The organism is Halovenus anhuiensis (genome assembly GCF_037080055.1).
Lineage (GTDB): Archaea > Halobacteriota > Halobacteria > Halobacteriales > Haloarculaceae > Halovenus.
On record NZ_JBAOJI010000001.1, the window covers coordinates 1 to 112854 of the forward strand.

The following is a 112854-nucleotide window of genomic DNA, read 5'->3' on the forward strand; positions in this document are numbered from 1 at the left end:
TGTTCGCCTATTAAAGGAGGTCGTGAGCTGGGTTTAGACCGTCGTGAGACAGGTCGGCTGCTATCTATTGGGGGTGTCATGGTGTCTGACGGGAACGACCGTATAGTACGAGAGGAACTACGGTTGGTGGCCACTGGTCTATCAGTTGTTCGAGAGAGCATTGCTGAGAAGCTACGCCACACGGGGTAAGAGCTGAACGCATCTAAGCTCGAAACCCACCTGGAAAAGAGACACCGCTGAAACCACTCGTCTAAGACGAGATCGATAGACTTGGGATGTACGCGTCGAGGCAACGAGACGTTCAGTCCACGAGTACTAATCGGTTGAAGCCACCATTCATACTACACTGGATACACGGGCCCATGAAGCGGGTCCAGGCGTTAACTGGATTGCACATACACACGATCGTCACAACATCGGCCACCGATACTGGTATCCCACTGCTCTGCAGTGTGGACGCGGTTCGATTCCGCGGATCGGCGTTAAGGCGGCCATAGCGGCGGGGTTTACACCCGTACCCATCCCGAACACGGAAGTTAAGCCCGCCAGCGTTCCGGTGAGTACTGGAGTACGAGAGTCTCTGGGAAACTCGGTTCGCCGCCTCCCATTCATACTTCGGGTCCTCCATTTGGACCCACCTCATCACCCCTCGATCAGTGACGACGCTGGTCGGGGGGTTTTTTGCATGTGACTCGATCGAGGAGAGGGCCAGCACAGATTTTCCTGTGCTGTCTGCTCGGGGCATCGGATAACTCAATAAAACCCCAAAGTGAGAGCCGTGAGACCCATCTGAACACAGCATGCGGTACCTCGAGGTCTCGTGAGAAGTTGGATTCGACGGAACACGCGTTTGCGGGGTCTTCGATCAACCGGAGTTGCTCCTGTTGACACCACTCGAGTTCCGTGCTGACGGCACTGTCGTTCTCACGGTTGTCGGGCCGGCGGAGATGGTCCAGGCCGCAGTGGACTCGGTTCCGGACATGATGGCTGTCGAAGTGCTTTCAGTGAGTAAATTACTCGCTGGCTGCCTCGACTCACGGCTCGAACTTACGCCGCGGCAACTCGAGGCCGCCGACGAAGCCGTCGAGTGTGGCTACTATCACGAACCACAGAATGCGACGCTGGAAGAGGTCGCCAGCAGACTCGGCTGTTCGACCGGGACGGCAGGCGAACTCCTTCGTCGTGCCGAGCGAACGGCTATGACTCACTTCGTCACCAGCAACGCCGACTAACGCGGTGGCGGCCCATCGCGGAGCTGGTTTCCGGAATCACAGTTCGGACACGAACGTGATTGTGCTGCATGATACCGACCACAGCTCCGACACTGGACGCTGTGGTCGCGATCTGTCTCACAGGAGTCATCCCGGCGTGAACTCTCGGTTCTGCCCTCGCTGGCTGGGCGGCCAAACAGGAGAGTGACGATTCCCATAGCAACTGGATAATGGGGTCGAGAACCCCTCGCTGTCTCTCCGCAGATCTGCGGTGTGTTTATCTGTGGCTGTTCGCACCAGAGATCACACCGGTTATCTTCCTCCGGCGGTTTGATCAGATGTGACCGATTGGCCGCCGCTCGATCCGGCTGATGTGACTGCCGTTGCCGACCGACGTGACGAACTGGTGTCCGCAGTGCGAGATCACGCCGGTCAGATCGCCTACCAACTCGCCCGGTTGGAGGGTGGCGATTACGGCCAGGCCACCATCGAGACCGACCGCGGCGAGTGGACCGTCAAATACGAGGCCGGGGACCTCTCCTATCTCCGATTCGACCCCGAGCGTGGCGACGAGGTGTACGTCGTTTCGACGAAACAGCCGCCAGAACCGGGGCCGCTTGCCGACGCACTCACCGACTACAGCGCGTTCGTCGCCGGTTTCAACAACTACGTCGCCTCGCTCGACGGTATCCTCGACGATGTCTCGACTGACTTTCCAGCCGTCGCGTCGACAGACGGTGCCGTTGCAGAGCGCGACCGCGTGCTGGACCGGGTCCACGATGTCTGTGATCGCATCGCTCGTGAACTCCAGCGTTACGAGGGTGGCGACTACGGGACGTTCACGACACGGGTTGCCGGCACGCGCTGGGAACTCAACTGGGACCGCGACGGCGTCTCGTATCTCCGCGTCGGCGGGGAAGGCGGCATCTATCTCCTCTCACAGTACCAGCCGCCATCTGCCGACGATATTCGGGAGTGTGCACCGCAGTTTCCCGAGTTTGTCCGTGCGTACAACGAGAATGTCTCCGACCTGGAGGCAGACCTCGAAACCATTCAGCTGTAGCTGAATCGCTCGGATGGGTATTCTCACTCTTGTGTCGTTGTGTAGACCTTGCTGGGTCCATTCCCGGAACTTTCGATCAGGTTGTACTGTTCGAGCTTTCGCAGATATTTGCGGACGGTCCGTTTTGTTTTCGGCTCATCGACTCGTTGCTTGTACGCCGCAGTGATCTCTTTCGGCATGAGTTCGCCGCTCTCTCGCAACACGTCGTAGACTGCAAGCTGGTCGGGCGTCAACCGGTCGAGACTCTTCTGTCGCAGTTCGGCGCGTGCTGCGGGAATCGCGTCGTCGATGTCGGTTTCGTTGATCTGCCCTCGCCCGGCCTGTTCTGCATGCCGAGCAGCCGACCGGAGCATACTGATCGCGTCACGAGCGTTCCCGCGGGCTGCCTCGGCCAGTCGGTCGAGTTGCCCGTCGGTGATCGAGCCGTCGGTTAGCCCCCAGTGCGCGCGATCGGCGAGGATCGACACGAGTTCGTCGTGCGTATATCGGTCGAACTCGATCGTATCGCTACTCCGAAGCCGGGACTGCAATCGTTCGTCCAGTGGTGAGAACAGGTCGCGCTCGTGGTTAGTCACGAGAATCATCGTCACGTACGGAATGCCGTACAGGCGACGGAGCAGATCTGGATCGTCGATCTGGTCGGCCTCGTCGAGGACGATCAGAAACGGTTTGTCGATCTCGGCGAGGCGTTCGAGCAGTTCGTCATGTGGCGTCGACCGATGGATGTCGTACGTGTTGCCCAGTGTTTCCAGTAGCTTGTAGAGAATGCGGAAATCGTTGGGATGGAGCCAGCAATCGACGTGGGCCGTATGCACGTCGAGCACCTGCTCTTGGAGGCGGTCAAGTGTTGCCCGGGCGATGCAGGTCTTGCCAGCGCCGGATGGCCCAGTCAGCAACGCGTGCTGTGGCCGGTCGCCCTCGACGACGGGCTCCAGGGCCGTCGCCAACTGGGACATCTCCTCGTGTCGGTGGACGATCTCCCGCGGGAGATGATCGTCCTGAAGGACCCGAGCGTCCTGGATCATACCAGTGCCATCAGCGGCCAGTCAGATAAACGGAAGGGTCAGCCTTCCGGGTTTCCGGGTAGCATCTTTCCGGCTTCTAAATCTATCAAATTGTCTCGGAACACGACGGTACCATCTGTTCTTACCGAATAGTCCGATTTCTTCCCTTATTCGGAAACCCGGAAGGTCGTCGGTTTCGCATTTTACCATCGGCAGTCAATTAACGCAGAAGGTGACAGACAAGTGAAAACTGCTGCGCTCGATATCGAAACGACTGGAACCGCCCCTGCCGACCAGATTACGGTCATCGGCGTCGACATCCCGATGGGTTCGCGACTGTTTCTCAATACAGGCGGCCGCGAGTACGCGGAAGCAACGAGCCAATCATTGGCTTCTGAATTCGAGAGTGTCGTAACTGTGACGGCGTGTGACTCGGAGCACTCGTTGCTGACTGCATTCCACGAGTTTGCTATCCGACGGTTTGGCCGCGCAGGACAGGACGACACTGACGAGTTCAAATTCGCTGCCTACAACGGCGAGACGTGGAATGGAGGATTCGATTTGCCCTTCATCCGGACGCGCTGTCGGGAACATGACGTCGGGTGGCCGCTGCAGGGCCCGTACATCGATGTGATGACCGTAGTCGGGGATAATTTCAATGTCTCCGAGAAAAGCTTGGAGACGACCTACGGCGAACTCGTCGGTGAGGGACTCAACGAGCGCGATCCGTTCGCAGACAGCGGTGCGGCCGTCCAGAGTTGGAGTGATGGCGATTTTGAATCGTTGCTGCAGCACAATCTCGTAGATATTCGACGAACGCGTCGACTTGTGGCCGTCGCCGAACGGTACTGTTCCAGTTCGCACTTTTCGATGCGGTCGCTCGATCCGATTGATCCGTAACAGATCTTCTCAGGCCACTCGCAAACTGAGAGAATCGGCGTGCTGAATACAGCCATCTTTTTCATCGTCGGGTGTCCTCGCTCACTCCGTTCGCGCGGATACTCGATACACCGCAAATCACTCAATGCGCGTGCGTAGTGAGTGGTGATTTCATGAGAATCAGTTTGTAATAGAGGGGTTGGACAGAGGTGAGGTATATAGAATTCGCTCGGAACCTCCCGTAGTGCGTATGGGTTACTTGGGCTGTGATGAGTTGCCTTCTTGCGTGTCGTCATCAGTAGATGACCACCCACACCGCTGGCATTCGTCGCTTCCCTGACCGAGGGATTCGTCGCAATTCGGACATCGTTCTGATTTCACGTCCTCGAGAGAGTCTGACTCAATCCAACGCTGCCGACGTCGTCGTTCGCGCTTGACTAGACCACCGACTGTCAGTGCAACTGCGAGACTCCACCCGACAGCCGAAAAAAACGTCCCCAAAATATTGGATTCAACGTTAGCTCTATACTGTGCTGTTAGCTCGTAACACTCTGATTCGTACTGGATCTCGTTTGTGGTCTCGGTATCTCTTTGAAGTTCGAACTCGTCGGGGTGTTTGCGCGTCATGTACTCATCATCTGCTCGGGATGCTTGGAGTGCTGAGCGGAACACGTCCTGTGCTTCTGGAGATAGCTCGCCAAATTCGGTTCCCGAGTTTACCGTCTGGTCGTCCATCCCGCCGTCCGTCCCACGTTCCATACATTGATCAACAGTATACTCGATTGTATCGCCGTACGAGTCTATTGCTCCAGCACCAAGTAGAGTCATCAGCGCAATAGCGACACCCAAAAGAATGTACAGTTGATGGACAGAGAGCGCCCCCTTGGACGTTAAATAGATCGCGACAGCCCCACCAACAAGAAAGAGTGGAATAGCGATTATCAATAGGAGGCTAAATGGCAGCAACAGGAGCATACGAGGGACGTGTTCCGATTTTGGAATAAGTCTTGTGTTGATCTACCACGCACCCTTGACCCGTAATGACTGCTCAGCACCCTTCCTTAGTCAAGCGGCAACGGGTGCTGGACACGCGCCCTGTATTCACACGGTCGTTGGAACTCATCACTGATGGAACGGTTCAACAGATTCCAGATTCCCATACCCGGAAACCCGGAAGCGCCTCCCGCTTACTTAATCCCTCATCGGCACACGCTCTATCCATGAGAGAACAGAACCAACGGTCGGCATCGGGTAGCTCGACCTATTTGCCAGCCCTCGACCCGGGCATCACACTGCTTGAGCATTCGAGTGCTACCGATACTGTCATCCACGCGCTTGCTGTCGATCATCTCCTCCTTTCCGGGGGTGACGCCGTCTGGATTGATCCCGGAACACACGCGCAGACTGCCCCACTCACAGAGGTTGCACCCTCGAACCGGATTCTCGATCGGATTCGGGTGGCACGTGGATTTACCCCGTTCCAGCATCTGGACCTCCTCAGATCGCTTCCGGATTTGTGTTCTGACGACACCAGCCTCGTCGTCGTCCCAGAAATCGACCGCTACTATCGCGACGAGAGCCTCTTTGCCGACGAGGGCAAAGAGATGCTCCTCTCGGGGATTGCATCGCTTGCGACCATCGCCAGGGAGAGCGATGTGCCGGTACTGCTCACCCAGACCGCTGAAGATACGTTCAGCGACCCAATCAGAACGGCTGCTGATCAGCACCTCGTGTGTGAGCAGACGCCGTTCGGTCCGCGATTTCAGACGCCGAACGACGAAACGCTCGTCTACCCTGGCGAGGGTGGTCGGTGGGTCCAGACCACGCTGTCCTTCTGGGCAGACATTCTCGCGGCTCGCGAGCCACTCTACGACCAGCCACTGGAAGATCCCACCGGAACCCGGGAGGTGAGTAGCTGTGGGGCGAACTAATCCGACGTATCGCGACCGACTCGAAGCTTTGGAGACCGAGTTTTCCGCATACCGGCGGGCATTACGCGCGAGCGAGCAGGAGCACTTCGACCGACTCTTCGAGCACGGTCGGACGTACGCCCACGCCGCTGGCTATCTCAACCACCCAGACCCGGAGATCCCGTATCTATTCTCGGTGTTGCTCGCCCAAGAACGCCGGATTGCAGAACTTTCCAACCAAGTAGAGATACTACAGGAGGCGAATTCTCGTGCCGTTCAAGATTGATTACACCGACGACGGCGTCGTCGAGTGGCAGGCATCTTCAGCGGGTACCCGGAGACAGACGACGACGTATACACCGACAATCTACGCGGCTGCGGAGACGGAGCGTCATTTGGATGCCCTTACCGAGAAGCTCACTTTCCGGAGTGATGTCGAAACAGTCGCTCGTGAACGCTGGCGGCCAGCATTCCGCCGCGATCCGGAAACAGTTCTCCGGATCGATGTGTCGTCGATCAATCGAGTCCAGCCACTCGCCGGATGGATTCGTCGACAAGATCGTCCCGGAACGTACCGCCTGTTCAACGTCGATTTCTCCCGGGAATTTCGCTACTGTCTCGAACAGGAGTGTGATCCGTCCCCAGAGCGAGATCTCCGAACGCTCGAACTCGGCTACCCACAGCCGGGAGAGCCCGACGCTCCAGTGGCACATCTCCAGATCGGTGATACTGCATACGAAACGATGCCGTCTGAGATCATCACGATGCTTCGCGACCGACTCGAAGTAGCTGATCCTGATGTGCTTGTCCTGTCGACAGGCGCACTCGTGCCGGCGCTATTTGAGACTGCGGAGCAGTTCGAGTTGTCTTTTCAGTTGGGGCGGCGGCCGGGATACGAGCAGTTAGCAAGCCAGTCGACCTACGAGAGCTACGGGCAAGTCGGCCACTCACCAGCCCGATACAATGTGCCGGGTCGGGTAATTATCGACCAGTCGAACACGTTCTTTTACGATGAGACCAATTTAGACGGCTGTCTCGATCTCGTCGAGCGCTCGCGCAAGCCACTGCAGGAACTCTCGTGGGCGTCGATTGGGAATGTTTTGACGGCAATCCAAATTCGCGAAGCACTCTCTCGAAACGTGCTGGTCCCGTGGAAGAGCTGGCGACACGAACTCCCCAAGCGAATGCGACAACTGCACGACGCGGACCGCGGCGGATTCACCTTCTCGCCAGCGGTTGGCGTCCACAGACACGTCCACGAGCTTGATTTCTCGTCGCTGTATCCGAATATCATCTGTACGCGAAACATTAGCCCCGAGACGATCCGCTGTGACTGCCACGACCGCGCAGACGTGCCGGGCCTTGGATACAGTATTTGCGACGAACCTGGCTATCTTCCGGATGTCCTCCAGCCAATCATCGATGACCGCGACGCGCTGAAAAACGAGATTGCTGAGACCGACGATTCAGACGATCTGGCGGTGCTGCAAGGTCAGTCAGATGCGCTGAAGTGGATTCTCGTCTCCTGTTTCGGCTATCAGGGGTTCTCGAACGCGAAGTTCGGCCGGATCGAGTGTCACGAGGCGATCAACACATACGCTCGCGAAATCCTCTTGGACGCAAAAACACACCTCGAAGAGGCTGGCTGGCGAGTGGTTCACGGTATCGTCGACAGTCTGTGGGTCACGCCGCGTGAGGATACCCAGCAACGACCGCTGACGGAAGTCGCAGCAGCGGTCACAGAACACACGGAGATTCGGTTGGAGTACGAAGGTGAATACGAGTGGATCGCGTTCGTCCCGCGTCGCAACAGTGACGCCGGGGCACTCACGAAGTACTTCGGTAAACGGACCGATGGCGAGTACAAGTATCGCGGCATCGAGTGCCGCCAACGGAGCACGCCGACGTTCGTCGCAGACTGTCAGCGAGCGCTGATCGATGTCTTCGACGAGACAGGCGATCCGGAGGCAGTCTGTGCCGAGTTATCGACGTGGATCGGTCGCCTCGAAGCCGGGACTGTCGATCCAGCAGCGCTCGAAATCACGAATCGGGCCTCGAAACAGGTAGCAGAATACACGCAGTCGACGCAGACGACCGCAGCGCTGCAACGGCACACCGATCGTGGACGGGAATCATTTGCTGGGAGAGATATCTCCTACGTCGTCGTCGACGACTCGAAAACTGGTCGGGAGCGCGTGCGACTTCCCTCCGAAGACTGTTCGCCGCACGATGAAGAGTTTTACCGGAATCAGTTAATCAACGCCGCTGAGAGTGTCCTGTCGCCGATTGGCTGGCGGGCTGCGGACATCGAACCGGTGCTCGCTGGCCAGGCCGATCCGTCACTTGAGCACTTCGGAGCAGACTGATCAGTGGAGCGAACGACTGGGGCCTTGGAACTCTATTGCCTGACCGGGACAGGATACTACGACCACTTTTTGCTTACTCGTATTTGTCAGAGACACCGTCCGAAGCAGAGCGGCTCGATATCGTACGAAGATGCCGGTGTTTACCCTCCGTCACTGCGGTTCAGGATGATACAGCCCAGTTCCTCAAGCTGCGAGATTGCATCATCGAGGTCATCTTCTTTTACGAACACGTGGTCGGTCGAGTACGAGGAGATGACGAACACCGAGACATCCGCGTTCGCGAGTTCTGTGGCAACTCTCGCGAGAAATCCAACGAGTTCGAACGGAAGGTCCATCTCGAACGTCAGGCGTTTCCAGCCGGATTCAACCTCGTCGGCATCTATCTTCCCAGCCTCACCCGCTTCGACGACCACCGTCGTCTCGGTGTCGTCCTGGACGGTTGCAAATGCAGTCGGATGGCTGTAATCGGTCCGGCAGACTGCATACGTGTCGTTTGATATCCGAACTGCACCATCTTGGAGAAATTGGGTCGGATCCATAGGGGGACTAACTGGATAGTGGGCAAAAAGAGTGTGTCGCCCGCTGGAACTCATCACTGATGGTGAATTCACAGCGTGACACTCACTGCAAATAGCTCGCGGCTTCGCCGCTCGCAAAACCGGGATACTCCCTGTGTCCGTATCTTGCATGCTCCGGCAGGGATTTGAACCAGATGGCAAACGCTCGCTACACTCGCGTTTGCGTGATTCAAATCCCTGTCGTGCGCTTCCTTTTTCACTCGCTCTGGTCGTTCAAAAGAGTGCTCCGGCAGGGATTTGAACCCTGGTCATTGACGTGAGAGGTCACGCCCCTTCGCACGAACGTGAGCCACTCATGTCTCATTTTGCTCTACAAATTTCGGGGATTTAGACTATGTCAAGCGAAGATTGCGGCCAATTCCTAATACAAACCCGGTGAATTGCCATTCAGACAATACCGGTACGAACGAACAGGTGGGTGCTCCTCGATATCTTACGAACGCCCAGCGGAAAGTGTGATCCTGTTAGTATTTATAACCGTCTGAATCTCGTAGAAGACTCCCAGCAGTAGGTATATCGCGAACGCATCGGTGAACACGCTCAAGACCGGTGCGTCTCGTCGGTGAGCATCTCCTCTAAGTCGTGGGCGAACCGCAGTATCCCGCCGACGAACAACAGCGTGGCAGCGCCGACTATGACGACCTCGTCGATGCGCGAGCTTGGCAGACTATTTATTGTGTGCTCGGCCGACTCGAGGCCGACGACTGGCTCTGCTGCGAGGGCAAGACGTGGTACCTGGACATCAAAGCCGAGATGCTCGGCGACGTGAACGACCGCAACGGGACGGGCCGGGGGATGTCCTTTGTCACCGAGGATATACTTGGAGAGTGACCGATCTGGAGGTGTCATGGTGATTGAAACGGGGGGCCGGGTTTTTGGGAACACCCCCCTATGATATCACCATGGCCGATTAGATTGGGGGTTAACCGGCAAAATATGTTATCCCTATATTGGTAATAATAGTACTGATTTGTGACAATAAAATCCAAAAAGCCTCCGGGCCGTCTTACCTAACGTCTCTCGTCGAGGAGGGGTTTGCGATGGATCGCTCCGACGCCGATCTCGAAGTAGTTTAGAGTGGATTAGGTCGTATCCTGCCCCATTCAAGCTGAAATTATAATAATAAGTCCGCCCAATCCACTGAGATACGGACCTATCCCGGGATTTGCCAAATTCTCCCCCTGATCTGGATTACCAAACTCCTCTTCCGGATTTTGAATATGGAACATGGCGACAGCGACGACGGTGAGCCCAGCCACGATATATGAGAAAGATCGGAATCGTGGCCGTGTCGAGAGGATGCGTCTTTCGGAGAATGCGAGCCATCGATGAGAAGCAACATCTCTTCAGCGTCGTGTTTCTCGCGGAGTTCGGCGAGAAACTGCTGTGCAAGAACGCTGTTTGTAGTCGTCTCAAGCTGTTTATGCAGCAATTCGTTCGTTTCTGGATCGACCGCGTTCACAAGAGCAGCGCTCTTGTGCAGCCCATCAGAAATCTCCGATTTCTGAGGACGGCGTACAGCCAGTATTGTTCATCGTTGAGTCGAATCACGGTTTCGTCAACCGCAACACGATTCGGATTTTGTTCATCTGTGGGCTGTAAATTAGGATCGAGAACACCCTCCAGTTCGACGAGGACCTGCGAAACGACCAACTCACGGAGTAACACTCGCGTCGGGCGCGACAGCCCCGTCGCCGGCGACGATTCGAGGGGTGTCGTCGTCGGCCGATTTCGTCGAGCCGTCTCGGTATCGATACCGTCGAGCTGACGGCTTACTGCGTTCGAGCGAGGGCTCGATGCCGAAACCGTTTCACCTGGACCCATAGATATATACTCCTCGGTGGGGATAGCGACAGTATATGAGTGAAGAGACCAAATCACGTAAATCCGATAGCGCGGGGCTCGAGAACATCCGCAAGGCGTCGGACGCGGTCGAGAAGTCCACGGCGGGAATCGCCATCGAGAAGACGGTCGAGCGCTGGCGGACGCTCGGCGCTATCCTCGTGCTGGCGGTTACCAGCGTCTTGCTGTACCAGATAGACGGCTACTTGTCGATGGATACGCAGATGTTCGGCGGGATCACGCTCGCACTCTTTGGCTACTTCCTCGTGACGCTGCGGACAGACATCCGGATGGAGTAACGCCGTCGAACGACGGCAGGTATTTTCCGTCCGCTACTGAAAGACACCTCCATGAACGCCGAGGCGGTCGAACCGTGATCGACTGGACGCTGGACGGGTTCCTCCCGACCCGGCGACAGCCGGCACCAAGAGTTGACACCGCGGACGACCGGGACGTGCTGCTCGCCCGCGCCGGGGCGGCGGCGATCGACCTGTTCGTCTGTTACATCCTTCTCGAGTTCCCGCTGATCTACGCCGCGAGCGTGGTCTTCGGTGAGTCCTACGAAGCGCTTGGGGGGTACGTCGTCTTCCTCTCGCTGGTCGCGCTCTTGCCGCTCTACGTCACCTACTCGTTCGTCTGTGAGTGGCGTTACGGGCGGACGCCGGGAAAAGTCAATCGCGGCCTGCTGGTCGTCATGACGGACGGCCGCGAGTGTACGCTCCGGGCCAGCGCCGTCCGGAACCTCTGTCGGTACGTCGATCTGCTCGGCGTCCCGCCGCTGGTCCTCGGGCTCGTCGTCGCGTTCGTGACCGACGGTCGACGCGTCGGCGACTACGCCGCCGGCACGATCGTCGTTCGCTCGACGGCACCGGCGGTTTCCGAGACGGCAGTCACTGCCGACGCAGAGACGAACGCGGCCGCTCGAGCGAGCGGCGACGAAAAGAACTGACCGGAATCAGGCGATGCGCACGCCGGAATCGTTGTCGTACAGTTGGATGTAGTCGTCCTCGAAGACGAGACCGTACTCCCCACCGTTGCCGTCGAAGTCGGGATCGGTGACGACGACGATCTCGCCGAACTCGGTGTCGAAGAAGCTATGCGTCGCGTCGCCCAGCGGCTCGTCCAACAGGTGCGTCGCCGGAATGCCGTCCTTGGGGTCGTCGCTGACCCGGATGTACTGCGGTCGGAGGCCGACGCGGACGTCCTCACCGGACCAACCCTCGAGGCCGTCGCGGGCGAGGTGGTACTCGTAGCCGCCGACGTCGAGTTCGGCAGTGCCGTTGACCGCGCCGACTTTGCCCTCGAAGAACTGCGTCGACGGCTGGCCGATGAACTGGCTGACGAACTGCGAGTCCGGCTCGTCATAGACTTCCTTCGGCGGGGCAACCTGCGCCAGTTCACCGTCGTTGATCACGGCGACGCGGTCGGACATGGTCATCGCCTCCTCCTGGTCGTGAGTCACGTACAGCGTCGGACAGCCGATCTCGTCGGTCACCTTTTCGATGACCGGGCGCAGTTCGGCCTTGAGCTTGGCGTCTAGGTCCGACATCGGCTCGTCGAACAGGAAGATTTCGGGGTCCCGAACGAGCGACCGGCCGAGCGCGACGCGCTGTTGCTGGCCGCCCGAGAGGTCCGCGGGCATCTTCTCGAGTTGGTCGGTTATCTGGAGCAGTTCGGCGGCCTCCTGAACGCGGGCCATCCGTTCCTTTCGGGAGAATCCGGAGATCTTGAGCCCGTAGGCCATGTTTTCCTTGACGCTCATGTGGGGGTAGAGCGCGATGTCTTGGAAGAGCAACGCGACGTTGCGTTCCTGGACCGGCTTCTGGGTCACGTCGCGGTCGCCGAACTTGATCGTCCCGCTGGTGGGCTTGTTCAGCCCCGCAACGCAGCGAAGCGTCGTGGTCTTGCCACAGCCCGAGGGACCGACCAGAGTCACGAACTCGCCGTCTTTGATCGTGAGGTCTATCCCGTCGACGGCAACGATTTTGTTGTTCGCTTCCTCGTACACTTTCGTCAGGTTCTGGATCTCGATATCTGGCATATGTTGGTATGTCTCGCGGTGTTAGTTGTAAAGATGGTACACTCTTAGAGGGCTCTGACCTGGAATCCCTTCAGCAGGTAGCTCTGCATGAAGTAGGCGAACAGCAGCGGCGGCAACGTCATGGCCAGCGAAATCGCCATCAGATAGGCGTCCGGCAGGAACTGCGCCTGTCCCATCGCCCGGAGAATCCCGGGCGCGAACGTCGTGGTCTCGGTCTGGGGCAGGAGGATCTGCGCGAACGTGAAGTCGTTCCAGGCGAGCGCGAAGGCGAACAGCGCCGCGGCGATGATCGCCGGCCGACACTGGGGGACGACGACATCGCGGAAGCCCCGCCACCGTGACGCGCCGTCGACCCACGCCGCCTCCTCGTGGGCCTCGGGGATCGTCATGATGTACTTCCACATCAGCCAGACCGCGAAGGGCATCGAGATCGCCGACAGGGCGATGATGAGCCCGAACCGGGTCCCGAGCAGACCGATGCTCCGCCAGATCTGATAGAGCGGGATCCCAATGACGATCGGGCTGAAGAGGTAGCCGATCAGGAGGATTCGCGCGAAGTTCTCCTTCTGAGGGAAATCCAGCCGCGCGAGGCCGTAGCCGGCGATCAGCGAGACAAGAACGACCGTGACGATGGTTCCGATAGCCACCACGACCGTGTTGAACATGTAGGTGTACATTTCCGGTTGAAGTAGGACGTCGAAATTGTCCAACGTGAAGATGTCTGGCGTGGGGAAGACGGTGACTGTATTCTCGACCGTCTCGTATTTTGTGAAGGCCAACTGGGTCATCCAGTAGATCGGCCAGGCACCGACGAGGATGATGATCGCGGTGCTGACGATTTTCAGTGCTTCGGTGATGCGCGTCTCGCCGTCGTATGAGAGGCCGAAAATGCCTCCCGGTGGTTCGTTTTGACTCATGTTGTCGTCTCCACCTCCTCGCTGGGATTGACAATTTTGAAGTAGATGATCGCCGATACTAGTAGGAACAGGAACATGACCACGGAGATCGCGTTGGCGAGCCCGTAGGCCTGGTCCGTGTAGACGGTCTTGTAGGCCAGCACAGGCAGCGTCGTCGTGGCGTCACCGGGGCCGCCCTGGGTGAGCTGCCAGATGATGTCGAACTTGTTGAACATGAAGACCGAACGGAGCAAGACGACGACCGCCACGATCCCCTTGAGACGCGGCAGCGTGATGTCGCGGAACATCTGCCATCGGTTCGCACCACAGACCTTCGCCGCCTCGTAGAACCGATCGGGAATCGCGCGCAACTGCGCGAGCGTGAAGATGGTGATGAAGACGGCGAACTTCCAGGTCCCGATGAGGATGAGCAGCCGCATCGCCCAGTCACGCGAGCCCAGCGGGGCCGTCTGGCTGCCCCAGAGGCCGAGCCAGTCGGCGCCGATCATCTGGAAGACGCCACCAGACGGGTCAAACACCCGCATCGCCACCAGCGAGACGATGATCGTCGGGATCAGGTAGGCGGTAAACACCACTGCGGTGAGCAGTTTCTGCCCGCGTGTAATGCGGTTGAGTACGAGCGCCATCCAGAGCCCGACGCCGAGTTGGAGGACGGTACTGCCGACCATGTAGACGACCCCCCGCCACAGCGAGCCCCAGAACGTGGAGATGTTCAGGACCTCTCGGTAGTTCGCGAGGCCAATCCACTGCCACTCCGGATTGAGCGTGTGGATCTCGTGTAACGATGCCCAGAACGCGAACGCGATTGGAAGCACCGCAATAAGCAAGTACAGGACGACGACTGGGAGTACGGTCCCGACTCCCGCGATCGTCTCCCGCTTTACCGGCAGGTCGTCCCACGGAATGTACGCCCTGCCAGACCGTATCGATTCTCCGGTTTCACTGGCCATAGTTAGGTTTCCTCTGTTGGCATAGTTTTGATTTCATGATTGATCGCAAACGACTCGCTCCGGAATTCACACGGCCGAAGGAGGGTCGGCCGTCCGGGATGGATTATCCGAACGATTCCTGCGCCTCTGCAAACGCCTCTTCGAGTTGCTCGAGGCCCCAGTCGTAGGTCTCCTGCACGGTCATCGTGTCGGTGACCACTCGGTTGATCATCTCGCCGTAGAACCACTGTCGCAGCATGTATAGCGCCTCCGGCGAGGAGGTATCGGCCGCGTCGACGCTGCCGTAGTGGTTGCCATAGATCTCGTCCTGCACGTACTGGAGTTTCTCGAGCAGGTGCGGATGAGCCTCGAAGATGCCCTGGTTCTGGAACGCGTCCGACTCGAGTACGCCGGAGTAGCTCGGGAGGAACCGACCGGGGTCCGCCTCGTAGAAACTCGCGGTCCGTTCAATGCTGTCCGCGTAGAGCCACTCGAACCACTCCTTGGCGTCGCCCGGCCGCCCGGAGGTTGCGAAGATGTGGTGGCCGTCGGGAGTCGGCGAGGACAGCCAGTTCTCGCTCGGGTCGACGCCGTCCAGCATCGGGTACGCGATGATTTCGGTGTTCTCGGCGACCGAACGCAGCGCGTCGCTGTCATTTGCCTCGGCGGTCTGTGCGGTGACGCCGACCGGCCAGGCATTGAGGTGGTAACACTGGCCGTATCCCCCTTGTACCCAACTACTGAGCGAGCTGGCCCAGCCGATGCTGGTCGGATCCGGCGAGTACTGCGAGAGTTCGTTCGCGTACTCCAGTACCTCGGTCACCGTATCCTCGGGCCACCAGATCTCGAGTTCATCCTGCGCGTCCGGGTCCTTCCAACGGAGGCCGATACCGGAGACGCCCGCGCTCGCGAGCATGACCTGCATTTCGTCCTGACTCTTGCCGGTCGGTGCCCCGGCCAGCCCGTATCCGCGCATATCCTCCCACGGGCCGCCAGCATTGTCGATCGCCTTGGCGTTCTCGAGGACATCGCTGAATGTCTCCGGCACCTCCAGTCCGAGGTCCTCGTAGACATCGGCCCGGTACTGGAAGTTCGAGATGTACACGCCGTGTGGGACCTGATAGATCTCATCTCCTTCCCCAAGGAACGCCCCCCCGGTGTTCAGTTCCCCGTTTACTTCCTCGGCCGACGAGACGACGTCGTTGACGGTCTCGAGCTGGCCTGTCGACCATATCTCGGCCACCTGGTCGAACGTGGAGGTGTTGGCCTCCGGCGGATCACCCGCCTGAATCAGCTGCGCGAGCCGCGACTCCTGACTCCCCGACATCCCCGCCTCCTCGACGGATATGGCGATGTCGGTCTCGTCTTCGAACTGGGGCTCGAGGTCCTCCCAGAGCCCTTGCCACGAGTCGTTGTAATAGTCCGTGATGAATTGGACGTCTCCGTCATCGCCACCGCTACCGAGACAACCGGCCATTGCCCCAGCAATTCCTGCCCCTGCCCCCGCAAGCACGCGTCGCCTGTTAATGGAATCCCGTGTCATTGGTTTACAATCACTCTTGTCCACTGCCAACATGCTACCACTATCATATAAATGTTCATGTTATTTCACCAGTTTACGCCGGATATTCACCAGAAGTAATTCCATTACCCGTCCTACTAGCGGATAGTTATAAATAAAATTACAGAAGCGAGATGCGAACGCGGACAGGTCTCACGGGGGACGACCGGCGTTCAGGGAGAGCGTCCCGGATCCACACGGTCACTGCGGGCCGACGGTTTCGGAAACCCAGCCGGTTGCTCCGTCGGGCTTCGGGCCGTCCTTCTCGGGGATCTGGAGGTCTCCGTTCCCGTCGCGGGCCCGGACGATCACCTCGTGGCGCCCGCCGGCTCCGTACTCGTGTCGCCACTGTCGCCAGACGTCGTCGCCGGGCAGGGGCTCGGAGAGTTCGGCCTCGGTCCATGTGTCGCCGCCGTCGGTCGACACCTCGACGGCCTCGATCCCCCTGGTGCCGGCGTAGGCGTGCCCGGCGACCTCGTACCGGCCGCTTCCCAGATAGTTGGTCTGCCAGAGCTTGGCGACCGTCTCGACCGGCCCGGTGCCGTGCCAGCCGCGGTGTTCCCAGTAACCTATCGTGTCCTCGTCCCGGACCTCGATCTCCGTCAACCACTTCACGTTGATCTCGCCCCAGTGGCCCGGCACGAGCGCGCGCAACGGCGCGCCGTGTGCCCGGGGGAGCGGCCGGCCGTTCATCCGGTAGGCCAACAGCCCCGGCCGCAGCGCGTCGATCGGAAACTCGTTGTAATAGCCGTCGGCGCCGTGCAGGATCACCCGATCGCCCGACGGCTCCGCCGCCTCGAGCAGGGCGGCGACGGGAACGCCGCTCCAGAGGGCGGTGTCCATCTGGCGGCCGTTGAGTCGGTCGCCGACACACCGCAGCGTGACAAACCGGTCTTCCAGCTCCATCGCCTCGAGGTCTGCGAAGTCGTACTCTCGCTCCTCGGCGACCGCTCCCGTGATCGAGAGCGACCACGCCGCGCGGTCGACGTCGGGATCGACGTTTCTGATGTCGACTTGATAGAAGTCCGTGCTAACGAGCGGTTCGAGGCCGTCGACCGCGAACGACTGCTCTTTCGCGCGCGTCAGTGACTCCCGGACCGCGGGCCGGGCGTCCTCGGGTATCTCGAACGGTGAGGGGAACGATTCTTCACCGGTTCCGTGGAGCAAAACGGCGAGCGCGCTCACGCCGATCGCCGCCCCGATCGAGCCGAGGACGCGTCGTCGCGCGAGCGAGCCGAGAGGACGGTCCGTACCGGCGGCGAGGGCGGCCGCCGCGGCGGTTACGAGCAGGACGATCCCCACTCCGGCTGCGGCACCGAGCGCCGACGGCCAGGACCGCGTCAGTCCGAACGCGAGCGCCGACGGCAGCGCCTGCCCGAGGAGAACGCCGATGACGGTCCTGCCGCGCCCGCGGTCTAGCGCGCCGAGGTCCGGACCATTCCCCAGCAGAACAGCCACGCCTGGCAGGGCGACCAGCCCGAAGGTTACACATGCCACCCCGATAGCCGTCAGAAACGCCAGTTGATGGCCGAGGGTCCCGAGTTGGGTGATCGCGAAAGCGATGAGTGCGTCGGGACTGAGCGCGAGGACGAGTCGATCGAACGTCGTCACGACGAACGCCGGCCGTCGACCGACAGCTAGGTACGACCCCGCGACGGCGGCCAGTCCCGCAGCGAGCGTCACCGCGACCGCCGGCAGCCACGGCCGCACCCGGACGCGCGCTCCCTGTATGCGTGAACCCACCATGATACTATGTAGCAATAGACTTGGCCGAACATGAAAGCTTCGCGCACGCGGGTAGAGGGTGAATTAGGGCCCGGGTTCGACCACCTGGCGGCCTCAGTCGGCTTCCACGCCCGCCCGCGAGACCTCGGGGTTGCGCAGCAGCGGCAGCGAGACGATCGTCAGGCAACTGAAAACGAGCGCCGCACAGAGGACGTAGGTCAACTGATAGCCAAACCAGAGATCCACCGCGGGGATGGCGACGAGCGGGCCGAGACTGAGTCCGATATCGCCCATCACCTGATAGACGCCGCCCATCCGCCCGAGTTCGTCGCCGGGCGTGAGATCGCCCATGATCGCGAGCAGCACGGGCGCGGCCGATCCCATCCCCGCACCGACGAGGACGATCGCCCCGAGCAGCGCCTCGATGGTGGGCACGTAGGCGATCACCAGAAAGCCCGCGCCCATCGCGAGAAAGGCCGGCACCGTCAGTAGCGTCCGATCGCTGACCATGTCCGAGACCCAACCGGTCACAATCGTCATCGACCCCGAGGTGATAACGCCCAGTCCCATCACGATCCCGCTGATACCGGCCGCGCCCAGCGCCGACAGCTCGAAGCCGTAGTCGCTGGCGTAGCGGGCCAGCGTCGAGAGGATGATCCCGCCCCAGAGAAAGCGGACGGCGAAGTTGCCGTAGCCGATCAGGACGACGGTCGGATTGGCCGCGAGCAAGGCGGGAACTTCCCGGAGCTTGACGGCTCGCCCCTCGCCCGCGCCGCCGTGGACATCGGGCAGAACGAGCGTCGCGACGATGCCGGCGACCAGCGCGAGGACGCCCGCCACGAGAAAGGCGGTCTGCATGCTGGCCAGATCGGTCAGGACGCCGCCGAGGACGAGTCCGGTCGGGAAGCCGAGCGACTGCCCGCCGCGCATGTAGCCGACCCAGCGGCCGCGGTTGTTCGCCGTCGTGACGTAGGTGATCGTCGCGAACGCGCCGATGAAGACGAAGGCGCTGCCGACCCCCCAGAACAGTCGAGCCAGCACGAAGACCAGCCCCGGCAGCGACACGTCTCCCAGCAGCGGCACCGTTCCGAGGTGAGTCGGCGGCGTGTAGAGGCCGACGATGTAACCGAACGGCGCGAGCGCCTGTGTGAACAGGCCGAGTATCATCGGCGTCCGTGCGCCGTACTGGTCGATAATCGTCCCGGCCGGCGTGTTCATAAACAGCCGCCCGATCCGGTTCGCCGAGAGGATCACGCTCAGCATGACCGCCGAGATGACGAGTTTCTCGTCAAGCAACGGCAGTGTCGGAAACGCGACGCCGGTCGCGACGCCGCCGAAGAAGACCCCCGCGATGACCGCGAGCGCGATGGTCCGGATCTTCCCCGTCGAGTAGCTGGTTTCTTCAGACATGCTGGCAGTAGTCGACGACTCCAACCTCCGTGTGTAAGTTGTTCACGATTCGAGCCCGCGTTCGTCGGTGATCTCAGCTCCCTCCGCGGGTGTGATAGCGGCGACGACGGTCTCCCCGCGGCGTTCGTCGGTGACGCCGAAGATCGCGGCCTCGTGGATCTCGGGGTTGTCGTAGTACCTCTTCATCACTTGCGGCCCCTGAATGAGGATCTCGCCTTCCTCGCCGGGGCCGACTTCGTTGCCGTCCCAGTCGACGATCTTCGATCTCGTGTGACCGACCGGCTGGCCGACGCTGCCGGGCCGATTACCCAGCGACGACCACCTGATCGTATGGGGTGGCCCCGTCGTCTCGGTCAGGCCGTAGCCCTCCGAGAGGGGGAACGTCAAAGGCTTCCTCGAACCCCTCCTGTATCGGTTGCGGGAGCTTGTCCCCGCCCGGCCCGGCCCAGCGTCGACAGATCGTATTCGTCTGGGTCGTGGGCCTACCGATTTGCTGAAAGATCGACATTGAGTTGGCTACGAATCGCAAGACCACAGTAGAATTTGATGCTCCGGCAGGGATTTGAACCAGATGGCAAACGCTCGCTACACTCGCGTTTGCGTGATTTAAATCTCTGTCGTGCGCTTCCTTTTTCACTCGCTCTGGTCGTTCAAAAGAATGCTCCGGCAGGGATTCGAACCCTGGTCATTGCCGTGAGAGGGCAATATGATTGGCCGGACTACACCACCGGAGCGCGACATCCTCATGTACTGGGAGTATCGTTTTAACCATTGCGTTTTCCCCCGATTGTCCGCCGGTGTTGTCAGGAAACAGCGGCTACCGGTTCTCGTCCTCGAACGGCGATCCGGCGGCTTCGGGCTCTTCGCCAGCGAGGCTGATGATGTTCTCTCGGCCCACCCGCAGTTTGCTGATCTCGCCTTCGTCTTCCATATCCGAGAGCAGCATACTCACCTTCGATTTCGACCACTCAGTCTCTTCGACGATAGTCACCTGTCGCATTCGGCCGCCGTTGTCTTCGAGGAGTTTCAGCACCCGGTCCTCGTCGGACAGCAACTGCTCGGTTTCGAGGGCACCACCGGTCTCGGCCTGTTCGTCAACCTGTGGAGAGGGCTCGGCTGACCCACTGCTTGCGTCCTGATCAGTCCGGGCCATCGTATACCAGATGGCAGACCCACCAACTCCGAGCAACACTAGAAGTCCGAGCATGAGCGGAACCATCATTCCCGAGCCACCGCCTCCAATCTCGGGATCCTCACTGCCCGTGTCGGTCCCATCGTCCGACCCTGTTCCGTTGGTGGGATCTGTCGGTGTCACGTCTGGCGGAGAGAGCCGAACGTCGATTTCCCCCGGACTGAACTCGCGGTAGCCGTTCCACTCGACCCATTCACCGGGGTCGGATTCGTCGCCGAGATCGACTTCATCGGGACTCGGAGACACGCTATCGAAGGAGACGTTCTCCCCGCGTTCGATCCGTAGTCGCTGGTCTTCGAGAATGACGAAACCGCCGTCGAAGACATCAGAAACGATGACCTGTTCGCCGTTTTGTTGGGCGAAGCCGACCCACCGGAAGGACATCTCGACGATCCCATCACGGCTGATCTCGCTGTAGCGGGCCTCCCGCTGGAAATCCGTCGCGTTCATCTCACGATCCGTGACCTCAGTCCCGTCTTGGGTGAGTCGGTCGGCGCGCTGTTGGAAGTTGCTGAACGTCTCGGTTTCTTCGGTGTTGAACCGCTCGGCGTACTGTCTGAAATCCTCTATCTCCTGTTCGTCAGTGATCCGCTGGCGATACTCGACCGTCCACCGCGCATCGCCGTTTTCCAAGACAGTGATCCGGAACTGTGTCTCGTTGGCCTGCTCGATCTGTGCCAGTTCGAGCGGCTGTTGCGTGGATTGCTGGTCGGACGGGAGCCCCGACTGCGTCGGCGAGTCGAGCACTGCGATACCCACCCCTCCCAGCAACGCGATGGCAACGGCGATGCCGACGAGTACCCGACGATGCATCTATTGTAGAACACCAGTAGGCAGGGTAAAAACACTACGCCTGACAACGCTATTTATATATCTACTTTCAGGAACAGTCAGGGCAACTACCGGCAAGGACTTCGATCGGGTGTGGCGGAAGGTCGCCCGGTCGATCGAATGGATCGGTCACTGTCCGGCGGTCACCGAGTTGACTCCGGCAGGAGGCACCCGGGGTGACGAGTAATTCCCCCGAACTCTGTTCGATCTGTTCGTCGAGAATATCGGCAATCGACTGGCTCATCGAGTAGTGTTCGGCTTCGTATCCGAAACTGCCGGCCATGCCACAGCAGCCAGAATCGAGCGCGTCGACCGCATAGCCGGCCCGTCGAAGAACGTTCACCGCGTGGTGGTCGCGGTTGCTCGCCTTCTGGTGACAGTGACCGTGATAGACCACGTCTGTCGAGGCTGGCTCGAAATCGACTCGCTCGTCGATACCAAAGCGATCCAGATACTCACAGAATCCATACGTGTTCGCTGCGACCCGTTCGACATCGTCGCCTGCCAGGAGATCGAGATAGTCGGACTGTAGCATCACCGCATCGGACGGTTCCGGGACGACAATATCCCACCCGGTCGCGGCTTTCGGGGCCAGCGTCTCGACGTTGGCTGTGGCGCGCTCGCGTGCGGTATCGAGAAACCCCTTCGAGTGGGCCGCGCGACCGCTGGCTGTGACCCCCTCGGCGACGCGAACGTGTACTCCGGCAGATTCGAGTAACTGCACCGCTGCTTTCCCGACCTCGGGGTGGCTGTAGTTCGTGTACGTATCGGGAAAGAGCAACACCTTTTGGGTTCCTTCGTCGCGTCCGATCTGTGGTTCGCGGTCGTCTGCCCAGTCGACCAGTGTCTCCCGGCAGAACGACGGCAGTTCACGCTCTCGGGCGATACCGAACAGTTTCTCGGTGACGAGTCCGCTGCCGGGGACCCGTTGCAGCAGCGAAGGCAGCGGTGCGAGTGTGCTTCCGATGGCGCTGATCCGGTCGACGTTCGCGAACAGTCGGTCGCGGAGATTCGCGCCGGACTCCTCGTGTTGTTGGTGCTGGAGTTCGGCTTTGAGTTTGGCCATGTCGACCTCGCTCGGGCAGTTCCGCGCACAGCCCTTGCAGCCGATACAGAGATCCATCACCTCGGTCATGAACTCCTCGTCAGTCTCCTCGATAGAGAGGTCGCCGCTGATCGCCTGTCGGAGTGCGTTCGCCCGGCCGCGGGTACTCGTCGACTCTTCCTCACTCGCGCGGTAGGTCGGACACATCACGCCACCTGTCGTCTCCTGCGGACCGCGACAACCACCGCAGCCGTGGCAGAGTTCGACCATCCCTTGCACCCCGTTGTCGTTGTCCCAGTTCATCGTCGGCTCGAAGCTGATCTCGGCCTCGTACTCCGGAGAAAAACGGAGATTCTCGGTCATCGAGACGGCGACAGCCCGTCCGGGCGTATCTTCGGGCAGCGATTCGTCGGCCCCGTAGCCACAGACCTGTCCGGGGTTGAGGATCCAGTCCGGATCGAAGGCCGTCTTCAGTTCGCGGAACAGTTTCCAGACCTCTTCTCCGTAGAGTTTTCGATTGAATCTGGTCCGCGCGCGGCCGTCGCCGTGTTCGCCGGAGACGCTGCCCCCGTACTCGACTGCCAGGTCGGTCACGTCCTCCGAGATACCCGTCATCTGCTCGATTCCGGACTCCGATTTCATATCGATCAGCGGCCGGACGTGCAGACAGCCCGGTCCGGCGTGGCCGTAGAAACTCGCGAACGTGCCGTGGTCGTCCAGCACCTCCCGAAAGTCCGCCACGAACTCCGGCAACGTCTCGGGCGGGACGGCAACGTCTTCGATGAAACTGGCGTGTTTGGTGTCGCTGGTTCGTGAGAGCAATATCGGGAGGCCGCTCTTGCGAAGTTTCCAGAAGCGCGCCCGCTCGGCCTCTTCGTAGGCTTCGCTCGCGGACGTGGCGAGGACTGGCGGCTGTTCTTCTCTCGACCCATCGCGCATCCGATCCGCGAGCAGATCCTCGACCTTCTCTCGGCCCTCTTCGGTCGAGTCGGCGTAAAACTCGACCAGCAGGACCGCTTCGGTCCCTTCGGGAACCATCTCGTCGACGAGCGCGCCGAACTCCTCGGTCTCGCGGGCCAGATCGAGCAGTACGTCGTCCAACACTTCGACCGCGGCGGGGTCGTGTTCGACGATGGGTGCAACGTCTGCCATCGCGTCGGCGACGGTGTCGTATCGCAGCAGCGCCATGGCTTTCTCCGCCGGAATCGGTTCCAGCGAGACTGTCGCCTCCGTGACGATTGCGAGCGTCCCTTCGCTGCCGGCGAGCAGGCGAGCCAGATTGACCGATCCGTCTTCGGCCTCCGAGAGCAACCTGTCGAGATTGTATCCCGAGACGTTTCGCTTGAGTTCCGGATAGCGTTGCTCGATCAGTTCGCGCTCGTCGAGCAGCGAGCAGACCGAACTGTAGATCCGTCGTTCTGCCTCGGAGATGTCCAATTCGCCCGCAGCACCCGCTTCGAGGTCCTCCGTCGAGACGGTCCCGAACTCCGTGACGGTGCCATCAGCGAGGACGACCTCACACTCTTCGATGTAGGCGTCGGTCTTGCCGTACTGCAGCGAGTGCGACCCGGTCGAATTGTTTCCGATTGCACCCCCGAGTGCGCTCTTGTCACCCCACGCCGGATCCGGCGCGAATTTCAGCCCTTCAGGTTCGAGCGCGGCGTCGAGATCACCGAGCAAGACGCCCGGTTGTGCGCGTACCCGTCGGGCCTCGGTGTCGATTGCCCGAACCTCGTTCATCTGCTGTGTGAAATCGAGGACGACGGCCTCGTTGACGGACTGACCGGCGAGACTCGTTCCGCCGCCCCGCGGCAGTACCCCCATCTCACGCGCGTGACAGTACTCGACGACCGCTTTCACGTCCGCCGTCGAAGTCGGATAGACGACGCCGATGGGTGTCACCTCGTAGGCGCTCGCATCCGTCGCGTACAGCTGTCGGGACAGATCGTCGAACCGAACGCTGCCGTCGATCTGTTCGTCTAGTTCTGCGGCCGGTGCCGGCCGTTCGGTCTCACCGCCGGTGTAATCGTATTCGGCCCGTTCGTCCTTGTCGGGGCCCGCACCCGTTGCTGGATTCCCCGCTGTCGATTCACTCCCCGGAATCCGGCGCGAGTCGTCCCGACGTGCCATGGCTCCCGATATGTTCGGCGACGGATTAAAACACCGGCTTTCCCGATCTGTCCGGGCCGCCTCGAACCCAACGCTGTTAGGATCCTCGGTGTCGACGCAGCCCAACCACGTTAGGTGTATGATCGAATACACACCGGTGCATCCATATTCGTATGCAACAACAAGCCGATCTGGCTGCGACTGCGAACGACGTCAGCGAGTCGATGACAGAAGTGAGCGAACTCATGGCCGACCTCTCTGCATCGATCGAACAGGCCGCCGACGGCTTCACCGCCTTCTCAGAGACGATGGAACAGGCCGCGGACACCTTTAGCGACCGGCCGGAATCGACACGTGAGCCAACTGCCACGAGAAGCCAATCCCGCGGTTTCACGCCCGCCGACGACTAACAGTTAGGGGGCGAGTCGGTTCTTCCGGTTTTTCATGTTCTCCTCGTAGTACCCGAAAGTGATCGGGCACCACTCGGCGGCGAGATCCAGCACTTGCTCGGTCATCTCTCGAATCTCCCATTGAGCGTCCGCTGCTGCCCGCATATCGGCCACGTGCATCAACATTCGAGCGTTCATCGACATCACCATATTGACCTTCGTCCCGATGGGGAGCACGTACCGTGCATCTTCGGGCGGGAGTCCGAGATCGAGCAGTTCCTGATAGGACTCGAAGGCGGTCTCTATCGTGTCCCGGAATAGCTCTTCGCGCTCGGCGGCCGTCTCTTCGTCCACGTCGGCCGTCTTCTGATTCCGGCCGACCCAGTCGGGGTCCTCCACAGACGGCGGGACGACGACCATCTCGCCCTCTCGCACGTCGGCGGGGTCGACTTCGTCGAAGGAGACGTACCGCATCGACTGGATGTCGAAGGAGACGTGGCGGTGACGCGTGATCTGTGCCATGCAGGATCGGCTGATTCCCTTCACAGCAACGGTTGCGTGGGGGTGTTCAAGCGGGCCGAAGTGGCCGTGTTCGAGCAGGTGATGGATGAGCGTCTCCTGACGGTCTTCTAAGGAGTCGCCTTCGATGTCGGCCATCACGTCCTCGAAGGCAGTCTCGCCGACGAACTCCTCCATGTAGTCGTTGCGGGCCGCCTGACAGATCAGTCGCTCCGGATCCTCGGTCGCTTCGAGCAGTTCGACTTCCATACACAGTCGGCCGAACCGAACGAGTATAATGTTTCTCTCTCCGCGTGAAGAGCCGGGAAAAATCAGGTCGTCGCGATCAGGCCGTCTGCAGCGCAGCGAGTTCGTCAGCCAGTGCGTCGATCAGTGCCTCGCGGGCAGCGTCGCGCTCGCCGGAGAGGAACTCGATGCGGCCGTCGCGTGCACCGCGCACGTCCACTGCCGCCCCGGGTGCCTCGTCGCCCGCGCGCTCGGCCACTGCGCGCACGTCGACGCCCGTCTGCGAGCGAATGTACGCCTCGTCAGTGCCGACACCGATCAGTGCGCCCGCTTCGTCGCGGTGGCGACGGAACAGTTCGTCCAGAAGGAGCGGTTCTGGCGGGAACTCGTACTGGTGGGTGTACGACTCCGTATCGAGGACGAGGATCGTCTCGTCGTCGACGGTTCGCTCCTCCAGATTGGCTTCGGCCGTCTCGATTTCTGTCTCGATGCGCTCGCGGAACTGCTCGCTGATGTGTTCGGCGAGGCCGACCGGATCCTCCGCCTCGTCGGCGAACAAAAGGTCTGAGATCAGTTCGCGCTTGTCCTCGTAGGACTGGTAGAACGCCTCCAGTGCGACTGCCTCCCGAAGTTTCCGGGTGTCGTCGGCGTCGTAGCCCGTCTCGGCAGCCAGTGCCGTGTACTGGTCGGGCGTGTCCTCCCAGAAACTCACCGCGGGCAGGTGACCCAACTCCTCGCGCACGTCGGGGTTGACGTGTGCGCCGACGGTCGCGCCCAGCACCGTCGCGCTGGTCTCGTAGTCGCCTTCGAGTGTCGGGCTGACGAGAATGTCGACAGCCTCGGCGACGCCCTCCTCGATGGTTCGCTCGTCGACGACGACCCGGCGGGCGTCGTAGGTGTCGAGCAGATCGAAGCCGTCGATGGACTCGGCGGAACCGCCTGCCCCGACGAAGACAAAGAGCGGCAGCGTCTCGCCGTGCCGGTCGCGATTCTGGAGCATCGTCGTGATGTCCTTGGTCGCGTCGTTCATGTCGTAGACCGACCCCTCCAGCGGCCGACGGTCGAAGTAGTGATACTCCGCCTCGCCGGCGCCGTGCTCGTCGCGGATCAGCGGCAGCGTCGCCCGCTCGATGGCGGAACTGGCCGCGTAGCCGTCGGCGTTACCGGCGTGTCGGACGACGATCGGTCGCCCCTCGATGATGGCGCGTCGGATCGCGGTCGCGGCGTCGCGAATCGGCTCTGCAACTGCCTCGACGGCGGGGTCTTCGGTCAGCGCCTCGAACTCGGCGGGGCGAGCGCGCTGGACGACCGCTTCTTCCATCCGCTCGGTGACTGCGTCGCGCTCGTCGTCGGTGAGGATGACCAGCGCTTCGGTCTCGACCTGCAGGTCGCCGCGTCGGCGCTCGACTTCGCCCTCGATGCGGACGATGTCGCCTTCGTCGACTTCGGGGTAGGCCCGGACGCCGGCTTCCTCGAAGGCCGCACACTCGACGGTGCCCGTCTCGTCGCGAAGCTCGAAGACTGTCGGACCGCTCGTCTGGCGCGCGGTCTCGATTTCGCCTTCGAGTCGGACGCGATTGCCGACCAGATCGTCGAGCTGGTCGACCGTCGCCTGCTCGAACTCTGGTGCCGAATCTTCGGTCTCTTCGGTCTCTGGTTCGGACTCGTCGACCGATTCCTCGGCTTCAGTGGACTCATCGGTCTCTTCCGGTTCGGCTTCTTCTGTCGTCGATTCGACCGGCTCGGGTTCGCCGATGTCTTCGGTCTCCTCGGCTTGCTCCTCCGCTTCGTCTTCTTCTTCGTCGAGTAGTTCCTGTTCGGCGTCCGGGTCGTCGATGAGTGCGCCCCGGAACCGGGATTTCTCCTGGCGGATCGACCAACCGAGGTCGACGTTGCCGTTGTCTCGAACGTTCTGTACCTGGACGAAAATCGTCTCGCCCGGCTCGAGGTCCATGCTGTCGAGTCGCTGGTCGAGTTCGCTCTTGTGCAAGAGGCCGGTGACGCTGTCACCGATGTCGACGAAGATACCGAACTCGGCGTAACCGTCGACCGTCCCACGGTAGTACCGATTCGGCGTCAGTTCGTCCGGCTGTGTTCCTCGGAACTCGAAGACCACATCCTCTTCGTGAAGCTCACAGACTCGTCCATCGACAGATGAACCGCAGATGATACACGATCCCATTGCCGTTAGCAACGGCATCCGGCCTAAAACTGTTGTCGGATTGGCTCTGTCAATACCGACGGCGAAACTCGGTCTCTTTCCGACGTAGGTATCGATCTGTCCGGTACCGACCCGCAGTGTGCTCAGAAATCGACGCTGAATTCGTATGCGTCGGCGCTGGCGGCGAACTGTCCGAGCAGTTCGGCGGTCGCATCGAGATCGTCGAGATCCAGCGTCTCCGCGGGCGTGTGCATGTACCGGTTCGGGATCCCGACGTTCAGCGAGGGTGTGCCGCCGCGGGCTGTATAGAAGGCGTCGGCGTCGGTTCCGGTTCGGCTTCCGGTCGCTTCGAGTTGGATATCGATCCCTTCGGTCTCGGCCACGTCTCTGACGGCGTCGACGACATTCGGATGATTCGCGCTCCCGCGTGCGACCGAGGGACCGCCGCCGAGTTCGACGCCGCTTGACTCTTTGCCCGGCGTCCCCGGATCGTCGGTCGCGTGGGTCACATCGGTTGCGATTACGGCGTCCGGATCGAGATCGAAGCCGACCATCTGCGCACCGCGCAGACCGAGTTCCTCCTGGACGGTGCTCACGGCGTAGACGGTCGCCGCGGGATCTGCTTCGGCGGCCCGGCGAAAGCCCTCCGCGGCGGCCCAGATCCCGACGCGGTTGTCTAGTCCGCGGGCGGCGATCCGGTCGTTTTCCAGTTCGGAGACGGTCTGCTCGAAGGTGATCGGGTCGCCGCGTTCGACGAGATTTTCGGCCGCGTCGCCGTCTTCGGCCCCGATATCGACGTGCTGTTCGCTGATCTCTGCTGTCTCGTCACCGTCCCGATCACGGAGATGGATCGCGGTCTGACCAATCACGCCAGAGACGGTCCCGTCGTCTGTGTGGATCTGGACGTGCTGGCCTCGTGAGACGGTCTTGTCAGAGCCGCCAATGGGCGTCATCTGGATGTAGCCGCTGTCGGTGATATCGCGGATCATGAATCCGATTTCGTCGCCGTGGCCGGCCAGCGCAACGGCTGGTTCGTCGCCTTCCAGGACCGCAACCGCGTTACCATAGTCGTCGGTCCGTACCTCGTCGGCGTACTCGCTCACGTAGTCGATCCAGACCTGCTGGGTCGCTGACTCGAACCCCGAGGGACTAGCTGTTTCGAGGAGTGCGTCGAGAAACTCTCGGTGTGCTGGCTCCATACGGTCACTTGTCGGCCCCGTTTCCTAAACGATTGCTGAAGTCACAACGGGTAAATGTGAGGTGGGCGAAAGAAACAATATGGTTGACATCACACTCGTCGAACTCCACGTCGAAGACGGATCGTTCTCTACGACGCTCCCATTCAGTGGTATCAGTAGCGCAGCGGACGACGAGGACACACAGCGAGACGACGAACAGGAAGCGGCGGCTGAGGACGACGAGGGGGGATCCGGAAAGGGGCTGGCGTTACTCGGTGTGCTCGTGTTGCTCGTCATTGGCACCGCTGTGGTGAAATATCTCACTGGAGAGGACGAACAGCCCGAGGTGGCGGTCGAAACCGACGAGGAATCGCCCACTATCACGGCTGAATAGCATAAAGGCCTATATTCCTCACTCCGTTCGTCACGGGTATGAGCATCTATCGCAGTGTCCGGGCCGTCACCGGTGCGTCTGGTGATGGACCGGTCGACTGGGCGGCCGTGACAGACGCCGCTCGCGCCTCGACAGACCCGGGGGATCTGGAGATGAGCGACGCCGAGCGACAGGGCTACGCCGACGACGTGGCCGACGCGCGTGACCGCGTCCGCGAAGTCACGGCTCTCGAATTCGACCTGCCCGAGCGGGTCGAAGTGATGAACCGCCACCACTGGCTCGACGCCAACGTCGGCACCTTCGAGCGTGTGATGGACCCAATCGAACAGCAGGCCGAAGTCATGCCGGGCTTCGCCCGTGTCATCAATACGGGTTCGATGGCGTTTGCACTCTCCTTTCTCTCGAATCACGTCCTCGGACAGTACGATCCTCTCTTGCTCGCCGACGGCGAGGCCCACGCACTGTATTTCGTCCGCCCGAACATCCAGCGAGTCGCCGACATGCTCGATGCGGAGTACGACCGCTTCCGTCGCTGGATCGCCTTCCACGAAGTGACCCACGCCGCCGAGTTCGGGGCCGCGCCGTGGCTCCCCGAACACCTCGAATCGACGATGATGGAAGCCGTCGAGAACCTCACCTCCGGTTCGATCGACCGCGAGAACCTCGGGGAACTCGACACGACGATGACCGCCGTCGAGGGCTACGCGGAACTCATCATGGACGAGGCCTTCGACGACGAGTACGAGGATCTGCGCCGAAAACTCGACCAGCGCAGACAGGGTCGAAGTCCCGTCGAACAGTTGATCCGGAGACTGCTCGGGCTGAGTGTCAAACGACGCCAGTACGAACGCGGCAAGAAGTTCTTCGACGACGTGGTGCAGGCCAGCGACATCGAAACCGCGGGTCGGGTCTGGGAATCACCCGAAATGCTTCCGACCGATGCGGAGTTCGACGACCCGCAGGCGTGGCTCGCCCGGATCGAGTGAGTCAGTCGCTCAGCGTACAGGCGCCGGCGTATTCGCCCTCCGTGACGGAAGTGATCTGTGGCTTGTCGCTACAGACCGGACACTCGGGGTTAGGCGCAATCGGGACGAAATCGAAGGTCATGCCGCCGGCATCATACGCTAGCAGCCGTCCTTCCAGCGTCTCACCTTCGTCGAGAATGACTTTGATGACTTCTGTCGCCTGAATCGCGCCGATCGTGCCCGGAAGAACGCCGAGGACGCCCGCCTCCGCGCAGTTGGGGATCGTTCCTTCCGGCGGCGCTTCGGGAAACAGACACCGATAGCAGGGGCCGCCGGTCAGCGTCGTCGCCTGGCCCTCGAACTTGTAGACTGCGCCGTGACTGAGCGGTTTGTCGGCGAGCATGCAGGCGTCATTGAGCAAGAACCGAGTCGGGAAATTGTCTGAGGCGTCGACGACCACATCGTAGCCCTCGATCAGCGACTCGACGTTCTCCTGTGTGACTCGTGTCTCGTACGTATCCACCTCGATATCGGGATTGAGCGTATGGATGAACTCCTCGGCACTGTCGACTTTCGGCCGGTCCACGTCGTCGTTGCCGTGGATGACCTGCCGCTGGAGGTTGCTCAGTTCGACCACGTCGTCGTCGGCGATACCGAGGTGGCCGACGCCGGCAGCAGCGAGATACTGCAACACCGGCGCGCCCAGTCCGCCCGCGCCGACGACCAGCACCGAACTGTCCAAAAGCGCCGCCTGTCCCTCCGGCCCGACATCGTCCATGATGATATGCCGGGAGTAGCGGTCGAGTTGCTCCGCGTTCAGATCCAGTCCCATACTCGTGATACGAATTGGGTAGGTAAAAAGCGGCCGGGACCCTCCCAGCGGCCGACAGTGCTGTCGCTCCAGAACAGCGACGGCGAGAGAAACCGCGAATCTGGCCTACTCGTACAGCCAGGTTTCGTCGACTTTCTCCCAGCCGACGAGTTCCTCTTCGTCGAAGAAGAGGTCGATTTCGCGTTCGTTCGAGCCGGGGTCTTCGTGGTCCGAGGCGTGGATCACGTTCCGGCCGAGGTCGAGTCCGAGGTCGCCGCGGATCGAACCGGGCGGGGACTCGGCAGGGTCGGTTTCGCCGACCATGCTCCGGACCTGTCGCGTCGCGTCCTGTCCTTCCCAGACCATCGCCATCACCGGATCAGAGGTGATGAACCCGACGAGGTCGTCGAAGAAGGGTTTGTCTTCGTGTTCGCCGTAGTGGTCTTCTGCGAGGTCCTGATCGATCTGCATGAACTTCGCGCCGACGAGTTTCAGTCCGCGCTGCTCGAACCGCGAGATGATCTCGCCGATGAGTCCGCGCTGGACACCGTCGGGCTTGACCATCACGAAGGTTCGTTCGGCCTCGCTCATGCTTCAGCTTCCTCCTCCGCTTCCTCGTCGGAGTCGGCGTCAGCGTCAGCATCCTCGTCAGCGTCGGATTCGGCCTCGTCGGCCTCCTCTTCTGCCTCGGATTCTGCTTCCGCTTCCTCGGCCGCTTCGTCTTCCTCGGCTTCCGCTTCGTCGGCTTCTGCTTCAGCCTCGGATTCGGCTTCTTCTTCGAGTTCAGCCTCTTCTTCTTCGTAGCCGATCCATTCGAGATCCCGGGACTCGCGGCCCATCATGTAGTTTTTCTGGGCTTTGGAGTCTTTGAACCAGAGGATGGTGCCGTCTTTCTTGACGAACATCTTCCCGGTTCCGGGTTCGATGTCATCGCCGGTGTAGTCACAGGTTCGTTGCTGGACCATTATTGGCCTCCAATCTGGTCGGCTTCGCGGGCTGTTTCGCGCAACTGGAGCACGTCGCCCTCTCGGACGGGACCGAGCACGTTGCGGGTGATGATTCGACCCTTGTTCGAGCCCTCGCCGATGCGGCACTTGACCTGCATGGCCTCGCCGTGCATCCCGGTCCGGCCCACGAGCTCGATCACTTCTGCCGACGTCGATCCGCCGCTGTCTTCAGATTCCTCTGCGCTCATATCCGGTCACCTCAGCGGAGTTCCTCGACTTTGTCGACGATGTCCTCGACGTCTGCGGAGGCATCGCCTGCGTCGGTGATGGCCGCGGCGGCGCTGCCGACTTCGAGGCCGGCGGCGCGTCCGAGATCGTCCTGTGCACCGATGAAGACGTAGGGCACGTCTTTCTCGTCGGCGATCTCCGGGAGATGCATAACGATCTCCTCGGGCTGAACGTCCTCAGCGATGTAGATGAGCTCGGCGTTGCCGCGCTCGACGGTTTTGGTCGTCTCGTTTGTACCTTTCTTTACCGTTCCTGTATCCCGTGCTACCTCGAGGGCTTCGAGCGCGTCGTCCTCGAGATCCGCAGGGACGTCAAAGTCAGCATATACTGGCATGATTTGTTCACCTCCCGTGCGTGGGCTCACACTTCCCCGCTCCTGTGGGTTCGACCCACGTTCCGCCGCCGTGGCGGCAAGTCCTATTCGAGCTGGAAGCGTCATCAACCCCGCACAGGCTGTACACACAACTGGCCCAGCATGCCTAAAAGCGCTTTCGATGGGACATTCGCATGCGAGGGTGGCCCACGACCGGGAGAGTCACTGTCCAGCGCTCACGAGTGGTCCTCCCCCGAGCTACCCTAACAAAAAGGAAAGCAGTCCCAGCCCAACCGCCACGAGGAGTGTTTTACCGAGTGTGATGTCGTGAACTTCGGACAGCCCAATCGCCTGTACGACCCCGATCCAGAGGGTCCTGATGAATCCGACAACTAACAGGATGCCTGTCCGTTGATTGGCGGTCTGCTGGATAAACTCGAATGCGGCGTTCGGATCAGAAGGGACCTGTCCGATCACACCGACGAAACCGGCCAGAACGAGGGGCGTCATAACGATACTGACCAGACTTGCCTCGCCGACGACCGCGAGCGTGGCCTCGAAGCCACGCTCCGCGCCTGCGAACCACATGAACGCGTGAAATATCGCGCCGACCAGCACCCAACCGAGAAAGACCGAGCCGAATAAAACGAGAAACATCCCGTTGAGTTCCGACGCGACTACCTCCCGTTCGGCAGCAGAGAGGTCGATCTGTGCGAAGACGCGCGTGACGAACCACCACACCAATACGGTCGTGAGTACGGCTTCGAGCGTGACGATTCCGGCGGCAATCCTGAGAGAAGGCCGCTGCTCTCGACGAAAATACCCGTAGGGGTCGACGATGGGTGTCCGCGGGGACATATTGACAACCGATTTCACCACTAAATAAAAAAGTGTTGGTTTACTTACTGTGTGGCTAGACTGGATACAAAACAGGCGAACCTTCGCCGTCTGACCCAGTGCTGCTAACTACGGACACCTCTCGCCGAGGACACACGGCGTTCGGCCCCGCTGCTCACGGCTTCGCCGTTCGCTGTCTCGAGGACTCGCTACGCTCGTCCTCGCGCCTTGCCCACGTTTAAGTGATCGGTCGCCGTAGGTAATCGACATGAGCGACGACGAACGCGACGACGACGCTGGGGCGCCGACGGGTATCGTGCTGGATTTTCTCCCGCACGGCCGGACCGAGGACGATCGCCCGCAATACGAGAAAGAGCCGCTGGCGTACGTGCTCGATTCCGAGGAGTTCGAGCTCTACGAACTCATCGCCGAAAGCGACGCGAACGTCACCATCGGTGATCGGATCGATCCGGCGACCGCAGACTTCGTGACCCGGTACAGCGCCATCGAGTACGAGGACCTTCCGGGGGGAGCCCAATCGGAACTCGAATACGTCATCGAAGATCTCGTCGAAGAACAGGAGCAGCGATTCGTCGACTTCTACAACGACGCCCAGCCGATTACCCTGCGATTGCACCAACTCAACCTCCTGCCGGGGATCGGCAAGAAACTCCGTAACAACATCCTCGACGAGCGCAAACGCAAGCCCTTCGAGAGCTTCGAGGAACTCGAAGAACGCATCGGTGGTCTCCACGACCCCGAACAGGTACTGGTCGACCGCATCATGGAGGAACTGCGGGAAGACGACCTGAAATACCGGATCTTCGCCCGCCGCGAGGAGCAGTGATGACCGGCCAGTTTCGCGATCCGGACGCCCTTCGAGCGCGTGCTGGCGTCGCTGGCGATCCCAACCGTGACCAGCACTTCCTGGTCGACGACCGCGTACTCGATCGACTCCCCGAGTACGCCACAGAGGCAGAGATGGATACCAGTCACGTCCTCGAAATCGGCGGTGGGACGGGCGCGCTGACCGACCGCCTGCTCGCCGTCGCCGATCACGTGACCGTCGTCGAGCGCGACCAGAAGCTTGCAGAGTTTCTCAACTCCGAGTTCGCCGAGGCCCGTGAAGATGGCCAACTGACCGTGATCGAGGGCGACGCACTGGAGGTGGATCTGCCTGACTTCTCGGCATCGGTGTCGAATCTCCCCTACGGTATTTCCAGCGAAATCGTCTTCCGACTCCTTCCTGTGGACAAGCCGATGGTACTCACCTTCCAGGCGGAGTTCGCCGAGCGGATGGCTGCCGACCCGGGGACCGACGAGTACGGCCGGCTGTCCGTGACTGCCGGCCACTACGCAGATGTCGAAGTTGTCGAACACATCCCGCCAGAGGCGTTCGACCCACAGCCCGCAGTCGACAGTGCTGTCGTCAGGACGACCCCCCGCGAACCGGAGTACGACGTGCCCGACGACGAATTCTTCATGCGCTTTCTCCGCGCCGTGTTCACCCAGCGTCGGAAGACGATGCGCAACGCCGTCCGCAACACGGTCCACATTTCCGGGCTGAACGACGGCGACGCCGTCGTCGACGCGGCCGAGGAGGAACTGATGAGCCGTCGTGCGGGTAACGTCACCCCTGCAGAGTTCGCACAACTGGCGACGCTGGCGTGGGAGGTTGGCGTCCCCGGCGAACCCGACGCATGACTGACGACGACTCTCCTGACATCCCGCAACTTGCCGAGCAGCGCGACATCGAGACAGTGTATCAGCCTGCGGAGGACTCGAAACTCCTCGCCGATGCCGTCGTCGAGGCGGTCGATCCGGACCAGCGAGCGCTCGATGTCGGCACTGGCTCGGGCTACATCGCCACGCGCCTGCGCAACGAAGCAGATGCCGATGCGGTCGGTGTCGATCTCAATCCCGAGGCCTGCGAACAGGCTTTCGAGGCGGACGTTCCGGTCGTTCGCGGCAATATGTTCTCCCCGTTTTGCGACGACGCCTTCGATGTCGTCGTCTGCAACCCGCCGTATCTCCCGACCCCGCCCGAACAGGAGTGGGACGACTGGATGGAGCGAGCGCTGTCAGGCGGCGAAGACGGCCGAGCGATGGTCAATCCGTTCCTCGACGGCGTCGGCCGCGTGCTCGCCGAGGGTGGAGCGGCCTACCTGCTCATCTCGACGCTGACGGGTCCCGAAGAAGTTCGCGCGTACGGTCGCGAGCGCGGACTGGATAGCGAAATCGTCTCTGAGGAATCACATCCCTTCGAGAAGCTACTCGTCGTGCGGTTTGTCCGGGACTGATCGCGGTCAGATTTCTACTGGATGGCTCTGCCACCCTTGGACCGCTCGTTATGCTGAGATTACTATTGAGCATATCCAAAGAGAAAATATTAAAGCCCGTCATGACCTACTCAGATTCAATGACAGAGATTGTTGCGACGACACCGGGGTTGTATCCGCTGCCCGACTGGGCGAAGGAACAACTCAAAAACCAGAAGGGCAACCAGAAGGCTGACCTGATTAGCGGCGACGAGAGTGAGGAAATCGAGCAATCCTACGAGGACGTTCGGACCGAGTTCATCGACGCCCAGCAGGCGGCGAGTCTGGATCGGATCGTCGAGGGACAGGGCCGCTGGGACGATATGCTCGCTCACCCGCTCGCGGTCAACGACGCCGTCGACACCCAGGGTATCGTCCGGTACTACGATAACAACAACTTCTACCGCGATCCAGTCGTCACTGGTGATCTGGAGGCGACCGGCGACGTGGCCAACGAACTCGAAGCGGCCGCCGAGCAGGTCGAGGAGGGGCTTCAGGCCGTTCTCCCCGGCCCGTACTCGCTCGCGGATCTCGCGACGGACGAACACTACGGCGACGATGCCGCCTTCCAGGCCGCCATCGCCGACTTTCTCGCAGACGAGGCCGATCTGCTGCCCGATGTCGAGACGCTCTTTTTGCTCGAACCGTCACTGGTCGAGAACGCGCCCGGTGAGGGTGCAGACGAACGCGCCAGCGATGCTATCGATACAGTTGCAGCAGCGACCGACGCTGAGGTCGTCGTTCACCCGTACTGGGGCGCGCTGGAGGAGAAAGTCTACGCACACGTGATGGACGCCGATATCGACGCGCTCGGCTTCGATCTGATCTCCGACCACGAGCAGAACGTCTACAACGCTCAGGAGTACGGCACCCCTGACGACGTGGCGCTGGGTATCGTCGACGGCCAGAACACGCTGGTCGAAGAGCCAGAAACCATCGAGGAGCGCATCGAGTGGTTCACCGACCAGACTCAGCAGAACGACTACGAGCGAATCTACGCGACGACCAACACAGAGACGTTCTACCTGCCGGTCAACCGCTTCGAGGAGAAACTGGAGGCGCTTGGCGCACTCAACAAGACAGAGGTGAAAGCATGACACGAGAGCAATTCCGACCAGAAGATCACGAAAACGATCACTTCCTGCTGACGACCGTCGTCGGTTCGTACCCCAAGCCGCGCTGGCTTCACCGCGCACGCGACCTCGTCGACGACGAGGACCACGAGTTCGACGAAGAGGACTTCGAGGAAGCGAAAGACGACGCGTCCCGGCTGATCACCAACGAACACGAGCGCTGTGGGCTGGATGTCGTCGTCGACGGCGAGATGCGGCGCAACGAGATGGTCGAGTACTTCGCCCACCGCATCGATGGCTACGAGTTCAACGGACCGGTCAAGGTCTGGGGGCACAACTACTTCGACAAACCGAGCGTCGTCGAAGAGGTCGAGTACGACGAGGAGTGGCTCATCAGCGAATACGAGTTCACCTCGGACGTTGCCGATACGCCCGTCAAAGTTCCGATCACCGGGCCGTACACCCTCGCCAAATGGTCCTTCGACGAGGTCTACGAAGACACCGAAGAACTCGCCCTGGAACTGGCTGATCTGGTCAACGAGGAGATCGAGGGTCTCGTCGAAGCTGGCGCGCGGTACATCCAGATCGACGAGCCAGCACTCGCGACGACGCCGGACGACCACGCTATCGTCGGCAAGTGTCTCGAACGCATCGTCGACAACATCCCAGAGGACGTTCGCGTCGGCCTCCACGTCTGTTACGGCGACTACTCACGCATCTACCCCGAGATGCTCGACTACCCGGTCGATGAGTACGACCTCGAACTCTGCAACGGCGACTACGACCAACTCGACGTGTTCAAGGAAGACGAATTCACGAAGGATCTCGCCCTCGGCGTGGTCGACGTGCACGTCCGCGAACCCGAGTCGGTGGAGGAAATCAAGGAGAACATCAAGAAAGGGCTGGAGATCGTCCCACCTGAACGGCTGACGATCAGCCCCGACTGCGGGCTGAAACTCCTCCCCCGTGACGTGGCCTACGGCAAGATGGAGAATATGGTGCAGGCCGCCCGCGAAGTCGAGGCGGAACTCGACGCCGGCGAAATCGATATCGAAGCACCATCGATTTCGGCCGACGACTGAGCAAGCATACGGCGAGTGCTGCGCGAACGGCGACGCCGTGAGCAGTGAGGGCGAGGTGTTTCTTCCCCAAGTTTTCACGAGGAGAGGTAACCGAGCAACGCGAGGCTACCCGAAGAAGTAAAAAGTGGTTGTGGAGCACCAACGCTCTCCGCGGACGACTGAGCTGCGTTTTTTCCTTATCCGATATTCGCTTTATCGAACCGCCAGATGCCGATCAGCAGCGGCACCACCAGCCACGCGACCAGTAGCGCGAGTCCCATCTCACCCTGGACGTACCACGACATCGTCGAGGGATCGAGGGTGTTGGCCGTCAGGAAATCCTCAGGGAAGGCCAGCATCGTCGAGGAGAGATAGGACTGAGTCGGGCTGATAACCATCGTCATGAACGTGATTGGGTCGTCTCCGACGCCCAGACCGAGGAGTTCGTTGAGAACATACCGCAGGAGGCCTGTAATCGACAGATCGCCGAAGACGACCAGCAGGTTCGTCACGAAGTAGAAGCCGAGCGCACCGCCCATTGCACGCGATCGCGAGGCAGTCGACGCCGAGATGGCGATTGCGACGGCGACGTAGGCCAGCGCGTACAGCGTCGTGAGCGCTGCGACGGCGAGGAAAGTCCCGATCATAAGATCGGAAAACCAGACTAGCGACAGGATCGCCGAGACGACGAAGGCAAACAACAGCGACGCTGTGACAATCGCCGTCCGGGAGAGGAACTTCCCAAGGACGAGTTCACGCCTGTTGATCGGCGTCGACAGTAGGAACTTGATGCTCCCCGACTCGCGTTCGCCAGCGATAGAGAGATACGCCGCAACTAGTGCGATCGCCGGGATGAACATCGCGCCGACGAAGACGAGATTCCAGAGCGCGAGGGTCACATCTGCGAATCCCTCCATCCCGCCGAACGTGTGGATCTGGTAGAAGAACAGCGCCGTAATGAGTGTGAATAGTAAGCCGACGAACCAGACGATCTTTGTCCGGCGCACGTCGAGAATATCCTTCCGCATCACACCGATGGCGCTCATTGTACCACCTCCGTCTTCGCGGCGGTTTCAGCTGTCTCTTCTCCTCCGGGAGCCTCGGCTTCTCCGTTTCCGGTGTAGGTGTTGAATAGCTGTTCGAGCGAGGTGTCCTCGGAGATGATGTCCCGGACAACTGTTCGCTCGTCGAGCGCATTCACGACGCGAATCTTCGCCGCCGGCCCCGCGAGCGACGCCTCGACGACGCCGTCCTCGATAGTCACACTCTCGACGCCGTCCAGCCGTGTGAGGGCGTCAGCGCCCGGCGTGTCGGCGACTTCGACGGCAATCGACGCTCCAAGATCGAGGTCGCCGCGGAGTTCGTCGAGTGTGCCCTCGGCGACGAGTTCGCCCTCGTTCATGATCCCGACGCGGTCACAGACTGCTTCGACCTCGCCGAGGATGTGACTCGAAAAGAACACCGTCCGGCCCTGCTCGGCTTCTTCGCGGATGATATCGCGCATCTCCTGCATCCCAGTCGGGTCAAGGCCGGATGACGGTTCGTCCAGTACGAGCAGGTCGGGGTCGCCGATCAGTGCCATCCCGAAGGCCAGCCGTTGCTGCATCCCTTTCGAGTAGCCTTCGACCGGGCGCTCGCCGTCTTCTCCGGAGAGTCCGACCTGTTCGAGTGTGGCATCGATATCGCCATCGACGCCCTTTGTCTTCGCAATCCAACTGAGATGTTCCCGGCCCGTGAGTCGGTCGTACAGTTCGGCACCCTCTGGCAGGATCCCAATTCGTTTCCGGATCTGTTTCGCCTCGGTCGTCGGATCGTGTCCAAGGACGCTCGCAGATCCCGAACTGGGTCGAATCAAATCCAGTAGCATGTTGATTGTCGTCGACTTGCCCGCGCCGTTCGGGCCAAGAAAGCCGTATATCTCGCCTTCCTCGATAGCGAGATCCAGCCCGTCGACGGCGGTCAACTCGCCGAATGTCTTCGTCAGGTCGTTCGTTTCGATGACGCTCATGTTTCCCCATTCAACAGACCTGTAAAAAGACCCCACAGAGAGGTTTCTCGCCGGGAAACGCAGTTTCTCGCTCAGTCGAGCGTCCGCAAGCGGACCCGTGATGTTTTAATCGGAGACGCACACAGAGGTTGGTATGACAGGAATCGTCGGCGAGTTCTTCGATCTGAAAGCCGACACGGACGCGGATATTCTGGCGATGCAGGTCGGGGACTTCTACGAGTTCTTCGACGACGACGCCGAACTCGTCGCCGAGGAACTCGATCTGAAAGTCTCCCAGAAATCTTCCCACGGCTCTTCGTATCCGATGGCCGGCGTGCCAGTCGCCGATCTGACGCCGTATCTCACTGCCCTCGTCGAACGCGGCTACCGGGTCGCCGTTGCTGACCAACAGGAGACTGGCGACGGTCACGCCCGCGAGATCACACGCGTCGTCACGCCCGGAACGCTGCTCGAACGGACCGACGCGGACGCGCAGTATCTCGCCGCGGTCGTCGCCAGTGACGACGGCTACGGACTCGCCTTCGCAGACGTGACAACCGGTCGGTTTCACGTCTCAGCAGTCGAGGGCTCCGACGCAGCGGATCAACTTCTCGCCGAACTCTACCGATTCAGCCCCGTCGAGATTCTGCCGGGACCGGATCTGCGAACTGGCGAGGCGTTGCTCGACCGACTCAGAGCACGGACTGATGCCACCTTTACGCTCCACAGCGCGGAAGCGTTCGCGCCCGGCCGCGCCCGCCACCGCCTGCGCGAGCAGTTCGGCGAGGAGACCATCGACAGCGTCGGCATCGACGCGGACGCGTCGGTGCAGGCTGCCGGTGGGATTCTCTCCTACGTCGAGGAAACCGGCGTCGGCGTCCTGAGTTCGATGACCCGTCTCCAGACTCACGGCTCGGGCGACCAGGTTTCTCTCGACGGGACGACCCAGCGCAACCTCGAACTGACCGAGACGATGCAGGGTGATCAGTCGGGCAGTCTGCTCGATACAATCGATCACACTGCGACCAGCGCCGGTCGACGACTGCTCGCCGAGTGGCTCCAGCGCCCCCGTCAGTCAATCGAGGAACTACAACGACGCCAATCGGCGGTGCAGGCGCTGGCCAAATCAGCCATTGAACGCGAGCGGATCCAGGACTTGCTTTCCGGCGGTGCTGACCTCGAACGTCTGGCCTCGCGGGCGGCCTCTGGGAGTGCTGACGCCCGGGATATTCGCGCCGGTGTCGAGACACTCGCGCTGCTCCCGGAACTGCTCGATCTGGTCGAGGCCAGCGAGACCCTCGCCGAGTCGGCGCTACCCGACGTACTCGCCCGAGTCGACCACGATCGAGCGGCCTCGCTCCGGGCGGAACTCGACGCCGCGCTGGTCGAGGAACCACCCGGGACGGTCACCGAAGGGGGAATCATCGCGAAGGGCTACGACGACGAACTCGACGAGATCATCGAGGATCACGAGGAAGCACTGCGATGGATCGAGACACTGGACGAACGCGAGAAGCGCAAGCACGGTATTACACATCTTACCGTCGACCGCAACAAAACCGACGGCTACTACATCCAGGTCGGCAACAGCGAGACCGACGAGGTCCCCGACGAGTACGAGCGGATCAAGTCGCTGAAAAACTCAGAGCGGTACACGATTCCGGAACTCGACGAGCGCGAGCGTGAGATTCTGCGCCTCGAAGAGTCCCGTCACGACCTCGAACGGGAACTGTTCGAGGAAATCCGTGAGACTGTCGCTGCCCACGCCGAACTGCTGCAGTCTGTTGGCCGGGTCCTCGCCGAGACTGACGTGCTCGCGAGTCTCGCTACCCACGCCGTCCGCAACGACTGGACGCGACCGACGCTGCGGGAGGACGGCCGCCTCGACATCGACGCGGGCCGGCACCCGGTCGTCGAGCAGACCACCGAGTTCGTCCCGAACGACCTCGCGCTCGGCGACGACCGCCAATTTTTGATCGTCACGGGACCGAACATGAGCGGGAAATCGACGTACATGCGTCAGGCCGCGCTGATCACGCTACTCGCGCAGATCGGGAGTTTCGTCCCGGCACGCTCGGCCGACATCGGGGTCGTCGACGGAATCTACACCCGCGTCGGCGCGCTGGACGAACTCGCGCAGGGCCGGTCGACGTTCATGGTCGAGATGCAGGAACTCTCGAATATCCTCCACTCGGCGACGGAGGATTCGCTGGTCATCCTCGACGAAGTCGGCCGCGGGACGGCGACCTACGACGGCATCTCGATTGCATGGGCGGCGACGGAGTATCTGCACAACACCGTCCGCGCGAAGACGCTCTTTGCGACGCACTACCACGAACTTACCTCGCTGGGCGACCATCTCGACCGTGTCGCAAACGTTCACGTCGCAGTCAACGAAGACGACGGTGACGTGACGTTCTTGCGGACGATCAGAGACGGCCCCACCGACCGCAGTTATGGGATTCACGTTGCAGACCTGGCGGGTGTTCCGGGGCCGGTCGTCGAGCGCTCGCGGGAAGTGCTGGACCGACTCCGCGATGAGAAAGCAATCGAGGCCCGCGGCAGCGGTGGCGGTGAACCGGTCCAGGCCGTCTTCGATCTCGGTAGCGGGGAGTTCACGGGTCCAGATTCCGCGGGCGGTGCAGTCGAGCAGCAGAGTGCCAGTCCAACCGCGTCGGCAGACGGTGCCGGTGGTCCGACGCTCTCCGATGAGCAGCAGGAAGTCCTCGATGCCGTCGCCGGTCTCGATGTCAACGAGACGCCGCCGGTCGAACTGCTCGCGAAAGTCCAGCAGTGGCAGGAGCGACTGAGCGACGACGATTGATCCCCGATGACCGACGAACAGCCCACAGACTGGTTCGGCGTGATCAGTCAGATTATCGATCTGTGGCTCGCCCTGCAGCTGACTGTCGGTGTCGGATTGGCCGTCGGAGTCGGGGTCGTGGTCGACTCGCTCGGAATCCTGAGCATCTCCCTGCTTGCCGTCGTGCCGTTTGTACTCGCGCTCGGTCTCGTCGCGGCGGACCGAGTACCCGACACGCGTCCCCTCTGGGCCGTCGGATTCGCTGTCTTGGGTGCTGGGATTGGACTCTCCTACCTGAGTAGCTTCCTCGAAATCTCGACTCCGGAGCACGTGCGATACCTAATCGCAGTCGCGCTGGTCGTCGGTATCTACGGCGTCCACCGGACGCTACGATACATCGTACATTCGACGACGCCGCAGTGACCCGGTTCAATTCTTCGTCGTCGGTCTGGAGAGAGTTTCGACACCCCCGAAGACGAATTTCGCACCGCCCTCGCGGCCCTCCTCGACCGAGACGGACCAACCGTGTGCGGTCGCAATCGACTCGACAATATCCAGCCCGAAACCGGTGTTCCCGTCGCTGTCTGTGTAGCCGTGCTCGAAGACAGCATCGCGGTTCTCCGCTGGGATCCCCGGGCCGTTATCTTCGACGAACATGCCATCGTCGAAACCCACCCAGACCGTAACATCTTCGCCGCCGTGCTCGATGGCGTCCTGACGAGTGTGCGAGTCAGGGTTCGTGGAACCGTGTTCCACGGCGTTCCGGAACAGATTCTCGAACAACCGCTGTAGACGCTCGGGGTCGGCGTCGATACCCTCACCGTTCGTTTCGATCACGAGTTCGGCTGCTGTCGTCTCTGTCGTCTCCCATGCCTTCTCGACGAGTTCGTCGACGACGATTTCCTCGCGGTTCATGACGCGAGTTCCTTCACGGCTGAGTTCAAGGACATCGGTGATGATGCGATCCATTCGTTCGAGCGAGTTCCGTGCGGTGTCGAGTCGCTCCACGTCGCCCGTTTCTGCGGCCAGTTCGACGTTGCCGGTCGCGACCGACAGCGGGTTGCGCAGATCGTGCGAGATAGTGCTGGCGATCTGTTCGAGTTGCTGTTCGTACTGCTTTCTGTCCGTGATCTCTCGGAAGACGAGTGCCTCTGCTCGCTGTCCGCTCCCGACATCGAGGGCCGAGGACTCGACGCTGTAGATGTGCTCTTCTTGCCCAGGTCTGACAGTAATCTCCGAACGTAAGGCTCGGTCGGTGCTGTCCTGCTCTGGTTCAGCCTGCTGGTACAGTTCGGGACACTGCTCGCTGAGTGGGTCTCCAATCGTGAGGGGGCTGAAAACATCGTCTGCCGCCAGATTATAATCGATCAACTCTTGATGACCGCCTACCACGAGAATCGGATCACTGATCTGCTCGACGACCGACGATCGGGCGACCGGTTCGGCAACGAACAGCTGATTTTGGAACATCGCGACGCCGATAGAGATCGAAAGCACGCCAGCACCCGCCGGGGCATAGGGCAGCATTGGATACGGGAACAGATCGAGGATCTGTCCGGTGGTGAGGGCTACTGGCACGGTCACAGCACCGAGCAAGAGTCCTGCCTGTGCGCGGGTCGCGCGCCGCGACCGGATGAAGAGATTTCCGATGAGTCCCAATCCGCTCAGAGTCAGCAGCGTCGATACGGCGAAAATCGGCAACGAAAGCGGCCCGAACGTGACATCAGCGTGTGTGATTGGTTCGCTGATGTACTCGATGTTCCGTGCAGTCAGACCGGTCCACGGGTTCGTTGTCGGAGCGAGCACGAACACCGCTCCGAGGAGACCAATTGCCACCCGAACCGGTGTCGTCAACAAGTCGTCGCGTCCGGTGTAGTACAGGGCGAACACGAAGAACAACAGCCCCGAGACTGCGGAGGTAATCCCTCGAACGGTGAGTGCAAACGCGAGCGGACCGATAGAATTCACGAGTACTGACGCACCGGCCGCAAGCATCCAGACCGCGTTGACCGTCAAAACCCAGATGAATACTGTCGCCGGAGGGCCGCGACCGACCCGCCGAACCCACAGCGCGACGCCGGCTGTCAGCCCGGCCAATACCAGAAACCCTCCTGCCACCACTGCCCCTAACATGTTTTCTTGGCCCTCTCTACACCCGATCACTTAAAATCGATGTGGGTCCGAGAATCAGAAATAAAAACTATCTGTATCTGCTGGCCGCTGTAGGTGCGGAAATCACAGGTATCAGTCTGCAGCCTGCGTCTCCGTCGCGAGTCGCTGGATCGCATCTGTAAGTACCTCGACACCGATCGAAATCGAATCCTCGTCGACGTCGAACGTCGATGTGTGGTGGCCGCCGGGATGGTCGGTCCCGATCCCGACGAAGCCAGCAACGCCACCGTGATCCTGAACCCGCTGCATCAGATAAGTCGCGTCTTCGCTGCCGCCCAGGTCGTCGCGTCGGACGATCGAACGGACGCCTGCAGTGCGCTCGGCCGCCTGTGCAACCTGTTCGACGGCGGCCTCGTCGCTTCTCGCGCTTGGGGCCTCGCCGCCGCCCGTGATCGACACCTCACACTCGTGCATCTCGGCCGCCGACTCGATGACGTTGATCGCCTTCTCGTGGGTGTACTCCATCAGTTCGGTCGTCTCGCCGCGGACTTCGCCCTCGATGAACGCCGCTTCGGGAATGATATTCGAGGCCGTTCCGCCGCCGACCTTGCCGGCGTTGACTCGGGTCGCGCCGTCGTTGTGGCGGGGAATCGCGTAGAGATTCTGGACGGCTGTCGCCATCGCCTGCACCGCGTTGCGGCCCTGTTCGGGGTGGCCACCCGCGTGGCCGGGTTCGCCGGTAAACTCCGCGTCGAAGTGCGAAACCGCCAGAAATCCGTCGACACCGGCGACGATCTCGCCCGTGGGATGATCGAGGCCGAGATGGATCGCGAGAAACGCGTCGAGATCGTCGAGATGGCCCCCTTCAGCGACAGCCTTCCCGCCGCCGACAATCTCCTCGGCTGGCTGGAAGAAGACCTTGAGCGTCCCCTGGAAATCGCTGTCAGCGATCGCCTGAATAACTCCTAACCCAATTGCTGTGTGACCGTCGTGCCCGCAGGCGTGCATGTGGTCGTCGTGTGTCGAGCGAAAGCCCTCGCTTGCGGGGTGGTGATCGCTGGCTGAGCTTTCCTCCTGAGGGAGGCCGTCGATATCGACCCGGAGGCCGATAGTCGGTCCGTCGCCGCGGTTCAGGACGGCCATCGCGCCGGTGTGTCCGCCGCGGAGTTGATCGAGAACCTCCTCGTCGACATCGTATTCGTGGGCCTGCTCGAACCAGGTGTCGAGTTCGGCGTCGTCGGGAACGCCGAGGCGCTGGTCGGAGTCGAGCATCTCCCGGCCGATCAGAATCTCGTCGACCGGGAGGTCTCGCAGTTCCTCGACGATGCGTGCAGTCGTGTAAAATTCCCGCCAGGCGGGTTCCGGTCGGCGGTGAAGATCCCTGCGCAGCGACACCAGCCAGTCACGGTGCTGTTCGATTGCCATACCGGTGCGACGGGAGGAGCGGGCTTAAAATCGATGGCGAGTGCTCGGGCAAATTGCAGAGAATGCCCTGCTTTCAGCGCCGGGAGAATATCAATCGCCGGTCTGGTTGTACTGCTCGATGTCCGCCGTGATGTAGATGCGGTCAGGGTACTCCTGTTCGGCAACTGTCCGGGCGAACTCGTTGTGGTCGATGATCTCGATGTTTCTGGTGTAGACGGTGTACTCCCAGTTCTCGAATGCGTCGTCGGCTGAAAGGTCCTTGTACTGCGGGACGGCGTGTCTGGTCGGGGGTTTCGGGTGTGGGCCTTTGAGTTCGACGCCCTTGCGCTCGGCCCGTTCTTTGATGTCGGTGACGATGGAATCGAGCAGTTCACCGTCGCCGCTCTGGAGCGTGAGCCGAGTCACGAATGGCATAGCAGAAGGGAACACCTCGGGTGACAAAACCGGTTCGGTTCGAGCGTCCAGTGGGAGTTGCTCGCAAACGCTCTGTGTGGCACTCCGATATTCACTTAACGGGGGCCCGAGTAGTACCCGGTAATGATAGAGGCCACGAGCGCGGGAGCCATCCTCTTTCGCGATACGCGTGGCCGCCGGGAGTACCTCCTGCTTAAGAGCCGACCTGGCGATTGGGAATTCCCCAAAGGCGGCGTCGAGGGCGACGAGGAACTCCAGCAAACCGCGATCCGCGAAGTGAAAGAGGAGGCCGGAATCAGTAATTTCCGGCTCATCGATGGCTTCCGCCGAGACTACGATTACGTGTTCGAGGCAGGCGGTAACACGATTCACAAGACCGTCCACCTGTTCATCGCACACTCAGAAGAGGCATCGGCAGAACTCTCCCAGGAACACCGCGACCACCAGTGGCGCGATTACGACCAGGCGATCAATACGATCACACAGGACGGGCCCCGTGAGATCCTCGAAGACGCCCACGAATTCATCGACGAGGAGTACTACGGCGACGAGGAGTAACCCCGAGTTACCCCGACCACGCCTCGCCGCTTGCCAGATCGATTTCGCTGTCCGTCTTCGACGACGGACAGATATCGGCGAGTCGGCAGTCTGCGCAGTCCGGATTCCGGGCCGTACAGGTCTCCCGCCCGTGACTGATGAACAGGTGCGTGAGCCCTTGCCACTCCGAATCGGGAGCCAGTTCCATCAGTTCTTCTTCGATTGCTTCCGGTCGCTGCTGTTCGGTGATCCCCAGTCGGCGGGTGAGACGCTGGACGTGCGTGTCGACGACGACGCCTTCGACGATGTCGTGGCCGTGCTGGAGCACGACGTTTGCGGTCTTGCGACCGACACCTGGTAAATCGGTCAACGCCGACATCGTGTCCGGGACTTCGCCGTCGTGCTCGTCGATAATTTTCCGGCAGGCGGTGCGGATGTACTCGGCCTTGTTATTGTAATAGGTGACCGAGTTCAGATCCTCGGCGAGTTCTTCCTGATCGACCGCGGCGTAGTCGGCGGCCCCGTCGTACTTCTCGAAGAGGTCTGCGGTGACTTTGTTGACTCGTTCGTCGGTACACTGCGCGGAGAGAACGACTGCGATGAGTAGTTCGAGTCGGTTCGAGAATCGGAGTGAGATTGTCGTGTCGGGGTACTCCTCGTGGAGGCGTTCGAGTACCTCCGCGAGTTGCTCTTCACGGCTATCCAGTGCAGTTCCCATGACTGGCGTTGGGGCCAGCAGCGATATCAGCCCACCGACTCGCGGCTCACTCTGCCCCGAAGGGGTCGCGGAACCACTCCTCGACGAGTTCGACCATGATCGACGCGAAGATGTTCTCACTCGTCCAGAAGGCGATTTCTGCTTCGTCGGCAGCAGCGGAGTAGGTACTCAAAAGCAGTGTGTCGTCGTCGACCATCAACATCTGTGCGATGTCGATGTCCGTCTCTCGGTCTTCAGGAACCCCGTAAGTAAGAATTGGACTGGATTCGGGTATTTCCGCAAGAACGTCGTCCTGCAAACTCGCGATGACGACCGGGATGCCGTCTTCGGCGGTCGCTTCGAGCGCCGCGTGTACGTCGCCGTCGAGATACGTGGGCTCGTCTGTCGCATACAGGACCCGCTCGTTGGCCCCCTCGATCAGTTCGGCCGCCCGGGATCTGATCGCGTCCGATCCGTGTAACAGCCAGATAGACTCGCTTCGCTCGTCCTGCTCGTGGCTATCCTGCACCGCATCGAGATAATCGAACGTCTCCGCGCCGGTCTCGGCCAACTGATCGAGCAGCAGCCGGCGAGCCTGTTCCAGCGGCACCGGTCGGTAGACGGTCGGTGTCGACTGCTGAGTCTCGATTAGCCCGCGCTCTTCGAGTCCCTCTGCGGCCCCGTACACCTGCGAACGGGGCACGTCCGCGACGTTGCTGATTTCGCTTGCGGCACCCTGCCCGAGTTTCTGCAGAGCCAAAAAGACCCGCGCCTCGTAGGTCGTCAGTCCAAGTCGTTTCAGTCCCTCGATTGCGTGTTCGTCGTTCATAACTTTCCAGATTGTGTCTCAGTCGCTCACCGGCGCGTGGTCGCTTCTCTTCGATTTCGTCAATGTACCTACCGCCATACTAACAAGCTATTGCTCCCCCAAGATAAAAAAGCCGGTATCCCAGCTCGGTTTCCGGCTCGGAAATCGTGGACAAACACTTTTTGAGGGGTACACCCAACTTGTATGCACAATGATTCCAGCAGTCGTACTCCAGTCGTTTGGGGCTGCGAGCCTGATCGCGGTGATCCTGTTTCTGCTCGCGGTCGCGACGGCTTACAACAGCGTCGTCATCGTTCGCGCGTACGAGAAACGTGCATACACCCGGTTCGGTAAATACCAGGGGCTGCTCGAACCGGGGCTGAATCTCGTCCTCCCGTTCGTGACGAAGACCTACCGCTTCGACATGCGAACGATGACGCTGGACGTGCCGCGGCAGGAAGCGATCACCCGGGACAACTCACCGGTGACCGCCGACGCCGTCGTCTATATCAAAGTGATGGACGCCGAGAAGGCGTTCCTCGAAGTCGACGACTACAAGAAGGCTGTCTCGAATCTTGCCCAGACCACCCTGCGCGCCGTGCTGGGTGACATGGAACTGGACGATACGCTGAACAAACGCCAGGAGATCAACGCGAAAATCCGGACGGAACTGGACGAACCGACCGACGAGTGGGGGATCCGCGTCGAGAGTGTCGAGGTCCGTGAGGTCAACCCATCGAAGGATGTCCAGCAGGCCATGGAGAAGCAGACCTCCGCGGAGCGTCGCCGCCGTGCGATGATCCTCGAAGCACAGGGAGAACGCCGCAGCGCAATCGAGGAGGCACAGGGTGACAAGCAGTCGAACATCATCCGCGCCCAGGGTGAGAAACAGAGTCAGATCCTCGAAGCACAGGGTGACGCGATTTCGACCGTGCTGCGAGCGAAATCCGCCGAGTCGATGGGCGAACGGGCGGTCATCGAACGCGGCATGGAAACGCTCGAAGAGATCGGCAAAGGCGAATCGACGAAGTTCGTGCTGCCGCAGGAACTCACCTCGCTGGTCGGCCGGTACGGCAAACATCTCCAGGGCAGTGACGCCAAGGAGAACGGTCACGTCCTCGAGGGAATGGAGTTCGACGAGGAAACCCGCGAGATGCTCGGACTGGACGACATCGAGGAGATCATCGACGAGTTCAGCGACGAGGAAGAAGTCGTCGACATCGAGCAGATGGAAGAGGAAGCCCAGGCGGTCAAGCAGGGCGAGAGCAAAGCCGACATCAAAGACCCCGACGAGATTATCGAGGGCGGGCCCGACGATATCGATATCGACGCCGACGGGGCCGACGGAACGACCGGTAACTGAGCGGTCGCCCGATTACTGGCACGCGGTAGCGAAGCCGTTTTATCCTTGCCTGACGTTTCACTGAACAATGGGAGAGGACCCGGAAGTCGACCAGTCGAAACGGGCGACGCTTCGTCGATTCGCTGCGCTCGGTGCGGCGAGTCCGCTGGTCGGCATCGCCTCCGCGAGAGAGAGCGACAGCGACCGCCCGGAAGCGCTGCTCGGCTACCTCTCCGCGACTCCCGGGGCTCATTTCTCGAAGATTCGCGACGACCTCCAGCTCGGGACGGGCGAGACACAGCACCACCTCGACGAACTGGAATCAGCAGGCGCCATCGAGAGTCGCAAGGACGGCGACTACCGTCGATACTTCCCGGCCGATCAGTTCAGTGAGTTCGAGCAGGTCGCGCTGGGACAGCTACGACGCGAGACTCTACGTGGGGTCATCATCGCGTTGCTCGAAGCGCCAGAAGCGACGACCGGCGCGATTGCTGATCGAGTGGGTGTGTCCCGACCGACAGTGAGCAACTGCGCGAAAACGCTCGAATCCGCTGGCCTGCTCTCCCGGGCGGACGGCTACTCGCTCGTGGATCCAGAGACTGTCTTGTTGTTGCTGGTTCGATACGCCGACTCCTTCGGCGAGGAGGCTGCGGCCTTCGCCGAACAGGCACCCTCGCTCGTCGAGTACACCGGCGAGTGATCACCCGCCGTCTCAGGCCGTGACCATCCATGTCGTGCTGGAGGAATAGCCCCACTTTTCGACGCTGATATCGAACTCGCCGCGCTGGATTGCAGTCATATTCGTGCCGACTTCCTTGGGAGACATATCGAGTTCGTCGGCGATGAGCCGTGATTTGAAATACGTCTGCTCGTCGACTTCGTCGCGGAGGAATTCGAGAATCCGGTATTGCTTGTCGGAGAGCTTCGCAAGTTCGGTCGAGGGGTCCGCTGTGGTACTCATATCTCCCGATACGACTGGTGCGCATATAGCCCGTTTGGTACAATCGATTAACGCCGCGCTGTCTTGCGATTAGTTCGCGTTCACTCCGACTACGAAGCGGTGGGTCCCTCGCTGTGGTACGGCTCCCTAACGGAGCGGATGCCGAAACCAGTCTTGCCGTAATTGCAAAGATCCTCTGCGATGCTGAGACTCTGCGCAGCAACGGCCGTTCGTGGTTGTCACTCCGGGTGAGTCTCTGCACAAAAGCAGTCACAGCAGTTCTTCTCAGGGGCTGTCCTCGATGGCCTCGGCGACGGCGAAGTTCGACTTGACTTCGGTCACTTCGATCTTGACGCGGTCGCCGACATCAGTCTCCGGGACGATGATGACGTACCCGCGTTCGACGCGTGCGATGCCGTCGCCCTGCTTGCCGATATCCTCGATTTCGACGTATCGCATCTCGCCTGGTTCGACCGGCGGTTGGGGCTCGTCAGGTGCGGGCTCCGTGCGCTCGTCCTGCTGATCGTCTTCTTCTTCGGGCGAGATGAGCGCCACGCGGTAGGTTTCGCCCGGTTCGACGGAACCGGTTTCGACCTCACGACGCGGCACCTCGACGACGTGTGTTCCCTCCTGCTCCGAGACATCAGCACTGAACAGACAGAGTAACTTATTCGAGATTTCCAAGGGTAGTAGACCTCCGTATCCGTCCAACGGGTCCCCTATTCAAAGTATTTATCGACTGTATCGCACGTCATATATTGGACCCATCGGGTCGTTTCGCTCCCTCGGAGTCGTGGACGACCACGCCGTCAACGTCCGTGGGTTCGTAGTTATCGCGGACGCCGATGGCTTCCTCGAGTTCCCGGATCGCTCGCTCTTTCAGCGTGGCGGCCAGTGTTTCGGCGTCTTCGCGGGAGATGTCTCGACCCAGTCCCTCACACTCGTGGGCACGGACCATCCCTTCCTCGTCGACCGCCTCTCCCATCGGTTGGCTGGTGCCACCCAACCCGACGCTGAAGGGATAGGTCTGACAGAGCAACGGCCGGTCGCCGTAGATTGTACAGGCCCCATCGCCGTCTCCGCCGTCGTCGTAGAACGTACAGTCGCCGCAGGAATCGGTCTGCAGCGCCCACTCGAAGGTTTCTCCCGTCGGCCCGTCTTCGCCCTCGGTCAGCCCGTAGGGCATCGGTCTCGCAACGTCGCGCCAGTCGTACTCCTCACTCTCCTGAATCGATCGAATCTCTTCGGGAAAAACCGTCGCCGTGTGAGATTCGGTGGTTCCGTCCTCGTCTTCGGCCGCCTTGCAACAGCCCCCGCATCGAGTGCACTCGAAGCCGATGGATTCGATGGCATCCGCGAGATTCGAGACCGATAGCTCGCGTGCGCGTTCGAGTTCGACTTCGAGTGAGTCCATACCATCCAGTACGGACTGAGCGCAAAAAACGCTCGGATCGGACAATCAGGCGGGTCGGGCGTGGTGGCCGTCGAACGTGATTTTGGATTCGACAGCCAGTTTCTCCACGTGTGCGAGTACGGTCGCCCGGGCCAGATCGTAGACGGCCGAGATGTCCTTGTCGTATGCGGCTTCGACGATATCGTCGAGATGCTGGTTACCGTCGCGGATCGCTGCCTCGACAGCGCGTTCGCGGTCGAGGCGGTGAGCGATCAGTCGCTCGCAGGTCTCCCGCGGGGTCTCGATGACGGGGCCGTGGCCGGGATACAGGTGTTGGGGATTCATCGCGTGCACGCGCCTGAGTGAACTGACATAGGCGCGCATGTCGCCTTTGGGCGCGCCGACGACGACGCTGCCTTCGGCGACGGCCAGATCACCGGTTACGATCCCGTCCGCGAGGACGAACGACGTGTGTTCGGGGGCGTGGCCTGGCGTGTCGACGACGGACACACCATCGCCCGCCGGCAGTGAGGCCCCCGGTGTGAACGTTCGATCCGGCGCGATGCCGGTCGCGGACTCGAACTCGTCGGTCCGGCCGTATCTGGCCCACACTGTGAGATCGAACTCTCTCGCGTACTCCGCGACCGCACCGACGTGATCCGGGTGGTGATGCGTGACGGCGACGTGATCGACGCCGTCGGCGATGGCGGAATCGAGATCGTCGCTCCGGGCGGCGGGATCGACGACGATCCCGTCGAACACGTAGGCGTTGGTCGCACCGGTCGGTGCGCGTGTCTGAACGGACAGTGAAAATCGTTCGACCATCTGTGTGGGCAATCGCGGGCCAGCGGCGTATTCGTTTGGGTCCGGCGTCGTCGCGGGAACTTCTAGCTCCGATCAGTCAGCGAATAGACCTGCTTGCGGGCGTCCTGCACGCTGTACCGGGACTCGACGAGTTCGGCGTCTTCGAGTCGATTCAGCGCGTAGCGGACGGTGCGATCTGGGAGCAGCGACTCCTCGGCGAGTTGCCCCTGCGAGAGGGGGCCGTCGGTTTCGAGAATCTTCGCGACAAGTTTCGCGCTCGGCGGGAGTTCGCGCAGGCGGTCGCGGTACTCCTGTTTTGAAAGAGTCTGTCGTGGTTTGCCCGGATCTTCGACAATCGTGCTCATATCTACGATACATTCGATCACACTTGTAAACGTTGGCTATATTCACATCAAACGAATAGGGTGTGTTTAATCGATCCCGTATTTCCTTATACAAAGCTGCATTATATCTTGGATCGGCCACGAATTGTAATTTTGAGCCTGCTCGTGGCGCATTCCAGAACTAGTGACAGGTCAAATATACAACTCTGGCGATGGTGACAGGTGACTGTATCGGCTGGGAGTTTCGCCGCGTTCGCCAGCATCTCGTGGGTGGTTCAGTCCTGTCGTGTCGTTGCCAGCGGTGGGATGGACCGTCTACATTTCAGTATCATTTTAATGCTCGGGCAGCGAAGGCCAGATAGCGTGAAAGGACAGGAGTGGTATCAGGCCGACGATGTCGCCCAAGAGTACGACGAAAAGCGGTTCTCGAAGGGTGGGCGACTCATCGACCGACGAGAGAAACAAGCAGTACTGAACGCCATCGGGCCAGTCGAAGACAAACAAATTCTCGAAATCGCCTGCGGGACCGGGCGATTCACGTCGATGCTCGCAGAGCGAGGTGCGGAGATCATCGGGCTGGATATCTCGGGGCCGATGCTCCAGCAGGGCCGCCAGCGCGCCCAGTCTGCGGGCGTCGCGGACCACCTCGAATACATGCGCGGTGACGCGGGTCGGCTACCCTTCCCCGACGACCACTTCGATGTGGTGTTCGCGATGCGGTTTTTCCACCTCGCAGATACACCCGAGGAGTTCTTACAGGAGATGTGTCGGGTCTCGAACGATCAGATCTTCTTCGATACGTTCAACCGGTACTCGACGCGGTCGCTGTACAACTGGGCGTTACCGATGGGCTCGCGGCTGTATTCGAGCAGAGAGGTCCACTCACTTCTGGATACGGCCGATCTGAAACTCGTTTCGGCCGAACACGACTGGATTTTCCCCTACGGCCTCTATCGCGAGATTCCAAACCGCATCGCATCCGGACTTCGATGGATCGACGGCGGGATCAGCCGACTACCCCTCGGCGGCCGACTTGCTTCCGTGTCCTACTGGAACGCTCGGCTGTAGTTGCCGACGCTGATATTCTTGGCCCGTCCGTCCCAATCGGCAATATTTGTTAGTACGTTTGTTCTGTCTTTCCAGCAACGAGGATCTATCACGAAAATTGGTGAGCAACTGTGGTTGCAGGCGAGAATAAATTCCCCGTATATGACGTTTTCGACGTGATTAATTGCCAGTCTACGGGATTGCAGAAGGCTTTTGCACAGGCCCTTTGTACCCTGAGCTAGCATGCCCGACGACCTGAACTGGGCCATCGGCGGTGAAGCCGGCGATGGTATCGACTCAACAGGGAAAATATTCGCACAGGCGCTCTCACGGGCGGGCAGACACGTCTTCACCTCGAAAGACTTCGCGTCGCGGATCCGCGGTGGATACACGGCGTATAAGGTGCGGACCTCTGTCGACCGCGTCGAGAGTGTCGTCGATCGACTGGATATCCTGATCGCGCTGACGGAACGGACGATCGACGAGAACATGGACGAACTTCACGAGGGGAGTGTCATCATCTACGATGGCGAGCGGACTTCGATGCAAGACGTCGAGATTCCGGAGGGGATGGTCGGACTCGACGTGCCACTGAAGGGTCTCGCTGAAGAGGCCGGTGGTGGCATCATGGCCAACATCGTCGCGCTTGGTGCGGCCTGTGAGGTCACGAACTTCCCCATCGAGAACCTCGACGCCTCACTCGAAAAACGGTTCTCCGACAAGGGGACGGCAATCGTCGAGAACAACAAGGAATCCGCGCGGCTCGGCCAGGAGTACGTTCAGGAGAACTACGATCACGAGTTCGACTACGACCTCGAAACGACGGACAGCGATTACGTCCTCCTGAACGGCGACGAAGCGATTGGGATGGGGGCCATCGCGGCTGGCTGTAAGTTCTACTCCGGCTATCCGATCACGCCGGCGACGGACGTGATGGAGTATCTGACCGGCCGAATCGACAAGTTCGGTGGAAAAGTCGTCCAGGCCGAGGACGAACTTTCAGCGATCAACATGGCACTCGGCGCGGCACGTGCCGGCGCGCGAGCGATGACGGCCACCTCCGGTCCCGGTATCGATCTGATGACCGAAACCTTCGGACTGGTCGCGACCAGCGAGACGCCGCTTGTTATCTGTGACGTAATGCGTTCCGGTCCCTCGACCGGGATGCCGACCAAACAGGAACAGGGCGACCTGAACATGGTTCTGTACGGCGGCCACGGCGAGATTCCGCGCTTCGTCGTCGCTCCGACGAATATCTCGGAGTGTTTCTGGAAAACCGTCGAAGCGTTCAACCTCGCCGAAAAGTACCAGACGCCGGTGTTCCTCGTCGCAGACCTCTCGCTTGCGGTCACCGAACAGACCTTCTCGCCGGATACCTTCGACATGGACGAAGTCGAAATCGACCGCGGGAAAATCGTCGACGAGGAGGATATCGACGCCTGGCAGGACGAACAGGGTCGCTTCCAGCCGCACTTCCCGGCCGCAGACGGGATCAGCCCGCGGACGTTCCCCGGCACTGACGAGGGTGCCCACATGACGACCGGGCTGGAACACGACGCGCTGGGTCGGCGAACCGAGGACACCGACGTTCGCATCGAGCAGGTCGACAAACGCGAACAGAAGGTCCAGACCGCCCGCGAACAAGAGGACTGGGAGCCACGCGAATTCGGCGACTCCGACGCGGATACGCTCGTGCTCTCGTGGGGGTCCAACGAGGGACCGATGCGAGAAGCGCTCGAATTCCTCGAAGAAGACGGTGTCGACGTTCGATTCCTCTCGGTTCCGTATCTGTTCCCGCGGCCGGACCTCACCGAGGAAGTCGAAAACGCAGAGACGACAATTGTCGTCGAGTGTAACGCGACGGGACAGTTCGCGGACGTCGTCGAACACGACGTGCTCGAACGCGTCGAACGGATCAACAAGTACAACGGCGTCCGCTTCAAGGCGGACGAACTCGCAGAGGAGATCAAGGCTGCCGTCGGCCCACAGGCGGAGGTGGAACAATGAGCTCTGACGTTCGATTCGTGGACTTCAAGTCGGACAAACAGCCGACGTGGTGCCCGGGGTGCGGTGACTTCGGCACCATGAACGGCATGATGAAAGCACTGGCCGAGACGGGCAACAGCCCCGACGACACCTTCGTCGTCGCCGGAATTGGGTGCTCGGGGAAGATCGGCACCTACATGCACAGCTACGCGCTGCACGGCGTGCACGGTCGTGCGCTGCCGGTCGGGATTGGCGTCAAAATGGCCAATCCAGAACTCGAAGTGATGGTCGCCGGCGGTGACGGTGACGGCTATTCGATCGGTGCCGGTCACTTCGTCCACGCAGTCCGGCGCAATGTGGACATGACATACGTGGTGATGGACAACCGCATCTACGGCCTGACCAAAGGCCAGGCCTCGCCGACCTCGCGCGAGGACTTCGAGACATCCACGTCACCGGACGGTACCAACATGCCGCCGGTGAATCCGCTGGCGCTGGCGTTCGCTTCGGGCGCAACCTTTATCGCTCAGTCGTTCAGTTCGGACTCCAAGCGTCACGCCGAAATCGTCCAGAAAGCCGTCGAACACGACGGCTTCGGCTACGTGAACGTCTACTCGCCGTGTGTCACGTTCAACGACGTGGATACGTACGATTACTTCCGCGACTCGCTCGTGGATCTGAAAGAAGACGACCACGACCCGACCGACCGCGAAGACGCCAAAGAGGTCATCCTCAGCGGCGAGAAGGAGTACCAAGGCGTCATCTACCAGAACGAAAACAGCGTGCCGTTCGAGGAGCAGGAAGGCATCGAGGCACCGATGAACACCGTGCCCGACGGCGCGCCAGAGGGCGCGATGGATCTCGTTCGCGAGTTCTACTGAACACTCCTACTTTCGGTTTTTTTGCAGTCCGAGTCGCCGTCAGCGATTCTCACCGACCAGTCGCGTCGCCGTCGCTTTCCACGTGAGAACGACCTCTCGGCCCTCCGTCAGTTCGAGTTTGGTCGCGCTGCTGTCGGTCACGAGCGCGCGGAACGCTGCGCCACCGGCGGTGACCTCGACTGTCAGCACGGTTTCGCCGCGGTCGATGTCCGTGATCGATCCGTCGAGGCGATTCCGGGCGCTCGTCGAATCGGGTTCGGGGTCGCTGCCGGGGTCGAGTAGCGTGATCGCATCGGCGCCGATCCGGGCCTGAACCTTGTCGCCGACGGCTACCCCGTCGTGCAGACCGCGGACGTGTCCCACGGACGTATTCACTTCGGCAAGTTCCCCAGCGACCGCCGTGACTGTCCCTCGCAACACCGTTTCCGGGACCTGGGCCGTGGCGGTGAGGGCGGCCTGCAATCGCTCGTAGCGGGCCAACAGGTCCTCGGCGTTGTCGGTCAACTGACTGCCGCCGCCGCCGCTGCCGCCTCGTCGGCGTTCGACCAGTTCTCCGAAGGCATCTTCGAGCGTTTCGATCCGTGAGAGATCCCGTGGTCGCGACCGTCCGAGATTCGACGATGCTCGTGCGACGGAGCCTGTTCGGTCGATTTCCCGGAGCAGCGCGCGATCGCGGCAGTCGAACTCGACGCCGTTGCTGACCAGCGCGGCCGCGCCCTGTCCGTCCGTCTGGGAGTTTGATCTGGTATCTGTCATATGTCAATTAGTACACCAATTCACCGTCGATAAACTTCCGAGCGCGTTCGTCGTGTGGATCGGAGAAGACCCGGTCTGTCGGCCCGACCTCGATGAGTTCGCCGCCGAGCATGACAGCGACGCGGTCGGCGACCCGCTCGGCCTGATTCATATCGTGGGTCGCAATCGCTACGCCTCGGCCCTCTGAGCGGACGGTCGCCATCGCGTCTTCCAGCACGGCCGTATTTCGGGGATCGAGATCAGAGGTCGGCTCGTCGAGCAACAGAAAGTCAGGATCGTAGGCGAGTGCGCGGGCGAACGCGACTCGCTGTGCCTCCCCGCCGGAAAGTGAGTTGGCCTGCTGGCTCTGCGATTCGTTCAGTCCGACGGTATCGAGCGCGTCGGCGACGGCGAAATCGGTCTCCGCAGTGCCGAATCGAGCGAGAAACTCCCGGAGGCGCTCGCGCCAGCCCCGGCGGATGTGGAGGCCGTACTCGACGTTTCGCCGGACAGTAGCATCGAAGAGATTTGGCTCCTGAAAGACCATCCCGATTCGTCGTCGCGCTGCGAGCCGCTCTTCGCCCGATAGCTCCCAGACATCGTCTTCGTCGATGGCGACAGTCCCCGAATCAGGGCTGTGAAATAACGAAAGCAGCCGCAATAGCGTCGTCTTCCCGGTTCCGGATGGGCCGATGATCGCGACGATTTCGCCCTGTTCGACGGAGAGTGTCACCTCTTCGAGTACGTCGGTGCCGTCGAAACCGTGACTGACCTCTCGAAGCCCGAGTCCATCTGCCGAGCGTTGCTGCCGGTCCTCGACTGCCGTGAGACTCACGCTCGGCCACCCCCGAACCGCAACACGAGTCCGTTGATGAGCAAGACGAGCACGAGCAAAATCGCGCCGAGAACGAGCGCCGTGTCGAACTGTCCCTGCCGGGCTTCGAGTTGGATCGCCGTCGTAAGTGTTCGCGTGACCGAGGTGCCGTCGGCTCTGGCGATGTTGCCGCCGACGATCAGGACGGAGCCGACTTCGCTGATCGCCCGCCCGAGGCCGGCGAGTACGCCCGTCACGATTCCATACCGGGCCTCTTTGATCGTCACTAGCGCTACGTCCAGACGGGTCCCGCCTGATGCGTAGGCGGCGTCGCGGACTCCTTGTTCGACGCTGGTCACGGCGGCCAGGCTCACGCCGGTGATCACCGGTGTCGCCAGCACGAACTGAGAGAGAATCATCGCTTCAGTCGTGAAGATAAGCTCGAAGGCTCCGAGCGGACCCTGATTCGAGACGGCAAAGAGGACGACGAGACCGACCACGACGCTGGGAAAGCCCATTCCGGTGTTGATGACGGCGACGACGACGCCCTTCCCGGGGAAGTCGGCGAAACCGACGACCATCGCGATGGGCAGGCTGACGAGCGTGCTGATGAGGACCGCGGTGAGGCTGACGTACAGCGAGACGACGATGATGCTTCGGACGTAGTTGCGCTCGAACGGAAAGTTCAGGAGTCCGCTCGACCCGGCTTCAAACAGGTGAGCGCCACTCTCGAACAGCAACGTCCCGCAATCGATCATACTGAGCCACAGCGTCGTGATGCTCATAATGGTTAATTACCTGCTGACCATCCCTCGGGGACGTACTGCTGGAAATCGGGATCTTCGGAGAGCGCTCTGGGGAAAAACAGCTGATTCCCCTCGACGGTGTACTCTTCGACGATTTTCTGCCCCTGCGGCGAGGTGAGAAACCCGATATAGGCCATCGCCAGGTCGTAGTTCACGTTGCCGTGAACGGCTGGATTGACCGCTATCACGCCGTAGGGATTGGCGAGCAGTTCCGGCCCGCCCTCGATCGGACCTTGGACGTGAATCCCCAGATCGATCTCTGACTGCTGGGAGATGAACGTCCCCCGGTCGGAGAGCGTGTACGCCTCGCTGAGAGTGGCCTGATTCAGCGCCTCCCCCATCCCACTGCCGGTCTCGCGGTACCACTCGCCACCCGGTTCGAGTCCCGCCTCCTCCCAGATGAGCAGTTCTTTGGTGTGCGTGCCGGAATTGTCACCTCGGGAAACGAACGTCGATTCCGAACTGGCGATGGTCTGGAAGGCATCTGTTACGTTTTCCATGCCATCGATGCCGGCCGGATCGGACTCCGGACCGACGACGACGAAGTCATTGAACATCAGATCCCGTCGGTTCACACCGTACCCTTCCCGGAGGAACTCGTCTTCGAGCGAGCGAGCGTGAACCATGACGACATCCGAGTCTCCGTTGCGCGCTGTCTCCAGTGCTGCGCCGGTCCCCTGAGCGACGGCGTCGACTTCTGCACCGAATTCGTCAGTAAAAGCCGAGTTCACCTCGTCGAGTAGCCCCGTATCGTACGTGCTCGTCGTCGTCGTGAGTGTGAGCGTCTCTCCCGTCACCGCCGCCTCCCCGTTGGAGTCGTCGCCTGTGCAGCCAGCCAGTGTCGCTGCCGCCCCCCCGGCGACCAATCCGAGGAACGTCCGCCGTTGTACCATTATTGATACAACGGTCGCAGCGGACTCACTTCAGTATTTTCCCCGCAGAGAGAACGTGGCAGTCGGTTGTCTATTCGGCCAATATTCTTACCGAGCGGGCATCTACGTGAGGGCGATGGCCTCGGAGGGCGACCAGCCGGCAGAGAACCGCGACCGCGTCGAGACCGGGCAGTTCGTCCGGTCACTGTTTGCTGGTCTCGCCACTCCGGATCAGCGGCTCATCCGCCACGCCGGATACATTCTGTGTCAGACCGCCCACTCGAACAGCCAACTTCGACCGGCGATCATCAACGGACTCGCCCAGTGGGCCGTTAGGCAAGACCACCACGAAGCAGTGCTCCGAACGCTGGCGACGATCCAGAACCGCTACGACGCGACGGTGAAAAAAGCCCTTCTCAACGCAACAGACCGCCGGCAGGCCGGCCTGCTGTACAACCGACTGACGACGATCCGTCCGTGGGAAGTGACCTTCGAAACCGACGAATCCGGTGAGGGTGAGACGCTGGTCGATGTCGGTGGCTCGGGGATGATCCGGGTCCCACGGGAATTTCTCGATCAGGTCACCGACGCCGAAGTCGAGTCGGAAAGCAGTACGAAACCCCAGAACAAACACCTCCAGACGAGCAGCCCCGACCAGAAACGCAACTGGACACACTGGTCACGGCGGAAACAACTGGAAGAGATGCCCCACGGCGAGGAGTTCGCCACCGTCGAGACACAGAGCAAGTTCGACGAGTTCGAGTTTCTCGGCCCAGAGAACGAAACACGATACAGTCACTCTGTGCGCACGCGTACGCTTGAGGGGAGCCAGGAAGATGTCGCAATCGTCCGCCTGTACCGCAGTCAGGAGGACGGCGGATTCGAGCGCGCGTTAGGCGAACAGATCGACGAGTGGTCGACAACCGACACGCCAGGTGTAGTGGGTATCGCCGACTGGGGCGATTCGCCCCGGCCGTGGGCTGTCACCGAATTCACCGAACAGACGCTCTGGGAACGAGGGAAACTGACTCCCGAAGAGGCGTTGCGGACCGCACGTGATCTCACCGCCTCGCTCGCACAGCTTCACCAGCGCGACCGGATTCACGGCGGCATCGATCCCCACTGTATCCGCTTCACTCCAGCTATCTTCGGCGACCGACCACAGCCGATGATCGACAACGTCGGGCTGATTCCGGTCTACCGGCAGTTCGACAACCCCGCATCCTACACCGACCCGCGCTACGCCGCCCCCGAGTACTTCACCGAAGACCACGGCAACATCAGCCACGCCACAGACATCTACCAGCTCGGGATGACGCTGTACAGTGCCTTTACCGGCGACCCACCGTACGAGGGAGATCTTGCGGATATTCGTCGACAGGTGCTCAGTGATCGACCGCTCGGACTCAGCCCCGACAACCCCGACCTTCCCGGCGGTATCGGTGAAATCCTCGCCAAAGCGACTGCTCGCGAAAAGATGGCTCGGTACGAAACGGCGACGCAGTTTCACAGCGCTGTCCGTAACGCCTGTGATCTGTTACTGGAGTAAGAACCAGACGGACCCGGAGAGGTCCGTCGAATCACATATTGGTTCAGTTGAAGAGAGTGTTCGGCAGGACTGGCTGCCGAACACTGCGTCGCGACCGACGGGGGGTGAAGGTGGATGACTGGTCAGGCAGTCCACGGATTGACAGGTGTCACGTTATTTTTGGTACGATACTCGTCTGTCCAACGATTACCATCTTTTCTTCCCTTCTGCAATCTTCCTTCGCGATTTAGTTTTTTATACTCAACTATTTATGTGTTTTGTTGAACGAATATCCTATTCACTGGAGTATTTTAGGAAATTTAAGGAAGGATATTCTGTCACGAGGACGGACAGAACTGCTCTATGCAGCGTGAATAGGTGGGTTCTGGTTGCCCGCGACGTGAACGACTGTTCATTCGTGCGGAAATTGTCGCCGTGACGTACGTTTATTGCACACCGGCTCGAAGTGCCGGTATGGACGTACGAGAAGCCCGTTCGAAGGATCGACCAGCCATCAGGGATGTCGCCCGGCGATCACTTCAGACATCGTATTCGCTGACGCCATCGGCGATCAACGGCGCGGTCGAGGAGTGGTACGACGAGAATCGACTGAAAGACATGCTGTCAGACGAGGATAAACTGCTGTTCGTCGCGGACGCAGACGGGCAGGTAGTCGCCTTTACCGAGAGCCACCGGACCGATGACAACACCGCGGAGTTGCTCTGGTTGCACGTCGACCCGGATTACCGGGGAGAGCGCTACGGCGAACGATTGTACGAGCAGACTCGGGATCATCTGGCCGAGATGGGTGTAACGAGTATTCAGGCGCGCGTGCTCGCTGACAACGCCGGCGGAAACACCTTCTATCAGGACAAGGGCCTGTCGAAGGTCGGCGAGGAAGAGGTCGACATCGACGGGACGACCTACGTCGAGAACGTCTACGCCGAGGTCGGCCAAGAAGGGATCGAGCCGCTGAGTCTGGCCAAAGAGACGGTCTACATCGACCACGACAACACCGAACAAGGTTCGATTGCGCCGTTCCGGGTCATCTACACGGAGGAAGACGGCAAAGAGATCTACGGCTACTGGTGTACGAAGTGTGAGAGCCTCGCAAACGCGATGGATGCGATGGGCCGAATCCAGTGCGATAACTGCGGTAACGCCCGCAAGCCAACTCGGTGGGATTCCGCCTATCTGTAGGATCGAAGCGCTCAATTGTCCATACTCCTAAGCCGCCGACAGCATGAGATCAACTCCCGACCGTCGGCGGTTCCTGCAGATTAGCGCCGGTGGGGCAGTCGCTGCCCTCGCTGGTTGTTCCGATCTTTTCGGCGGTAGCATCAACTTCGACGACGAGGTGCCCGAAGAAGTGGCCGACCACCTCAGCAACGCCAACAACGTCGACGGCTCGATCACCGATTTGACCGGCGAAGACTCGGTGACAATCGATGTCGGGCCCGGCGGCGACCTTGCATACGACCCTGCGCTCGCCAGTATCGATGCGGGAACGAGCGTCACATGGGACTGGAAGACCACCGGCCACACCGTCACGAGTGATTCGACGCCCGGTGACACGGAGTTCGACGCGGATCGTAACGAACACACCGAGACCTTCGAGGAGTCTGGAAACGTCCTGTATTTTTGTGGCCCCCATCAAGGCCAGGGCCATCTCGGCGCGCTAATCGTTGAGTGAGAACGAGATACTTCTTCTCCCAATGAACTATCGTCTGAATCGATAAATGTATGTCGACACCTAACCCGTGATATCGGGGGAGATAGGGGCTGTCGTGTGAACGATAACCGAAGCATTAAATCCTATGTGGTCGCTACGCCAGCCTGAAGCAAATGTCCCGAATAGATCGTGACCGACGAAAGTTCTTGGCGGCGGGCAGTACAGCGGCGGCGATATCCCTCGCTGGCTGCAGTAGTGTGGTGCTTAACAGACTCGGTGGTGATGGAGACGGCGGCGAAGATGAAGAAAACGGTGGCGACGGTGGTGGCGGTGGCGGCGGTTCCGAGCGTGGGGAGAACGTCCCCGAAGCGGTTCACACGTTCCTGACGGACAACAGCGCGAATCTCTACGAAGGCGAGGCGTCCGACCAGACTGGTTCCGACGAAGTGACTATCGCAGTCGGTGGCGGTGAAGGACTCGCTTTCGACCATCCCGCGGTCCTCGTCGACTCAGGGACGACGATCACGTGGGAATGGACTGGTGAAGGTGGTGGACACAACGTTGTCTCCGCGGACAACAGTGCGACGGAGTTCAACAGCGGCAGTGCACAGAACGGGGCCGATATCACGTTCTCCCAGACGTTCGAGAGTAGCGGCAATCAGCTGTACTATTGCAGTCCGCACCAGGCTGTTGGAATGTACGGTGCAGTGATCGTCGAATGACGACTCTGCGAACGACAACGTACGACAACTACGGCACAAACAATGAGTACTGAAGAACCAAACGACACAGAAGACGGGAAACACCCCTACGAGACGGAAAACTCGTTCCATCCGATGGGCGAGCAGTGGGAAGATCAGATGCGCGAGGAACTCGAGGATACCGATTACGACGCAGACCTCGGGATGGAGATGGCGCGCGACGCCCAGCGTCTCGTTGCGGGCGAACTAACCGAAGAAGAGTTCTACGCCGAGTATCACGATGACGTCAAAGAGGAGTTCGAGACCGACGAGCGACCGATCTTCGACGACCTCGACGGGGTCGACCTCGACGAGTTCGAGGACGAATCCCTGCTCGAATCGCTCGCGGATGTCGATCTGAGCGCGGACGACGTCTCGCGGCGAGACATGATGAACAAGATGGGCGCAGCAGGGCTGTTCCTCGGTTACAGTGCCTTCGCGACCTACGACGACGGACAAGACGAGGAGGTGCCACAACTCGTCGACGGCGTCCGTCCCGCAGACAAAGACGAGCGCGAACACCGCTGGGGGATGACGATCGACCTCGAACGGTGTGATGGTTGTCTGGCCTGTGTGGCCGGTTGTATCAACGAAAACGGGACCTCGACCGGTGCGAACTGGATGTACGTCTTCACCTACGAAGACGAACACTCCGAGTCCGAGAACCCCAACCAACTGGTCCGTCCGTGCCAGCACTGCTCGAATGCACCGTGTGCGAAGGTCTGTCCGGTCCGCGCGCGACACACGCGCTCGAAAGACGGCCTCGTGCTCACGAACTACGAGGTCTGTATCGGCTGCCGATACTGTCAGGTCGCCTGTCCGTACGGTGTCAACTACTTCCAGTGGGGCGACCCCGACGTCGAGATGGACCAGCTGAACCACGTCGACATGACGCCGGACGAAGTCCGGGATCTCGACCCCGGCGAAGGGAACTCCTACGGTGGCGCAACCTACGCCGAAGAAGGCTCCGAGCGCCTGAACGCGCTGCAGGATGCCAACGACCACGTCTACGACGCCCGTGGTTGGTGGGTCGACAGTCGCCCGCCGATCGGAACGATGGGCAAGTGTACGATGTGCCCGTCCCGACAGGACAACACGACCAGCGATACGGCCGAAAGCGAGAAGGGTTCGGTCGCCTGTCAGGACGCCTGTGACGCACAGGGGATGAGCGCGATTCACTTCGGCGACTTCGACGCAGAGGTCGGCGACGATTACGACCGCGCCGTTCGCTACCTCGAAGAGCGACAGACCAAAGCCGACACCGAAGACCGCACCAGCAAGTTCGACGCCAACGTCTTCTTCTCGGCCGACGCCGAGGCAGACAGCGAGACGGAGAAAGCAGCCAGCGCGCCGGACCTCAGCAGTGTCAGCCCGGGGTACTACTCCCTGCATCTCGTCCAGCGCGACGGCGCTGGCTCCGAGTGGGGCGTCTACGATACTGCAGAAGTGTTGGTCGCTGGCTCGCAGATGAGCGAGAGCAGCGACTTCACGGGATCCTCGATTGGCTCGTTCGGAAGCGTGCCATCCTCCGAACTGCAGGTGCTCAACACCGAAGGCGAGGAGATCCCTGCTTCGCTGGTCTACAGCGGCGAACTCGGTGACGGCGAGACGCTGGATGTGACGGCCTCGCTGCAGTTGGGTGGGACGGAACTCACCAGCCAGCAGGTCACCATTCAGGAGGCCGGTACGAGTACCGACCTCACCTTCACCGTTCCGGCCTCGGCGGTGCCGAACACCGAGGGCGCGAACCTGCTGTATCTGGTCGTCGAAGCCAACGGCGAGTCCGGTGCGGCCGCCCAGGAGGCGGTCTACGTCACAAGCGGCGAGCCCAACGTCGAGACGCCTGGCGCGCCGTACGATTCGGTCGTCGGACAGGACGGTGAACTCCTGGACGTACCGGCCATCGCCTACCAGAGCGAGCCGCCGGGCATCGAGGCGGAGATTTCCTACCCGTCCTCGGAGCCAGCGACGAAACAGGTCGGACTCGTCCTGTACGACGGCGATACGGAGACTGTCGTCGCCCAGACGACCTTCGAGTTCAAACAGCCGTACACCTCGAACACGGCCTGGGACTCAGGGCTGTCGACGTTCAAACTACTCGAAGACCTCGGCACGTCCCCGAACATCACCTACATCGGCAACGAGCCGGGTCCGAAAGCCGAACAGGTCAATGCTGAGGACATGCCCGTCACGTACGCGAGCCTCGACAGCAGTGTCGACTGGGATGTCAACGTTATCGACAAACGGCTCGAACGGCTCAAGTACGGTGCAAGCCCTCCCTCCGAGAAGAAGATCGAACAAGGTGGAGGTCACTAATTTATGGCAACGAGAGAACCACAACCCGACGACATCATTCAGCCCATCCTGAACACCTCGAAGTGGTGGTTTGCCGGGTTCGGCGCCGCCTCGCTGATGATCATCCTCTGGCTGACCGCCTGGGGCTGGCAGCTCCAGAACGGCCTCATCGTCACCGGCCTCGGTGACTGGGGGAGCGGTGGCGGTGTGACCTGGGGACTGTACATTGGGGCGTTCATCTGGTGGGTCGGTATCGCACACGGTGGGATTATCCTCTCGGCAGCCGTCCGGCTGTTCGGGATGAAAAAGTACCAGCCAGTGGCCCGCGTCGCGGAGCTACTGACGCTGACCGCGCTGAGTATGGCGGGGCTGTACATCGTCATGCACACCGGTCGACCTGACCGGATGGTCGTCAGCGTGATACAGGCCTACCCGTGGACGGTAACCTCGTCACCGCTGGTGTGGGACCTGACCGTCATTACGCTTTATTTCGTCCTGACGGCGACGTACATCGGATTGACGCTCCGATACGACATCGTCCGACTCCGACACAAACTGCCCGATTACCTCGGGCCGGTCTACTCCGCGCTCACCATCGGCTACACGAAAAAAGAAGACGAGATCATCGAGCGGATGGTCTGGTGGCTCGCGCTGGGGATCATCATCCTCGCGCCGCTGCTGCTCCACGGTGGTGTGATTCCGTGGCTGTTCGCGCTGCTGCCGTCGATGCCGAAGTGGCAGGGTGCGATCCAGGGACCACAGTTCCTCTCGATTGCACTCACCTCCGCGCTGGGCGGTGTGATCATCATCTCCCACGGTCTTCGCTGGGCCTACGACTGGGATCACATCCTCACTGACGAGGTATTCAAGGGACTAACGAAGTGGCTGGGCCTCTTTAGCCTGCTGTACATCTGGCTGCAGCTCCAGCAGCTGATCAACGGGCTGTACGCCGCGCCGCTTGACCTGCGCAAGGTGACGTGGGCGACGGTCACTCAGCCGATCTACGTGGACATGGTGATTCTCATGACCATCGTCCTCGGGTATATTTTCGCCTCGTCGCTCAGTGACCGGGTCTTCTCGAAACGACGGTCGGTCATCGTCTCCTTCATGGCGCTGTACGCGACCCTCTCCGAGAAAATCCTGTTCGTCTTCGAGGGCCTGGAGTACCCGACGTTTAGCCTCTACCACGCTGTGCCGGGTCACTACACGCCGAGCATCGTTGAACTGGCTTCGCTGGGCGGAACGGTCGCCCTGTGTACGCTCCTGTTCATGATTATCCTGAAGCTGTTCCCGGTCGTCGAACTCCACGCGGTGGAGGATCACGACGACCACGACGGTGATCACGAAGGAGTTCCGACCGGCGGCGAAGATGAGGAGGTGTCAGCATGACTTGGGATGTTCTCAACCCCGGAATCTGGGTCATCTTCGGTGTGATCGGACTGCCAGTGTACACGCTGTTCCTGGGATGGTTCCTCGGGAAACCGCGTGAGTACAGCACGACTGTGCTGGGCTTATCACTGTTCGCGAGCCTCGTCCTCTCGCTATGGGGCGGGCTCTACGCCGTCACGATGGTCATCCGGTTCATCTTCTTCGGCGGCTAGTCCGCAACTGATCCTTTCGTCTCGATTTTTGTCTGCGCACGTCTCAACTCGTAGTCACGACCACGTCCCGAACCCGAAAGGGACACACCATTGCGGTCCCTAGGGAGGTGTATGACCAGTGAAGAAGAGCTCATGGATCGACTGAGTGAGATCGAGGAGCCACTGATCGGCGATGACATCGTCTCCTCGGATCTCGTCAACAGCGTCCAGATCGACGGCGAGACGGCACACATCTCGCTGGCGTTCAACTCTCCGTTTGCACCCACGGAGATGGATCTCGGCCAGGAGATCCGCGAGGTGATCCGCGAGGCGGGCTACGAACCCCAGTTACACGCCGATGTGGATCATATCGATGCCTTCGACGACGAAGTCTTCCCCAACATCCGCAACGTAATCGCCGTCGCCTCAGGCAAAGGCGGCGTCGGGAAGACGACCGTCGCGGCGAATCTCGCGGCCGGACTGGACAAACTCGGCGGTCGCGTGGGCTTGCTCGATGCCGACATCCACGGGCCGAACGTCCCGCGGATCCTCCCGGTCGACGAGGACCCCGGTGTCACGCCCGAAGAAGAACGAATGGTTCCGGCCGTCTCTGACGGTGTGAAGGTTATCAGCATGGATTTCATGACCAAAAATCAGGACGACCCGACCATCATGCGTGGGCCAATGGTCAACAACGTGATGACTCACTTCCTCGAAAACGTGGAGTGGGGGACGCTCGATTACCTGGTCGTCGACCTGCCGCCGGGGACCGGTGACGCGTCGCTAGATCTGCTCCAGACGCTGCCGGTTACGGGCGCGGCAATCGTCACGACACCCCAGCAGATGGCCGTCGACGACGCCCGGAAGGGGCTGCGGCTGTTCGAGAAACACGACACGCCCGTACTGGGTATCATCGAGAACATGAGCGCGTTCCAGTGTGGCAACTGCGGCGACACGCACGATCCGTTCGGCTCTGGTGGTGCGGAGACAATTGCCGAGGACTACGGCGTTCGCAACCTCGGGTCGCTCCCGATTCACGAGGACTTCGGCGCCGACGGAACGACCGATCCGGTCGTCAAAAACGAATCCAGCCCGGTCCACGACTCGGCCGTCGAACTGATCGAATCGATGGCTGACCGAATCGGCGAGGTCAACCGCCGGAAAGTCGCGGGCAAACTCGAAACAGTCGAGGGTGGCTCCGCGTTCGGCGACCAGCCCTCCGGGACAGCGACGCTTGGCTCCAAGGGCGGCGGTCCCGGGCTCTAGTCGTCAGCCGGCTGCTTTTTGCTATCCGACTCGTCAGTGGCTCCGGAGCGGCTGGTGAACGTCGCGAGCGGCGATTTGTGCTCGTCGGCCAGTTCCTCGACTGCCTCCCGTGAGTAGATGATCAACCCCGTGAGTCCGAGGTGTGCGAGCAGGTCGACGTAGGCGGCGATGAACACACCGATGAAGGCGTCGAACAGGCCGAGTGCCTGCCGCGTCAGCAGCGCGAGCAGCAGATACGACAGGAAGATGAGCGCGCCGAGATTGCGGAGCTTGACAAAGAGTAGCCGTCGGTTCCCGGAGACCGACCGGGCTGCCCGGGTGAGCGGGCCAAAGAAGGCCCACACCACGACAGCCAGACTCGCGAGCACGGTGAGACTGCCGAGGGAATCGAACGGTGCCGGTGCCAACTGGACGACGACTGTCCCGTAGACGAACCCGAGCGTGGCGACGGCAGGAATCAGCCGGTACCGGAGGCTCGCCCCGGCGACTAACCCGACGTAGCTCATCAAAAACGTGTAGGTCACCGTGTAGAGGCCGAACCGACTCAGATAGACCGGCTCGCCGTCCGGTGTCGAGATGACAAGTACATCCAGGGCCATCAGCCCATAGCCGACCGTCAGCAGTCCGAGCGAGAGTGCAATCGCAGCGACGTGCTGGCGTGACCTGTTGTTGTATTTCCGAACCGATAACGCTGCGACGACCGTTGCCACGAGCGCAATCGCTGTCGCGATCGCGTAGAGTGTCTGTTCCTGGACTACCATTGTGTTTCCCCAACCCACGAGTGACGGTACCGCACCGCCACCGCTGTGTACATGACACTGTCACCTCCGATACCTTAAATATCAGTGTGAATGCGCTGGCACGTCCCCGACGGGACGGTTTCAGTAGCTTTTACGCACCCCGGGCCAAACGTCGAGGTATGACAGACGACGAATACCGAACTGAGCAAGATAGTCTCGGCGAGATGCAGGTGCCGGCAGATGCGTACTGGGGCGCACAGACCCAGCGAGCAATCGAGAACTTCCCAATCTCGAACAGCACGTTCGGGCGACGCTTCGTCCGCGCGCTGGGTATCGTCAAGAAGGGTGCCGCCCAGGCAAACCGGGATCTGGACCTCCTCGAAGAGGACAAAGCCGACTGTATCATCGATGCCGCCGACGAGGTCATCGCGGGCGAACACGACGACCAGTTCCCCGTCGACATCTTCCAGACTGGCTCGGGCACATCCTCGAACATGAACGCCAACGAGGTCATCTCGAACCGCGCGACCGAACTGTACGGCGGTGAGATCGGAACGCGAGAGATCCACCCGAACGACCACGTCAACTACGGCCAGTCCTCCAACGACGTGATCCCGACGGCGATGCACGTTGCCTCCCTGGAGGCAGTCGAGCGAGACCTGCTCCCCGCGCTGGCCGCGCTGCGTGACGAACTCGAAGCCAAAGAGAAAGAGTTCGACGACGTGGTCAAGACGGGTCGCACCCACCTGCAGGACGCCACACCCGTCACGCTCGGTCAGGAGTTCGGCGGCTACCGCACGCAGGTCGAGAAAGGGATCGAGCGCGTGCGTAACACGCGCGAGCACCTCTCGGAACTGGCTCTCGGTGGAACCGCGACCGGGACGGGACTGAACACCCATCCCGAGTTCCCCGAACTCGCCGCGGAGTACATCTCCGAGGAGACGGACATCGACTTCCGCGAGGCCGACAACCACTTCGAGGCACAGGCCGCCCACGACGCGATGAGCGAGGCCCACGGTGCCCTGCGAACCATCGCAGGCAGTCTGAACAAGATCGCAAATGACCTGCGCCTGCTGGCCTCGGGGCCGCGAAACGGTCTCGGCGAGATCGAACAGCCGGAAAACCAGCCCGGATCGTCGATCATGCCAGGCAAGATCAACCCGGTCGTTGCCGAATCCATCAATCAGGTCCACAAGCAGGTCGTCGGCAACGACGCCGCCGTCTCCGCGGGCGCCGCGGAGGGGCAGATCGATCTGAACCTCTACAAGCCGGTGCTCGCACACAACTTCCTCGAATCGGCCAACATCCTCGCAAACAGCAGCGAGGTCTTCGCCGAGAAGTTCGTCCGGAAACTCGAAGCCAACGAGCAGCACTGTGCTGACCGCGTCGAGCAGAGCATGGCGCTGGCGACGGCACTGAACCCAGCAATCGGCTACGACAAGGCCAGCGAAGTTGCCAAGGCCGCACTCAAGGAGGGGAAATCCGTCCGTGAGGTCGCCATCGAGAAAGGCTATCTGAGCGAGGAGGAAGCCGACGAAGTGCTCGACCCCGCGAAGATGACCGAGCGAGTCATCCTCGGCGACGACTGAATCTCAACGGTTCGTTTATTTATTTCGCGGTCCAGTACACTCGTAATGAGCAACGGACGAGCACTGTTTGTCGTTGCAGCCATTCTGGCAACCTTCGGCGTACTGGCCGTCACTGGCGGGCCAGCGCTCGATCCGGGGGAGGCTCCCGAGACCGGACTCGAAAGCGTCGATGACCCCGAATCGTCGGTCGGTGAGGAATCAACGAACGAAGATTCTTCGGGGAACTCGACCGACGAGGGGGAGTCCGGAGACTCCACTCGGCCGGCACTCGTAAGTGAGTGTGCCGCGACCCCGCCGGCAGACTACGCCGACCCGGCGGGCAATAGCTCCGAGACTGTTGGCTGGGTCGAGGGCTACTGGTACAACGAACAACTGGATATCGACGCCGCGGGCGGACTCAACGAGACCGAAATCGAGATGGTGAGCGCCCGGGCCGCCGCCCGGTTTGAGGCGATTCGCTGTCTCACGGCCGACGAGGGCGTCCCGCCGGTCGAGATTCAGACTCGCGAGCAGTTTCGGGAGAACCAGTCCGGCCTGTTCGACCTCTCTCAGCAGCAGCGGCTGGCGGACAACGCCGAACTCGCGATCCGACTGATGTCGGAAACGGAAACCGATAGCACCGAACAGCGCGAGCAGAACCGGGGTGCGGCCGTTGCGGGCACGTACAATTATCTCACCGATCAGATCGTCATCGTCTCCGAGGATGCGGAGAATCTGACGATCGACGAGGCGGTGCTGGCCCACGAACTCGGCCACGCGATTCAGGACCAACAGTTCGATCTCGCCCAGTACGAACGCGATACGGTCGACCGCGACAAGGCGATTCTCGGACTCATCGAGGGCGATGTCCACTACGTCGAACAGCAGTATCGAAAGGCTTGTGCGGACGGTGGCTGGGAACACGGCTGTCTGAGCTATCGCGACGGTAGCGAAGGCGGCGATAGCTCCCCGCCAGAGCCCGCGAACTGGGGCCTGCTCTTCCAGACGTTGCAACCGTACAACGACGGACCGGCGTTCGTCGAGTCCCTCTACGAGAACGGCGACGGCTGGGATGCGGTCAACGACGCGTACGACGACCCGCCGACCAGCGCGCTGGAAGTCATCCGACCCGAACGGTACCCCGAGTTCGAGCCCACCGAATTTACCGTCCCCGACCGGAGTTCGGCAGATTGGGACCGATACAACGGCTCGTTCGGACCGGGGTACGAACAGGTCGGCGTCGCAGGTATCTCCGCGATGTTCATCGCTCCGACCTTCGAAGCTGGCACGGAGGGCATATACAGCCAATTCGAGTTACTGGCGGGCGGTGATCTCCGAACCTACCGGTACCTCCAGCCCGAAACCGAGGGCTGGCGCGGCGACCGCCTGTACACCTATCAGGGACCGAACAACGACACTGGTGCTGTCTGGACGACGACCTGGGAGAGCGCCGAAAGCGCCGAGCCGTTCGTCGAGAGCTACAAGGAACTGATCGACATCCGCGGCGGCGAGGAAGTCGGCAACAACACCTACGAGTTCGATGGCGACTCGGGATACGAGATGGCACTGACCATCAGAACGAACGGCTCGCGTGTGACGGTGGTCACGGCACCGACCGTTGACCAACTGAAAGAAATCCACTCGCCCGAGGACGCGGGCCAGCAGTCGGCGTCCTGACGCTCACTCCGAAACGAGTAGTCGTTGCTCGATATACTCGTTCAATTCTGCCCTGACGGCATCGTGAACGGTTCCATCTCCGGTCGTGATCCGTCTGTTTCTGGTTCCGTGGATGATCGACATGAGAAAGGACGCTGTCTGGTCGGGGTCGACCTCCCGGAAGAGCCCTTCTTCGATTCCGTTCTCGATCACGTCGGCGAACTGCTCGCTGAAAAAGCGGTCGGTCCGGGTGAACTGCTCGCGGTAGGCGTCGTCGTGGGCCGCCTGTGCGCGAAGTTCCGTCATCGCCTGTGCGAACTCCGTCCACTCCGAATCCGGAGTGGTCGGAATCGCGTGGTTCAGTAGCTCTTCGAGTCGCTCGTGGGGATCGTCCGTCTCGTCGCTGGGGACACTCTCCTCGAAGCGCTCCAGCAAAAACGCCAGCAAGCCGACGAGCAGGTCGTCCTTGCCGTCGTAATGCTGGTAGATGAGCGATTTGCTCTTCGGGAACTTCTCGTCGATTCGGTCGATGGTCAGTCCCGAATAGCCGTGCTCACGGAGCGCATCGTACGTCGCCTGCATGATCTCCGTCCGCGTGTTCTCCGGTGCCGACTGAAACGGATCAGGCGTCCCCATGATGAATGAATATTCATTCACAAGGTATATGCGTTTTCACTCCCTCAGATTATTCGTGTACTGGTTTGCCGCGCAGTGGAATCTATTGAGTTCCCTCCTGCCCTCTTTGCCGGCCTGCCCGCCTACCGTGAGCCGTTCTGCCGTCCGTGGGGTGATCGCGTAATGTTCAAAGGACCCGACGATCTGGACCTCACGAGCGGTGACATCGGGATGCCGCTGTTTTGGCTCTCGCTGCCCATCGTGATCACGAACCTGCTTCAGACCGCCTACAACCTCGTGGACACGTTCTGGCTGGGGCAGTATTCGACGACGGCGCTGGCGGCGATTTCTTTCGGCTTTCCGCTGGTCTTTCTGTTGATCTCGCTCGGTCTCGGTCTCTCCGTGGCGGGATCGGTGCTGGTAGCCCAGAACACGGGCGCTGGCGACGACCGCCAGGCGGAGTACGCTGCCTCCCAGACAGTCATGTTTTCGTTCGTGTTGGCGGCGGTTCTCGGAGTAATTGGTTACTTCATCGTCGAACCACTCCTGCGATTTTTCGGTGCTGAACCCGCGACCGTGGTGGCCGCGACCGAGTATCTACAGGTCATCTCACTGGGCCTCCCGCTGATGTTCGGCTTTTTCGTCTTCATCTCGCTCATGCGGGGCTACGGTGACACGGTCACGCCGATGGTCGTCATGTTCGGTTCGGTTGTGCTCAACATCGCGCTGGATCCGTTTCTCATCTTCGGGTGGACGCTCCTCCCGAACGCGCCGCTGATCGGCACCGTCACGTTCCCGGAACTGGGGATTCAGGGAGCGGCCTACGCGACGGTGTTCTCCCGCGGTGTGGCGATGGTCGCTGGGCTGGCGATCATGTTCGCCGGTCACCGGGGTGTCAAGATCCGCCTCGCCGACATGCGGCCGGATCTCGCGTATTTCCGGAAGATCCTGCGAATCGGCGTCCCGGCCTCTATCGAGGGAACCGGGCGGGCGATTTCGGTCAACGCCCTGCTGCTGGTCGTCGGTGGTTTCTCGACGGCCGTCGTCGCCGGTTACGGTATCGGGATCCGGATCTTCTCGGTCATCTTCCTGCCCGCGATTGCGGTCTCGCAGGGTGTCGAGACGATGGTCGGCCAAAACGTGGGTGCCGGCAGCGTCGACCGGGCCAGCACCGCGACCCAGTTCGCCGCCAAGTGGATGTTCGTCATACTCGGGGGGCTGGGCGTCCTGATCTTCCTCTTTCCACGGCCCATCGCTGCCGTATTCACGAACGATCCGGCCGTCGTCGATATCGCTGCCGACTTCCTCCGGTACGTTGCGCTCACCTTCGGCTTCATCGGCGTGATGCGCGCGTACACCGGTGCGTTCCGGGGATCCGGCCACACGCTCATGGCCGCAGTCGTCGCCGTTTCCTTCCTCGGATTCATCCGCCTGCCGGTCGCCGCGGTCCTCGCCCACGGCTTCGGGCCCTACACCCTGACGGTCGCCGGGCGGAGTCTCACCGTTCCCGAACTTGTTACGGCCATCGGGCCGACCGGAATCTGGTGGGGATTCATCGTCTCCAACATCGCTGGCGCGGTCATCGCCTACGCGTGGTTCAGACGGGGGACGTGGAAGACGGGCGACGTTCGCGGCGCACCCGGCGGCGGTCCACCGAGCGGGTCGGAGGCCTCTTCGGAGGCGTCGATCGACGATTGAGAGATACGCTTTTGATCCGGGCCCGTCACCCTCCGGTATGAGTACGTTTCGCCGGGTTTCCGACGCTAACAGGCGCCGGTACGACGAGATTCTGCGGTACGCCTTCGCCCCGCAGGATGGGCCACTCGCTGACGATGAAGCGGAGATCGAGCAGTGGCCGCCCGACCTGTTCGACCCCCGCGGGCTGTACGAGGAGGGGCGACTCCGGAGCACCTGCAAACTCTACGACCTCGACGCGAGACTCGGCGACGGCTACGAACAGATTGGCGGCCTCGGCGCGGTGGCGACACCACCGGAAGACAGGCGGCAGGGATACGTCCGCGAACTCTGCCGGCACGCACTCGACGCCTTCGAGGATCGCGGCGCTCGTCTCGTCGCGCTGTGGCCCTTCGAGACGGCCTTCTACGCGGATTTCGGCTGGGCCACGGCAAACTACCAAGCCCGCTACGAGTGTCCGCCTGCGGCGCTGCCGAGCCACGACAGCGAGGGTCACATGCGCTCGCTCGGAACTGACGACTGGGAACTGCTCCATGACGCAGAGCACGCCCACGGCGAGGACCGAAACCTCTCACTGCGACGCTCGCCGGCGTGGTGGCGTGAGCGTACGCTCACAGACTGGGCTACCGACACGCAGCCGTACATCTACGGCTACGAACGTGACGGCGAGGTCTGTGCCTATCTGACATACACCGTCGCTGACGACGAGGAGGAGACGCTCACCGTCGAGACGATGGCTTACGCCGACGAGGAAGCGTACCGGGCGATACTCTCTTTTCTCGGAACACACGGCGCGCAGGTCGAACGAATTAGCTTCACCCGGCCCGCCGAGTCGAATCTGCTCGACCGGGTCGCCGAACCCGAGCGCGTCGAATACACGGTCGATCCCGGACCGATGGTTCGACTCCCGTCCGTGTTCGCACTCGATGGACTCTCGTGGCCGGACACTGGGCTGGACTGTTCGTTCGAGATTACCGATCCGCTCACCGAGGAGTCGACTGTCGCTCGAATCGAGACCAGCGAAGATGGGCTGTGCGTCCGAGAGACTGGCGACACGCCCGCTGTCACGACCGATGTCGGTACACTCTCACAGCTCGTCGTCGGCACGCACAGCGTCGAGCGACTCCAGAAACTGGGTGAGCTGACCGTCCGAGACGAATCGATCCTCGAACCGCTATCGGCCACGTTCGAGCCACAGCAGGTGTATCTGGGCGAGTTCTTCTGAGCTCAGAACAGTGCTTCGCTCTCCGCAAGCACTCGCGCGGGACCACCGACCTCCCAGACCCGCGTCTCGACGCCGCAGTCGGCGATTGCAGACTCGACTTCCTCGACGTACTCCGCGGTCGTATTGACGTAGACGCTCGCGCCGGTGTCGACGGAGAAGTAGACCGGAACGTCTTCTTCGCGGAGTTCGCGGACGGTATTGAAAATCTCGATGGTCCGGGGCTGCCAGTAGACCCAGCCCGCGGGACCGGTCATCGTGGTCGCGGCAAGCGAGAGGGAATCCTGTTCGGCGAGGTCGAACACTCGCTCGAAGGAGGGCTCTCGAAGCGCATCTCGCATCGTCTGGATCTGCTCGTGGATGTGGGCCATCCGGGACTGGAACATGTGACTCTCTGCGGCTTCCTCGTGGGCCGCTTCGGTCTCCTTGTAGGAGGGGACCATCCCGGCGACGATGCGGAGGTCAGACTCGAAGTCGTCGGATACGTCGATCCGTTCGGACCGACAGTCGTCGTCGTTCATGCCGGCGTACAGATGTGAGAACGCACCGGTAACAGCGCGGGCGGCCGAGGCCGACCCCCGGCGTGCGACCGTGGAAATTTCCGGTCGCGTCATCTCCAGTCCGGCAGCCTCGACCAGTGCCGTCGCCGCCGCGGCGAATCCGGAGGCGGAGGAGCCGAAGCCGATGTTCGTCTGGAAGGAGTTCTCCGAAACGAACCGAACACGGTGGTCGATCTCTGCGAGGTCGCGGACGTGATCGACAACCGACTCGATCCGCTCGGCCCCGCGGCCCTCGACGGATTCGCCGTCGATCTCGAACTGATCCTCGGCGAGGTCGGGATCGAACTCGACGGTGGTTTTCGTGTGACTCGGTGCGGTACAGACGCTTATCGAATCGTGATACGGCAGGCGCAGTTGTTCGTCGTGCATGCCGTGGTACTTGACCAGCCCCTGAATCGGGTGAGCCTTCGCTGTCGCTTTCATACCATGGGAGAGCGAGCGGGGGAACTTGGCAGTTTTGAACCGACGTGAACGGGTACGATCACACCCACTCTGTCCGAATCTCCTCGGCAGTCCGGAACGCGAGTGCGTAGATCGTCTCGGTCGGATTGTACCCCGCTGAGGTGACGAACTGGCTCCCGTCGACGACGAAGAGATTCTCGACGTCGTGGGTCCGGCCGAAGCTGTCGACGACCGACGACGCTGGATCGCGCCCCATCCGACAGGTTCCCATCAGGTGTGAACTCCCGCGGTGGTGAGCGCCCGTTCCAGCACTCCAGACCTCGGTCGCGCCCGCGGCCTCGAAGATTTCCTTGCAACGCTCGACGACGTACTCCTGTGCGCGGAAGTCCTGCGGGTGATTCTCGTAGGTGATCTCGACGCCGGGAATCCCCCACTCGTCGGTGTTGTTCGGATCGGGCTGGACGCGGTTGCGCTCTCGGGGCACGTCCTCCACTGGCGCCCACACCCAGACGATGTTCTCGAAGTCGCTCATTTCGTCGAGGAAGCCCTCTCCCCAGGTCGGCGTGCCCGGTGGCGTCTTGCCGCCGGCGTACAGTTGCTTCCAGTTCCCGCCGTACAGCATCGGCGCGTTGACCGATGCGAGTTGGAGATTACTGCCAGTGATGAAATCGACATCCTCGTCGATGCGGTCCGGGAGGATGAAATCGTCGACGGCTTTGTTGCTCCAGGTGCCACGGTTCTGTTTGGTTGGCTCCTCGAATTTTGCGAAGATCTGGGTGTAGTCCATGTGGAACATGAGGTTCCGGCCAACCTGCCCGCTGCTGTTTGCGAGGCCATCGGGATGGTGCTCGGAAGCGGAGTTCAACAGTAATCGGGGCGTCTCGATGGAATTGCCCGAGACAACCACTGCATCGGCTGTCACCTCCTTTTCTGTCCCATCGCTTTTGTCGACGTACCGGACGCCAGTCACACTCCCGTCACCGTCGACGAGGACCTTCTTCGCGAGGCATTCGTCACGAATCTCGAAGTTACCAGAGTTCCGGGCCTCTGGAATCATCGCCACCAGTGAGTTCGATTTAGCGCCTTTGGCTTGCTCGTAACAGCCGTAGAAACAGCAGTGCCCGCAGTACGTACACGCCGGGCGGTCGTCGTAGGATTCGGTGAGGACAGCCTGCGGCGAACTGAACGGTCGTAATCCAAGCTCCTCGGCACCCTGGCTGAACAACTCACCGCTTCGGGTCTCCGGGACCGGGTCCATCGGGTACGACCACGAATCGGGATGAGTCGGCTGCCCGCCGTCCGGCCCACTGATACCGATTTCTGTCTCGGCTCGCTCGTAGTACGGCCTGAGATCCTCGTAGTCGATCGGCCAGTCCGCGACGTTTGCGCCCTCGAGATCACCGAACTCCGAGCGCATGTTGAAATGCTTCGGCAACAGTCGCCACATGACGCCGCAGTAATGAACGCTCGATCCGCCGACGCATCGTCCGTAGAGGTTGAATTTCCCCTCCGTCGCCTCCTCGGAGGACTGGTCGTACTGCCTGTAACTTTCCGGCGTGTCGTGGACTGTGTTGCTCAGTCGAGCGTCGATGACGTTTCTCAGTTCGTCCTGATCGTGCACGCCCGGCATCGGCCCCGCTTCGATTCCGACGACCGAGAGGTCGTTCGTCGCCAGTTCTCGGGCCACGACGCCGCCGGCCGCCCCGAGGCCGACGATGACGACATCGGCATCAGGCATCGCTTTCACCCCCAAACTCGCCGTAGAGATCGGATGGTCGTGTCTTCTCGGCCTCGTGCTCTTCGAGTGACTTCCAGGGCGGCTTCAGTTCGTCTGGCCGGTAGCCCTCGACGAACGGGCCGACGTAACCGGCCTGCTTCCAGCCCGCTAGATCGACGTTACCGCCGTATTTCGGCTGTGAGTAGTATCCTTCAACGGCGTGGTCACGAAGCACCGTCACGAACGCCTCGGCCGGGACGGTCATCGTGACAGCGCTAGCTGTCGGGACATCCTCCCATTCGGGGGCCGACCGGTCGAGGATGCTCCCGATGAGTTCGTCGAGTTGTTCGTCGTCGAGTTCTCTGACGGGCGATTCGAACATCGACTGTGCTGTCTCGTCGAGTTTCGCCAGCCCGGATTCGTATGCGTCCTGAAACCGGCGGTCATCGTGGGCAGTTTCGTAGAACGGCTCCCGCGTGAGCGCGCGGTCGATGTACCGGACCACGCCGATTTCGCTTGCTGCGGGACGATCCTCACCGGGCGGTAACAACCGGTCGACAACGCTCGTCACCGTCGCTGCCTGTTGGTCGTCGAAAAACGTGTATTCGGGGCCGTCGGAGTCGTCTGAATCTTCCGGTGGTGTGTCTGTTGTCGATTCCTCATCCTGCTCGGCTGGCTCCTCCCCACCCTGACATCCCGCGACTGCTGCGACGCCTCCCGCGCCTGCCAACCGAACGAACGTCCGTCGGTCGAGGTGCATGTGTTCAGTCATGGTTCCGAATCGGTCGTTGTGTGCGCGCTGGTGGGACCCCGACTCACCGGTCCCACTGCAACGACAGCGGAGGCATCCCCGTTCTGTTGCCGACAACGTACCCCGCTGTTAACGACCCTCTCCACCCCGGTATCTGCCCCCACCGTGACAATTAGTCACAGTGGGCGCTCCAACGTCCAATTATTCCCGTGATATTGCGGGGTTTTCAAGTAAGGCAACGACTCTGGCGGCGAAAGCGGAACTACTGACGACAGCAAGTCGGCCCGCTCCACACAAAAGGCGAGAACTCGTCGTTTCGGTTAGCCGCCGATCATCCGCGCGGCGACTTCGGCGTACTCGATGACGACGCCGAAGGCGGGGATTAGCAGAATCGTGCCCAGCGCGGCCAGCGCAATCGCAGCGTACAGTCCAGTCGGGTACTCCGCGAGTTCGAGATCACCGTTCGGATCTTCGACCCACAGCGCCCGGACGATCCGGGTGTAGTAGAACAGCGAGACGACGCTGTTGATGACCAGCGCGGCCCCGAGCAGTTCCTGCCCGCCGGTGACCGTCGCGAAGAGGAGATAGAACTTCGAGAAGAAGCCGCCACCGATCGGCAGCCCTGCAAGCGAGAACAGGAAGACAGTCATCGCTGCCGAGGCGAAGGGTGCCTGCGTCCCCAGCCCGTGGTAATCCTCGATTGTTCGGCCGATATCCCAGTACTCCGCCAGCGCGATGAAGAGGAAGGCACCGGTGTTCATGAACCCGTAGACGAACAGGTGAGCCATTCCTGCGCCGAGAATCGATATTTCGCCCTCGACGGTTCCCGTGAAGGACGCCAGCGCGATCAGGATGTACCCTGCATGGGCGACCGAGGAGTAGGCGAGAATCCGCTTGACGTTGTCCTGACGAAGCGCCGTGAAGTTGGCGATGGTCATCGTCACGATGGAGATGATCAGGAAAGCGTCGACCCAGTCGAAGATGCCGGTCGCCGCTCCGAACACGTCGACGAACACCCGGAAGCCCAGCACGAAGCCGGCGGCCTTCGAGGCCGAGGAGATAAACGCCGAGATGGGTGCCGGCGCGCCCTCGTAGGCGTCGGGTGCCCAGAAGTGGAACGGGACGGCGGCAATCTTGAAGGCGATTCCGCCGAGGACCATCAGCATTCCGAGGCCGAGCAGGCTGGCGTAGTCAGTCCCGGAAATCGCCGCCGCGACCGCATCGAACTGCAGCGAGCCGGTCGCCACGTAGACCAGCGAGATACCATATGCGAAGATTGCCGAAGACAGCGCGCCGATCAGGAAGTACTTCAGTCCACCTTCGACACTGCCCTCGTTGGACTTGAGCGAGGCGACCAGCGCGTAAGAGGGCAGACTGACGAGTTCGATGGCGATAAACGCGGTCACGAAGGAGTTCGCGACGGTCACCATCACCATCCCCGTCGAAGCCAGTAGCACCAGCGAGTAGTACTCCGCTTGATACGGATGGTCGCGGAGGTACTCGTGGCTCGCGAGGGTGATCAGGACGACGACGCTCGTGATGATCACCGTGAAGAACAGTGACATCCCGTCGACGACGAGGGTGGCGTTGAACAGTTCGATGGCACCCTCGGTCGGCCCTTGTGAACCTGCGGGCTGGCCGGTACCGGCGAGCAGATACCACAGCGTGAAGCCGAGCGCGACCAGTCCGCCCGTGACCGAGATGCCGCTCAACAGCGTCCCATCCGACTCGTCTGGGTCGATCATATCCGCCAGCAGCAGGACGAAGGCGGTTCCGAGCAATGCGAGTGCCGGCGCAATCGCGGTCCAGTCCGGAAGCGTCGTGACTTCGCTCATCAGATCTCACCTCCCGAGAACAGCGCAGGCAGATCAGGGACGATTGCGTTGAGTTCCAGCACCGGCCCGACGGCGTCCTGGATCGCCTCGTAGATGAGGTCGGGCTGGATGCCCAGCAGGATGATCAGTCCGAGCAACACGGCAAGCGGTGCCACGTCGTGTACCGGTGCCGGCTCGACATCGTAGTCGGTTTCGAGCTCGAAGGAACCGAAGATTGCTCGCTGCATCGCCCAGAGCAGATAGCCCGCGACGATGACGATGCCGAACATCGCAACCGCAGTGAACAGCGGCGCACCAGAGACCACAGTCGAGTCGAACGCGCCGATGAAGATCAAGACCTCGGCGACGAAGCCGCTCATCAGCGGCAGCCCCATGTAGGCGAACGAACCGGCGACGAAGATCCACGCCGTGATCGGCATCCGATCCGCGAGGCCGGCCATATCGCCGACCATCCGGGTGTGCGTCGCGTTGTAGAGCACACCGACGGACATGAACAGCAGTCCCGAGATGAGGCCGTGACTGACCATCTGGAAGGTTGCGCCGCTCATGCCGTGCGGCGTGAACGCGACCAGCCCGACGATGACGTAGCCCATCGACGAGATGGACGAATAGGCGACAATCCGCTTCAGATCACGCTGGGCCAGCGCGAGCATCGCGCCGTAGATGACGCTGATCACCCCGACGGCGGCGATGATCTCTGCGGCCGGCGAACTCGTCGCGATATCGGAGAGCATCGTGAAGTTGAACCGGAACAGCGCGTAGGTTCCCATTTTCAGCAGCACCCCGGCCAGGATAACCGACACCGGCGACGGGGCCTGCACGTGTGCGTCCGGCAGCCAGGTGTGGAAGGGGACGATTGGGACCTTCACCGCGAAGCCGAGGAACAGCAGCAGGAACGCGACTGCGCGCAGGTCGGCACCTCCGAGGCCGAAGACTGTCTGGCTCAGTTCGCCCGCCTGCAACGCCTGCGCAATCGCGGGCAGGCTGAGTTGGGTCAGCGAGTCGCCGAGTCCGAGCACGAGCATGAACAGACCGACGAACATCACCAGCGAGCCGAGATTCGTGTACAGGAGGAACTTCGCCCCGGCGTACTTCCGTCGCGGACCGCCCCAGACGGCGATCAGGAAGTACATCGGGATGAGCACGGCCTCCCAGAAGATGAACCAGAGGAAGAAATCCAGCGATGTGAACACGCCCAGCAGCGCCGTCTCGATGAGCAACATCAGCCCGTAGAACTGCGATTGGCGCTCGTCGATTGGCGTCCACGAGGAGACGATGGCGAGCGTCGTCAACACGGTCACGAGAATGACCAGCGGGAAACTCAGCCCGTCGACGCCGACGTGGTACTGCAGCGAGTACTGCCCGAGTTGGAACCAGTCGATCTGTGTCTGGAAGGCCACATCGCTGCCGGCCAGCAGAGCGTTGCCCGCGGCGTCGAACTGCGTCCACATGTACAGCGTGATCCCGAGCGGGACGAGGCTGAGCCACGCCGCGAGTTTCGGCGCGGTGTCGTCGGAAGCGAGGAAGACCCACAGCGCACTGACGAACGTCGCCGCGAGCAGGAGTTCGATCAACATCTAGATCCACCCCCCGCTGATCGCGAAGACGGCAATCAGTAGTAGCAGTCCGAGCACCAGCAACGCCGCGTACGTCGTCGCAACACCGGTCTGGATCTGTCGGAACCGACCGCCGGCGAACAGACTGACGCCGCCGGAGCCGTCGACGAGACCGTCGATGAGCCCCTGATCGAACTTGTTCGCGAGCGCTGCGACCGGGAGTGTGAACCCGCGTGCCAACCAGACCTGATACTCGTCTTGATAGTAGTTGTTCATAAGTACCGTCCGAATGCCGCCGAGTTTCGTCATGTGTGCGTCGGGGTCTGCGCCGCCGTAGAGTCGCCACGCGGCGACGGCCGGAACGACCGCGAGGACGAGCGCCAGCACGCCGCCGACCAGCGCCAGTGTGCCCTCACCGAGACCGGCGTAGCCGGTCGAGTAGCCCGCGCCGAAGTCGTGCGTCAGCACGTGGTGGTAGTGTTCGGCGGTGAGCGCCGACTCGGTGAACTCCTCGCCCATCGCCGCGCCGTTGAGCCACTGTTCGAGGAAGAGCGCTTCCTTGGGGAGGACGCTCTTGAGCACACCCATGTTGAGCACGCCCGCGACGACCGAGAGCACGCCCAGCACGACCAGCGGCACCTTCATACTCCAGGTGACCGGGTCGGGGCTCTCGGCGGTGTCCGTCCGCGGATCTCCGTGGAAGGTCAGGAAGACCATCCGGAAGGTGTAGAACGCCGTCAGCACGACGGCAGCCAGCCCGAAGGCGTAGGCGACAAAGAGTACCGGCGACCCGCCACCCAGCGCGTGGACCAGCGTCTCGAACAGGACTTCGTCTTTCGACCAGAAGCCTGCAAATGGAAAGATGCCAGCTAGGGCGAGCGAGCCAGCGAGGAAGGTCAGATAGGTGGTTCGCATCTCGTCTTTCAGCCCACCCATCTCCCACATGTTCTCCTCGTGGTGCATGGCGATGATGATCGCACCGGCCCCGAGGAAGAGCAGCGCTTTGAAGATGGCGTGAGTGGTCAGGTGGAAGACTGCGGCGATGTAGCCGCCGCCGCCCAGCGCGAGCATCATGTAGCCGTACTGCGAGATGGTCGAGTACGCGAGCACCTGCTTGAGCTCCTGTTTGACCAGCGCCATCGTCGCGGCGAAGAAGGCGGTAAAGCCACCGATCAGCGCGATGATGGAGAGCGCGGTCGGCGAGAGCGCGTAGAAGCCGTACATCCGCGCGATCAGGTAGACACCGGCCGCGACCATCGTCGCCGCGTGGATCAGCGCCGAAACCGGGGTGGGACCCTCCATCGCGTCGGGCAGCCAGGTGTGCAGCGGGAACTGCGCGGACTTGCCGATTGCCCCGCCCAGCACGAGCAACCCGATGACGGTGATCCACGCCCGTTCGCCGAATCCAAGGTAGGTGGTCATTTCGCCAGTCTCGCCGTGTTCGAGTGCTTCGGTCGCGATTTCGACGAAGGAGGACTCGACGCCCGGAGCGAAGGACGCGAACTGCGCAGTCCCGAAGGTTCCGAGCACGGCGACGACGCCGATCAGGAAGAAGTAATCCCCGAACCGAGTCACGAGGAAGGCCTTCTTCGCGGCGCTCGCGGGGCCGGGTTCGCGGTACCAGAAGCCGATCAGCAGGTACGAACACAGCCCGACGAGCTCGAAGAAGACGAATGACATCAGCAGGTTGTCGCTGATGACGAACGCCATCATCGAGAAGGTAAACAGCGAGAGTGCGGCGTAGTACCGCGGCAGATCGATCTCGCCCTCGGCGTTCATGTAGCCCAGTGAGAAGAGGTGGACGAGAAGTGAGATCAGCCCGACGATGGTGAGCATCAGCGCCGAGAGCGGATCGATAAGGATACCGAAGGTGAGCGTCACGCCTTCGCCGGAGACGCCCGCGACGAGGGTGTGAAGCGTCTCGTGACGCGGGCCCGCGCCGGTCGCAATCTGGACGACCGTCGCGATGGCGACGAGTAGTCCGACGCCCGTCGAAACGATGCCGAGAAATGCGCCTTTCAGCGGGAGATACCGGCCGAAGGCGACGATCAGCAGGAAGGTGACCAGCGGGAACAGTGCGGTCACTTCCGCGCCGCCGATTCCGGGCACGACGGGTATCGAGACAGTACTCAGTGCCGTGGGAGTGTGTATGCCGAGCATCTTACCACCTCATCGTAACAGCGTCTGTGACGTCGATACTGTCGAGATTGCGGTTCAGCGCGAGGATGATCCCGATCCCGACGGCGACCTCTGCGGCCGCCAGTGCGATCAGGAAGAGGACGAACGTCTGACCGGTGATGTTTCCGTAGACGAGTGCAAAGGCGACGAGATTGATGTTCGCAGCGTTGATCATCAACTCGATAGACATCAAGAAGATGAGTGCGTTCCGGCGGACGAGGACGCCAAAGAGGCCGATCGAGAAGACGGCCGCAGAGAGCAGGAGATACCAACCTGGTTCGACGGCCATCTATTGGTCACCTCCGTCGTCGCGTTTGGCGAGCATCAACGCGCCGTCGAGTGCGGCATCGAGCAGGACCGCGATGAGAACGAGCGCGACGAGGAAATCCTCCGTTTCGAGTTCGGCCAGTTCGGGCGCGCCGATGAAGGAGTAGCCCATGTCCTCGACGATACTCAATCCGCCCCCATCGAAGCCGACGACCTCGACCCCAGAGAAATCGGTCGTGAGGACGAACGTGGCGATCGCGACGAACAGTCCCAGCGGGATGAGACCGAGCAGTAGCCGCCGGTCGATCTCGATCAGTCGCGGTCGCGTGGTCATGCGCCCACCTCCCTGCCGTCGGTATCGTCCTGTTCACGTGTGAGCATCACGGCGAAGGTAAGCAAGACGAGGACCCCCCCGATGTAGACGAGCACCTGGATCACAGCCAGGAACTCGGCGCTGAGCATCACGTAGTGGATTGCCACGCTCGATAGTGCCAACCCGAGTAACAGCGCCGCGTGCCACACGTCGCGGACGAGAACGACACCCAGACTGCTCGCCAGTGTCACGACAGCGAACAGCCCGAATGCGAGTTGCTCCAGTACCATTACGTAGAAAGTCCACACGGCGTGCTTTTGAAAATTCCCCTTTTGTTTTCCGGACAGCCGACAGGAAGGCCGATTCACGGCTGAATTCTACACATTTGATTGTGATCCTCCGACCGCTGTCGCTGGCCCTAACCGTGAGTGCTTTGCTGGTGGGCGCGTACTGTCAGGTATGCACGACTTTCTGGTGGTCGGTGCCGGCCCCGCTGGGTCGCGCTTTGCCCGCCGCGCGGCCGAACGGGGCCACGACGTGGTCGCCTTCGAGCAGGGCGAAGTCGGCAAACCACTGGCCTGCTCGGGTCACGTGAGCACGGATATCTGGTCGTTCGTCCCCGACGACGCGAAATCTCGGCTCAAACAGAACGAGATCCGTGGTGCGCGGTTTCACACTGGCGGTCCCGAAAGCGACGCCCACCGCTTCTACAAGCAGGAACAGATCTCGAACGTCATCGACCGCGTCGAACTCGACCGCACACTCGCCGACGCCGCGCGCGATACGGGCGCGGACGTTCGCGAACAGCACACCGTCGTCGAGCTTGAGGAGCGACGGGACTGGGTTGAGGTGCGCGTGCGCGGTCCCGACGGGGTCGAGACTCACCGCGGCCGGATGGTCGTCGGCTGTGATGGGCCACAGTCTCGTGTTAGAAATTCGGTCGGTCTCCCAGACCCCGAGGAGTTGCTTCACGGCGTGCTCGGCTTCACCGACGAACCGGACCACGAGGAGTTCGTTGACGTTCACCTCACTATCCCGCGGTTTTTCGCCTGGCGGATCCCCCGCGGCGACGCCGGTGTCGAGTACGGATTAGCGACGCCACCGAGCGACGACGTCTCCGCTCAGTTCGAGGAGTTCGTCTCGGGCTACGGCGTCGAAACAAATCGCCGCTGTTCGGGGCTCATCCCCATCGGGCCGCCGGAGCAGACCCAGACTGGCCGGGTCTTCCTGCTCGGTGACGCCGCGGGCCAGAACAAACCGTTCACAGGCGGCGGCATCCTCTACGGCATGACTGCCGCCGACATCGCCGCAGATGTTGTCGATCCAGCCGATCCGACGACGCTCGAAACCTACGAACAGGCCTGGCGCGACGAACTCGAATCTGACATCGCGCTGGGTCAACTCGTCCGGGCGGGTTACTCACTGCCCGAGCAGGTCCAAGAGGTCGGGATGAAGCTGTTCGAGGGCGAAATTGGCGTCCACATGGACCGGCCGAGCACGCTCTTCTCGCGGGAGCAACTGCGGGCGATGCTCTCGCGGTAGAAAACCGCCGCTGTTCTAGTCCTGATCGAACGGATTCCGAGCGGCACCAACAACGTCGACGGCCGCTCTGTTGGGTGCAACGTCGTGCACGCGGACGATATCGGCACCCCGCTCGGCCGCCAGCGCCGTCGCCGCGACGGTCGGATCGGACCGTTCGCCAGCATTGCGGTCGACCAACTCGAACATCGACTTGTGTGAGTGGCCAACCAGAATTGGACAGCCCAACCCCCGAAACTCGCCGATCCGGCCGAGCAACTCGAAACTCTCCGCCGAACTCTTGCCGAAGCCCAGTCCTGGGTCGATGATGATCTGCGAGCGATCCAGCCCCGCCTTCTCGGCGAGCAGAATCCGTTCGGTCAGCGAGTCGATCACGTCCTCGACGACATCGTCGTAGTGGATGTCTGAATCCGGGTCGACCGGAGCGTTGATCGAGTGCATCACGACGACCGGTACGTCGTAATCGGCGGCGACGAGTCGCATCTCCGGATCTTCGAGACCCGACACGTCGTTGAGGATGTCAGCACCTGCGTCCAGCGCCGCCCGCGCCACTTCGGCCTTCCGGGTGTCGACTGAGACCAGCGCGTCGAGGTCGTTGATCCGCTCGACGACTGGTAGCACGCGGGCCTTCTCCTCCTCGACGGGGACGGGGTCCGCGCCGGGGCGGGTCGACTCTCCGCCTACGTCGATGATATCCGCGCCGGCCTCGATCATCTCCTCAGCGCGCTCGACGGCGTCCGATTGTGCCTCGTACTCGCCGCCGTCGTGGAAGCTATCCGGCGTGACGTTGAGAATGCCCATCACGGCGGTGCCATCCTCCCACGGATAGCCTCGGTGGTCAGGGTCGGTGCCGATGTCGAGGGTTTCGCGGAGTTCGTCGGCGAAGGGCGCGAGGCCGTAGGGCTGGCCATCGAGTTTCTCCGCGAGTCGTCGAAACTGCGCCATCGTTCCCATCATCACGACGCCGAGATTCTCCCGGTCCTGATCGTTGAGCCCGGAGACCGCACACTCGCCGCCCAGTGAGAGCAGTTCCTCTTTGAGATACTGCGCCTGTCGCGGCTGAACACGGGTCTTGAGGATCCGGTGGACGGCCTTGCCGCGCATCCGCCACTGGCCGGCGTCGGTGACGTGGGCGTCCCGCAGCGTCTCTTTGGCTTCCGGGATCGAATCGATACGCTTCGGAATCTTCGCCCGCGCCCAGCGCGTACGTGCCTCCGCGACGGTATAGAGCGACCCTGTGACCAGCACGCAGTCGTCGTTGCCCGCCTCGGCGAGTACGTCCTTGACTGCACCGGCAACGTCCGCACGCGAATCGACTGCTGCATCTGTCTCCTCCTCGAAAACGTGGGCCAACACGTCGGCGTCCTCTGCCCGGTCGAGATTCGGTCGACAGGCAGTCACCGTGTCGGGATCGAAGGCCTGGGCGATCCCGCGGTGATCTTTGTCGGCCATCACGCCGACGACGAGATGCAGATTCTCGAACTCGAACTCAGAGAGCGTCTCGGCGACGCACTCACAGCCGTTGGGATTGTGCGCGCCGTCGAGGACGACCAGTGGGTCCTCGTCCATGATCTCGAAGCGACCGGGCCAGTGGGCGTTTCTGAGTCCCCGTGCGAGGATTTGCTCGTTCAGCCCCGACTGCTCGCCCGCCAGTTCCGCAGGCGGATCGATGTCGCCGACGGCATCGAGTTCGACGATCTGTCTGGCGAGTGTCGCCGCCACACCTGCATTGCTCGCCTGGTGACGGCCCAGCAGCGGGAGTTTCGTTTCGACTCCCCACTGCTCGCTGTCGACTGTGACTGCACCTTCCAGTCCCTCGCGACCGTCGTAGGTGGCGGTCACGTCGACTTCGTCGCCCTCGCTGCCGACGACGACCGTCTCGCCGACGACTCCCTGAATCGCATCGAGTGCATCGCCGGATGCGCCCGTGACGAGCGGTCCGTTGTCGGGTGCGACGCCGGCGAGATCGCGGGCGATCGTCTCGACGTCTTCGCCCAGAATCTCGGTGTGTTCGAGCGTGACCGACGTGATTGCGCTCGTGACCGGATCGACGACACTGGTCGCGTCGTGGGTGCCGCCGATACCGACTTCGAGAATCGCGATATCCACGTCCTGACGGCCAAACTCCCAGAGGGCAAGCGCCGTGATCGTCTCGAAAAAGGTCGGCGCGTCGCCCGCGGCCGCACGGTCGGTGACGTGTTCACCGATCTCCTCGGCGAATTCGACCAGCGACTGTTCGGCGAGTTTGCGGCCGTTGATCCGGACGCGTTCGCGAATATCGTCGAGATGGGGAGAGGTGTAGAGTCCAACGTCCAGTCCAGCAGAGCGAAGAACCGACTCGACCATACGCGCGGTCGAGCCCTTGCCGTTGCTGCCCGCAATCTGCACGCACGGCACCCCTTCGTGGGGGTCTCCGAGCGCGTCGAGTAGCTCCCGGGTCGCGTCTGTCCCCGGCCGGGAGCCGAATCGGCGTAGATCCAGCAGGTAATTCGCCGCCTGATGAAACCTCATGCCTGATCTGATCGGTGCTGTGCTCTTGGAACTGACGGTTTCAGAGGGTCCGCTCGTCGACGGCTGGATCGATCCCTGCCGCCGCCAGGTCCTCGCGGATCCGCTCGCGTAGCGGGTCGGGAACCGTCTCTCTCCCAACTGGCACGGCCGTCTCACCGGCGTCCTCGGGCGGGACCTTCCAGTACAGCGTACACTCACTCGGCGCGTAGTACTCGATACTGTACCGATCTGTCGCGCCGCTGTAATGGACTCGTGCTGCTGAGCCGTCGACACGCCACCCCTCCTGATCGGCGAGTCCGTCCAGTGGATCTGTCTCCTCTGTCACTGATCCATCACCGTCGGAGTCCGGTGTCGGAACGCCCGGCGACCCCGCGTTTGCTGACTCGTCCCCGTCGTCGGTCATACGCTCCGTTGGGCCGCCCCGATGCTACCGGTTACGGTTCTTTGCCGGAGATGAGGGATCTTTCACACTGTCAGCCAGTACTGCTGACCAGACGAGCGAGCCGATTCCGAGCAGTGCCACGAACATCACTCCCAGCCGAATCAGCTGGCCTTGGAAGACGAATGCCCTCTCTGGGAACAAGAAGGACAAAAAGAGATATCCAACGGCCGAGACGCTGACAAGCAACGAGAGGACGCTGATCCAGAATCGCACCACGGCCTTCATATCCCACGCTCTTCCGTCGCGAAATATCCCTTTTTTGGTAGCGAAACCCCTCCTCTCCAAGTTATGGCTCGCGCAGTTTACCACGTCTCGATACAGCCGTCCCGGATGTCCTCGGCACAACCCTCACAGTCAGGGTGGCCGTCCTCGAAACAGGCCGGCCGTGCCTCCTCGTCGAGTTCGACGGCGCGTTTCTCGGCGTGGCGGCGACAGACGATTCGAACTTTACCGTCCTCGGTCGGCAGATCCGCCCGCGCCGCAATCCGTGCCTCGCTGAACGCCCGCCGCGCCTGTTCGTACTGGCGGCCGGCGTCCTGCAGTTTGTCCTTGAGAAACCGCGAGACACGATCCGAATCGGTCATACCATTCTTTGGGTCGGCCAGTTGAAATATCTGTGCCAGTCGGGTTAAGACTCCCCGGCCGCTACCGCCGGTATGCAACGTCCCGGCCACGTCGGTGCCGCACTGCTGGGCTATCTTCCACTCGGTGCCAGTCTGCACTACGCCGAGGAAGTGAGGTTGGCTCTGCTCGGACTCCTCCTCGCCGTGGCCGTCGCTTCGCTGCCGGATTCCGATCAAGGGCTGCCGATCCAGCACCGCGGGCCGACACACACCGTCTGGTTCGTGGCAGCCTGTACCGTCATCGCGGGTTGTACAGGCTGGCTGTTCGGAACGCCGGCAGTCGGTCTCGTGGTCGGGAACGCAACTGGCCTGTCGCTTGCCTCCCACCTCGTCGCCGATAGCATCACCCCGATGGGGATCCGTCCGTATCTCCCACTCTCCGCCCGTGAACACTGCTTCGATCTCGTCTACGCCGCAAACGCAAAAGCGAACTACGTCATCTTCGGTGTCGGCGTCGCCGCCACGGTGGTCGTCCACGTCCCGCTGCTGGTCTAAGCCGAGACTCACTCGCTCTCAATCAGCATCTCGAATTTTTCCGCGTCGATGTTCCGCCCAGAGATGGGGAAAACGACGGTGCTGTCTCGAATCCGGTCCGCGGATTGCTCTATCGCCGCGAGACTCGCCGCGCAGGCACCTTCCATGACGATTCGCTCGGATTCGTACAGCTCTCGGACGCCGCGTTTGATCGCCTCGTCGCTGACTAACTGGAATTCGTCGAGGTGATCTCGAAGAACCTCGGTCGTCAGCGCGAAAGGGACGCGTGTCGCGATTCCTTCTGCGAACGTCTCCATCCGGTCGTGCGGGTCGAGTGTTCCCTCGGAGTAGGCACGGTACATTGCGGGCGCATCCTCGGACTGAGCGCCGATCACGGTGGCGTCGGTCAGTTCGCCGACGGTGAGCGAGTAGCCCGCCGCCGACGATCCGCCGCCAATCGGACAGAACAGGTAGTCGATCTCGGGCAGATCCTCGACGACCTCGATTCCCGCGGTGCCAACACCCGCGATTAGATCTGCCTCGTTCGCCGAGTGGACGTATCGATACCCCTCTGAAGCAGCGAGTTCTTCAGCGTGCTCGCGCGCGTCGTCGAACGCGTCGCCGTGGAACCGAACGGTCGCGCCGTAGCGCTCCATTGCGGTCACTTTGGAGGGGTTCGCATCTTCGGGGACGACAATCGTGACTGGAATGTCGAAGGTTCGGCCAGCGAAGGCGACAGACTGGCCGTGGTTCCCGGTGCTCGCGGCGATCAATCCGCGGTCGCGGAATTCGTCACCGAGTCGCGCGCCGAGTGTGACGCCGCCGCGGACTTTGAACGCGCCCGTCGGAAGGGTGTCCTCCCGTTTCAGGTAGATATCGGCGTCGAACCGCGCGGAGAGCGCTTCGCTTCTGACCAGTGGCGTCCGTGGAAGGTGCCGGCTCACGATCTGTCGTGCAGCATATACGTCGGCCGTCGTCGGCGGTGTGCGGTCGTGATACGGGAACACTGTCGTCTCGTCCGGTGAATCGACCGGCTCGTACTCGCCGCTCATACCGTCAGTTCACGGCTGGCGGTTACTAAGAGGTACGGATGCGCCCCTGCCAGCACGGACAGTTCACTTTCACTCCGGTCACCTAACCTTTTATGTAATGGGGGGCCAAGCGACGTATGTCTCCCATTGAAAACAACGCGGAGACAGTGAACGCACATGACTGAGAGCGATTTGCAGACCCACGCGACAGAGATACACGAACAGTTTTCAGACCAGCTCGACGTTTCGGTCGACGAGGTTCAGGAGCGACTCGAAACGCTGGTCAACGAGTACAAAGTGCCCACCAGCGAGGCCCGCCGTAGCGTCGTCAACACCTATCTCGACGAGGCCGGGATGGAGCGAGACGACCTCGGCGGTGGCGGTGGCAGCGGTAACGACCGTGTCGAGGTCGCAGATATCGACAGTCCCGAAGAGTGGATCGATCTGACCGCGAAGGTCGTCGAACTCTGGGAGCCCAACAGCGACGCCGTCGCGCAGGTCGGCCTGCTCGGCGACGAAACCGGGACTGTGAAGTTCACCAAGTGGTCGAAATCCGATCTGCCCTCCCTCGACGAGGGTGAGGTCTACGACCTCCGCAACGTCGTCACCGACGAGTACCAGGGCCGGTTTTCGGTCAAACTCAACCGGACGACGACCATCGAACAACTGGACGAGGAACTGGAGGTTGGCGAAGACGCCGTCGAAATCGAGGGTGCACTCGTCGATATTCAGGCCGACTCCGGACTGATCAAACGCTGTCCCGAGGAGGACTGTACCCGTGTCCTCCAGAACGGTCGGTGTTCGGAACACGGTGAAGTCGAAGGCGAGTTCGACCTGCGGATCAAGGCCGTCATCGACGACGGGACGGATGTCCACGAGGTCATCTTCGACCGTGAACTGACTGAAGATCTCACGGGAATCTCACTCGACGAGGCCCAGGAGATGGCGATGGACGCCCTCGACACCTCCGTGGTGGCCGACGAGATGCACGAGAAAATCCTCGGTCGGTACTACCGGATCACCGGACCGACCTACGGCCGGTACGTGCTGGCCGACGAGGTCACGCGTGCACAGGGGGAAGTGGATCCAGATGCCGTGCTGATCAAAGCGAGGTCGATCTAAATGTCGAGTGTGCCAACCCGCGAAGTCGCACGCCGCGTCTTCGCACGCGAGTTCAACGATGCAACGTACACGTTCAAAGAGAGCGACGACGACCGCGCGCCGGTGTACGCGCTGTTGCCGACCGGCCAGCGAGCAAATCGGATCTTCATCGTCGGCACGCTCACCGAGACACAGGATGTCGGCGAAGACTCGGAGTACTGGCAGGGCCGAATCGTCGGCCCGAACGGCGGGACCTTCTTCACCTACGCCGGCCAGTACCAGCCAGATGCCGCCTCGATGCTCCGGGAACTCGAACCGCCGGCGTACGTTGCCGTCGTCGGCAAACCCCGGACCTACGAGACCGACGAAGGCGACGTGAACGTTTCCGTCCGACCCGAGTCGATCACGGAAGTCGACGAAGCGACCCGTGACCGCTGGGTGATCGAGACCGCCGAGCGAACCATCGACCGCATCCAGCACTATCAGGATGCCGAGGCCGACGAGTACGTCGAGATGGCCAGAGAGGAGTACGACTTGCCTGTCGATAACTACAAACAGGCCGCGATCGAGGCCCTGGAGAGTCTCGAAAGCGAACAGTCCGAAGCGACCGCAGACTGACCACACTGCCGAGCCCGATCGTCGTATCGGCTCGCGTGTGAGTTCCTAACACATACGTTCAGTAACATTTGTCTGACAAACGATTAAATACGAAGAGCATAGATTTTGTAGCTAGCTATGGGCAACAAGAACAAGACGATCTCCTTCCGCGTCAGTCAGGAGAAATTCGAGACCCTGCGCGGTATCGCGGAGGAGCGTGATATCTCGCTGTCTGCCGTCTTCCGGGACTACGTGGACTTGCTCGTTGCCCACGACGGCCAAGTCGAGGTCGTTCCCGAACACGAGATCAACGAGTCGACCGCCGAGAGTTCGACGGCGGAGAGTTTCCCGCCGAAAGTCGAAGTGCCGAAAAGCTTCGTTCGCGAGCACGAACGGCTGGAACTGGAGGCCGAACACCTCCGCGAGCAACTCGAAGAACACAAACGCTACGTGACGAAACTCCGCCAGGAACTCGACGAGTACGATCAGGAGGATATCGTCCACCTCGACGAACTCGACGGCGAGGGCGAAGAGGAAGAATCACCCTACCGGATCGGGAGCGACTTCGACGACTCACAGTTCTAACGGCTCTTTTCGATGGTCTCTCAGGCCGAGATCGACCGCCTCAGACGCGAAGCCGATACGATCATGACTCGTATCCACCGCGTCGAACAGGCGATCGAAGACGCTCGGAACGAGGCTGGCGATCACTGGGAAGAAGGGCTGACGCTGGATCTCGACGCGCCGGACGGAGAGACCATTTCTGTCGACATCGACATCGACGAGGACGCGGCGACCAACGCACAGCAGCGCTACGAGCGAGCGAAAGAACTGGAATCTGAACTCGATCGGAAGGAGAGCGTCGTCGGCGAACTGGCAGTCCTGCCGAGCGATCCACTCGCGTATCTCGTCTGCTACCATCTCGATACCGTCGAGGGAAACTATCCGCGTTCGATCTCGGGTCACCTCGACGCCCGCCACGAGCGGATCGACGACCTCTGTCAGGAACTCGAATCGGCCGGTGTCCTCGAACGGGTCGAGTCGGGGACGGTCAAACAGCGCAACGTCAAAGCCAAGATGGCCGACGAAGTCCGCCAACACCACACCTACTACCGCCTGTCTCGTGAGGGTGACCATCTCTTGCGGTTTCTCGCTACCGACGAGGGGAAAGCGAACGTCCTCAGACATCTCCCGGACGGCAAACGTATCGTCGAGCGGTTGGCCCGGGGCGGTCCCGACTATCCTCGGATGACTGCTGAGGAACTGGAGCTAGCATTCGAGCACGTCCGGCACTGTTACCGGGCGCTCCGGCGGGTCGGTCTCGTGACCGTCTACGAGGGAAGTACGATCAAGGCCAGCGAGCGAAAACTGAAACCGAAATCCGAGACCCATCGCAAACACACCTACTACATTGCTACCGATACCGCCGAGCAACTGCTCAGATCGGAGTGAATCGAGTTCGTTCCGGTCGTACCAACCTAGCTATGGCTAAAAATCGACCCAAGATAGCTAGACATGTCCCTCAGTTACAGAAACTTTCATACATTACACTGCCATGCGGTTACGTATGGATCCAGGGACCGTTTCTCGACGGCAGACACTCCGTGTGGCGGGTGTGGGTGCAGTCGCCGCGCTTGCGGGCTGTTCCGGGGGAGACGACGATGGTACCGACAATGGGGAGGAGAACGGAACGACGACCAGTCAGGGGAGCGCCGACGCCTTTACGATCGGTGTCTTGCAGGATATCACCGGCGCGAACGGCCCGGAGTTTGCACACCAGGGGCTGGCTGGCCTGTTGAGTGGCTTCGCCTACAAGAACAACCGCGATAGTCCCCTCCAGTTGGAGGACGACCCCGGTAGCCGAATCAACTGGTCAGAGAACGGCTACGGAACCGACCCGGCCGTCGTGATGGAGGAGTTGAACGGCGAGGTGCTTCGGTATACCGTCGACGATATCGAGGGGGCCGGCAGCGTCGAAATCGAGTTTCTGATCCGGGATACGGCCAGCGACGCCGAGACAGCCGCAAGCGTCGCGACCGAACTGATCGATCAGTGTGACCTCCTCTACGGGACGAGTAGCTCCGACGGAATCGTGCGGGTCAACAATCTCATTCTCAGCCAGACCGATATCCCGATGTTCGTCGGGCAGGGCTCGACCAGCCAGGTCACCGCCGATAGCGCACAGTGTCGCGACCAGTTGTTCCGGACGACGGAAAACACGGCGATGGTCTCTCGTGCAGGCGCGCTGAATCTCGTCGAAGACCCCGACATCTCGAAAGTCGCATTGCTTGGAGTCGACAGCAGTTTCGGGCGGGACGTCATCAGCAATTACCGACAGATCTTCGAAAACGAGGGCAGTACCGAATATATCGAACGGTTCGAGCCAGTCGGCCTCGTGACTGAGGGATGGCAGGAGATTCTCCAGGGGCTGCTCGGACCCGAGGGGAGCCACACCGATACCGACGCAGTCGTCATCGGGGCGACTGGACAGACGGCGACATTTTATGCTGAGGCATTCCTGGAGGGGGGATACGAACAGACGACGTTCAGTCAGGCACCGTCACGACTGACCTTCCGGGAGGTCGGTGAAAGCGCGCTCGATGCGGTCGAGGCCCAGACGGGAAGCCGAGAAATCTCGAAGTTCGTCGTCGATAATCTGCTCCCATTCGGCCCGATCGCCTGCCGGTACTTCTGGAACCAGTACGACAACGAGGTCAACGACTGGTTGACCGAGAACCACAGAGCGGCCTACGGCGTCGTTCCAGACATGTTCACTGGCTCGGCCTTTGCAACCGCCTCGGCAATCGTCCAGGCGTTCGAGGCGGCCGGGACGGCCGACAGTTCCGCGATACTCGACGAGGTTCCCGGCATGGCCGTCCGGGACACGCCCAAAGGCGAGGAAGAGTACGTCTTTCAGGAGTACAACAATCAGGCCCGCTCGCCCGTGACAATCGCAGAGTACACGCCACGGTCGGAGGCGAAGTGGTCGGCAGCACTCCAGCCGAGTGAGCCGATCAATCGGATCGATAAGGGGCTGACGACGATTCCGGAAGACGATCCGCGGATGACCTGTGACCTCTCCTGAAACGCGGGCTGGCCGCGCATAGAAAGCGCTTTCACCGCCGTGGGGCAATCACTCCACAATGAGTCTGGCCGATTCCGATCACGAACTCGTCGTCGACCATCTCGGTCGTGAGCCGACACCGGCGGAGGCGGCACTGTTCGAGAACCTCTGGAGCGAACACTGCGCCTATCGCTCCTCGCGACCGCTGCTTGGCGCGTTCGACTCCGAGGCCGAACAGGTCGTCGTCGGTCCCGGCGACGACGCCGCTGTCGTCTCACTTCCAGTCGGGGAGGACGGCTCCGAGGCCTACATCACGATGGGTATCGAGAGTCACAACCACCCCTCTTACGTCGATCCGTTCGACGGCGCAGCGACCGGCGTCGGCGGCATCGTTCGGGACACTCTCTCGATGGGTGCCTATCCCATCGCACTCGCGGACTCGCTGTACTTCGGCGACTTCGACCGCGAACACTCCCGCTATCTCTTCGAGGGTGTCGTCGAGGGAATCAGCCACTACGGCAACTGTATCGGCGTCCCCACAGTAACGGGAAGCGTCGCCTTCCACGACGATTACGAGGGCAATCCGCTCGTCAACGTCGCCTGTATCGGCCTGATCGACGACCCGGACCGACTGGTCACCGCCGTGGCACAAGAGCCCGGTAACAAACTCGTCCTCGTCGGCAACGGAACCGGCCGCGACGGACTCGGTGGCGCGTCTTTCGCCAGCGAAGATCTCTCGGAAGACGCCGAGACGGAGGACCGACCTGCGGTGCAGGTCGGTGACCCCTACACCGAGAAACTGCTGATCGAGGCCAGCGAGCAGTTGGTCGACGAGAATCTGATCGAGTCCGCACGGGACCTCGGCGCAGCGGGACTCGGCGGGGCATCCAGCGAGATGGTCGCCAAGGGCGGCCTCGGTGCCGATATTGAACTCGAAGCCGTCCACCAGCGCGAGCCGAATATGAGCGCGCTGGAAATCCTGCTCTCCGAGTCACAGGAGCGGATGTGTTACGAGGTCAAGCCCGAGAACGTCGACGAGGTGAAGGCCATCGCCGAGCGCTACGATCTCGGTGCCTCCGTCATCGGTGACGTGACCGACGGCAACTACCGTTGTTCCTTCGAAGGCGAGACGGTCGTGGACGTGGACGCACACTTCCTCGGCGAAGGCGCGCCGATGAACGATCTGCCGACCGAACCACAACCTGGCGTCGAGCGCGACCTGCCCGACGTGGACCTGGAGACGGCGCTCGAATCCGTGCTGTCCAGTCCGAACACCGCCTCGAAACGCTGGGTCTACCGCCAGTACGACCACGAAGTGCAGGTCCGCACGTCTGTCCGGCCGGGCGACGACGCTGCCGTCCTCTCCGTCCGCGAGGCCGATGTGGGACTGGCATTCAGTTCCGGGGCCGACCCGAACTGGACCGACGCCGCGCCCTACGACGGCGCGCGGGCAGTCGCACTGGAGAACGCGACGAACCTCGCGGCCAAAGGTGCGCTCCCGCACGCTGCCGTGGACTGTCTCAACGGCGGCAACCCCGAGAAACCCGACGTGTATGGCGGCTTCTCGGATATCGTCGACGGGCTTTCAGACATGTGCAGCAATCTCGGTATTCCGGTCGTCGGCGGGAACGTCTCGCTGTACAACGACTCGCCGACCGGACCGATCCCACCGACGCCGACACTGGCCGTCGTGGGCACGAAAGAGAGCTACGACGCCCCGCCGCTGTCGCTGTCGGGCGAAGGGACGGTTCTCGTCGTCGGCGACCGGACGCTCGCGGGCGACCGTGATGGAAAGCTCGGTGGCTCGGAGTACCTCGCGCAGTTCGGCGGGAGCGACGAGTTCCCGGCCGTGCCCGACGATCCCAGCGACTTCGTCGAGACGGCCGCTGCGGTCGCGGATCGTGAGAGTACGCTCGCAAACCACGACGTGAGCCACGGCGGCCTCGCGGTGACGCTCGCCGAGATGGTCACAGAGGAGGCGGGCGCCTCGGTCACCATCGACGGCTCACTTCCAGCGCTGTTCGACGAACAGCCTGGCCGGATCGTCCTCGAAACGACCGCGCCCGAGGAAGTTCGCGCAGCCTTCGACGGAATCGCGCCGGTCGTCGAACTCGGGACCGCCGACGAGTCTGGGAGCCTCTCGCTTTCGCTCGACGGCGAATCGGTCGCCCTCGACGTAGAGACGATTCGAGAGTACCGAAACGTCATCGAAGACACGCTGGAGTAATTCCGTTCACTGCCCGGTTGAATTTACTCAGGACCCGGCTGTGACCCGCGGATTTATATATACTGGCGGGAACATCCCGAGCATGGAGATACCGGATCGGATCACACAGGCCGCCGAGGGGGAGACGATCCAGTCAGCGGTAAGTCTGGGCGACGAGGACGTTATCTGTTTCACCCCGACGCGGACGCTTCTGTACCGCGGTGAGGGGCTGTTGAGCGACGAGTCCGTCGAGAGCTACGGTCACGACATCGAGCGGTTGAACGTCTCGGAAGGCCGGCGGAAGACGACCTTCGCACTCGAATACGTCGACAGCGTCGAGAAATTCAAGGTGACGAGCAGTCGGACCGACCAGGTCCTCTCGCGACTGCTCGCCGGAGTGCTCGGGACAGCCGGCGTGCTCGGCGATGAAGAGTCGGTCGCCGGTGTCTTTCTGTTCAGCGAACTCACGCTCATCGTGACGGATTCGCGGCTGGTCAAACACGTCGGCGCGTACGTCTGGGACCCGGATTTCGAGGAGTACGCCTTCGAGGACGTGACGGGACTTGACTTCGAGGAAGGAAGCGTCGCCACGCAAATTGTCATCTCTGTCAGCGGTCGACCGGAGCGGATCAAAGCACCCAGCGACGACGCCCGCCGACTCCGGCAGACGCTGACGAACGCACTCTTTGCGTACTACGACGTCGACTCGCTGGACGCGTTGAACGAGAAAATCGGCCACAAGCCCGAACCGGACTCCGAGCCGACAGGGACCGAAGGGCTTGGACTCGACGAGAACATCTCACCGCTGGTCGGCGATACCAGCGAGGAGTCGGCCGACTCGGAGACGACAGCAGCGTCCCCGTCTACAGAGTCGGAGACGACCAGCCAGGAGAGCGACAGCCCGACCGTCGCGGGCGACGGCCCGGCGGTCGTTACCGAAGAGTCGACCGACACGGCCGTTCCTGAGGAGAGCACCGCCTCCTCGGGGCCCGGTGATGCCACCGACGCGCCGGCGCAGCACTCGGGCACTGCCGAAGAACTCGACGAACTACGCGAACAGGTCGCGGCGCTCACCGAGGCCGTTGAAGCCCAGCAGGAACAACTCGCCGAACAGAGCGATGAACTCCAGACCCAGCGCGAGACCATCCAGCAGTTGATCGAAGAACTCCGTCGCCAGACCTAAACTACTCCCGCCCGGTGACTTTTCTGATACACGAGGAGCCGAAGGGGCCGTGTTCGCCGGCCTGAAACTGGATGAAATAGCCCGTCGAGATGTCTGAGCCACAGCGCTTGCAGGTAAACTCCCCTTCTCGTTCGATCACGTCGGCCTCGAAACTGAGGAAGGATCCGGAATTGGTGTGGATGACGCCGTCCTCTCGGTCGATGATCCCGCGCATCTCCGCGGTATCGAGGATCTCTCTGGTGACCGCGGGGTCGGTCGTCACCGTTTCGATGCGGTCGATGGCATCAGAGAGGTCTAGCTGTTGGTCTTCGCAGTGAGCCAGTAGTTCGACCCCGAGCTCGATTCGGTCGCGGACGGGATCGGTCGGTGGATCACTCGTCACAACTTGGGTGTTGGACGCCGACCACAAAGCGTTTGATGCCGTAGGACGGCATTCCTGGTAATGGGCGTCGCGACCAGACGACAACTGCTCGGGCTGGCCGGCCTGGTGAGCGTTGCCGGCCTCGCGGCGGTGGTGTTCTCCCCCGGCGCAGTGCTGGGCGGCCTCGAAGAACTCGCTGCTCGACCGCTCATCTTCGGTGTCGCACTGGGCGCACTCTATCTCGTCCGTCCGTTTCTGCTGTGGCCCGTCACCTCCGTTGCGGTGCTGTTGGGCTATCTCTACGGCCCCGCCGCCGGATTCGGCCTCGCAATCGCCGGCGCGGCACTGACGGCACTGCCGCCGTATCTGATCGGCCGGTACGCCAACGACGATATCGGACTCTTTGGCTACGTCAGCGACACTGCCGAACAGTTCTTCTCGGCGACCGGTGACGTGCGCGGCGTCGTTGCGGCCCGATTCTCGCCGGTCCCCGGCGATCCAATCTCCTACGCCGCGGGGCTGTCCGGGCTTTCAGCCGGCCCGTTCCTGCTGGGGACGATGATCGGAGAGGTTCCATGGGCTTTCGTCGCGGTCTTTGCCGGGGCATCGATGCGCACGCTCGACCTCTCCTCCTTTTCGATCCAGCCAGAACTGGTCGTCGCGCTCGCTGGCCTCGCCGTGTTATTGCTCGCCGGACCGGCATACCGCCGAGTGCAGTCCGGTAGCTCGCCGGAGAGTCAGTAAAACGTATCAGAACAGTCGTAGACGACGCCGTGTTGCGGACAGACGTACTTGCAGTGACGGCGGTACATCGGCTGTTCGCACTGCGGGCACGGTCGGCCGCCGTCCTCACTCATTGTTGGCTCCGTAGTGTCTGCAGACGGAACGCTCCGCTGTCAGTTCAGCACTCGGACCAGCCGCAGGACTCGCAGGTCTTGCAGCCTTCCGAGTAGTACAGCGAGAGCGCGCCACACTCGGGGCACTCGGGGCTCTCGCCGGCGTCGATGATCGATTGCTGGTCGGTCTTTGCTCCCGCGTCAGCGTTTGCACCGGCTGAGACCGCACCGCCACCGTCAGTTTCCGGTTCGGTCTCGACGCGTCCTGCCTCCGCACTCTCAGCGTCTGCCTCCCCGGCAGTCTCTTCGAGGGTCTGCTGCTGCGGGTACGCTCGCTCGACATCGCCGTCGAGATAGCGACGCATTGCCGTCCCGATGGCGTCGGGAATCGACTGGATCTGTTCGCCCTTGTCCCAGGCGACTTTCGGCGAGCGAATACCCTGCAGTTCGTCGGCGATTTCGTTCGGATCGACGCCCGAACGCAGCGCTGTCGAAATCGTCTTCGCGAGTGCTTCGGTGAAGGAGGCGGTGAAGCCACCGGAGTTGCCGATGTTGGCGAACAACTCGAACGGTCGGTCCTCCTTCGGGTCTTCGTTGATGTTGACGTAGAGTTTGCCGTAGCCCGTGTCGATACGCTGAGTGATGCCGTGGAGCACGTCCGGTCGGCTCTGCTTCTGGGCGAACGGCTGTTCGTTGTCCGCGCTCGCGAGCAGTTCCTCGACCTGCTCGTCGAGAGCTGCCTGCACGTCTTCGTGGTCGAGGAAGCCTTCGATACCGCCGAAGACCTCTTCGATCTGCTCGATGAGTTCGCTCTCGTCCATGTCGGCGAACTCGGTGTTCTGCGCGCGCGTCGTGAGCACCTGCTTGCTACGAGTGCCGTCTCGGTAGTAGGTGACGCCCTTGCCGCCGTGGTCGTAGATGTACTCGAAGACCTCCTTGGCGTCTTCGAGTGAGGAGTCGTTCGGCGCGTTGACCGTCTTCGAGATGGCGGAGTCGACGCCCTGCTGGCAGGCAGTCTGGACGCCGGCGTGTTCTTTGGCGGAAAGCGCGCCCGTCGTGACGAATAGTTCGCCGATGGCGTCTGGCACTGTCGTCAGGCCGTCGACGCCGTCGAACTCGTTGTTGGCCATCTGCTCTTGGGCCTCCTCCTTGACAGCCTCGACGTCGATGTCGTTGTCCTCCAGCGTGCGGAGGAAGTAGTCGTCGAACTCGACGAGCATCTCGTCGCCCTGCACGTCGTCGGAGACGTTCTTGTAGTAGGCGACGTTGTAGATGGGCTCACAGCCGCCGGTAGTGTTGCCGACCATCGAGGTCGTTCCCGTCGGTGCGATGGTCGTCGTGTTGTGGTTGCGCATCGGGAAGCCGTCTTCCCAGTCGTCGGCGTCGAGTCCCGTGTGGTGCTCAAACCACTCGGCGTACTCGGTCGGGTTGGCGTACTTGGATTTGTCCCACTCGCCGAAGGAGCCACGCTCTTTGGCGAGTTCGTGACTCGCCTGTTTGGACTCGTGGTTGATGTGGGTCATCAGCTGCTTGGCGGTTTCGTTGGCCTCGTCGCTGCCGTACTCCATACCGAGCTGGACGTACAGCTGAGCCAGGCCCATGATTCCCAGACCGATCTTGCGCATCTCGCGAACCGTCTCCTCGATCTCGTCGACCGGGAAGTCCGACATCGTAACGACGTTTTCGAGGAAGCGCGTGCCGAGTTCAATCCGGTCGTCGAAGGACTTCCAGTCGATGGCTTCTTCGAGGAAGGCGTCTAGTGCCTCCTCTTGGGTGTCGTACTCGTCGGCGTGACGCTCGCTCCAGACGCGCCAGTCAGGCGCGTTCTTCGCAGCCAGCGTCGAGAGGTTGATGTGGCCGAGGTTGCAGGCCTCGTACTCTTCGAGGGGCTGCTCGCCACACGGATTCGTCGCCAGAATCTCGTGGTCTGGGTGTTCCTCCACGTCGAAGGAGTGTTTCTTGTTGACGCGTTCGAGATAGATGACGCCCGGTTCGCCGTTCTCGTGGGCGCCCTGGACGATGTCGTCCCAGATCTCACGAGCGGGAACGGAGAGCACTTCGCCAGCCTCGACGTGTTCGCCGAGCCCGAACATGTCGTACAGTTCCTTTGTCTCCTCGGTGGCGATGTGGGGTTTCTCGGTACGCGGGTTGGTGAAGGTGAACTCCTCGTCGTTTTTCACCGCGTCCATGAAGTCGTCCGTGATACCGACGGAAATGTTGAAATTCGAGAGGTGCCCTTCCACGGCGTTGCGGAGGTGCTCGGGGACTCGACCCTCGTCGTCGATCAGTTCGCGGGCCTCTTCCAGCGCATCCGCGAAGGAGTTGTGCGTGAAGTCGTCGGGGTCGTTGAGTCGGAGCGTGTTCGCAAGAGAGACGTCCTTGTTCTTGGCGTGGATGAACTGGATCGCGTCGGGGTGTGAGACGCGCATGACACCCATCTGCGCGCCGCGCCGGGCTCCACCCTGTGCGATGGTCTCGCACATCTGATCGTACGTGCGCATGAACGTGATCGGTCCGGAGGCGATGCCGCCAGTCGAGCCGACGGGGTCGCCGTACGGTCGAAGCTTCCAGAAAGCGTATCCCATGCCGCCACCGCTCTGGAAGACCTGTGCGGCCTCCTTGGCCGTCTGGTGAATGTCGTCGATGTCGTCGCCTGGCGAATCGACGAAACAGGCTGATAGCTGCTGGAGTTCGTCGCCGGCGTTCATCAGCGTCGGCGAGTTCGGCATGAAGCCGAGTCGTTCCATCTGCTCCTGAAACTCTGCTGCGGTCTCCTCGACGTGGTCGCGTACTTCGTCGGGGAGTTCCGGAACGATGGTCTCGTAGGCGAACTTATTGACGTTGTACTCGTTCAGGACCGTCTCGACGTCGTCGTCGGCAGTCGTTCCCTTTCCGAAGACTTCCTCGGCCAGTTCGTCCCGCCGCGGATGGTCCGGTTTGAGCTGGTCGGGTGTGACGGTAATCTCCACGTCCTGATTGTCGGCTTCGTAGACGGCCTCGGCCAGCGCGATGTTTTCCGCGACGCGCTCGAAGAGATCCTCCTGCTGTTCGGCGACCTCTCCTTCGGCGTCTTTCTTGAGGTATCGTGCCGGCAGGATGTTGTGATATGCATTCGCCGTCAGCCGCTCTTCGAGGGTGTCTCCCTCGGTTCGTTTGATCGGAAGTGTGAGTTCGTCAGCCGCGAGCTCCTTACTCATTGGCTCCCACCTCGTACCCCTGTTTTTCGTCCGGTACTCCGCCGTGATTGTGCTCCCATTACTATCATTTGTGACAGAGGTTTCATTGGGTTGGACCCAAATATAGGTTTTGTATCCGGGTTCTTTTACGTTCGATTACGTGTCACATCTCGGGTATATCGGTATCGTAGCCACTAACCAGTCGTCGCTTCCTGTTTGAACGGATGCGGTGTAGACTCTTAAGGATGACCGAACCGGAGTGAAAGTGAAACTACGGATAACTATGTCGTAGACTGCGGGGGGAGCCAGAGGTGAAACGGTGGGGGGTTTCACGTGGAGATTGATGGCTATCCGACAGTGAGAATCTCGTAGTCTTCCGCCGCGAGTTGTGCAATCGCGGGCGCGTGTTCGTCGGCGTCGCTCAACAGGTCGACGCCGGAGTTCTTGCAGGCGTCGGCCACGTCGAAGGCATTCGCGCAGTAACCACAGGCGCCGGCGAGCAGACCGCGCTCCTCGATTTTCTGCCAATCGTGGCTGTACGGACGGTCGGGCTGGTCCGCAAATTCCGCGGGCCATTTCGTCGCCTCGCCGTCCAGAAAGAGTTCAACCTCGTATCCTGACTCGGCGAGTTCGAGAGCGTAATTGAACCCGTTGCCAGCAACGGGCGTATCCGACGGCCCTGCGTTCAAAAGCACGGCGTACTTCTGTGAGTGCCGGTCATCTGTCGTCGATTGTGCCTCCGAGTCCGTGCCGAACACCGAACCGAGCAAACTCATACAGGAATCTGCGCGCGACGCGCTGATAATAGCCCCTCGGCTGTGCAGGTACGTCACATCTTCACGGTGCGTTCATATCGGCCGTCGCTTCAGCCGTCTGTGAACTCTCGGTAGGCATCGAGATACTGCTCGATCACCGTGTCGTGGTCGTATCGTTCCCACTCGGCATTTTGCGTCTGGTCCTCGAACTCGCCAGCGTCGACGATTGCGTTTGCGAGTTCCTGCGGGTCGGTGACCCGATAGCTTCGCTCGTAGTTTTCGATCAGTTCGTGCGCGCTGGACTGGGCCTGATACTCGACGATACCGACACAGCCACAGGCCAGCGCCCAGAGCAGTTCCGTGGCGAACTCCTCGCGGTAGGCCGTCTGGACGAAGGCGTGCGCGCCGCGATACAACTCCAGCCGCCGGTCGCGGTCACAGGCTCCGACGAAGGTCACTCGGTCGTCGATCCGCAGATCCGCCGCGTCCTGTTCGTAGGCTTCGCGTTCCGGACCGTCGCCGACAATTGTCGCCGACCAGTCACGCTCGCGCAGTTCCGCGAGGCCCAGAAAGAGACTCTCGATGTTGGCGCTGCCGTCGAGCGGATGGGCGTAGACGATATCGACGTCTTCAGCCGGGTCGACGGAGTCGATCCGGTCGAAGTCGATGCTCTCGGGGACGACCAGTGTCTGGTCTTCAGTCGCGCCGAACTCACGAACACGAGTCCGGACCAGCCGAGAAGGTGTAACGATCCGTGTCGGTTTGGTCGCCGCCCACCCGGTGCGGCGCGTCTGCGGCAGTCGCTGGTCACCGTACCACTCGACGAACAGCGGCGCACGCGCCAGTCGGCTCCCGGTCTTCGCCGCGAGCACCTGTTCGCCGGGGATCGGGCGGGCGTGGACAACGTCGGGGTTGTACGCCGCCAGCAGTGCCGGGAGTCGCGTACAAAACGACGAGAGCGCAGTCCCGAGCGTGACACCTCGGTACCTGACGCCGTCGACCGTCCGCTCGTCGTCGTAGCTGTCCCACCACTGACTGCAGAAAATCGTCACGTCGTGGCCGCGGTCGGCGAGTAACCGCGCAATCCGCTCGAAGCGGCGTGCGCCGGCACTGTCGACCTGCCGAGTCGTCTCCATCGCCACGAACGCGACACGCATACAGAGTGGCGAGGGTGCCGGCGGACAAAAATCCCTCCCATCCCTGCCGGGATCTCCGGAGGTCAGTCCGCCGCTGGCGCCGGGGCGTTCTGCTCGCTCGTCACGGTCAGTTCCAGTCCGCCCTGCAGATCGATCTCCAGATCGGAGATTGCGAGGCTGTACTCACTGGTGTGTGCGCCAGACTGGCTGAGCCGGATCGATTCTTCGAGCAGGCCCGCCTCGGTGAGCTGGTCGACCTTCCGGTAGGCCGTCGAGGAGGAGAGGTCACAAGCGTCACAGAGTTCGGTCGCCGCTAGCGCTTCATTACTCGTGGCTTCGAGAATCGCTCGGCAGTCGGCGTCTTCGAGTGCGCCCATCAATGTCGTGATCTCCGTCTCGTCCTCGATTGTTTGCTCTGTACGCTGAGGGGACCGTCCGAACGTCTGACCTTGCCGTGAACTCATTGTACCTTCTACTACTGGCTCTTTTCACCCCAAGATACACCACGGATATCTGGGCAGGTTTATAAACACCTTCAATATAGTGGTGCCGCGCTATCCTACGGTCACGACCTGACAGTCGAGTCGGCTCCGCAGGAACGATTCGATGTCGGGGTTGTCGGTGAGCCGTCGAATCATCTGTCGCCAGCGGCCGACCTGCTTCTTTCCGATGACGACGACATCCGCCTCCTCGGCGGCGATTTCTTCGAGAATAGATTGCTCGACGAGCAGCCCCTTCCGGACGGAGTACCGGACGTTCGGGACCGTGCCGAACTCCTCTTCGACGGCGGATTTGAGCTGACTTCTCGTCACCTGTTTTCCGTTCTGGTAGAGGTTGATGTGGAGTATCGTCACCGAAGCGTCCGCCTCTTCGGAGGCGATTTTGATCGCCTCCTCGAGCGTTGCCCGCGAGTGATCACTCAACGGATATCTGACTGGGACGACGACCTGCGTCATTCACTCCCGGTTTCGAGCGGGGGCCACCTGAGCGTGTCGACTTCCAGCCCAGGCCTCCGAAGAGGAGTAGCGTCTTTGTGTCTCGGCCGTAACGTTGCGGTATGGACCGCATCACCGGCCCCGAAAAGAGGACGCTGTTCGTCGACCGGACCACAGGCAAACGTGGACAGAAAGGCCCCTTCTTCGTCGTCTACGCCGATAGTGACGCACAGACGCGCTGGGGATTCTTCTGTGGCAACTGCGAAACTGCCGACAGCGCTGTCGACTCGATGGGTCGCATCCAGTGCAACGTCTGTAGCAACCGGACGAAAGCCGAGGAGTGGGACGCTGCTCACGAGTAACTTGTAAGCTATCCGGACAGTAGATACGTTTATGATGTTTGGGGTGGTATGTCATACCGAATGAGTGCTGTGAGCACGTCACTACAGAAGGAGGCCGAATCGATCTTCACTGATCTGGGCTACGAAGTCACGCCAGAGGGGGCTGAGATCCAGGCACAACGGAAATGGCGGGTCGTGCAGGTCACACCGATGGACGAACCGTCGGAGCCGCCGCGTTCGGGCAACTTGCGGTGTTTCGTCACGCACGCGGAATCAGTCTCGACTCTCGAAGAAAAACTCGAACGTGCCGATCCGGAGTACGAGTGGGCGATCATCGGCGTCGAAGACGACGGCTACGAAGTCAGTCGCCGCCCGTCCTGATCATATCGTTTATTCGCTCGCGCGGCCAAGCCGCAGCCGATGGCAGGGACCGTCGTACTGACGATTGGGGCCGGCGTTCTGTTCGGCCTCGCGCTGGCCGCCCCACCGGGGCCGATGAACGCGATTATTGCCGAAGAGAGCGTCCGCCGCGGCTGGTCTGCCGGCTTCCGGGCCGGCCTCGGGGCGATGGTCGCCGACTTCATCTTCTTTCTGCTCGCCGTCGCGGGACTGGTGACGATCATCGAGGCTGCCCCGCGGGTCCGAGCCGGAATGATCGCCGTTGGCGGCGTTCTCATGCTCTATTTCGGCTACGGCGCACTCGAGAGCATCGACGAGACGCTTACGGGTGAAGACGAATCTGGAGAGAACAGAGGGTTTCTCAAGGCCTTCGTCCTCGCAATCACGAATCCCTACCAGATTCTGTTCTGGCTCACTGTCGGGGTTGGATTGCTCTCGCCGGGGACACTCGACGTGCTCAGCGTTCTCCCGGCGGTCGGGGAGTCGCTGGCTGGACTCGTCGTCGTCGAGACTGGCAGTCCGTTGCTGGTCGGCGGGCTGTTCGGGGGCATCGTCGTCTGGATTGTCGGTTTTCCGGCCGCCCTGGTCGGCGGGCGCAACCGGGTCGACAGACTCGCGCCTATCGTCGCGGGCGTGAGCGGACTCGTTCTCCTCGGCGCAGGACTGCTGTTTCTGATCGACGGCCTCTCGACGCTTGTCTAGTCAGGCGTCGGGGTCGATGCCAGCAATCTCGTCTTCGAGCCACTCCTTGAACCACCGGACGCGCTTGAGTCGGCGGTGTGCGATGTCCGTCGCCGTCTGGCTTCGGACTCGCTTCTGGGCCTCCTCGCCGCGTTCGAGCACCCGGCCAACCATCTCTGAGCTATCCATGTGCGTCCGGGATTCGTAGCCCATCCGCAACAGCATGAGCGCGGCCCCGTTGGCCCCGACTTTGTCGAGGATGTCCGCTTCGATCAGACAGCGCGTCTCCAGCGGCAGGTCGTCGATATCACCCTGGTAGGAGTGGTCTTCGATGGCCGAGCAGACCTGGTCGATGAACGAGGCCGGGTAGTCGGTCTGAATCTCCAGATACTCCCGGGCGATGCGCGCCCCTTCCTCGGCGTGGATATCCTGATCCACCTCCAGTTTGGCGATGTCGTGAAACAGCGCCGCGACACGGGTTATGTCGGTGTTCGCGCCCTCTTCTCGTGCAATGTCCACAGCGAGTTCGACCACGTTCCGGATGTGATTGAACCGGTACTCCGCGGAGTGCCACGGATACCAGCGCATTCGCCCACCTTCGTCTTCTGACTGCACGCTCGCGGCCAGATAATCGTGGACGAACTGTTCCATTTCCGCAAATTCCGCATCCGAAACGGGTGACTCGCGAATCTCAACACCCACAGCACCACCTCCCCAATCCGAAACGTACGTTGTTCATCTTATCTTATATATGGTGAGATTAGCTCTTTAGCGTTACGACACCCGATTCGGCCCGATTTCCGGGGCCACGGCGAATCTGAAACCGGCCTCATCTGGTGTGTTCACCGCTGGCATCCCTGTTCTGACCTATGGTAACGAGTGACTATCCCGGAGATACTGTCGGAGTAAGGCAATTATAAGATTCGCGAGTAATGCCAGAAACCGCCGGCTCAGAATTCGATTGCGAAGTGGTTCGCGACGGATCGCTCGGGCATCTCACAGTCGAACCGTTCGCCGAGCAGTCCGGCCGCGAACTCCTCGACCATCCCGTTTGCATCCGCACCCGGAATCGTTCGGAACGCGGCTTCGATGTCGAACTCCTGATCGGCAACGGCCGTTCGGATCTCGGAGGGAGTCGGATCGGACACCCCCTCGGCCAGCGCGGAAACTGCGAGCGCGAACTCGATGCCAGCAGTGAGATATTCGATGGCTCGCTGTTCTGGGTCGTCGACCGACGGAACCGTCGAGAGATACTGCACAGCGTCGGTCTCGTCGATATCTGTCGTCTCGGCCACCCACGACTGAATCTCGTCGGTGGGGGTTTCCTCGTCGAACTGTTCGCGGGCCTGCTCGAACAGATCCGCTTCGACCTCCGCGACCCGATGAAAGACATCGCCGACGACGACTGCATCGGCACCAGCGTCGAGGACGCGCTCGGCGTCGGCCCTGTTGTCGAGGCCGCCGCCGTACCAGATCTGTGACCACGAGACGCCATCGTCGATGGCGTCGAGGATCTCGACGGCCTCGTCTCCCCCGAAGGTTCCCGAGTATTCGAGATAGATGATCTCGCTGTCGAGGTGATGTTGGGCGGCCAGCGCGCGCTCTTTTGCCTCCTGTGGCGTGAGCAGATCCTCTTCGGTGACGTTGGCTTCGCGAGCGGCGGCGCTGTCGGTGTTCATGATGATGTAGGCCTCGAAGACGGCCCGGTTCATCATCATTCCCGCGATGAAATCAGACGCGCGCTCGCCGAACAGGCCATCGAGCGGGAGGCCGATCTTCCGTTCGATCATCTCGGGGCCGAGATCTTCACGCACGTAATTGATCCCCTTGCCGAGCGTTCCGACGAGCGATTCGCTGTCGCCGTTGAGGACTTCGGGCACGGCCAGAAAGTCCGCGTGGTCACGGGTCTTCTCGGTGACGTGGGTCGCCTCGCTGGGCTCGTGGAAGGCGGTCACGCCGCTGTCGGTGAGTAACTCGAAGGTCCGCTCGGTGTTCTCGTCGGTCACGTCCTGTGAACCGCCCACCGAGACGGCGCTCGTATGCGAGAGATAACTCGGGAACAAAAGCGGCAGTTGCTTTTCGCCCTCCGGATCGACTTTCGTGATGTGGGTCCACTCGGAGGGGACCGGGTTCGTTTCCAGGCCCAGCAGCGTCCGGCCGGCAATCGAGACCACCGACGCTGCCGACTCGAACCGTTTCGCGAACTGTGTCAACGACATCTCTTGGTTCACACGTCCGCGCTGGTCGGTAAAAGCGTGTCCACTCGTCGCGAGTTACGCGTCCGGCAGCGTCCGCGGCAGGATACCGGGATCGCCGTCACGGTGGATGTACTCCGTAGCGATGCCGGTCAGCGTCGAGTCCACGGCTGTCGCCTCGACGCGAGCGCGGTCGAGATACCGCTCGCTGATCTCGATGACCGACGCCTTCGCCTGCGGACCAGAGTCGGCGAGCAGGTACTCCGCGGTGAC

The 112854-nt window shown here is 61.4% G+C and carries 112 protein-coding genes, 1 tRNA gene, 2 rRNA genes and 2 pseudogenes (1 of these 117 only partly in view); 53 read left to right on the forward strand and 64 right to left on the reverse strand.

From position 1 onward, the window contains the following. From V8P86_RS00005 to V8P86_RS00020, 5 genes and pseudogenes are all read left to right on the forward strand, one after another. Nucleotides 1-339 (forward strand): 23S ribosomal RNA (locus tag V8P86_RS00005); the annotation flags it as partial. 144 nt (nt 340-483) lie between these two features. Then, nucleotides 484-606, forward strand: a 5S ribosomal RNA gene (gene rrf, locus V8P86_RS00010). Nucleotides 607-857: 251 nt separating this feature from the next. Then, nucleotides 858-998: pseudogene (locus tag V8P86_RS18865) on the forward strand (helix-turn-helix domain-containing protein); the annotation flags it as partial. Further along, nucleotides 984-1232, forward strand: coding sequence for a helix-turn-helix domain-containing protein (locus tag V8P86_RS00015; protein WP_442909357.1), 249 nt, complete (start codon nt 984-986; stop codon nt 1230-1232). The pseudogene V8P86_RS18865 and the gene V8P86_RS00015, both read left to right, overlap by 15 nt. A 319-nt stretch (nt 1233-1551) precedes the next feature. Further along, nucleotides 1552-2274: a profilin-fold protein gene (locus tag V8P86_RS00020; protein ID WP_336325180.1), complete on the forward strand. Its 723-nt coding sequence runs from the start codon at nt 1552-1554 to the stop codon at nt 2272-2274. A 23-nt stretch (nt 2275-2297) separates the two neighbouring features. On the opposite strand, the gene V8P86_RS00025 is transcribed toward V8P86_RS00020, so the two are convergent. Continuing rightward, nucleotides 2298-3299, reverse strand: a complete 1002-nt coding sequence (locus tag V8P86_RS00025; protein ID WP_336325181.1) for a Cdc6/Cdc18 family protein — start codon at nt 3297-3299, stop codon at nt 2298-2300. A 222-nt stretch (nt 3300-3521) separates the two neighbouring features. Here V8P86_RS00025 and V8P86_RS00030 point away from each other — a divergent pair, with 222 nt between their 5' ends. Beyond that, entirely contained in the window at nt 3522-4178 is a 657-nt protein-coding gene (locus V8P86_RS00030; protein ID WP_336325182.1) for a 3'-5' exonuclease family protein, read from the forward strand. A 234-nt stretch (nt 4179-4412) separates the two neighbouring features. Here the strand turns inward: V8P86_RS00030 and V8P86_RS00035 are convergent, their stop codons facing one another. After that, nucleotides 4413-5132 carry a DUF7979 domain-containing protein gene (locus V8P86_RS00035; protein ID WP_336325183.1) on the reverse strand — a complete coding sequence of 240 codons (720 nt, stop codon included), beginning with the start codon at nt 5130-5132 and terminating at the stop codon, nt 4413-4415. A gap of 245 nt (nt 5133-5377) precedes the next feature. On the opposite strand from V8P86_RS00035, the gene V8P86_RS00040 reads away from it, so the two are divergent. From V8P86_RS00040 to V8P86_RS00050, 3 genes are read left to right on the forward strand one after another with little or no spacing between them, the layout of a single operon-like run. Continuing rightward, nucleotides 5378-6088: a hypothetical protein gene (locus V8P86_RS00040; RefSeq protein WP_336325184.1), complete on the forward strand. Its 711-nt coding sequence runs from the start codon at nt 5378-5380 to the stop codon at nt 6086-6088. Beyond that, nucleotides 6075-6353, forward strand: a complete 279-nt coding sequence (locus V8P86_RS00045; protein WP_336325185.1) for a DUF8156 family protein — start codon at nt 6075-6077, stop codon at nt 6351-6353. Before V8P86_RS00040 ends, V8P86_RS00045 begins: the two co-directional genes overlap by 14 nt. Beyond that, complete coding sequence (locus V8P86_RS00050) at nt 6337-8433, forward strand: type B DNA-directed DNA polymerase (protein WP_336325186.1); 2097 nt, start codon at nt 6337-6339, stop codon at nt 8431-8433. The genes V8P86_RS00045 and V8P86_RS00050 overlap by 17 nt, the downstream gene beginning before the upstream one ends. 140 nt (nt 8434-8573) lie before the next feature. On the opposite strand, the gene V8P86_RS00055 is transcribed toward V8P86_RS00050, so the two are convergent. Further along, entirely contained in the window at nt 8574-8972 is a 399-nt protein-coding gene (locus tag V8P86_RS00055) for an ACT domain-containing protein (RefSeq protein WP_336325187.1), read from the reverse strand. Nucleotides 8973-9593: 621 nt separating this feature from the next. Between V8P86_RS00055 and V8P86_RS00060 the strand changes: the two genes are divergently transcribed. Beyond that, the gene (locus V8P86_RS00060; protein WP_336325188.1) at nt 9594-9842 is read left to right on the forward strand and encodes a hypothetical protein; all 249 of its coding nucleotides are present in this window, start codon (nt 9594-9596) and stop codon (nt 9840-9842) included. Nucleotides 9843-10290: 448 nt separating this feature from the next. On the opposite strand, the pseudogene V8P86_RS00065 reads toward V8P86_RS00060, so the two are convergent. Beyond that, nucleotides 10291-10616: pseudogene (locus V8P86_RS00065) on the reverse strand (transposase domain-containing protein); the annotation flags it as partial. Between the two features lie 254 nt (nt 10617-10870). Here V8P86_RS00065 and V8P86_RS00070 point away from each other — a divergent pair. Beyond that, nucleotides 10871-11152, forward strand: coding sequence for a hypothetical protein (locus V8P86_RS00070; protein ID WP_336325189.1), 282 nt, complete (start codon nt 10871-10873; stop codon nt 11150-11152). Between the two features lie 74 nt (nt 11153-11226). Further along, on the forward strand, nt 11227-11802 hold the full coding sequence (locus tag V8P86_RS00075) for an RDD family protein (RefSeq protein WP_336325190.1): 576 nt from the start codon (nt 11227-11229) through the stop codon (nt 11800-11802). Nucleotides 11803-11808: 6 nt separating this feature from the next. Here the strand turns inward: V8P86_RS00075 and V8P86_RS00080 are convergent, their stop codons facing one another. The 10 genes from V8P86_RS00080 to V8P86_RS00125 all read right to left on the reverse strand — a co-directional run bounded on the left by V8P86_RS00080 (nt 11809) and on the right by V8P86_RS00125 (nt 24634). Beyond that, nucleotides 11809-12894: an ABC transporter ATP-binding protein gene (locus V8P86_RS00080; RefSeq protein WP_336325191.1), complete on the reverse strand. Its 1086-nt coding sequence runs from the start codon at nt 12892-12894 to the stop codon at nt 11809-11811. Between the two features lie 44 nt (nt 12895-12938). Then, nucleotides 12939-13811: a carbohydrate ABC transporter permease gene (locus V8P86_RS00085; RefSeq protein WP_336325192.1), complete on the reverse strand. Its 873-nt coding sequence runs from the start codon at nt 13809-13811 to the stop codon at nt 12939-12941. Then, entirely contained in the window at nt 13808-14761 is a 954-nt protein-coding gene (locus V8P86_RS00090) for a carbohydrate ABC transporter permease (RefSeq protein ID WP_336325193.1), read from the reverse strand. The genes V8P86_RS00085 and V8P86_RS00090 overlap by 4 nt, the downstream gene beginning before the upstream one ends. 103 nt (nt 14762-14864) lie before the next feature. Further along, entirely contained in the window at nt 14865-16283 is a 1419-nt protein-coding gene (locus V8P86_RS00095; RefSeq protein ID WP_336325194.1) for an ABC transporter substrate-binding protein, read from the reverse strand. A gap of 219 nt (nt 16284-16502) precedes the next feature. Continuing rightward, entirely contained in the window at nt 16503-18047 is a 1545-nt protein-coding gene (locus V8P86_RS00100; protein WP_336325195.1) for a molybdopterin-dependent oxidoreductase, read from the reverse strand. Nucleotides 18048-18140: 93 nt separating this feature from the next. After that, the gene (locus V8P86_RS00105) at nt 18141-19436 is read right to left on the reverse strand and encodes an MFS transporter (RefSeq protein ID WP_336325196.1); all 1296 of its coding nucleotides are present in this window, start codon (nt 19434-19436) and stop codon (nt 18141-18143) included. Between the two features lie 42 nt (nt 19437-19478). After that, nucleotides 19479-19823 (reverse strand): AMP-binding protein, encoded by a 345-nt coding sequence (locus tag V8P86_RS00110; RefSeq protein ID WP_336325197.1) that lies wholly within the window; start codon nt 19821-19823, stop codon nt 19479-19481. Between the two features lie 272 nt (nt 19824-20095). Then, nucleotides 20096-20170: transfer RNA gene (locus V8P86_RS00115), tRNA-Glu, on the reverse strand. Nucleotides 20171-20253: 83 nt separating this feature from the next. Next, nucleotides 20254-21441, reverse strand: a complete 1188-nt coding sequence (locus V8P86_RS00120) for a helix-turn-helix transcriptional regulator (RefSeq protein ID WP_336325198.1) — start codon at nt 21439-21441, stop codon at nt 20254-20256. 67 nt (nt 21442-21508) lie between these two features. Next, entirely contained in the window at nt 21509-24634 is a 3126-nt protein-coding gene (locus tag V8P86_RS00125) for an FAD-binding and (Fe-S)-binding domain-containing protein (protein ID WP_336325199.1), read from the reverse strand. A 152-nt stretch (nt 24635-24786) separates the two neighbouring features. Here V8P86_RS00125 and V8P86_RS00130 point away from each other — a divergent pair, with 152 nt between their 5' ends. Then, nucleotides 24787-25023, forward strand: coding sequence for a hypothetical protein (locus V8P86_RS00130; RefSeq protein WP_336325200.1), 237 nt, complete (start codon nt 24787-24789; stop codon nt 25021-25023). A 3-nt stretch (nt 25024-25026) separates the two neighbouring features. Here the strand turns inward: V8P86_RS00130 and thyX are convergent, their stop codons facing one another. The 3 genes from thyX to V8P86_RS00145 all read right to left on the reverse strand — a co-directional run bounded on the left by thyX (nt 25027) and on the right by V8P86_RS00145 (nt 29106). After that, complete coding sequence (gene thyX / locus V8P86_RS00135; protein ID WP_336325201.1) at nt 25027-25770, reverse strand: FAD-dependent thymidylate synthase; 744 nt, start codon at nt 25768-25770, stop codon at nt 25027-25029. Between the two features lie 76 nt (nt 25771-25846). Beyond that, nucleotides 25847-27928, reverse strand: coding sequence for a DHH family phosphoesterase (locus tag V8P86_RS00140; RefSeq protein ID WP_336325202.1), 2082 nt, complete (start codon nt 27926-27928; stop codon nt 25847-25849). Between the two features lie 122 nt (nt 27929-28050). After that, complete coding sequence (locus tag V8P86_RS00145; protein WP_336325203.1) at nt 28051-29106, reverse strand: M20/M25/M40 family metallo-hydrolase; 1056 nt, start codon at nt 29104-29106, stop codon at nt 28051-28053. Nucleotides 29107-29185: 79 nt separating this feature from the next. Between V8P86_RS00145 and V8P86_RS00150 the strand changes: the two genes are divergently transcribed. Next, nucleotides 29186-29479: a hypothetical protein gene (locus V8P86_RS00150; RefSeq protein WP_336325204.1), complete on the forward strand. Its 294-nt coding sequence runs from the start codon at nt 29186-29188 to the stop codon at nt 29477-29479. A gap of 38 nt (nt 29480-29517) precedes the next feature. Continuing rightward, nucleotides 29518-30465 carry an Rv3626c family coenzyme F420 biosynthesis-associated protein gene (locus V8P86_RS00155; RefSeq protein WP_336325205.1) on the forward strand — a complete coding sequence of 316 codons (948 nt, stop codon included), beginning with the start codon at nt 29518-29520 and terminating at the stop codon, nt 30463-30465. A gap of 1 nt (nt 30466) precedes the next feature. Here V8P86_RS00155 and ubaA read toward each other — a convergent pair whose 3' ends face one another. From ubaA to V8P86_RS00185, 6 genes are all read right to left on the reverse strand, one after another. After that, nucleotides 30467-31276, reverse strand: a complete 810-nt coding sequence (gene ubaA, locus V8P86_RS00160; protein ID WP_336325206.1) for an SAMP-activating enzyme E1 — start codon at nt 31274-31276, stop codon at nt 30467-30469. Nucleotides 31277-31381: 105 nt separating this feature from the next. Next, the gene (ndk, locus tag V8P86_RS00165; RefSeq protein WP_336325207.1) at nt 31382-31846 is read right to left on the reverse strand and encodes a nucleoside-diphosphate kinase; all 465 of its coding nucleotides are present in this window, start codon (nt 31844-31846) and stop codon (nt 31382-31384) included. Then, nucleotides 31843-32220 (reverse strand): 50S ribosomal protein L24e, encoded by a 378-nt coding sequence (locus V8P86_RS00170; protein ID WP_336325208.1) that lies wholly within the window; start codon nt 32218-32220, stop codon nt 31843-31845. Before V8P86_RS00170 ends, ndk begins: the two co-directional genes overlap by 4 nt. After that, nucleotides 32220-32450, reverse strand: coding sequence for a 30S ribosomal protein S28e (locus V8P86_RS00175; RefSeq protein ID WP_336325209.1), 231 nt, complete (start codon nt 32448-32450; stop codon nt 32220-32222). The genes V8P86_RS00170 and V8P86_RS00175 overlap by 1 nt, the downstream gene beginning before the upstream one ends. 11 nt (nt 32451-32461) lie before the next feature. Then, the gene (gene rpl7ae, locus V8P86_RS00180) at nt 32462-32824 is read right to left on the reverse strand and encodes a 50S ribosomal protein L7Ae (protein ID WP_336325210.1); all 363 of its coding nucleotides are present in this window, start codon (nt 32822-32824) and stop codon (nt 32462-32464) included. Nucleotides 32825-33061: 237 nt separating this feature from the next. Beyond that, a complete protein-coding gene (locus tag V8P86_RS00185; RefSeq protein ID WP_336325211.1) occupies nt 33062-33661 on the reverse strand; it encodes a YIP1 family protein in 600 nt (199 codons plus the stop codon). Between the two features lie 247 nt (nt 33662-33908). Between V8P86_RS00185 and V8P86_RS00190 the strand changes: the two genes are divergently transcribed. The 5 genes from V8P86_RS00190 to V8P86_RS00210 all read left to right on the forward strand — a co-directional run bounded on the left by V8P86_RS00190 (nt 33909) and on the right by V8P86_RS00210 (nt 38113). Further along, nucleotides 33909-34487 (forward strand): DUF655 domain-containing protein, encoded by a 579-nt coding sequence (locus V8P86_RS00190; protein ID WP_336325212.1) that lies wholly within the window; start codon nt 33909-33911, stop codon nt 34485-34487. Further along, a complete protein-coding gene (locus V8P86_RS00195) occupies nt 34487-35344 on the forward strand; it encodes a 16S ribosomal RNA methyltransferase A (RefSeq protein ID WP_336325213.1) in 858 nt (285 codons plus the stop codon). Before V8P86_RS00190 ends, V8P86_RS00195 begins: the two co-directional genes overlap by 1 nt. Then, nucleotides 35341-35940 carry a HemK2/MTQ2 family protein methyltransferase gene (locus V8P86_RS00200; protein ID WP_336325214.1) on the forward strand — a complete coding sequence of 200 codons (600 nt, stop codon included), beginning with the start codon at nt 35341-35343 and terminating at the stop codon, nt 35938-35940. The genes V8P86_RS00195 and V8P86_RS00200 overlap by 4 nt, the downstream gene beginning before the upstream one ends. A gap of 119 nt (nt 35941-36059) precedes the next feature. Further along, nucleotides 36060-37055 carry a 5-methyltetrahydropteroyltriglutamate--homocysteine methyltransferase gene (locus V8P86_RS00205; RefSeq protein WP_336325215.1) on the forward strand — a complete coding sequence of 332 codons (996 nt, stop codon included), beginning with the start codon at nt 36060-36062 and terminating at the stop codon, nt 37053-37055. Continuing rightward, nucleotides 37052-38113: a methionine synthase gene (locus V8P86_RS00210; RefSeq protein ID WP_336325216.1), complete on the forward strand. Its 1062-nt coding sequence runs from the start codon at nt 37052-37054 to the stop codon at nt 38111-38113. Before V8P86_RS00205 ends, V8P86_RS00210 begins: the two co-directional genes overlap by 4 nt. Nucleotides 38114-38289: 176 nt before the next feature. On the opposite strand, the gene V8P86_RS00215 is transcribed toward V8P86_RS00210, so the two are convergent. Further along, complete coding sequence (locus V8P86_RS00215; protein ID WP_336325217.1) at nt 38290-39138, reverse strand: ABC transporter permease subunit; 849 nt, start codon at nt 39136-39138, stop codon at nt 38290-38292. Beyond that, nucleotides 39135-40100, reverse strand: coding sequence for an ABC transporter ATP-binding protein (locus V8P86_RS00220; protein ID WP_336325218.1), 966 nt, complete (start codon nt 40098-40100; stop codon nt 39135-39137). Before V8P86_RS00220 ends, V8P86_RS00215 begins: the two co-directional genes overlap by 4 nt. 133 nt (nt 40101-40233) lie before the next feature. On the opposite strand from V8P86_RS00220, the gene mutS reads away from it, so the two are divergent. Both mutS and V8P86_RS00230 read left to right on the forward strand, forming a co-directional pair. After that, nucleotides 40234-42903 (forward strand): DNA mismatch repair protein MutS, encoded by a 2670-nt coding sequence (gene mutS / locus V8P86_RS00225; protein WP_336325219.1) that lies wholly within the window; start codon nt 40234-40236, stop codon nt 42901-42903. A 6-nt stretch (nt 42904-42909) separates the two neighbouring features. Further along, a complete protein-coding gene (locus V8P86_RS00230; RefSeq protein ID WP_336325220.1) occupies nt 42910-43305 on the forward strand; it encodes a hypothetical protein in 396 nt (131 codons plus the stop codon). A gap of 6 nt (nt 43306-43311) precedes the next feature. On the opposite strand, the gene V8P86_RS00235 is transcribed toward V8P86_RS00230, so the two are convergent. The 3 genes from V8P86_RS00235 to V8P86_RS00245 form a co-directional block, all read right to left on the reverse strand. Further along, on the reverse strand, nt 43312-44979 hold the full coding sequence (locus V8P86_RS00235) for a sensor histidine kinase (RefSeq protein WP_336325221.1): 1668 nt from the start codon (nt 44977-44979) through the stop codon (nt 43312-43314). A gap of 147 nt (nt 44980-45126) precedes the next feature. Next, nucleotides 45127-46419 (reverse strand): amidohydrolase, encoded by a 1293-nt coding sequence (locus tag V8P86_RS00240; protein ID WP_336325222.1) that lies wholly within the window; start codon nt 46417-46419, stop codon nt 45127-45129. Between the two features lie 90 nt (nt 46420-46509). Further along, complete coding sequence (locus V8P86_RS00245) at nt 46510-46833, reverse strand: 30S ribosomal protein S10 (protein WP_336325223.1); 324 nt, start codon at nt 46831-46833, stop codon at nt 46510-46512. Nucleotides 46834-46956: 123 nt separating this feature from the next. Between V8P86_RS00245 and V8P86_RS00250 the strand changes: the two genes are divergently transcribed. Then, entirely contained in the window at nt 46957-47391 is a 435-nt protein-coding gene (locus tag V8P86_RS00250; RefSeq protein WP_336325224.1) for a bis(5'-nucleosyl)-tetraphosphatase, read from the forward strand. Nucleotides 47392-47398: 7 nt separating this feature from the next. Here the strand turns inward: V8P86_RS00250 and nth are convergent, their stop codons facing one another. Both nth and V8P86_RS00260 read right to left on the reverse strand, forming a co-directional pair. Beyond that, a complete protein-coding gene (nth, locus tag V8P86_RS00255) occupies nt 47399-48088 on the reverse strand; it encodes an endonuclease III (protein ID WP_336325225.1) in 690 nt (229 codons plus the stop codon). A gap of 46 nt (nt 48089-48134) precedes the next feature. Beyond that, on the reverse strand, nt 48135-48896 hold the full coding sequence (locus V8P86_RS00260; RefSeq protein ID WP_336325226.1) for a TrmB family transcriptional regulator: 762 nt from the start codon (nt 48894-48896) through the stop codon (nt 48135-48137). A 190-nt stretch (nt 48897-49086) separates the two neighbouring features. Here V8P86_RS00260 and V8P86_RS00265 point away from each other — a divergent pair, with 190 nt between their 5' ends. Together V8P86_RS00265 and V8P86_RS00270 are read left to right on the forward strand one after the other, a co-directional pair. Further along, on the forward strand, nt 49087-50238 hold the full coding sequence (locus tag V8P86_RS00265) for an SPFH domain-containing protein (RefSeq protein ID WP_336325227.1): 1152 nt from the start codon (nt 49087-49089) through the stop codon (nt 50236-50238). 67 nt (nt 50239-50305) lie between these two features. Next, complete coding sequence (locus V8P86_RS00270) at nt 50306-50917, forward strand: winged helix-turn-helix transcriptional regulator (RefSeq protein ID WP_336325228.1); 612 nt, start codon at nt 50306-50308, stop codon at nt 50915-50917. Nucleotides 50918-50929: 12 nt separating this feature from the next. On the opposite strand, the gene V8P86_RS00275 is transcribed toward V8P86_RS00270, so the two are convergent. The 5 genes from V8P86_RS00275 to V8P86_RS00295 form a co-directional block, all read right to left on the reverse strand. Then, nucleotides 50930-51178 (reverse strand): DUF7123 family protein, encoded by a 249-nt coding sequence (locus tag V8P86_RS00275; protein ID WP_336325229.1) that lies wholly within the window; start codon nt 51176-51178, stop codon nt 50930-50932. Nucleotides 51179-51442: 264 nt separating this feature from the next. Further along, nucleotides 51443-51841: a TRAM domain-containing protein gene (locus V8P86_RS00280; RefSeq protein ID WP_336325230.1), complete on the reverse strand. Its 399-nt coding sequence runs from the start codon at nt 51839-51841 to the stop codon at nt 51443-51445. A 67-nt stretch (nt 51842-51908) separates the two neighbouring features. Then, on the reverse strand, nt 51909-52571 hold the full coding sequence (locus V8P86_RS00285) for a YkgJ family cysteine cluster protein (RefSeq protein ID WP_336325231.1): 663 nt from the start codon (nt 52569-52571) through the stop codon (nt 51909-51911). Between the two features lie 45 nt (nt 52572-52616). After that, nucleotides 52617-53375 carry an MBL fold metallo-hydrolase gene (locus V8P86_RS00290; RefSeq protein ID WP_336325232.1) on the reverse strand — a complete coding sequence of 253 codons (759 nt, stop codon included), beginning with the start codon at nt 53373-53375 and terminating at the stop codon, nt 52617-52619. A 62-nt stretch (nt 53376-53437) separates the two neighbouring features. Next, nucleotides 53438-53719, reverse strand: a complete 282-nt coding sequence (locus V8P86_RS00295) for a helix-turn-helix domain-containing protein (RefSeq protein ID WP_336325233.1) — start codon at nt 53717-53719, stop codon at nt 53438-53440. Between the two features lie 342 nt (nt 53720-54061). Between V8P86_RS00295 and V8P86_RS00300 the strand changes: the two genes are divergently transcribed. The 3 genes from V8P86_RS00300 to V8P86_RS00310 all read left to right on the forward strand — a co-directional run bounded on the left by V8P86_RS00300 (nt 54062) and on the right by V8P86_RS00310 (nt 57612). Further along, nucleotides 54062-54766, forward strand: a complete 705-nt coding sequence (locus tag V8P86_RS00300; RefSeq protein ID WP_336325234.1) for a class I SAM-dependent methyltransferase — start codon at nt 54062-54064, stop codon at nt 54764-54766. A 222-nt stretch (nt 54767-54988) separates the two neighbouring features. Beyond that, nucleotides 54989-56752, forward strand: coding sequence for a 2-oxoacid:acceptor oxidoreductase subunit alpha (locus V8P86_RS00305; protein ID WP_336325235.1), 1764 nt, complete (start codon nt 54989-54991; stop codon nt 56750-56752). Then, nucleotides 56749-57612, forward strand: coding sequence for a 2-oxoacid:ferredoxin oxidoreductase subunit beta (locus V8P86_RS00310; protein ID WP_336325236.1), 864 nt, complete (start codon nt 56749-56751; stop codon nt 57610-57612). Before V8P86_RS00305 ends, V8P86_RS00310 begins: the two co-directional genes overlap by 4 nt. A gap of 39 nt (nt 57613-57651) precedes the next feature. Here the strand turns inward: V8P86_RS00310 and V8P86_RS00315 are convergent, their stop codons facing one another. From V8P86_RS00315 to V8P86_RS00330, 4 genes are read right to left on the reverse strand one after another with little or no spacing between them, the layout of a single operon-like run. Then, nucleotides 57652-58368: a TOBE domain-containing protein gene (locus tag V8P86_RS00315; protein ID WP_336325237.1), complete on the reverse strand. Its 717-nt coding sequence runs from the start codon at nt 58366-58368 to the stop codon at nt 57652-57654. Between the two features lie 7 nt (nt 58369-58375). Next, entirely contained in the window at nt 58376-59182 is an 807-nt protein-coding gene (locus V8P86_RS00320) for an amino acid ABC transporter ATP-binding protein (protein ID WP_336325238.1), read from the reverse strand. Then, a complete protein-coding gene (locus tag V8P86_RS00325) occupies nt 59179-59946 on the reverse strand; it encodes an ABC transporter permease (RefSeq protein WP_336325239.1) in 768 nt (255 codons plus the stop codon). Before V8P86_RS00325 ends, V8P86_RS00320 begins: the two co-directional genes overlap by 4 nt. A 5-nt stretch (nt 59947-59951) precedes the next feature. Beyond that, on the reverse strand, nt 59952-60863 hold the full coding sequence (locus tag V8P86_RS00330; protein WP_442909358.1) for an ABC transporter substrate-binding protein: 912 nt from the start codon (nt 60861-60863) through the stop codon (nt 59952-59954). Between the two features lie 112 nt (nt 60864-60975). On the opposite strand from V8P86_RS00330, the gene V8P86_RS00335 reads away from it, so the two are divergent. The 8 genes from V8P86_RS00335 (at nt 60976) to V8P86_RS00370 (ending at nt 69920) form a co-directional block, all read left to right on the forward strand. Continuing rightward, nucleotides 60976-62388: a serine/threonine protein kinase gene (locus V8P86_RS00335; protein ID WP_336325241.1), complete on the forward strand. Its 1413-nt coding sequence runs from the start codon at nt 60976-60978 to the stop codon at nt 62386-62388. A 453-nt stretch (nt 62389-62841) separates the two neighbouring features. Continuing rightward, nucleotides 62842-63567: a GNAT family N-acetyltransferase gene (locus tag V8P86_RS00340; protein ID WP_336325242.1), complete on the forward strand. Its 726-nt coding sequence runs from the start codon at nt 62842-62844 to the stop codon at nt 63565-63567. 43 nt (nt 63568-63610) lie between these two features. Beyond that, nucleotides 63611-64060 (forward strand): plastocyanin/azurin family copper-binding protein, encoded by a 450-nt coding sequence (locus tag V8P86_RS00345; protein ID WP_336325243.1) that lies wholly within the window; start codon nt 63611-63613, stop codon nt 64058-64060. 239 nt (nt 64061-64299) lie between these two features. Continuing rightward, nucleotides 64300-64761: a halocyanin domain-containing protein gene (locus V8P86_RS00350; protein ID WP_336325244.1), complete on the forward strand. Its 462-nt coding sequence runs from the start codon at nt 64300-64302 to the stop codon at nt 64759-64761. Nucleotides 64762-64803: 42 nt separating this feature from the next. Further along, entirely contained in the window at nt 64804-67095 is a 2292-nt protein-coding gene (locus tag V8P86_RS00355; protein ID WP_336325245.1) for a 4Fe-4S ferredoxin N-terminal domain-containing protein, read from the forward strand. Between the two features lie 3 nt (nt 67096-67098). Then, complete coding sequence (gene nrfD / locus V8P86_RS00360) at nt 67099-68463, forward strand: NrfD/PsrC family molybdoenzyme membrane anchor subunit (RefSeq protein WP_336325246.1); 1365 nt, start codon at nt 67099-67101, stop codon at nt 68461-68463. Continuing rightward, on the forward strand, nt 68460-68675 hold the full coding sequence (locus V8P86_RS00365; RefSeq protein ID WP_336325247.1) for a hypothetical protein: 216 nt from the start codon (nt 68460-68462) through the stop codon (nt 68673-68675). Before nrfD ends, V8P86_RS00365 begins: the two co-directional genes overlap by 4 nt. A gap of 111 nt (nt 68676-68786) precedes the next feature. Further along, entirely contained in the window at nt 68787-69920 is a 1134-nt protein-coding gene (locus V8P86_RS00370) for an Mrp/NBP35 family ATP-binding protein (RefSeq protein ID WP_336325248.1), read from the forward strand. Here V8P86_RS00370 and V8P86_RS00375 read toward each other — a convergent pair. Beyond that, nucleotides 69917-70681 (reverse strand): bacteriorhodopsin, encoded by a 765-nt coding sequence (locus V8P86_RS00375; protein WP_336325249.1) that lies wholly within the window; start codon nt 70679-70681, stop codon nt 69917-69919. The genes V8P86_RS00370 and V8P86_RS00375 overlap by 4 nt on opposite strands. A 158-nt stretch (nt 70682-70839) precedes the next feature. Between V8P86_RS00375 and V8P86_RS00380 the strand changes: the two genes are divergently transcribed. Next, the gene (locus tag V8P86_RS00380; protein WP_336325250.1) at nt 70840-72249 is read left to right on the forward strand and encodes a class II fumarate hydratase; all 1410 of its coding nucleotides are present in this window, start codon (nt 70840-70842) and stop codon (nt 72247-72249) included. 45 nt (nt 72250-72294) lie between these two features. Further along, on the forward strand, nt 72295-73905 hold the full coding sequence (locus tag V8P86_RS00385) for an Hvo_1808 family surface protein (RefSeq protein ID WP_336325251.1): 1611 nt from the start codon (nt 72295-72297) through the stop codon (nt 73903-73905). 3 nt (nt 73906-73908) lie between these two features. On the opposite strand, the gene V8P86_RS00390 is transcribed toward V8P86_RS00385, so the two are convergent. Next, nucleotides 73909-74520 carry a TetR/AcrR family transcriptional regulator gene (locus tag V8P86_RS00390; RefSeq protein WP_336325252.1) on the reverse strand — a complete coding sequence of 204 codons (612 nt, stop codon included), beginning with the start codon at nt 74518-74520 and terminating at the stop codon, nt 73909-73911. A 162-nt stretch (nt 74521-74682) separates the two neighbouring features. Between V8P86_RS00390 and V8P86_RS00395 the strand changes: the two genes are divergently transcribed. Both V8P86_RS00395 and V8P86_RS00400 read left to right on the forward strand, forming a co-directional pair. Continuing rightward, the gene (locus tag V8P86_RS00395) at nt 74683-76197 is read left to right on the forward strand and encodes an MATE family efflux transporter (protein WP_336325253.1); all 1515 of its coding nucleotides are present in this window, start codon (nt 74683-74685) and stop codon (nt 76195-76197) included. A gap of 37 nt (nt 76198-76234) precedes the next feature. Further along, a complete protein-coding gene (locus V8P86_RS00400) occupies nt 76235-77419 on the forward strand; it encodes a GNAT family N-acetyltransferase (RefSeq protein ID WP_336325254.1) in 1185 nt (394 codons plus the stop codon). A 2-nt stretch (nt 77420-77421) separates the two neighbouring features. On the opposite strand, the gene mvaD is transcribed toward V8P86_RS00400, so the two are convergent. The 9 genes from mvaD to V8P86_RS00445 all read right to left on the reverse strand — a co-directional run bounded on the left by mvaD (nt 77422) and on the right by V8P86_RS00445 (nt 87285). Next, nucleotides 77422-78399: a phosphomevalonate decarboxylase MvaD gene (mvaD, locus tag V8P86_RS00405; RefSeq protein WP_336325255.1), complete on the reverse strand. Its 978-nt coding sequence runs from the start codon at nt 78397-78399 to the stop codon at nt 77422-77424. Between the two features lie 58 nt (nt 78400-78457). Next, nucleotides 78458-80116: a GMC family oxidoreductase gene (locus V8P86_RS00410; RefSeq protein ID WP_336325256.1), complete on the reverse strand. Its 1659-nt coding sequence runs from the start codon at nt 80114-80116 to the stop codon at nt 78458-78460. Further along, nucleotides 80109-80867, reverse strand: a complete 759-nt coding sequence (locus V8P86_RS00415) for a gluconate 2-dehydrogenase subunit 3 family protein (RefSeq protein ID WP_336325257.1) — start codon at nt 80865-80867, stop codon at nt 80109-80111. Before V8P86_RS00415 ends, V8P86_RS00410 begins: the two co-directional genes overlap by 8 nt. A gap of 299 nt (nt 80868-81166) precedes the next feature. Then, entirely contained in the window at nt 81167-82681 is a 1515-nt protein-coding gene (locus tag V8P86_RS00420) for an NADH-quinone oxidoreductase subunit N (RefSeq protein ID WP_336325258.1), read from the reverse strand. Then, nucleotides 82681-84258 carry a complex I subunit 4 family protein gene (locus V8P86_RS00425; RefSeq protein WP_336325259.1) on the reverse strand — a complete coding sequence of 526 codons (1578 nt, stop codon included), beginning with the start codon at nt 84256-84258 and terminating at the stop codon, nt 82681-82683. The genes V8P86_RS00420 and V8P86_RS00425 overlap by 1 nt, the downstream gene beginning before the upstream one ends. After that, nucleotides 84259-86397 carry an NADH-quinone oxidoreductase subunit L gene (nuoL, locus tag V8P86_RS00430; RefSeq protein WP_336325260.1) on the reverse strand — a complete coding sequence of 713 codons (2139 nt, stop codon included), beginning with the start codon at nt 86395-86397 and terminating at the stop codon, nt 84259-84261. A gap of 1 nt (nt 86398) precedes the next feature. Then, complete coding sequence (nuoK, locus tag V8P86_RS00435) at nt 86399-86704, reverse strand: NADH-quinone oxidoreductase subunit NuoK (protein ID WP_336325261.1); 306 nt, start codon at nt 86702-86704, stop codon at nt 86399-86401. Further along, nucleotides 86705-87016 carry a hypothetical protein gene (locus tag V8P86_RS00440; RefSeq protein WP_336325262.1) on the reverse strand — a complete coding sequence of 104 codons (312 nt, stop codon included), beginning with the start codon at nt 87014-87016 and terminating at the stop codon, nt 86705-86707. Then, a complete protein-coding gene (locus tag V8P86_RS00445) occupies nt 87013-87285 on the reverse strand; it encodes an NADH-quinone oxidoreductase subunit J (RefSeq protein WP_336325263.1) in 273 nt (90 codons plus the stop codon). The genes V8P86_RS00440 and V8P86_RS00445 overlap by 4 nt, the downstream gene beginning before the upstream one ends. A gap of 169 nt (nt 87286-87454) precedes the next feature. Here V8P86_RS00445 and V8P86_RS00450 point away from each other — a divergent pair, with 169 nt between their 5' ends. Further along, nucleotides 87455-88537: a geranylgeranyl reductase family protein gene (locus V8P86_RS00450; RefSeq protein ID WP_336325264.1), complete on the forward strand. Its 1083-nt coding sequence runs from the start codon at nt 87455-87457 to the stop codon at nt 88535-88537. A gap of 15 nt (nt 88538-88552) precedes the next feature. Here the strand turns inward: V8P86_RS00450 and folP are convergent, their stop codons facing one another. The 3 genes from folP to V8P86_RS00465 all read right to left on the reverse strand — a co-directional run bounded on the left by folP (nt 88553) and on the right by V8P86_RS00465 (nt 92071). Continuing rightward, nucleotides 88553-91045, reverse strand: a complete 2493-nt coding sequence (folP, locus tag V8P86_RS00455) for a dihydropteroate synthase (protein WP_336325265.1) — start codon at nt 91043-91045, stop codon at nt 88553-88555. 40 nt (nt 91046-91085) lie between these two features. Beyond that, a complete protein-coding gene (locus V8P86_RS00460) occupies nt 91086-91448 on the reverse strand; it encodes a DUF7538 family protein (protein ID WP_336325266.1) in 363 nt (120 codons plus the stop codon). A 341-nt stretch (nt 91449-91789) separates the two neighbouring features. Beyond that, complete coding sequence (locus V8P86_RS00465; protein WP_336325267.1) at nt 91790-92071, reverse strand: DUF7091 family protein; 282 nt, start codon at nt 92069-92071, stop codon at nt 91790-91792. Nucleotides 92072-92143: 72 nt separating this feature from the next. Here V8P86_RS00465 and V8P86_RS00470 point away from each other — a divergent pair, with 72 nt between their 5' ends. Next, on the forward strand, nt 92144-92605 hold the full coding sequence (locus V8P86_RS00470) for a metal-dependent hydrolase (RefSeq protein ID WP_336325268.1): 462 nt from the start codon (nt 92144-92146) through the stop codon (nt 92603-92605). A gap of 8 nt (nt 92606-92613) precedes the next feature. Here the strand turns inward: V8P86_RS00470 and V8P86_RS00475 are convergent, their stop codons facing one another. After that, a complete protein-coding gene (locus tag V8P86_RS00475; RefSeq protein WP_336325269.1) occupies nt 92614-93636 on the reverse strand; it encodes a threonine ammonia-lyase in 1023 nt (340 codons plus the stop codon). 156 nt (nt 93637-93792) lie between these two features. Between V8P86_RS00475 and V8P86_RS00480 the strand changes: the two genes are divergently transcribed. The 7 genes from V8P86_RS00480 to V8P86_RS00510 all read left to right on the forward strand — a co-directional run bounded on the left by V8P86_RS00480 (nt 93793) and on the right by V8P86_RS00510 (nt 101766). Next, complete coding sequence (locus tag V8P86_RS00480; protein ID WP_336325270.1) at nt 93793-94737, forward strand: replication factor A; 945 nt, start codon at nt 93793-93795, stop codon at nt 94735-94737. Beyond that, the gene (locus V8P86_RS00485) at nt 94738-95334 is read left to right on the forward strand and encodes an RPA family protein (protein WP_336325271.1); all 597 of its coding nucleotides are present in this window, start codon (nt 94738-94740) and stop codon (nt 95332-95334) included. A gap of 117 nt (nt 95335-95451) precedes the next feature. Next, nucleotides 95452-95898, forward strand: a complete 447-nt coding sequence (locus V8P86_RS00490; RefSeq protein ID WP_336325272.1) for a DUF8146 domain-containing protein — start codon at nt 95452-95454, stop codon at nt 95896-95898. 12 nt (nt 95899-95910) lie between these two features. Then, complete coding sequence (locus V8P86_RS00495; protein WP_336325273.1) at nt 95911-96765, forward strand: DUF2250 domain-containing protein; 855 nt, start codon at nt 95911-95913, stop codon at nt 96763-96765. Nucleotides 96766-96880: 115 nt separating this feature from the next. Beyond that, nucleotides 96881-98398, forward strand: a complete 1518-nt coding sequence (locus tag V8P86_RS00500; protein ID WP_336325274.1) for an ABC transporter substrate-binding protein — start codon at nt 96881-96883, stop codon at nt 98396-98398. A 58-nt stretch (nt 98399-98456) separates the two neighbouring features. Continuing rightward, nucleotides 98457-100604: a phosphoribosylformylglycinamidine synthase subunit PurL gene (gene purL / locus V8P86_RS00505; protein ID WP_336325275.1), complete on the forward strand. Its 2148-nt coding sequence runs from the start codon at nt 98457-98459 to the stop codon at nt 100602-100604. An 82-nt stretch (nt 100605-100686) separates the two neighbouring features. Continuing rightward, nucleotides 100687-101766 (forward strand): DUF7115 domain-containing protein, encoded by a 1080-nt coding sequence (locus tag V8P86_RS00510; protein WP_336325276.1) that lies wholly within the window; start codon nt 100687-100689, stop codon nt 101764-101766. A 1-nt stretch (nt 101767) separates the two neighbouring features. Here the strand turns inward: V8P86_RS00510 and V8P86_RS00515 are convergent, their stop codons facing one another. Further along, the gene (locus V8P86_RS00515; protein ID WP_336325277.1) at nt 101768-102148 is read right to left on the reverse strand and encodes a DUF5830 family protein; all 381 of its coding nucleotides are present in this window, start codon (nt 102146-102148) and stop codon (nt 101768-101770) included. Nucleotides 102149-102208: 60 nt separating this feature from the next. Here V8P86_RS00515 and V8P86_RS00520 point away from each other — a divergent pair, with 60 nt between their 5' ends. Further along, nucleotides 102209-102871 carry a TVP38/TMEM64 family protein gene (locus V8P86_RS00520; RefSeq protein WP_336325278.1) on the forward strand — a complete coding sequence of 221 codons (663 nt, stop codon included), beginning with the start codon at nt 102209-102211 and terminating at the stop codon, nt 102869-102871. Here the strand turns inward: V8P86_RS00520 and V8P86_RS00525 are convergent. The 6 genes from V8P86_RS00525 to V8P86_RS00550 form a co-directional block, all read right to left on the reverse strand. Next, nucleotides 102865-102984, reverse strand: a complete 120-nt coding sequence (locus V8P86_RS00525) for an HVO_2523 family zinc finger protein (RefSeq protein ID WP_336325279.1) — start codon at nt 102982-102984, stop codon at nt 102865-102867. The genes V8P86_RS00520 and V8P86_RS00525 overlap by 7 nt on opposite strands. 44 nt (nt 102985-103028) lie before the next feature. After that, nucleotides 103029-106160, reverse strand: coding sequence for an adenosylcobalamin-dependent ribonucleoside-diphosphate reductase (locus V8P86_RS00530; protein WP_336325280.1), 3132 nt, complete (start codon nt 106158-106160; stop codon nt 103029-103031). Nucleotides 106161-106486: 326 nt separating this feature from the next. Continuing rightward, nucleotides 106487-106915 (reverse strand): DsrE family protein, encoded by a 429-nt coding sequence (locus V8P86_RS00535; protein ID WP_336325281.1) that lies wholly within the window; start codon nt 106913-106915, stop codon nt 106487-106489. Nucleotides 106916-107004: 89 nt separating this feature from the next. Next, nucleotides 107005-108051 (reverse strand): glycosyltransferase family 4 protein, encoded by a 1047-nt coding sequence (locus tag V8P86_RS00540; protein ID WP_336325282.1) that lies wholly within the window; start codon nt 108049-108051, stop codon nt 107005-107007. Nucleotides 108052-108113: 62 nt separating this feature from the next. Beyond that, on the reverse strand, nt 108114-108494 hold the full coding sequence (locus tag V8P86_RS00545; protein WP_336325283.1) for a helix-turn-helix domain-containing protein: 381 nt from the start codon (nt 108492-108494) through the stop codon (nt 108114-108116). Nucleotides 108495-108584: 90 nt separating this feature from the next. Continuing rightward, nucleotides 108585-108986, reverse strand: a complete 402-nt coding sequence (locus V8P86_RS00550) for a universal stress protein (protein ID WP_336325284.1) — start codon at nt 108984-108986, stop codon at nt 108585-108587. A gap of 101 nt (nt 108987-109087) precedes the next feature. On the opposite strand from V8P86_RS00550, the gene V8P86_RS00555 reads away from it, so the two are divergent. From V8P86_RS00555 to V8P86_RS00565, 3 genes are read left to right on the forward strand one after another with little or no spacing between them, the layout of a single operon-like run. Continuing rightward, nucleotides 109088-109327, forward strand: a complete 240-nt coding sequence (locus V8P86_RS00555) for a DUF5816 domain-containing protein (RefSeq protein WP_336325285.1) — start codon at nt 109088-109090, stop codon at nt 109325-109327. Between the two features lie 60 nt (nt 109328-109387). Then, the gene (locus tag V8P86_RS00560) at nt 109388-109687 is read left to right on the forward strand and encodes a DUF7116 family protein (protein ID WP_336325286.1); all 300 of its coding nucleotides are present in this window, start codon (nt 109388-109390) and stop codon (nt 109685-109687) included. A 39-nt stretch (nt 109688-109726) separates the two neighbouring features. Next, nucleotides 109727-110407 carry a LysE family translocator gene (locus tag V8P86_RS00565; RefSeq protein WP_336325287.1) on the forward strand — a complete coding sequence of 227 codons (681 nt, stop codon included), beginning with the start codon at nt 109727-109729 and terminating at the stop codon, nt 110405-110407. Here the strand turns inward: V8P86_RS00565 and V8P86_RS00570 are convergent, their stop codons facing one another. From V8P86_RS00570 to V8P86_RS00580, 3 genes are all read right to left on the reverse strand, one after another. Next, nucleotides 110408-111088 carry an HD domain-containing protein gene (locus tag V8P86_RS00570; protein WP_336325288.1) on the reverse strand — a complete coding sequence of 227 codons (681 nt, stop codon included), beginning with the start codon at nt 111086-111088 and terminating at the stop codon, nt 110408-110410. Between the two features lie 248 nt (nt 111089-111336). Next, nucleotides 111337-112605 carry a geranylgeranylglyceryl/heptaprenylglyceryl phosphate synthase gene (locus V8P86_RS00575; protein ID WP_336325289.1) on the reverse strand — a complete coding sequence of 423 codons (1269 nt, stop codon included), beginning with the start codon at nt 112603-112605 and terminating at the stop codon, nt 111337-111339. 54 nt (nt 112606-112659) lie between these two features. Then, nucleotides 112660-112854: the 3' portion of a hypothetical protein gene (locus tag V8P86_RS00580; RefSeq protein WP_336325290.1), read on the reverse strand. The gene runs 879 nt beyond the window's last position; 195 of the gene's 1074 nt are visible here — the last part of the coding sequence; its start codon lies off the right edge, out of view; the stop codon is at nt 112660-112662.

Bases quoted from the DNA above. Each gene is read 5' to 3' on its own strand.
- V8P86_RS00270 (WP_336325228.1), top strand. From the start codon at position 50,306: ATGGGAGAGGACCCGGAAGTCGACCAGTCGAAACGGGCGACGCTTCGT.
- thyX (WP_336325201.1), bottom strand. From the start codon at position 25,770: ATGGAAGTCGAACTGCTCGAAGCGACCGAGGATCCGGAGCGACTGATC.
- V8P86_RS00380 (WP_336325250.1), top strand. From the start codon at position 70,840: ATGACAGACGACGAATACCGAACTGAGCAAGATAGTCTCGGCGAGATG.
- V8P86_RS00460 (WP_336325266.1), bottom strand. From the start codon at position 91,448: ATGACCGACGACGGGGACGAGTCAGCAAACGCGGGGTCGCCGGGCGTT.
- V8P86_RS00415 (WP_336325257.1), bottom strand. From the start codon at position 80,867: ATGACTGAACACATGCACCTCGACCGACGGACGTTCGTTCGGTTGGCA.
- ndk (WP_336325207.1), bottom strand. From the start codon at position 31,846: ATGAGCGAGGCCGAACGAACCTTCGTGATGGTCAAGCCCGACGGTGTC.
- V8P86_RS00470 (WP_336325268.1), top strand. From the start codon at position 92,144: ATGCAACGTCCCGGCCACGTCGGTGCCGCACTGCTGGGCTATCTTCCA.
- V8P86_RS00340 (WP_336325242.1), top strand. From the start codon at position 62,842: ATGGACGTACGAGAAGCCCGTTCGAAGGATCGACCAGCCATCAGGGAT.
- V8P86_RS00250 (WP_336325224.1), top strand. From the start codon at position 46,957: ATGATAGAGGCCACGAGCGCGGGAGCCATCCTCTTTCGCGATACGCGT.
- V8P86_RS00480 (WP_336325270.1), top strand. From the start codon at position 93,793: ATGACTGAGAGCGATTTGCAGACCCACGCGACAGAGATACACGAACAG.
- V8P86_RS00085 (WP_336325192.1), bottom strand. From the start codon at position 13,811: ATGAGTCAAAACGAACCACCGGGAGGCATTTTCGGCCTCTCATACGAC.
- V8P86_RS00130 (WP_336325200.1), top strand. From the start codon at position 24,787: ATGCAACAACAAGCCGATCTGGCTGCGACTGCGAACGACGTCAGCGAG.
- V8P86_RS00375 (WP_336325249.1), bottom strand. From the start codon at position 70,681: ATGGTAGTCCAGGAACAGACACTCTACGCGATCGCGACAGCGATTGCG.
- V8P86_RS00445 (WP_336325263.1), bottom strand. From the start codon at position 87,285: ATGGTACTGGAGCAACTCGCATTCGGGCTGTTCGCTGTCGTGACACTG.
- V8P86_RS00370 (WP_336325248.1), top strand. From the start codon at position 68,787: ATGACCAGTGAAGAAGAGCTCATGGATCGACTGAGTGAGATCGAGGAG.
- V8P86_RS00210 (WP_336325216.1), top strand. From the start codon at position 37,052: ATGACACGAGAGCAATTCCGACCAGAAGATCACGAAAACGATCACTTC.
- V8P86_RS00245 (WP_336325223.1), bottom strand. From the start codon at position 46,833: ATGCCATTCGTGACTCGGCTCACGCTCCAGAGCGGCGACGGTGAACTG.
- V8P86_RS00310 (WP_336325236.1), top strand. From the start codon at position 56,749: ATGAGCTCTGACGTTCGATTCGTGGACTTCAAGTCGGACAAACAGCCG.
- V8P86_RS00120 (WP_336325198.1), bottom strand. From the start codon at position 21,441: ATGCATCGTCGGGTACTCGTCGGCATCGCCGTTGCCATCGCGTTGCTG.
- purL (WP_336325275.1), top strand. From the start codon at position 98,457: ATGAGTCTGGCCGATTCCGATCACGAACTCGTCGTCGACCATCTCGGT.
- V8P86_RS00140 (WP_336325202.1), bottom strand. From the start codon at position 27,928: ATGGGATCGTGTATCATCTGCGGTTCATCTGTCGATGGACGAGTCTGT.
- V8P86_RS00275 (WP_336325229.1), bottom strand. From the start codon at position 51,178: ATGAGTACCACAGCGGACCCCTCGACCGAACTTGCGAAGCTCTCCGAC.
- V8P86_RS00125 (WP_336325199.1), bottom strand. From the start codon at position 24,634: ATGGCACGTCGGGACGACTCGCGCCGGATTCCGGGGAGTGAATCGACA.
- V8P86_RS00295 (WP_336325233.1), bottom strand. From the start codon at position 53,719: ATGAGCACGATTGTCGAAGATCCGGGCAAACCACGACAGACTCTTTCA.
- V8P86_RS00070 (WP_336325189.1), top strand. From the start codon at position 10,871: ATGAGTGAAGAGACCAAATCACGTAAATCCGATAGCGCGGGGCTCGAG.
- V8P86_RS00395 (WP_336325253.1), top strand. From the start codon at position 74,683: ATGTTCAAAGGACCCGACGATCTGGACCTCACGAGCGGTGACATCGGG.
- V8P86_RS00095 (WP_336325194.1), bottom strand. From the start codon at position 16,283: ATGACACGGGATTCCATTAACAGGCGACGCGTGCTTGCGGGGGCAGGG.
- V8P86_RS00400 (WP_336325254.1), top strand. From the start codon at position 76,235: ATGAGTACGTTTCGCCGGGTTTCCGACGCTAACAGGCGCCGGTACGAC.
- V8P86_RS00220 (WP_336325218.1), bottom strand. From the start codon at position 40,100: ATGAGCGTCATCGAAACGAACGACCTGACGAAGACATTCGGCGAGTTG.
- V8P86_RS00500 (WP_336325274.1), top strand. From the start codon at position 96,881: ATGGATCCAGGGACCGTTTCTCGACGGCAGACACTCCGTGTGGCGGGT.
- V8P86_RS00040 (WP_336325184.1), top strand. From the start codon at position 5,378: ATGAGAGAACAGAACCAACGGTCGGCATCGGGTAGCTCGACCTATTTG.
- V8P86_RS00240 (WP_336325222.1), bottom strand. From the start codon at position 46,419: ATGGCAATCGAACAGCACCGTGACTGGCTGGTGTCGCTGCGCAGGGAT.
- V8P86_RS00025 (WP_336325181.1), bottom strand. From the start codon at position 3,299: ATGATCCAGGACGCTCGGGTCCTTCAGGACGATCATCTCCCGCGGGAG.
- V8P86_RS00385 (WP_336325251.1), top strand. From the start codon at position 72,295: ATGAGCAACGGACGAGCACTGTTTGTCGTTGCAGCCATTCTGGCAACC.
- V8P86_RS00305 (WP_336325235.1), top strand. From the start codon at position 54,989: ATGCCCGACGACCTGAACTGGGCCATCGGCGGTGAAGCCGGCGATGGT.
- V8P86_RS00035 (WP_336325183.1), bottom strand. From the start codon at position 5,132: ATGCTCCTGTTGCTGCCATTTAGCCTCCTATTGATAATCGCTATTCCA.
- rpl7ae (WP_336325210.1), bottom strand. From the start codon at position 32,824: ATGCCAGTATATGCTGACTTTGACGTCCCTGCGGATCTCGAGGACGAC.
- V8P86_RS00525 (WP_336325279.1), bottom strand. From the start codon at position 102,984: ATGAGTGAGGACGGCGGCCGACCGTGCCCGCAGTGCGAACAGCCGATG.
- V8P86_RS00090 (WP_336325193.1), bottom strand. From the start codon at position 14,761: ATGGCCAGTGAAACCGGAGAATCGATACGGTCTGGCAGGGCGTACATT.
- V8P86_RS00425 (WP_336325259.1), bottom strand. From the start codon at position 84,258: ATGTTGATCGAACTCCTGCTCGCGGCGACGTTCGTCAGTGCGCTGTGG.
- V8P86_RS00190 (WP_336325212.1), top strand. From the start codon at position 33,909: ATGAGCGACGACGAACGCGACGACGACGCTGGGGCGCCGACGGGTATC.
- V8P86_RS00290 (WP_336325232.1), bottom strand. From the start codon at position 53,375: ATGGTCGAACGATTTTCACTGTCCGTTCAGACACGCGCACCGACCGGT.
- V8P86_RS00260 (WP_336325226.1), bottom strand. From the start codon at position 48,896: ATGAACGACGAACACGCAATCGAGGGACTGAAACGACTTGGACTGACG.
- V8P86_RS00355 (WP_336325245.1), top strand. From the start codon at position 64,804: ATGAGTACTGAAGAACCAAACGACACAGAAGACGGGAAACACCCCTAC.
- V8P86_RS00155 (WP_336325205.1), top strand. From the start codon at position 29,518: ATGAGCATCTATCGCAGTGTCCGGGCCGTCACCGGTGCGTCTGGTGAT.
- V8P86_RS00410 (WP_336325256.1), bottom strand. From the start codon at position 80,116: ATGCCTGATGCCGATGTCGTCATCGTCGGCCTCGGGGCGGCCGGCGGC.
- V8P86_RS00015 (WP_442909357.1), top strand. From the start codon at position 984: ATGGCTGTCGAAGTGCTTTCAGTGAGTAAATTACTCGCTGGCTGCCTC.
- V8P86_RS00465 (WP_336325267.1), bottom strand. From the start codon at position 92,071: ATGACCGATTCGGATCGTGTCTCGCGGTTTCTCAAGGACAAACTGCAG.
- V8P86_RS00440 (WP_336325262.1), bottom strand. From the start codon at position 87,016: ATGACCACGCGACCGCGACTGATCGAGATCGACCGGCGGCTACTGCTC.
- V8P86_RS00080 (WP_336325191.1), bottom strand. From the start codon at position 12,894: ATGCCAGATATCGAGATCCAGAACCTGACGAAAGTGTACGAGGAAGCG.
- mutS (WP_336325219.1), top strand. From the start codon at position 40,234: ATGACAGGAATCGTCGGCGAGTTCTTCGATCTGAAAGCCGACACGGAC.
- V8P86_RS00335 (WP_336325241.1), top strand. From the start codon at position 60,976: ATGGCCTCGGAGGGCGACCAGCCGGCAGAGAACCGCGACCGCGTCGAG.
- V8P86_RS00345 (WP_336325243.1), top strand. From the start codon at position 63,611: ATGAGATCAACTCCCGACCGTCGGCGGTTCCTGCAGATTAGCGCCGGT.
- V8P86_RS00575 (WP_336325289.1), bottom strand. From the start codon at position 112,605: ATGTCGTTGACACAGTTCGCGAAACGGTTCGAGTCGGCAGCGTCGGTG.
- V8P86_RS00215 (WP_336325217.1), bottom strand. From the start codon at position 39,138: ATGAGCGCCATCGGTGTGATGCGGAAGGATATTCTCGACGTGCGCCGG.
- V8P86_RS00200 (WP_336325214.1), top strand. From the start codon at position 35,341: ATGACTGACGACGACTCTCCTGACATCCCGCAACTTGCCGAGCAGCGC.
- V8P86_RS00485 (WP_336325271.1), top strand. From the start codon at position 94,738: ATGTCGAGTGTGCCAACCCGCGAAGTCGCACGCCGCGTCTTCGCACGC.
- V8P86_RS00195 (WP_336325213.1), top strand. From the start codon at position 34,487: ATGACCGGCCAGTTTCGCGATCCGGACGCCCTTCGAGCGCGTGCTGGC.
- mvaD (WP_336325255.1), bottom strand. From the start codon at position 78,399: ATGAAAGCGACAGCGAAGGCTCACCCGATTCAGGGGCTGGTCAAGTAC.
- V8P86_RS00540 (WP_336325282.1), bottom strand. From the start codon at position 108,051: ATGCGTGTCGCGTTCGTGGCGATGGAGACGACTCGGCAGGTCGACAGT.
- V8P86_RS00175 (WP_336325209.1), bottom strand. From the start codon at position 32,450: ATGAGCGCAGAGGAATCTGAAGACAGCGGCGGATCGACGTCGGCAGAA.
- V8P86_RS00550 (WP_336325284.1), bottom strand. From the start codon at position 108,986: ATGACGCAGGTCGTCGTCCCAGTCAGATATCCGTTGAGTGATCACTCG.
- V8P86_RS00105 (WP_336325196.1), bottom strand. From the start codon at position 19,436: ATGTCTGAAGAAACCAGCTACTCGACGGGGAAGATCCGGACCATCGCG.
- V8P86_RS00535 (WP_336325281.1), bottom strand. From the start codon at position 106,915: ATGAGTTTGCTCGGTTCGGTGTTCGGCACGGACTCGGAGGCACAATCG.
- V8P86_RS00365 (WP_336325247.1), top strand. From the start codon at position 68,460: ATGACTTGGGATGTTCTCAACCCCGGAATCTGGGTCATCTTCGGTGTG.
- nuoL (WP_336325260.1), bottom strand. From the start codon at position 86,397: ATGCTCGGCATACACACTCCCACGGCACTGAGTACTGTCTCGATACCC.
- V8P86_RS00490 (WP_336325272.1), top strand. From the start codon at position 95,452: ATGGGCAACAAGAACAAGACGATCTCCTTCCGCGTCAGTCAGGAGAAA.
- V8P86_RS00315 (WP_336325237.1), bottom strand. From the start codon at position 58,368: ATGACAGATACCAGATCAAACTCCCAGACGGACGGACAGGGCGCGGCC.
- V8P86_RS00475 (WP_336325269.1), bottom strand. From the start codon at position 93,636: ATGAGCGGCGAGTACGAGCCGGTCGATTCACCGGACGAGACGACAGTG.
- V8P86_RS00055 (WP_336325187.1), bottom strand. From the start codon at position 8,972: ATGGATCCGACCCAATTTCTCCAAGATGGTGCAGTTCGGATATCAAAC.
- V8P86_RS00325 (WP_336325239.1), bottom strand. From the start codon at position 59,946: ATGAGCATCACGACGCTGTGGCTCAGTATGATCGATTGCGGGACGTTG.
- V8P86_RS00230 (WP_336325220.1), top strand. From the start codon at position 42,910: ATGACCGACGAACAGCCCACAGACTGGTTCGGCGTGATCAGTCAGATT.
- V8P86_RS00495 (WP_336325273.1), top strand. From the start codon at position 95,911: ATGGTCTCTCAGGCCGAGATCGACCGCCTCAGACGCGAAGCCGATACG.
- V8P86_RS00100 (WP_336325195.1), bottom strand. From the start codon at position 18,047: ATGGTGGGTTCACGCATACAGGGAGCGCGCGTCCGGGTGCGGCCGTGG.
- V8P86_RS00170 (WP_336325208.1), bottom strand. From the start codon at position 32,220: ATGGTCCAGCAACGAACCTGTGACTACACCGGCGATGACATCGAACCC.
- V8P86_RS00565 (WP_336325287.1), top strand. From the start codon at position 109,727: ATGGCAGGGACCGTCGTACTGACGATTGGGGCCGGCGTTCTGTTCGGC.
- V8P86_RS00420 (WP_336325258.1), bottom strand. From the start codon at position 82,681: ATGAGCGAAGTCACGACGCTTCCGGACTGGACCGCGATTGCGCCGGCA.
- nth (WP_336325225.1), bottom strand. From the start codon at position 48,088: ATGGGAACTGCACTGGATAGCCGTGAAGAGCAACTCGCGGAGGTACTC.
- ubaA (WP_336325206.1), bottom strand. From the start codon at position 31,276: ATGGGACTGGATCTGAACGCGGAGCAACTCGACCGCTACTCCCGGCAT.
- V8P86_RS00390 (WP_336325252.1), bottom strand. From the start codon at position 74,520: ATGGGGACGCCTGATCCGTTTCAGTCGGCACCGGAGAACACGCGGACG.
- V8P86_RS00530 (WP_336325280.1), bottom strand. From the start codon at position 106,160: ATGAGTAAGGAGCTCGCGGCTGACGAACTCACACTTCCGATCAAACGA.
- V8P86_RS00205 (WP_336325215.1), top strand. From the start codon at position 36,060: ATGACAGAGATTGTTGCGACGACACCGGGGTTGTATCCGCTGCCCGAC.
- V8P86_RS00185 (WP_336325211.1), bottom strand. From the start codon at position 33,661: ATGTCCCCGCGGACACCCATCGTCGACCCCTACGGGTATTTTCGTCGA.
- V8P86_RS00545 (WP_336325283.1), bottom strand. From the start codon at position 108,494: ATGAGTTCACGGCAAGGTCAGACGTTCGGACGGTCCCCTCAGCGTACA.
- V8P86_RS00560 (WP_336325286.1), top strand. From the start codon at position 109,388: ATGAGTGCTGTGAGCACGTCACTACAGAAGGAGGCCGAATCGATCTTC.
- V8P86_RS00510 (WP_336325276.1), top strand. From the start codon at position 100,687: ATGGAGATACCGGATCGGATCACACAGGCCGCCGAGGGGGAGACGATC.
- folP (WP_336325265.1), bottom strand. From the start codon at position 91,045: ATGAGGTTTCATCAGGCGGCGAATTACCTGCTGGATCTACGCCGATTC.
- nrfD (WP_336325246.1), top strand. From the start codon at position 67,099: ATGGCAACGAGAGAACCACAACCCGACGACATCATTCAGCCCATCCTG.
- V8P86_RS00450 (WP_336325264.1), top strand. From the start codon at position 87,455: ATGCACGACTTTCTGGTGGTCGGTGCCGGCCCCGCTGGGTCGCGCTTT.
- V8P86_RS00145 (WP_336325203.1), bottom strand. From the start codon at position 29,106: ATGGAGCCAGCACACCGAGAGTTTCTCGACGCACTCCTCGAAACAGCT.
- nuoK (WP_336325261.1), bottom strand. From the start codon at position 86,704: ATGGCCGTCGAACCAGGTTGGTATCTCCTGCTCTCTGCGGCCGTCTTC.
- V8P86_RS00520 (WP_336325278.1), top strand. From the start codon at position 102,209: ATGGGCGTCGCGACCAGACGACAACTGCTCGGGCTGGCCGGCCTGGTG.
- V8P86_RS00265 (WP_336325227.1), top strand. From the start codon at position 49,087: ATGATTCCAGCAGTCGTACTCCAGTCGTTTGGGGCTGCGAGCCTGATC.
- V8P86_RS00150 (WP_336325204.1), top strand. From the start codon at position 29,186: ATGGTTGACATCACACTCGTCGAACTCCACGTCGAAGACGGATCGTTC.
- V8P86_RS00555 (WP_336325285.1), top strand. From the start codon at position 109,088: ATGGACCGCATCACCGGCCCCGAAAAGAGGACGCTGTTCGTCGACCGG.
- V8P86_RS00285 (WP_336325231.1), bottom strand. From the start codon at position 52,571: ATGGACTCACTCGAAGTCGAACTCGAACGCGCACGCGAGCTATCGGTC.